This is a genomic window from Azospirillum baldaniorum (assembly GCF_003119195.2).
In the GTDB taxonomy this organism is placed as follows: Bacteria; Pseudomonadota; Alphaproteobacteria; order Azospirillales; family Azospirillaceae; genus Azospirillum; species Azospirillum baldaniorum.
Map to the genome: position 1 here is coordinate 2641331 of NZ_CP022253.1, position 111861 is coordinate 2753191.

At 68.7% G+C, this 111861-nt stretch carries 107 protein-coding genes, 1 tRNA gene, 1 pseudogene and 1 riboswitch (2 of these 110 only partly in view); of the genes and pseudogenes, 62 read left to right on the forward strand and 47 right to left on the reverse strand.

The genetic code is table 11. The features are described 5' to 3' along the window. From Sp245p_RS12445 to Sp245p_RS12520, 16 genes are all read left to right on the forward strand, one after another. Window positions 1-607: the 3' portion of an alpha/beta fold hydrolase gene (locus Sp245p_RS12445; RefSeq protein WP_014239602.1), read on the forward strand. The gene continues 500 nt to the left of window position 1, outside the view; only the last 607 of its 1107 coding nucleotides appear in the window; its start codon lies off the left edge, out of view; its stop codon occupies window positions 605-607. 78 nt (window positions 608-685) lie between these two features. After that, window positions 686-1093 (forward strand): hypothetical protein, encoded by a 408-nt coding sequence (locus Sp245p_RS12450; protein ID WP_041810921.1) that lies wholly within the window; start codon window positions 686-688, stop codon window positions 1091-1093. 14 nt (window positions 1094-1107) lie between these two features. After that, window positions 1108-1839, forward strand: coding sequence for a beta-ketoacyl synthase chain length factor (locus Sp245p_RS12455; protein ID WP_014239600.1), 732 nt, complete (start codon window positions 1108-1110; stop codon window positions 1837-1839). After that, window positions 1829-2611, forward strand: a complete 783-nt coding sequence (locus Sp245p_RS12460; protein ID WP_014239599.1) for a lysophospholipid acyltransferase family protein — start codon at window positions 1829-1831, stop codon at window positions 2609-2611. The genes Sp245p_RS12455 and Sp245p_RS12460 overlap by 11 nt, the downstream gene beginning before the upstream one ends. Continuing rightward, the gene (locus tag Sp245p_RS12465) at window positions 2598-2858 is read left to right on the forward strand and encodes a phosphopantetheine-binding protein (protein ID WP_014239598.1); all 261 of its coding nucleotides are present in this window, start codon (window positions 2598-2600) and stop codon (window positions 2856-2858) included. Before Sp245p_RS12460 ends, Sp245p_RS12465 begins: the two co-directional genes overlap by 14 nt. A 5-nt stretch (window positions 2859-2863) precedes the next feature. Further along, window positions 2864-3112 (forward strand): acyl carrier protein, encoded by a 249-nt coding sequence (locus tag Sp245p_RS12470; protein ID WP_014239597.1) that lies wholly within the window; start codon window positions 2864-2866, stop codon window positions 3110-3112. Further along, complete coding sequence (locus Sp245p_RS12475; protein ID WP_211101764.1) at window positions 3093-3674, forward strand: COG4648 family protein; 582 nt, start codon at window positions 3093-3095, stop codon at window positions 3672-3674. Before Sp245p_RS12470 ends, Sp245p_RS12475 begins: the two co-directional genes overlap by 20 nt. Beyond that, complete coding sequence (locus Sp245p_RS12480) at window positions 3671-5347, forward strand: ApeI family dehydratase (RefSeq protein ID WP_014239595.1); 1677 nt, start codon at window positions 3671-3673, stop codon at window positions 5345-5347. The genes Sp245p_RS12475 and Sp245p_RS12480 overlap by 4 nt, the downstream gene beginning before the upstream one ends. Beyond that, complete coding sequence (locus tag Sp245p_RS12485) at window positions 5344-5751, forward strand: acyl-CoA thioesterase (protein ID WP_014239594.1); 408 nt, start codon at window positions 5344-5346, stop codon at window positions 5749-5751. The genes Sp245p_RS12480 and Sp245p_RS12485 overlap by 4 nt, the downstream gene beginning before the upstream one ends. Next, window positions 5748-6365 carry a LolA family protein gene (locus Sp245p_RS12490; protein WP_014239593.1) on the forward strand — a complete coding sequence of 206 codons (618 nt, stop codon included), beginning with the start codon at window positions 5748-5750 and terminating at the stop codon, window positions 6363-6365. The genes Sp245p_RS12485 and Sp245p_RS12490 overlap by 4 nt, the downstream gene beginning before the upstream one ends. After that, window positions 6362-8698, forward strand: a complete 2337-nt coding sequence (locus Sp245p_RS12495; RefSeq protein WP_014239592.1) for an MMPL family transporter — start codon at window positions 6362-6364, stop codon at window positions 8696-8698. The genes Sp245p_RS12490 and Sp245p_RS12495 overlap by 4 nt, the downstream gene beginning before the upstream one ends. A 49-nt stretch (window positions 8699-8747) precedes the next feature. Beyond that, window positions 8748-9350: a DUF3261 domain-containing protein gene (locus Sp245p_RS12500; RefSeq protein WP_165359973.1), complete on the forward strand. Its 603-nt coding sequence runs from the start codon at window positions 8748-8750 to the stop codon at window positions 9348-9350. Further along, a complete protein-coding gene (locus Sp245p_RS12505) occupies window positions 9347-10558 on the forward strand; it encodes a beta-ketoacyl-[acyl-carrier-protein] synthase family protein (protein ID WP_109138531.1) in 1212 nt (403 codons plus the stop codon). Before Sp245p_RS12500 ends, Sp245p_RS12505 begins: the two co-directional genes overlap by 4 nt. Beyond that, on the forward strand, window positions 10555-11031 hold the full coding sequence (locus Sp245p_RS12510; RefSeq protein ID WP_014239590.1) for a hotdog family protein: 477 nt from the start codon (window positions 10555-10557) through the stop codon (window positions 11029-11031). Before Sp245p_RS12505 ends, Sp245p_RS12510 begins: the two co-directional genes overlap by 4 nt. After that, a complete protein-coding gene (locus Sp245p_RS12515) occupies window positions 11028-11753 on the forward strand; it encodes a 3-ketoacyl-ACP reductase FabG2 (RefSeq protein WP_014239589.1) in 726 nt (241 codons plus the stop codon). The genes Sp245p_RS12510 and Sp245p_RS12515 overlap by 4 nt, the downstream gene beginning before the upstream one ends. Then, window positions 11753-12976: a beta-ketoacyl-ACP synthase gene (locus tag Sp245p_RS12520; protein WP_041810919.1), complete on the forward strand. Its 1224-nt coding sequence runs from the start codon at window positions 11753-11755 to the stop codon at window positions 12974-12976. Before Sp245p_RS12515 ends, Sp245p_RS12520 begins: the two co-directional genes overlap by 1 nt. Before the next feature lie 22 nt (window positions 12977-12998). Here the strand turns inward: Sp245p_RS12520 and Sp245p_RS12525 are convergent, their stop codons facing one another. The 3 genes from Sp245p_RS12525 to Sp245p_RS12535 form a co-directional block, all read right to left on the reverse strand. Next, on the reverse strand, window positions 12999-14531 hold the full coding sequence (locus Sp245p_RS12525; RefSeq protein ID WP_014239587.1) for a phytoene desaturase family protein: 1533 nt from the start codon (window positions 14529-14531) through the stop codon (window positions 12999-13001). A gap of 139 nt (window positions 14532-14670) precedes the next feature. After that, on the reverse strand, window positions 14671-16344 hold the full coding sequence (locus Sp245p_RS12530) for a glycosyltransferase family 2 protein (RefSeq protein ID WP_014239585.1): 1674 nt from the start codon (window positions 16342-16344) through the stop codon (window positions 14671-14673). Window positions 16345-16436: 92 nt separating this feature from the next. Next, window positions 16437-16826: a hypothetical protein gene (locus Sp245p_RS12535; protein ID WP_014239584.1), complete on the reverse strand. Its 390-nt coding sequence runs from the start codon at window positions 16824-16826 to the stop codon at window positions 16437-16439. A gap of 186 nt (window positions 16827-17012) precedes the next feature. Between Sp245p_RS12535 and Sp245p_RS12540 the strand changes: the two genes are divergently transcribed. Further along, complete coding sequence (locus Sp245p_RS12540) at window positions 17013-17600, forward strand: YajG family lipoprotein (RefSeq protein ID WP_109138532.1); 588 nt, start codon at window positions 17013-17015, stop codon at window positions 17598-17600. 340 nt (window positions 17601-17940) lie between these two features. Here the strand turns inward: Sp245p_RS12540 and mepA are convergent, their stop codons facing one another. The 3 genes from mepA to Sp245p_RS12555 all read right to left on the reverse strand — a co-directional run bounded on the left by mepA (window position 17941) and on the right by Sp245p_RS12555 (window position 20713). Next, window positions 17941-18708, reverse strand: a complete 768-nt coding sequence (mepA, locus tag Sp245p_RS12545; RefSeq protein ID WP_052584225.1) for a penicillin-insensitive murein endopeptidase — start codon at window positions 18706-18708, stop codon at window positions 17941-17943. Window positions 18709-18992: 284 nt separating this feature from the next. Beyond that, complete coding sequence (locus tag Sp245p_RS12550) at window positions 18993-19841, reverse strand: sugar phosphate isomerase/epimerase family protein (RefSeq protein ID WP_014239580.1); 849 nt, start codon at window positions 19839-19841, stop codon at window positions 18993-18995. A 176-nt stretch (window positions 19842-20017) separates the two neighbouring features. Next, on the reverse strand, window positions 20018-20713 hold the full coding sequence (locus Sp245p_RS12555; RefSeq protein ID WP_014239579.1) for a GntR family transcriptional regulator: 696 nt from the start codon (window positions 20711-20713) through the stop codon (window positions 20018-20020). Window positions 20714-21193: 480 nt separating this feature from the next. Between Sp245p_RS12555 and Sp245p_RS12560 the strand changes: the two genes are divergently transcribed. From Sp245p_RS12560 to Sp245p_RS12580, 5 genes are all read left to right on the forward strand, one after another. Then, window positions 21194-22183, forward strand: a complete 990-nt coding sequence (locus tag Sp245p_RS12560) for a C4-dicarboxylate TRAP transporter substrate-binding protein (RefSeq protein WP_041811520.1) — start codon at window positions 21194-21196, stop codon at window positions 22181-22183. Window positions 22184-22324: 141 nt separating this feature from the next. After that, the gene (locus tag Sp245p_RS12565) at window positions 22325-22828 is read left to right on the forward strand and encodes a TRAP transporter small permease (protein WP_014239576.1); all 504 of its coding nucleotides are present in this window, start codon (window positions 22325-22327) and stop codon (window positions 22826-22828) included. Window positions 22829-22830: 2 nt separating this feature from the next. Further along, on the forward strand, window positions 22831-24111 hold the full coding sequence (locus Sp245p_RS12570) for a TRAP transporter large permease (RefSeq protein WP_014239575.1): 1281 nt from the start codon (window positions 22831-22833) through the stop codon (window positions 24109-24111). A gap of 116 nt (window positions 24112-24227) precedes the next feature. After that, the gene (locus Sp245p_RS12575) at window positions 24228-24971 is read left to right on the forward strand and encodes an SDR family oxidoreductase (protein ID WP_041810917.1); all 744 of its coding nucleotides are present in this window, start codon (window positions 24228-24230) and stop codon (window positions 24969-24971) included. After that, window positions 24968-26053 carry an Ldh family oxidoreductase gene (locus Sp245p_RS12580; protein WP_014239573.1) on the forward strand — a complete coding sequence of 362 codons (1086 nt, stop codon included), beginning with the start codon at window positions 24968-24970 and terminating at the stop codon, window positions 26051-26053. Before Sp245p_RS12575 ends, Sp245p_RS12580 begins: the two co-directional genes overlap by 4 nt. 92 nt (window positions 26054-26145) lie before the next feature. On the opposite strand, the gene Sp245p_RS12585 is transcribed toward Sp245p_RS12580, so the two are convergent. From Sp245p_RS12585 to Sp245p_RS12620, 8 genes and pseudogenes are all read right to left on the reverse strand, one after another. After that, window positions 26146-27273: an AI-2E family transporter gene (locus Sp245p_RS12585; RefSeq protein WP_014239572.1), complete on the reverse strand. Its 1128-nt coding sequence runs from the start codon at window positions 27271-27273 to the stop codon at window positions 26146-26148. Between the two features lie 127 nt (window positions 27274-27400). Continuing rightward, complete coding sequence (locus Sp245p_RS12590; protein ID WP_014239571.1) at window positions 27401-30526, reverse strand: efflux RND transporter permease subunit; 3126 nt, start codon at window positions 30524-30526, stop codon at window positions 27401-27403. Continuing rightward, window positions 30523-31677: an efflux RND transporter periplasmic adaptor subunit gene (locus Sp245p_RS12595; RefSeq protein WP_014239570.1), complete on the reverse strand. Its 1155-nt coding sequence runs from the start codon at window positions 31675-31677 to the stop codon at window positions 30523-30525. The genes Sp245p_RS12590 and Sp245p_RS12595 overlap by 4 nt, the downstream gene beginning before the upstream one ends. Further along, window positions 31674-32786: an efflux RND transporter periplasmic adaptor subunit gene (locus Sp245p_RS12600; protein ID WP_014239569.1), complete on the reverse strand. Its 1113-nt coding sequence runs from the start codon at window positions 32784-32786 to the stop codon at window positions 31674-31676. The genes Sp245p_RS12595 and Sp245p_RS12600 overlap by 4 nt, the downstream gene beginning before the upstream one ends. A gap of 27 nt (window positions 32787-32813) precedes the next feature. Continuing rightward, the gene (locus Sp245p_RS12605) at window positions 32814-34025 is read right to left on the reverse strand and encodes an acetate/propionate family kinase (RefSeq protein ID WP_014239568.1); all 1212 of its coding nucleotides are present in this window, start codon (window positions 34023-34025) and stop codon (window positions 32814-32816) included. Window positions 34026-34032: 7 nt separating this feature from the next. Further along, window positions 34033-34962 (reverse strand): annotated as a pseudogene (locus Sp245p_RS12610) (bifunctional enoyl-CoA hydratase/phosphate acetyltransferase); the annotation flags it as partial. A 42-nt stretch (window positions 34963-35004) separates the two neighbouring features. Next, window positions 35005-35481 carry a hypothetical protein gene (locus Sp245p_RS12615; protein WP_014239566.1) on the reverse strand — a complete coding sequence of 159 codons (477 nt, stop codon included), beginning with the start codon at window positions 35479-35481 and terminating at the stop codon, window positions 35005-35007. 47 nt (window positions 35482-35528) lie between these two features. Next, window positions 35529-37751: a DUF3141 domain-containing protein gene (locus tag Sp245p_RS12620; protein ID WP_158310383.1), complete on the reverse strand. Its 2223-nt coding sequence runs from the start codon at window positions 37749-37751 to the stop codon at window positions 35529-35531. A 1001-nt stretch (window positions 37752-38752) separates the two neighbouring features. Here Sp245p_RS12620 and Sp245p_RS12625 point away from each other — a divergent pair. From Sp245p_RS12625 to Sp245p_RS12635, 3 genes are all read left to right on the forward strand, one after another. Further along, complete coding sequence (locus Sp245p_RS12625; protein ID WP_014239564.1) at window positions 38753-39154, forward strand: Rap1a/Tai family immunity protein; 402 nt, start codon at window positions 38753-38755, stop codon at window positions 39152-39154. 72 nt (window positions 39155-39226) lie between these two features. Then, a complete protein-coding gene (locus tag Sp245p_RS12630) occupies window positions 39227-39511 on the forward strand; it encodes a glycine zipper family protein (RefSeq protein WP_014239563.1) in 285 nt (94 codons plus the stop codon). Between the two features lie 111 nt (window positions 39512-39622). Beyond that, the gene (locus Sp245p_RS12635) at window positions 39623-40489 is read left to right on the forward strand and encodes an aminoglycoside adenylyltransferase family protein (RefSeq protein ID WP_198421071.1); all 867 of its coding nucleotides are present in this window, start codon (window positions 39623-39625) and stop codon (window positions 40487-40489) included. A 28-nt stretch (window positions 40490-40517) separates the two neighbouring features. Here the strand turns inward: Sp245p_RS12635 and Sp245p_RS12640 are convergent, their stop codons facing one another. Continuing rightward, window positions 40518-40712 (reverse strand): hypothetical protein, encoded by a 195-nt coding sequence (locus Sp245p_RS12640; RefSeq protein WP_041810916.1) that lies wholly within the window; start codon window positions 40710-40712, stop codon window positions 40518-40520. 590 nt (window positions 40713-41302) lie between these two features. Beyond that, complete coding sequence (locus Sp245p_RS12650) at window positions 41303-42151, reverse strand: DUF2092 domain-containing protein (RefSeq protein WP_014239559.1); 849 nt, start codon at window positions 42149-42151, stop codon at window positions 41303-41305. 606 nt (window positions 42152-42757) lie between these two features. Here Sp245p_RS12650 and Sp245p_RS12655 point away from each other — a divergent pair. The 3 genes from Sp245p_RS12655 (at window position 42758) to Sp245p_RS12665 (ending at window position 46905) form a co-directional block, all read left to right on the forward strand. Next, window positions 42758-43375: a hypothetical protein gene (locus Sp245p_RS12655; RefSeq protein WP_014239558.1), complete on the forward strand. Its 618-nt coding sequence runs from the start codon at window positions 42758-42760 to the stop codon at window positions 43373-43375. A 126-nt stretch (window positions 43376-43501) separates the two neighbouring features. Beyond that, on the forward strand, window positions 43502-45415 hold the full coding sequence (locus Sp245p_RS12660) for an esterase/lipase family protein (protein ID WP_129557168.1): 1914 nt from the start codon (window positions 43502-43504) through the stop codon (window positions 45413-45415). An 11-nt stretch (window positions 45416-45426) separates the two neighbouring features. Further along, on the forward strand, window positions 45427-46905 hold the full coding sequence (locus Sp245p_RS12665; RefSeq protein ID WP_129557169.1) for a hypothetical protein: 1479 nt from the start codon (window positions 45427-45429) through the stop codon (window positions 46903-46905). Window positions 46906-46925: 20 nt separating this feature from the next. Here Sp245p_RS12665 and ppk2 read toward each other — a convergent pair whose 3' ends face one another. Both ppk2 and Sp245p_RS12675 read right to left on the reverse strand, forming a co-directional pair. After that, complete coding sequence (ppk2, locus tag Sp245p_RS12670) at window positions 46926-47756, reverse strand: polyphosphate kinase 2 (RefSeq protein WP_014239555.1); 831 nt, start codon at window positions 47754-47756, stop codon at window positions 46926-46928. A 129-nt stretch (window positions 47757-47885) separates the two neighbouring features. After that, the gene (locus Sp245p_RS12675) at window positions 47886-48137 is read right to left on the reverse strand and encodes a hypothetical protein (protein ID WP_014239554.1); all 252 of its coding nucleotides are present in this window, start codon (window positions 48135-48137) and stop codon (window positions 47886-47888) included. A gap of 518 nt (window positions 48138-48655) precedes the next feature. Between Sp245p_RS12675 and Sp245p_RS12680 the strand changes: the two genes are divergently transcribed. Beyond that, window positions 48656-50548 (forward strand): tetratricopeptide repeat protein, encoded by a 1893-nt coding sequence (locus tag Sp245p_RS12680; protein WP_014239553.1) that lies wholly within the window; start codon window positions 48656-48658, stop codon window positions 50546-50548. 130 nt (window positions 50549-50678) lie between these two features. Continuing rightward, window positions 50679-51086 (forward strand): EF-hand domain-containing protein, encoded by a 408-nt coding sequence (locus Sp245p_RS12685; protein ID WP_014239552.1) that lies wholly within the window; start codon window positions 50679-50681, stop codon window positions 51084-51086. 142 nt (window positions 51087-51228) lie between these two features. On the opposite strand, the gene Sp245p_RS12690 is transcribed toward Sp245p_RS12685, so the two are convergent. The 3 genes from Sp245p_RS12690 to Sp245p_RS12700 all read right to left on the reverse strand — a co-directional run bounded on the left by Sp245p_RS12690 (window position 51229) and on the right by Sp245p_RS12700 (window position 54933). Beyond that, window positions 51229-51972 carry a substrate-binding periplasmic protein gene (locus Sp245p_RS12690; protein WP_244439358.1) on the reverse strand — a complete coding sequence of 248 codons (744 nt, stop codon included), beginning with the start codon at window positions 51970-51972 and terminating at the stop codon, window positions 51229-51231. Between the two features lie 217 nt (window positions 51973-52189). Then, the gene (ribB, locus tag Sp245p_RS12695) at window positions 52190-52876 is read right to left on the reverse strand and encodes a 3,4-dihydroxy-2-butanone-4-phosphate synthase (protein WP_014239550.1); all 687 of its coding nucleotides are present in this window, start codon (window positions 52874-52876) and stop codon (window positions 52190-52192) included. 151 nt (window positions 52877-53027) lie between these two features. Next, window positions 53028-53180, reverse strand: a riboswitch (FMN riboswitch). Between the two features lie 64 nt (window positions 53181-53244). Further along, on the reverse strand, window positions 53245-54933 hold the full coding sequence (locus Sp245p_RS12700; protein ID WP_014239548.1) for an alpha-amylase family protein: 1689 nt from the start codon (window positions 54931-54933) through the stop codon (window positions 53245-53247). Between the two features lie 215 nt (window positions 54934-55148). On the opposite strand from Sp245p_RS12700, the gene Sp245p_RS35480 reads away from it, so the two are divergent. Then, complete coding sequence (locus Sp245p_RS35480) at window positions 55149-56339, forward strand: calcium-binding protein (RefSeq protein WP_014239547.1); 1191 nt, start codon at window positions 55149-55151, stop codon at window positions 56337-56339. Here the strand turns inward: Sp245p_RS35480 and rsmD are convergent. Genes rsmD through Sp245p_RS12720 form a run of 3 tightly spaced genes read right to left on the reverse strand, consistent with a single transcriptional unit; the run spans window position 56330 to window position 58373 of the window. After that, complete coding sequence (rsmD, locus tag Sp245p_RS12710) at window positions 56330-56908, reverse strand: 16S rRNA (guanine(966)-N(2))-methyltransferase RsmD (protein ID WP_041810911.1); 579 nt, start codon at window positions 56906-56908, stop codon at window positions 56330-56332. The two genes, Sp245p_RS35480 and rsmD, sit on opposite strands and share 10 nt — an antisense overlap. Next, complete coding sequence (locus Sp245p_RS36535) at window positions 56889-58103, reverse strand: pseudouridine synthase (RefSeq protein WP_014239545.1); 1215 nt, start codon at window positions 58101-58103, stop codon at window positions 56889-56891. Before Sp245p_RS36535 ends, rsmD begins: the two co-directional genes overlap by 20 nt. 60 nt (window positions 58104-58163) lie before the next feature. Then, window positions 58164-58373 (reverse strand): dodecin, encoded by a 210-nt coding sequence (locus Sp245p_RS12720; RefSeq protein WP_014239544.1) that lies wholly within the window; start codon window positions 58371-58373, stop codon window positions 58164-58166. A gap of 113 nt (window positions 58374-58486) precedes the next feature. Here Sp245p_RS12720 and Sp245p_RS12725 point away from each other — a divergent pair, with 113 nt between their 5' ends. From Sp245p_RS12725 to Sp245p_RS12735, 3 genes are read left to right on the forward strand one after another with little or no spacing between them, the layout of a single operon-like run. After that, on the forward strand, window positions 58487-58921 hold the full coding sequence (locus Sp245p_RS12725; protein ID WP_014239543.1) for a nucleoside deaminase: 435 nt from the start codon (window positions 58487-58489) through the stop codon (window positions 58919-58921). A gap of 43 nt (window positions 58922-58964) precedes the next feature. Further along, window positions 58965-59279 carry a nucleotidyltransferase domain-containing protein gene (locus tag Sp245p_RS12730; RefSeq protein WP_014239542.1) on the forward strand — a complete coding sequence of 105 codons (315 nt, stop codon included), beginning with the start codon at window positions 58965-58967 and terminating at the stop codon, window positions 59277-59279. Then, the gene (locus Sp245p_RS12735; protein ID WP_014239541.1) at window positions 59276-59680 is read left to right on the forward strand and encodes a HEPN domain-containing protein; all 405 of its coding nucleotides are present in this window, start codon (window positions 59276-59278) and stop codon (window positions 59678-59680) included. The genes Sp245p_RS12730 and Sp245p_RS12735 overlap by 4 nt, the downstream gene beginning before the upstream one ends. A 6-nt stretch (window positions 59681-59686) precedes the next feature. Here the strand turns inward: Sp245p_RS12735 and purD are convergent, their stop codons facing one another. Continuing rightward, entirely contained in the window at window positions 59687-60976 is a 1290-nt protein-coding gene (purD, locus tag Sp245p_RS12740) for a phosphoribosylamine--glycine ligase (RefSeq protein WP_109138538.1), read from the reverse strand. A 75-nt stretch (window positions 60977-61051) separates the two neighbouring features. Here purD and xseA point away from each other — a divergent pair, with 75 nt between their 5' ends. Continuing rightward, entirely contained in the window at window positions 61052-62665 is a 1614-nt protein-coding gene (gene xseA, locus Sp245p_RS12745) for an exodeoxyribonuclease VII large subunit (protein ID WP_014239539.1), read from the forward strand. A 125-nt stretch (window positions 62666-62790) separates the two neighbouring features. On the opposite strand, the gene pyrC is transcribed toward xseA, so the two are convergent. Then, a complete protein-coding gene (pyrC, locus tag Sp245p_RS12750) occupies window positions 62791-63846 on the reverse strand; it encodes a dihydroorotase (RefSeq protein WP_014239538.1) in 1056 nt (351 codons plus the stop codon). Window positions 63847-64014: 168 nt separating this feature from the next. Here pyrC and hisS point away from each other — a divergent pair, with 168 nt between their 5' ends. From hisS to Sp245p_RS12765, 3 genes are all read left to right on the forward strand, one after another. Next, window positions 64015-65364, forward strand: a complete 1350-nt coding sequence (hisS, locus tag Sp245p_RS12755; RefSeq protein WP_041810908.1) for a histidine--tRNA ligase — start codon at window positions 64015-64017, stop codon at window positions 65362-65364. 24 nt (window positions 65365-65388) lie between these two features. Next, window positions 65389-67317 carry a tetratricopeptide repeat protein gene (locus tag Sp245p_RS12760; RefSeq protein ID WP_014239536.1) on the forward strand — a complete coding sequence of 643 codons (1929 nt, stop codon included), beginning with the start codon at window positions 65389-65391 and terminating at the stop codon, window positions 67315-67317. 218 nt (window positions 67318-67535) lie between these two features. Then, window positions 67536-70562 carry a transglycosylase domain-containing protein gene (locus Sp245p_RS12765; RefSeq protein WP_014239535.1) on the forward strand — a complete coding sequence of 1009 codons (3027 nt, stop codon included), beginning with the start codon at window positions 67536-67538 and terminating at the stop codon, window positions 70560-70562. Between the two features lie 101 nt (window positions 70563-70663). On the opposite strand, the gene Sp245p_RS12770 is transcribed toward Sp245p_RS12765, so the two are convergent. From Sp245p_RS12770 to Sp245p_RS12785, 4 genes are all read right to left on the reverse strand, one after another. Then, the gene (locus tag Sp245p_RS12770; protein ID WP_014239534.1) at window positions 70664-70921 is read right to left on the reverse strand and encodes a hypothetical protein; all 258 of its coding nucleotides are present in this window, start codon (window positions 70919-70921) and stop codon (window positions 70664-70666) included. Window positions 70922-71087: 166 nt separating this feature from the next. After that, window positions 71088-71564, reverse strand: coding sequence for a bacterioferritin (gene bfr / locus Sp245p_RS12775; RefSeq protein WP_014239532.1), 477 nt, complete (start codon window positions 71562-71564; stop codon window positions 71088-71090). Window positions 71565-71837: 273 nt separating this feature from the next. Then, window positions 71838-72455 (reverse strand): hypothetical protein, encoded by a 618-nt coding sequence (locus Sp245p_RS12780; RefSeq protein ID WP_041810907.1) that lies wholly within the window; start codon window positions 72453-72455, stop codon window positions 71838-71840. Between the two features lie 175 nt (window positions 72456-72630). Continuing rightward, window positions 72631-72713, reverse strand: a tRNA-Leu gene (locus Sp245p_RS12785). A 187-nt stretch (window positions 72714-72900) separates the two neighbouring features. On the opposite strand from Sp245p_RS12785, the gene Sp245p_RS34905 reads away from it, so the two are divergent. Continuing rightward, the gene (locus Sp245p_RS34905; protein WP_014239529.1) at window positions 72901-73068 is read left to right on the forward strand and encodes a hypothetical protein; all 168 of its coding nucleotides are present in this window, start codon (window positions 72901-72903) and stop codon (window positions 73066-73068) included. A gap of 37 nt (window positions 73069-73105) precedes the next feature. On the opposite strand, the gene Sp245p_RS12790 is transcribed toward Sp245p_RS34905, so the two are convergent. Continuing rightward, a complete protein-coding gene (locus Sp245p_RS12790) occupies window positions 73106-73366 on the reverse strand; it encodes a hypothetical protein (protein ID WP_244439386.1) in 261 nt (86 codons plus the stop codon). Between the two features lie 85 nt (window positions 73367-73451). After that, window positions 73452-74234, reverse strand: a complete 783-nt coding sequence (locus tag Sp245p_RS12795) for a competence/damage-inducible protein A (protein ID WP_014239527.1) — start codon at window positions 74232-74234, stop codon at window positions 73452-73454. A 91-nt stretch (window positions 74235-74325) separates the two neighbouring features. On the opposite strand from Sp245p_RS12795, the gene sfsA reads away from it, so the two are divergent. From sfsA to Sp245p_RS12815, 4 genes are all read left to right on the forward strand, one after another. Then, window positions 74326-75054: a DNA/RNA nuclease SfsA gene (sfsA, locus tag Sp245p_RS12800; RefSeq protein ID WP_014239526.1), complete on the forward strand. Its 729-nt coding sequence runs from the start codon at window positions 74326-74328 to the stop codon at window positions 75052-75054. A gap of 134 nt (window positions 75055-75188) precedes the next feature. Further along, complete coding sequence (gene map / locus Sp245p_RS12805; protein WP_420867236.1) at window positions 75189-75959, forward strand: type I methionyl aminopeptidase; 771 nt, start codon at window positions 75189-75191, stop codon at window positions 75957-75959. A 72-nt stretch (window positions 75960-76031) separates the two neighbouring features. Then, window positions 76032-76811 carry a RadC family protein gene (gene radC / locus Sp245p_RS12810; protein WP_014239524.1) on the forward strand — a complete coding sequence of 260 codons (780 nt, stop codon included), beginning with the start codon at window positions 76032-76034 and terminating at the stop codon, window positions 76809-76811. Between the two features lie 84 nt (window positions 76812-76895). Beyond that, a complete protein-coding gene (locus tag Sp245p_RS12815) occupies window positions 76896-77321 on the forward strand; it encodes a tellurite resistance TerB family protein (RefSeq protein ID WP_014239523.1) in 426 nt (141 codons plus the stop codon). Between the two features lie 25 nt (window positions 77322-77346). Here Sp245p_RS12815 and Sp245p_RS12820 read toward each other — a convergent pair whose 3' ends face one another. Beyond that, a complete protein-coding gene (locus Sp245p_RS12820; protein WP_014239522.1) occupies window positions 77347-80589 on the reverse strand; it encodes a bifunctional diguanylate cyclase/phosphodiesterase in 3243 nt (1080 codons plus the stop codon). Between the two features lie 337 nt (window positions 80590-80926). On the opposite strand from Sp245p_RS12820, the gene purB reads away from it, so the two are divergent. Further along, entirely contained in the window at window positions 80927-82222 is a 1296-nt protein-coding gene (gene purB, locus Sp245p_RS12825; RefSeq protein WP_014239521.1) for an adenylosuccinate lyase, read from the forward strand. A 139-nt stretch (window positions 82223-82361) separates the two neighbouring features. On the opposite strand, the gene Sp245p_RS12830 is transcribed toward purB, so the two are convergent. Beyond that, the gene (locus Sp245p_RS12830) at window positions 82362-82682 is read right to left on the reverse strand and encodes a DUF1476 domain-containing protein (protein WP_014239520.1); all 321 of its coding nucleotides are present in this window, start codon (window positions 82680-82682) and stop codon (window positions 82362-82364) included. 152 nt (window positions 82683-82834) lie between these two features. On the opposite strand from Sp245p_RS12830, the gene Sp245p_RS12835 reads away from it, so the two are divergent. From Sp245p_RS12835 to Sp245p_RS12855, 5 genes are all read left to right on the forward strand, one after another. Continuing rightward, on the forward strand, window positions 82835-83629 hold the full coding sequence (locus Sp245p_RS12835) for an NRDE family protein (protein WP_109138539.1): 795 nt from the start codon (window positions 82835-82837) through the stop codon (window positions 83627-83629). Between the two features lie 116 nt (window positions 83630-83745). Further along, window positions 83746-84510 carry a phosphoribosylaminoimidazolesuccinocarboxamide synthase gene (gene purC / locus Sp245p_RS12840; protein ID WP_014239519.1) on the forward strand — a complete coding sequence of 255 codons (765 nt, stop codon included), beginning with the start codon at window positions 83746-83748 and terminating at the stop codon, window positions 84508-84510. 61 nt (window positions 84511-84571) lie between these two features. After that, window positions 84572-84814 (forward strand): phosphoribosylformylglycinamidine synthase subunit PurS, encoded by a 243-nt coding sequence (purS, locus tag Sp245p_RS12845; protein WP_014239518.1) that lies wholly within the window; start codon window positions 84572-84574, stop codon window positions 84812-84814. 92 nt (window positions 84815-84906) lie between these two features. Further along, window positions 84907-85560: a DNA-3-methyladenine glycosylase family protein gene (locus Sp245p_RS12850; RefSeq protein ID WP_109138628.1), complete on the forward strand. Its 654-nt coding sequence runs from the start codon at window positions 84907-84909 to the stop codon at window positions 85558-85560. Continuing rightward, on the forward strand, window positions 85557-86246 hold the full coding sequence (locus Sp245p_RS12855; protein WP_014239515.1) for an MOSC domain-containing protein: 690 nt from the start codon (window positions 85557-85559) through the stop codon (window positions 86244-86246). The genes Sp245p_RS12850 and Sp245p_RS12855 overlap by 4 nt, the downstream gene beginning before the upstream one ends. A 4-nt stretch (window positions 86247-86250) precedes the next feature. Here Sp245p_RS12855 and Sp245p_RS12860 read toward each other — a convergent pair whose 3' ends face one another. Continuing rightward, a complete protein-coding gene (locus tag Sp245p_RS12860) occupies window positions 86251-87426 on the reverse strand; it encodes an MFS transporter (RefSeq protein ID WP_014239514.1) in 1176 nt (391 codons plus the stop codon). A gap of 101 nt (window positions 87427-87527) precedes the next feature. On the opposite strand from Sp245p_RS12860, the gene Sp245p_RS12865 reads away from it, so the two are divergent. The 7 genes from Sp245p_RS12865 to rarD all read left to right on the forward strand — a co-directional run bounded on the left by Sp245p_RS12865 (window position 87528) and on the right by rarD (window position 94041). Continuing rightward, window positions 87528-88424, forward strand: a complete 897-nt coding sequence (locus tag Sp245p_RS12865) for a LysR substrate-binding domain-containing protein (protein ID WP_014239513.1) — start codon at window positions 87528-87530, stop codon at window positions 88422-88424. Window positions 88425-88522: 98 nt separating this feature from the next. Beyond that, window positions 88523-89227, forward strand: coding sequence for a phosphoribosylformylglycinamidine synthase subunit PurQ (purQ, locus tag Sp245p_RS12870; protein WP_014239512.1), 705 nt, complete (start codon window positions 88523-88525; stop codon window positions 89225-89227). 32 nt (window positions 89228-89259) lie between these two features. Then, window positions 89260-91440 carry a phosphoribosylformylglycinamidine synthase subunit PurL gene (gene purL, locus Sp245p_RS12875; RefSeq protein ID WP_052584325.1) on the forward strand — a complete coding sequence of 727 codons (2181 nt, stop codon included), beginning with the start codon at window positions 89260-89262 and terminating at the stop codon, window positions 91438-91440. A gap of 306 nt (window positions 91441-91746) precedes the next feature. Beyond that, on the forward strand, window positions 91747-91986 hold the full coding sequence (locus Sp245p_RS12880; protein WP_014239509.1) for a BolA family protein: 240 nt from the start codon (window positions 91747-91749) through the stop codon (window positions 91984-91986). 47 nt (window positions 91987-92033) lie between these two features. Then, window positions 92034-92375, forward strand: a complete 342-nt coding sequence (grxD, locus tag Sp245p_RS12885) for a Grx4 family monothiol glutaredoxin (protein ID WP_014239508.1) — start codon at window positions 92034-92036, stop codon at window positions 92373-92375. Between the two features lie 153 nt (window positions 92376-92528). Further along, a complete protein-coding gene (locus tag Sp245p_RS12890) occupies window positions 92529-92963 on the forward strand; it encodes a hypothetical protein (RefSeq protein WP_014239507.1) in 435 nt (144 codons plus the stop codon). A 100-nt stretch (window positions 92964-93063) separates the two neighbouring features. Continuing rightward, window positions 93064-94041 (forward strand): EamA family transporter RarD, encoded by a 978-nt coding sequence (rarD, locus tag Sp245p_RS12895; protein WP_014239506.1) that lies wholly within the window; start codon window positions 93064-93066, stop codon window positions 94039-94041. A gap of 6 nt (window positions 94042-94047) precedes the next feature. On the opposite strand, the gene Sp245p_RS12900 is transcribed toward rarD, so the two are convergent. Next, window positions 94048-94719 carry a TetR/AcrR family transcriptional regulator gene (locus Sp245p_RS12900; protein WP_014239505.1) on the reverse strand — a complete coding sequence of 224 codons (672 nt, stop codon included), beginning with the start codon at window positions 94717-94719 and terminating at the stop codon, window positions 94048-94050. A 205-nt stretch (window positions 94720-94924) separates the two neighbouring features. Between Sp245p_RS12900 and Sp245p_RS12905 the strand changes: the two genes are divergently transcribed. Then, window positions 94925-96028 carry an alkene reductase gene (locus Sp245p_RS12905; RefSeq protein WP_014239504.1) on the forward strand — a complete coding sequence of 368 codons (1104 nt, stop codon included), beginning with the start codon at window positions 94925-94927 and terminating at the stop codon, window positions 96026-96028. 114 nt (window positions 96029-96142) lie between these two features. On the opposite strand, the gene Sp245p_RS12910 is transcribed toward Sp245p_RS12905, so the two are convergent. The 8 genes from Sp245p_RS12910 to cimA all read right to left on the reverse strand — a co-directional run bounded on the left by Sp245p_RS12910 (window position 96143) and on the right by cimA (window position 101565). After that, on the reverse strand, window positions 96143-96454 hold the full coding sequence (locus tag Sp245p_RS12910) for a type II toxin-antitoxin system PemK/MazF family toxin (protein ID WP_041810905.1): 312 nt from the start codon (window positions 96452-96454) through the stop codon (window positions 96143-96145). Beyond that, complete coding sequence (locus Sp245p_RS12915) at window positions 96444-96716, reverse strand: AbrB/MazE/SpoVT family DNA-binding domain-containing protein (protein ID WP_129557170.1); 273 nt, start codon at window positions 96714-96716, stop codon at window positions 96444-96446. Before Sp245p_RS12915 ends, Sp245p_RS12910 begins: the two co-directional genes overlap by 11 nt. 71 nt (window positions 96717-96787) lie before the next feature. Next, on the reverse strand, window positions 96788-97402 hold the full coding sequence (rpsD, locus tag Sp245p_RS12920) for a 30S ribosomal protein S4 (protein WP_014239501.1): 615 nt from the start codon (window positions 97400-97402) through the stop codon (window positions 96788-96790). Between the two features lie 184 nt (window positions 97403-97586). Further along, on the reverse strand, window positions 97587-97883 hold the full coding sequence (cowN, locus tag Sp245p_RS12925; protein ID WP_014239500.1) for a N(2)-fixation sustaining protein CowN: 297 nt from the start codon (window positions 97881-97883) through the stop codon (window positions 97587-97589). Between the two features lie 154 nt (window positions 97884-98037). After that, window positions 98038-98250, reverse strand: coding sequence for a hypothetical protein (locus Sp245p_RS12930; RefSeq protein ID WP_014239499.1), 213 nt, complete (start codon window positions 98248-98250; stop codon window positions 98038-98040). Between the two features lie 156 nt (window positions 98251-98406). After that, window positions 98407-99099 carry a PAS domain-containing transcriptional regulator gene (locus tag Sp245p_RS12935; protein ID WP_244947718.1) on the reverse strand — a complete coding sequence of 231 codons (693 nt, stop codon included), beginning with the start codon at window positions 99097-99099 and terminating at the stop codon, window positions 98407-98409. Between the two features lie 74 nt (window positions 99100-99173). Next, window positions 99174-99944 (reverse strand): RNA methyltransferase, encoded by a 771-nt coding sequence (locus Sp245p_RS12940; protein ID WP_014239496.1) that lies wholly within the window; start codon window positions 99942-99944, stop codon window positions 99174-99176. Window positions 99945-99960: 16 nt separating this feature from the next. Then, window positions 99961-101565 (reverse strand): citramalate synthase, encoded by a 1605-nt coding sequence (gene cimA, locus Sp245p_RS12945; protein ID WP_014239495.1) that lies wholly within the window; start codon window positions 101563-101565, stop codon window positions 99961-99963. Window positions 101566-101917: 352 nt separating this feature from the next. Between cimA and Sp245p_RS12950 the strand changes: the two genes are divergently transcribed. Then, window positions 101918-102292, forward strand: coding sequence for a response regulator (locus tag Sp245p_RS12950; RefSeq protein WP_129557171.1), 375 nt, complete (start codon window positions 101918-101920; stop codon window positions 102290-102292). A 131-nt stretch (window positions 102293-102423) separates the two neighbouring features. Further along, entirely contained in the window at window positions 102424-104148 is a 1725-nt protein-coding gene (locus Sp245p_RS12955; RefSeq protein ID WP_211114920.1) for a CHASE domain-containing protein, read from the forward strand. 128 nt (window positions 104149-104276) lie between these two features. Here the strand turns inward: Sp245p_RS12955 and Sp245p_RS12960 are convergent, their stop codons facing one another. Then, complete coding sequence (locus Sp245p_RS12960) at window positions 104277-104741, reverse strand: preQ0 transporter (RefSeq protein WP_014239492.1); 465 nt, start codon at window positions 104739-104741, stop codon at window positions 104277-104279. A 330-nt stretch (window positions 104742-105071) separates the two neighbouring features. Here Sp245p_RS12960 and Sp245p_RS12965 point away from each other — a divergent pair, with 330 nt between their 5' ends. Then, a complete protein-coding gene (locus tag Sp245p_RS12965; RefSeq protein ID WP_014239491.1) occupies window positions 105072-106268 on the forward strand; it encodes an acyltransferase family protein in 1197 nt (398 codons plus the stop codon). A 4-nt stretch (window positions 106269-106272) separates the two neighbouring features. Here Sp245p_RS12965 and cysS read toward each other — a convergent pair whose 3' ends face one another. Both cysS and gltX read right to left on the reverse strand, forming a co-directional pair. Continuing rightward, window positions 106273-107646 carry a cysteine--tRNA ligase gene (gene cysS, locus Sp245p_RS12970; protein WP_014239490.1) on the reverse strand — a complete coding sequence of 458 codons (1374 nt, stop codon included), beginning with the start codon at window positions 107644-107646 and terminating at the stop codon, window positions 106273-106275. 75 nt (window positions 107647-107721) lie between these two features. Continuing rightward, the gene (gene gltX / locus Sp245p_RS12975; RefSeq protein ID WP_014239489.1) at window positions 107722-109080 is read right to left on the reverse strand and encodes a glutamate--tRNA ligase; all 1359 of its coding nucleotides are present in this window, start codon (window positions 109078-109080) and stop codon (window positions 107722-107724) included. 402 nt (window positions 109081-109482) lie between these two features. On the opposite strand from gltX, the gene ipdC reads away from it, so the two are divergent. After that, the gene (gene ipdC, locus Sp245p_RS12980; RefSeq protein WP_014239487.1) at window positions 109483-111120 is read left to right on the forward strand and encodes an indolepyruvate/phenylpyruvate decarboxylase; all 1638 of its coding nucleotides are present in this window, start codon (window positions 109483-109485) and stop codon (window positions 111118-111120) included. A gap of 99 nt (window positions 111121-111219) precedes the next feature. Further along, window positions 111220-111861: the 5' portion of an isoprenoid biosynthesis glyoxalase ElbB gene (gene elbB / locus Sp245p_RS12985; RefSeq protein ID WP_014239486.1), read on the forward strand. Its footprint extends 27 nt past the window's final position; 642 of the gene's 669 nt are visible here — the first part of the coding sequence; the start codon lies at window positions 111220-111222; the stop codon falls past the right edge of the window.

Below are 111861 nucleotides of genomic sequence, written 5' to 3' on the forward strand. Positions count from 1 at the left end.
GGCGGTCTGGGGCACCGGCTTCCGGGCGACGGTGACGCTGGATGCGGCCATGATCCTCGGTTCGCTGGTGCCCGACGTGACGGTGCCGCCGCTTCGGGTGGCCACCCCCTCCACCGACGATCCCGTGGTTCTGCGGCGCATGCGCGAGGACCCTCTGATCATCCATCGGACGCGCTTCCAGACGCTGGCCGGCATCGTGGACCTGATGCATGACGCCCGTTTCGAGGCACGCAAGGTGGACGTTCCGGTGCTGCTGATGCTGGGCGACCTGGATGTCCATGTGCCGCGCGACGGGGTGGCGGCATTGGCCAGATCCCTGCCGCCGGACACGCGCATCGCGCTCTATCCGAAAGGGCGGCACCTGCTGATGCGCACGCTGGACGGCGACCGGGTGACGCAGGACGTGGCCTCATGGGTGTCCGACACACGGCGCGCCCTGCCAAGCGGTGCCGACGCGCGCGCGCAGGCATGCCCGGCCCTGATGACCAGACCGCACCGCGGCTGCCCCCCGCCCCGGGCGGTGGCCGCCCCACGCCCTCCCAAGCCGGCCATCGACGGCAAGACCGGCAACCGCCTGCCTACGCCGGCCACCGCACCGCAAAATTGATGCACCCCTCTATCCACAACGTGACCCTGTCATGATAGGGTCCCGATTCGCCCCCATGGCGTCCGGAAACGGCAGGACATGACTTTGAAGACCGGTATCCGCGCGCTTTTCCTAATTCTCGCGACGGTCGCCGTGCTCGGCGGCTGCAGCCGTCGGCAACCCATCTACAGGGTAACCGACCACCCCATCCCCGCGGCATCGCGCGACCTGCCCGCCGCGGCGCTCCAGCGGACGATCATGGAGGCGGCGACCGACCGCGGCTGGTCCGCGGAGTGGAAGGCGCCCGGTGAGATTCTGGCGACGAAGGCATGGAAGGACCACGAGGCGGTCGTCGAAATCCGGTATTCGCATGAAAGTTACACCATCGATCATGTGTCCACGACCAACCTGCGGGAGCGTGGTGAAACCGTTCATCACGCTTACAACAAGTTGGTGCGCGCGTTGGAAGACGAGATCGAACGGCGCCTGCGCCAAGCCAAACACTGAGTCCGGCCCGCACCATGACTGAAACCCTGCGTGTCGCCATCCGCGGCTGGTGTGCCTGGGCACCGGACCGCAGCACCCGGGCCGCGTGGCGGGCCTGGGCGGGCGCGCCCGCCATGCCCGACGATGCCCCGCCGCCGGCGCTCCCCATGATGCTGCGCCGTCGCACCTCGCCCATCGGGCAGAAGCTGATCGCCGCCGCGCTGGCCTGCGGCAACGCGGCGCACACGGCGCGCTATGTCCTCGCCTCCGGCCATGGGGAACTGGCGCGGACCGTCGGCATCATCGACTCGCTGCGGCAGGGCGAATTGCCGTCGCCGGCCGAGTTCAGCCTGTCCGTGCATCACGGCTTGGCCGGTTTGTTGTCCATCCACACCGGCAACCGCCGCGGCCACACGGCGCTGGCTGCCGGTCCCGACAGCTTCGGCTTCGGGCTCCTGGAAGCCGCCGCCAGCGTGGCCGAAACCCCTTCGGAGCCGGTGCTGCTGCTCTACGCCGACGCGCCGATGCCTGACGAATACGCGCCATTCCGCACCGAAGCCGACGAAGTCCTGCCGCTGGTGGTCGCCCTGGCGCTCGGCCCCGCGGATGGTGAGGGCGAAGGGCTTGCGCTGCGGTGCGCGCCGGCGACCGGGGGGCCGCCAGCGGCGTCCACAGCCCTCGACTTCATGCGATTCCTGCTGTCCGGAGCGCCCCGGGCGACCTCGCACGGGGGACGGCTCGACTGGGTGTGGCACCGTGCTGACTAGCTGTCTGGACAAGCTGTGGCGGCGCGCGGCCACCGGCTTCGCCTTCGCCTTCCTGTTCGGCGGCGGCGCGATCCTGGCGCCCACCGTCTTTCCGCTGGTGGCGTTGACCAGCCCGGCGGGCGCGGTGCGGCGCCAGCGCTGCCAACACCTCGTGCATCTCATCTTCCGCTTCTACATCCGGATGCTGCGTGTGCTGCGCGTCATCAACGTGGAGGTCGAGGGCGCCGAGCGCCTGCGCGATGGACGTGGCAAGCTGGTGGTGGCGAACCACCCCTCGCTGCTCGACGTGGTGCTTCTGATGGCGCTGATGCCGCGTGCCCAGTGCATCGTGAAGAAGGAGTTGTGGGAGAGCCGCTGGCTGGGTGGCATGGTGCGCGGCGCCGGCTACATCCGCAACGACCTCGACCCCGAGGCCCTGCTCGACGCCTGCCGCGCCGCGCTGGAGGCCGGTGACGGAATCATCATCTTCCCCGAAGGCACGCGCACCGTCCCCGGTGAGCCGGTCCGCTTCCGCCGCGGCTTCGCCAATCTGGCGACCCTGCTGGAAGCCGAGGTGCAACCGGTTACGATAACCTGCGATCCGCCCACGCTCATAAAGGGCGAAAAATGGTGGATGATCCCGCCGCGCCGACCGATTTTTCGCGTCATGGTAGGGGATCGTCTGGACGTTACGGGGTTGCTCGGCTATCAGTACCGCTCGCTGGCGGCCAGAAAGTTGGTGCGCAGCCTCGAGGATTATTTTGCGGAACGGTTGGCCGATGGAAAAGCTTGAACGTGAGTTGAAGACCTTGATTGTTGACGCGCTCAAGCTGGAAGACATTGCCCCAGAAGAAATTGACAGCGAGGAACCGCTCTTCAACGACGGGCTGGGCCTCGATTCCATCGACGCACTGGAATTGGGCGTCGCGCTGCGCAAGGCTTACGGCATCAAGATCGAATCCGTGACCGACGACGTGAAGCAGCACTTCGCCAATGTGCGCTCCCTCGCCCGCTTCATTCAATCCCAGCGTGCGGAGTAAGGGCCATGCTGACGCAGGATGAGATCTACGCACGTCTGCAGAGCTATCTCGAAGACATGTTCGAGGTGCCGCCCGAGAAGATTTCCCGCGAGGCTCGGCTGTTCGAGGATCTCGATCTCGACAGCATCGACGCGGTCGATCTCGTGGTGAAGCTGCAGGAACTGACCGGCCGCAAGTTCAAGCCCGAGGAGTTCAAGAGCGTCCGCACGGTCGGCGATGTTCTCGACCGCGTGCATGCCCTCCTCCAGGAATAGGCTGCCCCCGTTCGGCGTCGCGGCCCTGGTCGTCGCCGGGGCTCTCTATCCCGTGCTGGTCTATGGCGGGCGGGCTTTTGTTCCGCCGCTGGCCTTCGTGGCGGTGGCGCTGGCGCTGCTCGGCGTGCGCTTCGCCATCTGCTCCTCGCCTGCGGCGCGGGTCTGGCGCCTGCCGCTGGCGGCGGCGGCGGCCCTGGTCGGCGTGCTCGCCGCGCTCGATGGCGCGCTGGCGGCCAAGGCCTATCCGGTCGCGCTCAGCCTCGGCACCGCGGCGGTGTTCGGCACCTCACTGCTGCGTCCGCCCAGCCTCGTCGAACGGTTCGCCCGCCTCCAGGAGCCCGATCTGCCGCCGGCGGGTCAAGCCTATTGCCGCACCGTCACCGTGGTATGGACCGTCTGGCTGGTGTCGAACGCCGCCGTTGCCGGGGCGCTGGCCCTGTGGGGCAGCGACGAGGCGTGGGCGCTGTGGACCGGGCTCATCGCCTACATCGTCATGGGCCTGTTGTTCGGCAGCGAAGTCCTGGTCCGCCGCTCCATGCGCCGGAGGCACGCCGGGGCATGACCGCCATCCCGCTCTCCCGTCTGCTCGCCGTGGGGCGGCCGGACGACGCGCCGGTTGCCGACGGCGTCACCTTCGCCCGCTTCCGCGCCGACGTGGCCGGCAACGCGGCACGGCTGAAGGGGTGCCGGCGCGGGCTTCTGGTCGCGCCGGACGGTTACTGGGGCGCGGTGGGGTTGTTGGCGCTGCTGCACGCCGGCGCCGAGGTGACGATACCGCCCAACGCCCAGCCGGGAACGCTGGCCGCCCTGACCGCGGACGGGGCCGTGCCGGTCGGCGGCGATCTCGGCGGCAACCTGGGGCCGGGTGGCGCGGGGATGGCGTTGGCCCCGCTCGACCCCGAGACGCCCTTGACCTTCTTCACCTCCGGCTCGACCGGCGAGCCGAAGCGGGTGGTTCGCACCCTCGGCATGCTGGAGGCCGAAGCGCTGGCGACCGAGGCCGTGCTCGGGCGGCTCGCCGGAGCAACCGCTCGCGTGCACGCCACGGTCCCCCACCAGCACGTCTACGGCCTGAACTTCCGCCTGCTGTGGCCGCTGGTCACCGGCCGCCCCTTCGCCAGCGCCATGCACGAGCTGTGGGAGACGGCGCTGGCCGCGCTCGACGCGGGGTCCGTGCTGGTCACCAGCCCGGCGCATCTGACCCGGCTGGCTGGGATCGCGCCGCTGCCACCGTCGCGGCGTCCGGCGCTGGTGCTGTCGGCCGGAGCCCCTCTCCCGGAGCCCGCTGCGCGGGAGGCGGCGGCCGTCTTCGGCACGCCGGTCACCGAGATCTTCGGCAGCACCGAAACCGGAGCCATCGCCCACCGCCGCCGCGAGGCCGGTGATCCGTCCTGGCGCCCGCTGCCCGGCGTCGTCGCCGGACGCACCCCGGACGGTCGCCTGCGGGTCGGCGCGACGCATGTCGAGGGCCGGGAGCATATCGGCTCGGACCTCGTGGAGATGGCCGAGGACGGCGGCTTCCGTGTCCTTGGCCGCGCCGACCGGATCGCGAAGGTGGAGGGCAAGCGCGTCAGCCTGCCCGAGGTGGAGGCGCAGCTGCGCCGGTCCCCCCTGGTGGCCGACGCCGCCGTGCTGACGCTGGAGCAGCTCTGCGCCGTCGTGGTGCCGAGCGCCGAGGGCGTGGCGCGCCTGGCGGACCTCGGCGCCTTCCGCTTCGGCCGCCTGCTGCGCCGGGAATTGTCCACCGTTCAGGAGCCCGCCGGCCTGCCGCGCCGCTGGCGTTTCGTGAGCCGTTTGCCGGATGGTGCGCTGGGCAAGCGTCGCCATGCCGACATCGCCGCCCTGTTCGAGGAGAGCGCCCTGCCTGAGATCGCTACACATCGGCCGACCACCCCCGACGTCCGCGCCGTCCGGCCGCTCGCCGACGGGGTGGAACTGGACCTCTTCATTCCCGGCGACCTTGCGCAGCTCGATGGTCATTTCCCCGGCATGCCGATCGTGCCGGGCGTGGCGCAGATCGATTGGGCGGTGATGTTCGCCAACACGCATCTCGGCCTCGGGATCGAGGCGGCGCAGTCGCTCCAGGTGAAGTTCCGGCGCGTCACCGTTCCGGACACGCTGGTGACGCTGGCGTTGCGCCACGCCCCGGCACGGCGGCGCCTGACTTTCGAGTACCGCTGCGGGGACGAAACGCTGTCCTCCGGCTCCATCGGCGTGGAGGGGATCGCCCCATGATTTCGGCAGAGGTCAGCACCCGCGCGCAGTTCTACGACCTGGACCCCATGCAGGTGGTCTGGCACGGCAACTACGCCCGGTATCTGGAGCAGGCGCGCTGCGCGCTGCTCGACCGCATCGGCTACAACTATCCGGAGATGGCGTCGTCGGGATACGTGTTCCCCATCGTCGACCTCCATGTGAAGTACGTGCGGCCGATCCGCTTCGGCCAGTCGATCCGGATCACGGCCACGCTGGTCGAGTACGAGAACCGCATCCGCATCGATTACCGCATCCACGACGAGCCGGGCGGCGAATTGCTGACCAAGGCGCGCACCGTGCAACTCGCGGTGAAGGAGGACGGGGCGGAGCTGTGCTTCGAATGCCCCGCGGTGTTCACGGACAAGGTGAGGGCTCTGCTGTGACGCGCATCGTCGTCTTCCTCCTGGCGCTGCTGGCCGCCTTTCCGGTTCTTGTTGCCGAGACGCGGGCCGCCGAAACACTGAGCGAGGGGCAGGTGCTGCGCGGCGCCTTCGTGCAGGAGCGTTTCCTCAAGGGCTTCCAGGCGCCGCTGAAGAGCGAGGGCCGCTTCGCCCTGGCGCCCGGCCGCGGGCTGATCTGGCGCACCGAAACCCCCTTCGCCGTCACCACCGTCATGAGCCCCGCCGGTCTCGTGCAGGAGGTGAAGGGCAACGAGACCATGCGCCTGCCCGCCGCGCGCCTGCCCTTCATGTCGAAGCTCTACACCATGCTGGGCGGCGCGCTGACCGGTGACTGGAAGGCGCTGGAGGACATGTTCGCGGTGGAGCGCGGGGGCGGTGCCGACGCCTGGACCCTCCACCTGACGCCGCGCCGGGCCGACGACCCGACCATGCCGATCCGCGCCATCGACGTGCGCGGCGGGCGCTTCGTGGACGAGGTGGAGATCGTCAAGCCCGACGGCGACCGCGACCGCCTGACCTTCCGCGACCAAGTCCTGAAGGCGGAGCCGCCGACGGCGGACGAGGCGGCGCTGCTGGCCTCGGCGGGCCGTCCGTGAGACGGCTGGGGGCGCTGCTCTGGCTCGCGCTCGTCCTGCTGGCCAGCGGCTATCTCGCGCTGCGCCTCCACGACGGGCTGGGCTTCCGCACCGATCTGCTGGCCCTGCTGCCGCGCGAGGAGCAGGACCCCGTCCTGCAGCGCGCCAACGACGCGGTGACCAAGGCGCTGGGTCGCCGGGTGCTGGCGCTGGTCGGGCACGCCGACCGCGAGACCGCCCGCAAGGCGGCGGCGACGCTTGGCGACGCCCTTCTGGCCACGGGGCAGGTGGAACGGATCGGCGAGGGCATCGACGTCGACCGGCTGAAGCGGCTGGGGGCTCTCTACTTCCCCCATCGTCAAAGCCTGCTCAGCGATGGCGACCGGGCGCTCCTGACGGCCGGCAAGGGGGAGGAGGTCGCCACCCGCGCGCTGTCCCAGGCGTTCGGCTTCGCCGGGCTCGTCGACGCCGGGCTGCTGCGCAACGACCCGTTCCTGCTGCTGCCCTCCTTCCTCACCAACCTGCCTTTCCCGCTGTCGCGCCTCACCCCCGATGAGGGCATGCTCAGCGTCACCGAGAACGGCACGACCTGGGTGCTGGTCAGCGCCGTGCTCGCCGGCGAACCGTTCGAGCTGGACTTGCAGGACCGGCTGGTCGGCGCCTTCGACGCCGCCGTCAGGGACATGCCGGGCGTCACGGTGAAGCGGCTGGGCGCCGTGTTCTTCGCGCACGCCGGCTCCAAGACCGCGATCACCGAGGCGTCCACCCTCGGCACGCTGTCGCTGGTCGGCACCATATTGCTGGTGGGGCTGGCGTTCCGCCGGCCGGGGCCGCTGCTGCACAATCTGCTGGCCCTGGGCGTCGGGATGACGGTCGGGCTGAGCGGCAGCCTGCTGCTGTTCGGCGAGTTGCATGTGGCGGCGCTGCTGTTCGGGTCCAGTCTGATCGGCGTGGCGGTGGACTACAGCCTGCATTACAGCGCCAGCCTGTTCGACCCCTTGTCGGGGAGCCCGAGCGACCGGCTGCGCCACGTGCTGCCGGGCATCGCGCTGGGGCTGGTCACCACCTTGATCGGCTACGCGGCGCTGATGCTGGCGCCCTTTCCGGGGCTCCGCCAGATCGCCGCCTTCTCGATCATCGGGCTGGTGGGCGCCTTCCTGACGGTGGTGCTGTGGCTGCCCTCGCTCGACCGGGCGCGGCGGCTGACGCACGGCGCCTTGATGCTGCGCGCCGCGGCGGGCCTGTGGAGCTTCTGGGAGGAGCGGCGCTGGCGTGGCGTGCGCCTCGTTCTCGTGCTGGGCTGCGCGCTGGCCGGAGCGGTCGGGCTGGCGCGGCTGTCGGCGGACGACGACGTCCGGCGGTTGCAGGCGGTCTCGGCGGAGCTGAGGCACGAGCAGGACGAGATCCAACGGCTGATCGGCGCCACCACCGCCGCGCAGTTCCTGCTGGTGCAGGCCGCGGACGACGAGGCGGCGCTGCGGCGGCAGGAGGACCTCGCCGCCACGCTGGCCGGACTGAAGGCGAAGGGAAGCATCGCCGGCTACCAGATGCCGGCCGCCTTCGTGCCGTCCGCCCGGACGCAGCGGGAAAACCGTGCGCTGGTCGCCACGGCGCTCGACGCCCCGCTGCTGGCGGCGCAGCGCGCCAGCCTCGGCCTGCCGCCGGCCGATCCGAATGATAAGGGGCCGAACAGCAAGGCGCCGGAGGGGGTGCTGACTTTGGGAGACGCGCTGGCGTCGGACAGCGTGCCGTTCCTGCGCGAACTCGTGCTTGGGCCGGGACTGCATGTGGTGGCCTTGCAGGGGCTGAGCGATCCGGACGCCGTACGCGCCGCGGTGGCCGGCACGGCCGGCGTCCGGCTGGTCAATCCGACGGCGGACTTCTCGGCGCTGCTCGCCAAGTACCGGCACCGGGCGCTGCTGCTGACCGGGCTGGCGGGGCTGCTGATGCTGCCCGTGCTGATGTGGCGCTACGGCTGGCGCGGGGGGCTGTGGGCGCTGCTGCCACCCGGGGCGGCGCTCGTCCTGGCGCCCGCGGTGGTCGGGCTGATGGGCCAGGACTTCACCTTCTTCCATGCCATGGCGCTGGTGCTGATCCTCTCCATCGGCGTGGATTACGCCGTCTTCTGCGCGGAGAGCGGCGTGGAGCAGCAGCCGGTGACCATGCTGGCGGTGTGGCTGGCGACGCTGACGACCCTGCTGTCCTTCGGGCTTCTGGCCTTCAGCGCCGTTCCGGCGGTGCACAGCTTCGGCGTGACCATGCTGGTCGGAATCTCGATTGCCTTTCTTTTCGCACCACTGGCCGCGCGCGGCACACGCCACAATGAAGCCACAAACAATGCGCGGCTACGCTGATTGGTGTATGCTCTACGTCAGATTCGCTTCTGGGAAATCGCCTCACGTCATGACCATGCATAAGGGGTGGGTCGCGCTCCTGTTCCTGCTCGGAGCGTGCGCCTCCGTGCCCGGCGGCGGCCCGGCGGACCCAAGCACGCCGCTGCTCGCCCCCGGCGAGCCGCTGGCCCTGCCCCGCCCGTCCGATCTCGGGCAGAGCGTCGAGGCAGCACAGCTCATCACCGCCAGCCGCGACGGCCAGACCTTCGTCTTCGAGGGCCGGATCAGCGTCACGCCGGAGCGCTTCCTGCTGGTCGGTGTGGACAGTCTGGGCCGCCGCGCCATGACCGTCACCTGGAGCGATGCCGGGCTGGAGGTGGAGACCGCACCCTGGCTGCCCCCGGCCCTGCGGCCGGGCAGCATGCTGGCCGACATCGTCGTGCTGTACTGGCCCGAAGCGGTCGTGCGGCAGGCGCTCGCCCCCGCGGGCGGCACGCTGAGCGCCGACGCGCACCGGCGCAGCGTGCGCATCGGCGGCAAGGAGGTGCTGCACGCCGAACGCAGCTGGGCCGACGGCGCGCCGTGGACCGGCACGCTGTGCTACGCCAACCTCGCCTGGGGCTACGAGATCGAGGTGCAGTCCATGGCAGCATCCCAGGCGGCGGCGCCATGAGACGTCCGCTCGGACTTGCCGCCCTGGGCCTCGCCACCCCCATCGGCACCGGGGCGGGCGCGGTCGCCGACGCCTTGTTTGCCGGCACCCGCGACGGCCTGCGCCCGCGCTCCGGCTTCGTGCCCGGCCGCGCCGTGCATGTCGGTTCGGTGGACGCGCCGCTGCCGCCGGTGCCGGCGGGGCTGGAGACCTACGACTGCCGCAACAACCGCCTGCTGCTGCTGGCCCTGGAGCAGATCCGCGACGCCGTCGAAACGGCGGCCGCGCGCCACGGCCGGCACCGGATCGCCGTGATCATCGGCACCAGCACCTCGGGCATGGCCGAGGCGGAGGCCGGCTTCGCGGCGATGCGCCGCGACGGCGCGTGGACGGGTCCGTTCCATTACGACCAGCTCGCCACCGGCGGGCCAGGGGAGTTCGCGGCGCGCGCGCTCGACCTGCCGGGGCCGGCCTACACGGTGGCGACGGCCTGCTCGTCCAGCGGCAAGGTGTTCGCGTCCGCCCGGCGGCTGATCCGCTCCGGCTTGTGCGACGCCGCTGTCGTCGGCGGCGCCGACACGCTGTGCGGCACCACGCTCGGCGGCTTCAGCGCGTTGGAGGCGGTGTCGGCGGGCCTCTGCAATCCCTTCAGCGCCAATCGCGACGGCATCAACATCGGCGAGGCGGCGGCGGTCTTCCTGCTGACCGCGGAGGACGCCCCGGTGCGGCTGCTGGGCGTGGGCGAGAGCTCCGACGCGCACCATGTCAGCGCCCCCGACCCGGAGGGCCACGGCGCCCTCGCCGCCATGCGGGCGGCGTTGGATGACGCCGGGCTGACGCCGTCGGACATCGCCTACGTCAACCTGCACGGCACCGCGACGGCGCTGAACGATTCCATGGAGGGCAAGGCGGTGCACGCGCTGTTCGGCGACGCGACGCCATGCAGCTCCACCAAGGCGATGACCGGCCACACGCTGGGCGCCGCCGGGGCGTGCGAGGCGGCGTTCCTCTGGCTGGCGCTGCATCCGGCCCACAACCCGGACGGGCGGCTGCCCCCGCACCTGTGGGACGGTGCGCCCGACCCGGAGATCCCGCCGCTGAACCTGATCGGCCCCGGCGCCACCTTCTCCGGCGGGCTTCCCGCCGGGCCGGCGGCGATGCTCAGCAACTCCTTCGCGTTCGGCGGCAGCAACGTGGCCCTGGTGCTGGGCCGGGGGGAATGGCGATGAGCGCGTGTCCGTGGCCCATCGAGGATCTGCTGCCGCACGCACGGCCGATGATCCTGCTGGACGAGGCGGTCGGACGGGTGGACGGCCGCTTCGTGTCGGCCCTGACCGTGCGGGAGGGGGCGCCCTTCGTGGTGACGGGGCGCGGCGCCCCGGCCCATGTCGCCGTGGAGTGGATGGCGCAGACCTGCGGTGCCCAGGTCGGGGCCGAGGCCAGGGAAGCCGGCGGCGACGTCCGCCTCGGGCTGCTGCTGGGCACGCGCGACTTCCGCGCCTCCGTCCCCTGGTTCGCCATCGGCGAGCGGCTGGAGGTGTCGGTGGCGCCGGTCTTCCGGGACGAGAACATCGGGTCTTTTGATTGTGTGGTGACGCGCGCGGGCACCGGGGAGGAGCTGGCGAAGGCCCAGCTCACCGTCTACCAGCCCGAGGATACGGTCGCGCTGCTCGCCAGCCAGGGAGTTCAGGTCAAGCGATGAAGAAGACGATCCTGGTCACCGGTGCCAGCAAGGGCATCGGCCGCGCGGTCGCGGAACGGCTGGCCGCCGACGGTTTCGCGGTGGTGGTGCATTACGGCCGCGATGCGGCCGGCGGCGAGGCGACGCTGGCCGACGTCCGCAAGGCCGGCGGCGAGGGCCGGCTGCTCGCTTTCGACATCGCCGACCGCGCCGCCGCCCGCGCCGCGCTGGAGGCCGACATGGAGGCGCACGGCCCCTATTGGGGCGCCGTCCTGAACGCCGGCATCGCCCGCGACGCCGCCTTCCCGGCCATGGCGGACGACGATTGGGATTCGGTCCTCAACACCAACCTCGACGGCTTCTACAACGTGCTGAAGCCGCTGGTGATGCCGATGGTCTCGGCCCGCAGGGGCGGACGGATCGTGACGCTGTCGTCGGTGTCGGGGCTGATCGGCAACCGCGGGCAGGTCAATTACAGCGCCGCGAAGGCCGGCATCATCGGCGCCACCAAGGCGCTGGCGATCGAGTTGGCGAAACGGAACATCACGGTGAATTGCGTGGCCCCCGGCATCATCGAAACGCAGATGACCGACGGGCTGCCCATGGAGGAAGCCTTGAAGCTGGTCCCCATGCGCCGGGCCGGACGGCCGGAGGACGTCGCGGCGGTGGTGTCCTTCCTGTGTTCCGACGGGGCGGCGTACGTGACGCGGCAGGTGATCGCGGTGAACGGGGGTATGGTGTGATGCGCAGGGTTGTCGTCACGGGCATGGGCGGGGTGAGCGCGCTGGGCGAGGACTGGCCGACCATCCGCGCCCGCATGGCGAAGGGCGAGACCGCCGTCCGCACCATGGCGGAGTGGGACCGTTTCCACGGGATCAACACGCGCCTCGCCGCCCCGGTGACCGGCTTTTCGGTGGACGACCGCTACCCGCGCAAGAAGACGCGGACCATGGGGCCGGTCTCCCGGATGGCGGTCTACGCCACCGAGAAGGCGCTGAACGACGCGGCCCTGCTGAACGACCCGTTCGTCCGCGGCGGGCGCGTGGGCATCGCCTACGGATCGTCGTTCGGCAGCCCCGCCCCGGTGATCGCCTTCGCCGAGCTGATGACCCAGGGCGCGTCGAAGACCCTCAACGCCACCAGCTACATCCAGATGATGAGCCACACGGCGGCGGTGAACATCGGGTTGTTCTACGGCGTGACCGGCCGCATCATCCCGACCAGCAGCGCCTGCACCTCCGGCAGCCAAGCCATCGGCTACGCCTACGAGGCGATCAAGTGGGGCAAGGCCGACGCCATGATCGCCGGCGGCGCCGAGGAGCTGGACGTGACCGAATCGGCGGTCTTCGACACGCTGTTCGCCACCTCCACCCGCAACGACCGTCCGCACACCAGCCCCCGCCCCTACGACCGCGACCGCGACGGGCTGGTGATCGGCGAAGGCGCCACCACCCTGGTCCTGGAGGAACGCGAGCGCGCGCTTGCCCGCGGGGCCAACATCCACGCGGAGATCGTCGGCTTCGCCTGCAACTCCGACGGCAACCACGTCACCCAGCCGCAGGCCGGGACCATGGAGATCGCCCTGCGCATGGCGTTGGAGGACGCCGGGCTGTCGGCGGACGCCATCGGCTTCGTCAACGGCCACGGCACGGCCACCGAATGGGGCGACATCGCCGAGACCGCCGCGACCCACGCCGTCTTCGGCCCGCGCGCGCCCATCCATTCGCTGAAGAGCTATTTCGGCCATTCGCTGGGCGCCTGCGGCGCTCTGGAAGCGTGGCTGGGCATCGAGATGATGCGCGAGGGCTGGTTCGCTCCCACCGCCAACCTGGACCATGTGGACGAACGCTGCGCCGAGCTGGACTACATCATGGGCGAGGGCCGGCGGATCGACACCGAATTCCTGATGTCCAACAACTTCGCCTTCGGCGGCATCAACACGTCGCTGGTGTTCCGGCGCGCGTAGACGGGCGCGGGTAGACGGGCGCCTACTCCGCCGCTTCGGCCTCCGCCACCTTGGACTCCGCCGGGACCCCCGTCGCCAGGTTCGCCGCGCCCATGCCGGAGATCACCACCGCCTCGACGCCGGGACCGCTTTGGCAGCCGGCGCCGACCAGCATCAGCCCCGGCAGCGGCGTCTTGTTCGGCGGGCACCATTGACCGCGGGCGGCGCCGTAGATGGCGCCATTGTCGGCGAGCGCGTAGCGGGTGAAGGTCGTCGGGCTGGCCGTCTGGCGGTAGAGGATGCGCCCCCGCAGCCCGGGAAGCACGCTCTCCGCCGCGGTGACCAGACGATCGGCGAAGGCTTCCTTGCGCTGGCGGTTGGCGGCCTTTCCGGCGGCGAACCATTCGGCGGCCTCCGGTTCGGGCCGCAGGCAGAGCATGGTGACGGCGGCATGGCCCTCGGGGGCCAGGGACGGATCGACCGCGCTCGGGTTGCCGATGCCGAAATGCAGGCCGCCCGCCCCGACGAACACGCGGGCCGGCAGGTCCGGAACGCCCTCCACGGCGAGGCTGACCAGCACCGCCGTGGGGCCGCGCTTCAGTCCCTTCACACGCTGGGCGTAGCGCCTGGGCAGCAACGCCGGGTCCACCAGCCGCGTCAACGTGGCGACCACGTCGGAATTGGCCAGCACCAGCGGCGCCCGGTGCACCGTTCCGTCGGCGGTGGCGATGCCGGCGGCCCGGCCGTCCTCGGTCAGGATGCGTTCGGCGCGGGTGCGCAGAAGGACAGCGCCGCCCCGCTCCCGCACCACCGCGCACAGCAGTTCCGCCAGCCGCTGAGAGCCGCCGGCCGGGTACCAGCCGCCTTCCAGATAATAGCCGAACAGCGGGGCCATCTCACGCACCGGCAGCAGCTCGGGGCGGTCGGTGACGTACTCGCTGATGGTGGTCAGCAGGGCCTTCAGCCGCGGGTCGCGCAGATGGGTGTCGAGCATCTCGGCGTAGGGGCGGTGCATCCAACGCCAAGCGTCGGGCCGGCGGGCGGTCCAGGACCGCATGGCCTCCAGCGTCGCGGGCGGCATCGGCACGCCGCCGGTCTCGTCCACATCGGCGTAGAGATCGGCGTAGACGCGCCCCATCTCCGCGAAGAAGGCGGCGATCCCCGGCGCCTCTAGCGGGAACAGCGCCTGGAGGCGCGTCACCAGGTCGGCCGGCTGGTCCGGCACATCCAGGCACAGGCCGTCCTGCACATAGCGGTGGCGGACCCGGCGCCAGTCCATGCGCTGCGCCACGCCCAGGCCGTCCAGCAGCCGCCGCAGCGGGCCGCGCGGTCCCAGCCCGCTGAAATCCTGCACCCCGGCGTCGAAGATGTAGCGCCCAACCGAACCGTCCCGGCCGCGGACCTTGCGCAGCCAGGACGAGCAGTAGCCTCCCGGCCGGTCGTGCGCTTCCACCACCAGCACCTTCAGCCCGCGCACCGCCAGAGTCGCCGCGGCCGACAACCCGCCGATCCCGGCGCCGACCACCACCGCGTGATGCTCGTGTTCCCTGGCCGGCCAACCGCCGAACGTCGGCATCGGCCACGCCGAGGACTGACCGGACGAGGGACGATGCGTCATGGAAGGAAGGCCGGGCCATGCAGGACGAGGGTCGCACACTCTGTACGATTCGCCCCGCGCGACGCCATCTTAGGCTGTATCATTGCGTGGAGAGGTATCACCGCGGTCCCGTCTTCGGGTCGGCCCAGAAATCGAAGAAGTTGTACCATTGCAATGGATCGCGCAAGCAATGGTGTTCCAGCCGTTGCGCGTAGCGTGCGGCGAGCGCGGCAAGCGCGTCGTCCTTCCCGCGCCGCGGCAATTCGATGCGCTCGGCGAAGGGCTCGAAGGTGACGCGGTGGCCCTGCCCCTCGCGCAGGCAGAACAGGAGATAGACCGGGCAGCCCATCAACGCCGCCAGCACGTAGGGCCCCTGCGAGAAGGCGGCCTCCCGGCCGAGGAACGGAACCCGGCTGACCCGGCCGTTGAACTCCACCGGCGTGCGGTCCCCGGCGATGGCGATCCACTCGCCACGCTCCACCCTCTCCTTGAGATCGATGGCGGTCTGCGGGCCGATGTCGGTGACCTGTATGGTGTGGTCCGCGGCGTCGGGACGGACGGAGCGGATCATCCGGTTGTAGCGGACGGCGTGCCGCGTGTGCAGCAGCACGTTGATGTCCTTCTCGAACCGGGTCCCCAGGCGGGCCCGCGACAACTCCGCGTTGCCCAGGTGCGAGACGATCAGCAGCGCCCCCCGCCCCTCCGCGGCGAGGCGGCTCAGCGCCTCCGCCCCGTCGACGTCGATGGGGCCGGTGCGCTCCGGGGCGGCCCAGGCGATGAAGGTGTCGAGCGCCTTGACGGCGAAGCTCATGTGGTGACGCAGCCCGTCCCACCAGGAGGGGGCGGGCCGGCCCTTCGCCGCGTTGGCCTGCGCCAGGAAGTCCAGTGAATGCCGCCGCCCCGCGGCGTTGGTCGCATAGAAGTAGCTGACCACCGGCCACAGGAGCGCGATGCAGCCCGGCCGGCCGAGCAGCCGGTAGACCAGCGTCACCAGCCTCATGCCCCACCAGGCGCCCCGTTCCCCCACGGTCGACCAGTGCGCATCGGCTCCGCTTGCTGGCGGGCGGTTGCGCAGCACCGAGGGCAGGCGCAGGAGCATGGTCAGCACGAGGCGCGTGTGCATGCGCGTCAGCAGCACGTTGTCCCGCAGGAGATTGAAGTTGGAGGTGTTTCCCTCGGGATAGACGACCCGCACGGGGATGTGGATCAGCGGAACGCCACGCCAGAACAGGCGGACGACGATTTCCGGGTCGAAGTCCATGCGGGTGCCGATCCGCTCGCTGTCCAGCACCGCCATGGTGGGGGCCAGCGGGTAGACGCGGAAGCCGCACATGCTGTCCTTCACCCGCAGCGACAGCGTCTCCACCCAAATCCACACATGGGTGGCCCAGCGCGCGATCAGCCGCGAGCGGGGAACGGAGTGGTCATAGACCGGCCGGCCGCTGACCAGCGCATCGGGATGCGCCGCCGCGGTGGACAGGAGGTCGGCAACGGCCGCAAGGTCATGCTGCCCGTCGGCGTCCACCTGCACCGCGTGGGTGAAACCGCGCTCATGAGCGCGCCGGAGGCCGGCCATGACGGCGCCGCCCTTGCCCCGGTTCACCTCCAGCCGCAGCGCCTCGACCCCGTCCGCAGGGGCGTGCAGCGCCGCGATGGCGGTGCGGGCAGGCTCACCGCTGCCGTCATCGATCAGGATGACCTCCAGCCCATGCCCCCGCAACGCCGCGACGATTCCGCCGAGCGCCGTGTGGTGGTTGTGGCTAGGGATGATGGCGCAGGCCCGGATGCTCATGCCTTCTCCATGAGGCTTGCCGGTCGGAGAAGCGACCTCCTACCCCCGTTGCAGGAGCAACGTCAAGCGACCGAACTGTCTAGCGACCGAACTCAGCGGCGAGTGGCGATCTGGTCCAGCCTGGCCGCAATGTCGCGTTCGAGATTGCCGACCCAGCGGTTGTAAGCCCGCTCCACCCCGTCGTTGCTGCGCTCCATGTTCTTTGCGCTGACGTATTGGATGCGGTAGCTCCGGTTCGAGAACAGCACATCGGCCTCGGCCACCCACGGCCACTTGGTGTAGGTGGCGCGGACCTGTCCATCCGCAAGGTGCTGGAAACGCCAGCCGCGCCTGGCACCGGCCTCGACGATGGCGAGCTCGATGGCGTTCAACGGCAGCGCCTGCGCCCCAGGAGGCACAGGGTGTTCCTGAGTCGTCGTGATCGGTCGGGTCTGGCAAGCGGCCAGAAAGAGAATGGCGGCGGCAGCCAGAATGTTGCGCACAGGCGGGTCCTTCTTCGGTGTAGCAGAGGTGCGGCATACTTCCTTTTCGGGTGCTTCCCGTCAATGCCCATACTTAAGATTTCAGTTTTCCTCCCCCCGCGCTTCACGTATATGCTCGCCTAAGTGGCGACAGTTTGCTGAAACACGCTTGCAACGCCCGAGTCACGAACCGAAGGAACGACAAGGATGCGGAAGGCCGCGCTGGGGGCTCTGATTGCAGCAAGTCTGTTGGGCGCATGCTCGACGCATCAGGTCCCGATGAGCTACAGTCCGGCCGCCGTGCAGAGACCACCATTGGCGAAGCCGGATGTCGAGGTGCTCGCCGTCACCGACTCGCGCAAGTACACCGGCAAGCACCTGGGCGCGATCCGCGGTGGCTATGGCAACGCCTTGAAGACCATCGAAGCGTCAGGCCCGGTCAAGGACGTGGTGCACAAGGCTTTCGAGGACGCTCTCAAAGCACGCGGCCTTCTCGCCGCGAACAATGGCGGAAGCTACGGCCTGGACATCACGGTCGAGAAACTCGATTGCAGTCAGTTGGTCCGCAAGGAGGCGCACGCGCGGTTCCGTGTCGCGGTCCTGGATAAGAACACGGGCCGGCCGGTCTACAGCAAGGTCGTGGAAGACAGCCGCGAGGGCGCGGGAAACCCGTTCATAACCGGTGTCTTTGGTTCGGTTGAGGAGCTAGCCAAACTGACCAACGACAGCATGCAGGCGGCCATTGACGAAGCCCTTGATAACCCCGCCTTTCTCACCGTTGTCAGGGCACGCTGAACGAAGCTGGATATGGCAGCCGCCATGAATGGCGCAGGTCGTCGCGACCGGGGGTCGCTGCTGCTCGGTCGTGACACGCTGGCTCGCGCTGAAGCGAACTTCCGTTCGCTTTAGACTCATATCGCCTCATTCGTCGGCGGGCTCCGGTCGCATGTGCGACCGGGACCGCCGGCGCGGTCCAAAGCGGAGTGCAATCCGCTTTAATGAGCCGGCGGCACGCCGCTGACCGGACTTGGCAACGGGCGCGCTGCACCGGGTCCCGCCTTCCCGGCCAAGACACGGCGGCGGATACGCCAGACGCTGATGAATGAGCGGAAACGTCCCGGTTGCCAGCAGAGGCTCAATGCCCCGCCAGAACCTCCAGACAGGCTGCCGGTGGCTCGGGGATGGCTTTGGGTGGCCGGGGCACCGGCGCTTCCTTCGGCGGCTCGAACCAGCTCAGAAGCTCCTGGCCGCAGCCGTCGCCCGGCGGAATGGGGGCTTGCGGGACGCAGGCCGTCGATCCGGCCGGGCAGTTCATCCGCACATGGAAGTGCGAGTCGTGCCCGCCCCAGGGGCGCACAGCGTTCAGCCAGGAGCGGTCGCCCTGCTCGCTCTGGCACAGCGCCAGCTTGATCGCCGGGTTCACGAACACCCGCGCGACCTTCGGGCTCGTCGCCGCCAGTTGCAGAAGGCGGGCCTGACGGGGACCGAACCGCTCCGGCAGAACGCGCTGCGTCTGCCGGTTCACCATGGTCGGAAAGTCCGTACGCTCCCGCGCCTCCCGCACGAGAGGCGGCTGGTCGAGATCGAACCACACGTCGACGTCGAGGCCGATCTGGTGGCTGGCATGCCCGCTTTCCATACGGCCGCCATAAAGCTTGGAGATGTCGCCGATGGCCAGCCGCCCCAACCGCTCGGCCTGCGCCCGGCGGGCAAGCTCCTGGACGAAGGCGATGGTGTCGGGATGCCCGTGGTTCCGGTTCCGTGACAGGTTGACCGCCTGGTAGCCGAGTCCTTCGGGAGGCAGCGTCTGCGCGCCGCGGATGCAGCCGTTGGCGTAGCCGCCGATCGGCTGTGCCGACAGGGACGGCAACGGCGGCTGCAAGGCCACCGTGCTGAGGTCCATCCGCACGGCGCCGGAAACCGGGGGCGCCGATCGGGAGACCGCATCGGCCGCCACCGCGTCACCGGTGAACCAGACCCCGCAAAGGATCGTCAGCGCAGCGAAAGACCATCGTCGAGCCATGACCGGCCTGAAACCTCTCATCTTTGAGCCGACCCGACATTAGCACGGGGCTTGTGGTCTGGGCGTGCATTGGGTGGGAGGCGGGCTGCTCATGAATCGATGCCGGCCGGCGCGCCCCCCCGGACAACCGCCGGGTGGGCATGCGCCGGCGGCGGCGGGCGTCGTCAGAGGCCGTGTTGATCGAGCAGCAATTGCCCGTCGCGCGCCACGTCGTCGCCATGGTCGAACAGGTTGCGCCAGGACGCCACGCCCGCGGTGATGTCCGGGTGCGACACGGCGGAGGAGAAGGCTTCGACGCCGATCAGCCCCCGATAGTCGGCCGCCTTCAACCGGCGCAGCATCGGGGCGAAATCGATGGACCCCTCCGTCAGGCGGCCGCGATGGTTCTGGTCGATCTCGAAATAGCCGAGATGGGGCATCGCCAGCTCAAGCGCGCCCAGCAGGTCGTTCTCTTCGATGTTCATGTGGAAGGTGTCGAGATGGATGCGGACGTTGTCGGCGCCGATCAGCTTGACCATCCGGACGGCCTGTTCCGCCGTGTTGATCAGGTTGCTCTCGTACCGGTTGACCACTTCGAGCGCCAGCAGCATCCCGTAGGACGCGGCCCGTTCGGCGACGATCCGCAAGCCGTCCGCCGCCGCCTGGAAGTTGGCGTCGCTCGGCACCTTCGACGCCTTGCCGAAGGCGCTGTAGAGGATGCCGCCCATGCGGTCCGCGCCCATGTCGCGCGCCAGGGCGAGCGCCGCGCAATGCCGCTCGACCCCGCGGCGGTGCACCTCCGGGTCCGTGCTCGAAATGTCGTTGTCGACCTGAAGGGGCGAGGTCGCGACGGGGCGGACCCCCGCCCGCTCGCAGAGCGCGGCGATGGCCGCCGGTTCGATGCTGTCATGGTCGCGGATCGGCACGACGAGCTGGCCATAGCCGAAGGCCGCGGCCCGCTCGGCCGCGTAGGCGCCGTCCTTGGTGGACCATTTCGGGATCCAGGTGTAGCTGTGGATCGACCGTCTGTTCATCGCGTTTCCTCCTGATTGTGCCCGCGTGCGGGGTCGTTGGTCTTGCCGACGGTTCGCAAAGGGCAAGCGGCCCCCTTCCCCGCCGGCGGTCCAACCGGCCTGGGGTCTGCGTCCGTCAACGATGCCCGGATCAACCGTCCGGCGGTGGGGCCCCTCGGCGGGGTCCCGGACGGGGTCTATTCGAAGAGAATGTCGTGACGCTTGAGGATGTCGTCGCGCATCGCCTCGATCATCTTCAAATGCGCCAGCAGGAGCGACTGGGTTCCCGCGACGTCGTTCGCCATGATCGAGCGCATCAGCTTGACGTGGTCGGCGATCGCATCGTCCTCATGGTGGGCCTCCTGAAGCTCGAGGAAGCGCACCCGTGTCAGATGCGTCCTCACGTCGCTCAGCATCTCCAGCAGCATGGCGTTTCCCAGAACCCCGATGACGGTGTCGTGGAACGCCACGTCCAGTTCGGTGAAACCGACATAGTCCTTCTCCTGCACGACCTGTCTCTGCTGCTCGATCAGCGACAGCGCCTTGCTTTGCGCCGCGCTGTGATCGGCGGTCTTGTTCCAGATGCGCGCCACCTCGCCGAACGCCGACACCTCCAGCGCCTCCCGGATGAACTGGGCCTCCTTCACCTTGGCCACGGACAGGTGGGACACCTGCGCCCCGCGCTGCGGCAGGATGCTCAGCAGCCCTTCGTTCGCCAGCCGGGAAAAGGCCTGACGCACCGGTGTCCGGCTGACGCCGTATTCGTCGGCGACGGCGTTTTCGTAGATCATCGAGCCGGGCTGGAACGACAGCGAAATGATCCTCTTCCGCAGCTCCTTGTAGATCACGCTGTCCAGCGTGTTGCGTTCCAACACCAGCCGTTCGTTCTTCACCGTGTTCCCCCAGCCGCCGTGCAAGCGGACATCGCCCTTTCCGAGCCCAGAATCGCGATTATCGCCGGATCGGATTGGCCCACGCAAGGTCGCAGCGCCGCTGAACACAGTCCGGAACGCGGGTGGAACCGGACCGATGACTGATACAGCCGGACGAACACTTTGACATTATTGGTTGCACCTCCCCTCCGTCACGCCGCCCTTGGTCGGCGAAATTCATCCGAGGGCGGATTTGATTGTATTCCAATCAAACCGCCTTCTGGATGATCCGTACCATCTTGCATCCTTGGATACAAGTGTGCAAGATAACCGAACGTTGCGCTGGATGAGCGGTTCGCCATCCGCACACCGCCTGTCCGCTCCGCGCGGGCGGACAGTAAGCGAATGGCATAAGGGCAATCTCAGGCACCGCGCTCAAAGCAACGGGTGCCCTTGATCACCAAACTCATAATAATTCCTAGGGAGTAGGCAGTGACCAACATGTCCAAGCGCCTTGGCGCTTTTCTCGGAGCCACCGCGCTGACGCTGATCGCGGGCATGGGGATGGCCCAGGCCCAGACGCAGAAGCACATCCTGCGCATGAACCACGTCCACAGCCCGGTCGAAGCCTATCATTCGGCGTTCCAGGAATGGGCCAAGCGCGTCGAGGAGCGGACCAACGGCGGCCTGAAGATCGAGGTCTTCCACAGCGCCCAGCTCGGCAACGAAGAGGACATCATCGAGCAGATCCGCCAGGGCGCCAACATCGGCCAGAACACCGACGCGGCGCGCCTCGGCAACTATGTCCGCGAGATTGCCGTCCTGAACGGCCCGTACTTCGTCGAGACGCTCGACGAGGCCTTCGCGCTGTCGAAGCTCGACATCGTCAAGAAATGGAAAACGGAATTGGCGGACAAGCACGGCCTCCAGGTCGTCTGCTTCGATTTCGTGCAGGGCAAGCGCCATGTCTTCGCCAACAAGCCGGTCCGCAACCCGGGTGAGCTGTCCGGGCTGCGCATCCGCACCCCGCCCGCCCCGATCTGGCAGGAATCGGTGCGCGCCATCGGCGCGGCCCCGACGGCGATGAGCTTCGGCGACATCTACCCCGGCCTTCAGCAGCGGGCCGTCGACGGCGCGGAGCTGACCTACGCCAACATCCGTCCGGGCAACCTCCAGGAGGTCGTTCGGAACGTCAGCGAGACCGGCCACATCCTGCTGATCAACTTCGAGGTCGTCAGCGCCTCCTGGTTCAAGAAGCTGCCCGCCGACTACCAGACCGCGCTGGTCGAGGAATGCAGCGCCGCCGGCCAGAAGGTGTCGAAGGTGCTCGCCGACGCCGCGGAGAGCGAGAAGGCCGCGCTGGTCAAGGGCGGCATGAAGGTGACCGAGAACGTCGATCTGGAGGCCTTCCGCAAGGCCGGCGACGCCGCGTACCAGAAGCTCGGCCTCACCGAGGTGCGCGCGGCTGTCTACAAGGAAATGGGACGCTAAAGCGGATTGCAATCCGCTTTGGACCGCGCCGGCGGGCTCCGGTCGCACATGCGACCGGAGCCCGCCGGCGAATGAGGCGATATGTGTCTAAAGCGAACGGAAATTCGCTTTAAGTCATCCGAAGCCGGCGAGGCCTGCCTTATGAAAACTCTCTACGACTATGTGCTGAAGCTGGAGGCGATCCTCGCCGGCTTGTTCCTGATGCTGATGGTGGGGTTGCTTCTGCTGGGCGGCGTGGCGCGGATGATGCAGCACCCGCTCAACTGGACCATCGATCTGGCGACCTGCTTCTTCGCCTGGGCGGTGTTCCTGTGCGCGGACATCGCCTGGCGCAAGGACATGCTGATGTCCCTCGATCTGGTGACCGCGAAGCTGTCCGAGCGGTACCAGCGGACCCTGCTGTTCGTGAACTACGCGCTGATCGCGCTGTTCCTCTGCTACGCCATCTACGGCGGCACCCTGCTCGCCTGGACCAGCCGGTCCCGCACCTTCAACGGCATTCCCGGCGTCAGCTATTCCTGGGTCACCGCCAGCATCGCCGTCGGCGCGGCCCTGATGCTCGTCACCACCATTCTCAAGATACGGGCCCTGATGCGGTCCGACGGCGTTCCGTGCGCCGCTGCCGCCAGCGGGGAGGTCGCCTGACCATGCTGCTCGTCGTTCTCGCCTTCGCGGTCTTCCTGCTCATCGGCATGCCCGTCGCCTTCGCGATCGGCATCTCCGGCGTGCTGTTCTTCCTCCAGCATCCGGAACTGCCCTTCACCATCCCGCTCCAGGTGACGGTCTCCCAGACCCAGAATTTCGCCCTGCTCGCCGTTCCCCTGTTCATCATGGCGGGCAACTACATGAACCGGTCCGGCATCACCGAAAGCCTGCTGAATCTGGCGTCGGTGGCCACCGGGCACCTCAAGGGCGGGCTCGCCCAGATTTCCATCGTCCTGTCGGCGCTGATGGGCGGCGTGTCGGGCTCGGCCATCGCGGACGCGGCGATGCAGTCGCGCATCCTTGGCGAGGAGATGACGAAACGGGGCATGTCGCGCGGTTTCACCGCCGGCGTGATCTCCTTCACCTCGCTCCTCACCCCGCTGATCCCGCCGGGCATCGGCATGATCCTCTTCGGGACCATCGGCCAAGTGTCGATCGGGCGGCTGTTCGCGGCGGGCTTCGCCCCGGCGCTCCTGCTCGGCATCGCCATGAGCGCCGCCGTCTGGTACACCTCCAACAAGCGCGGATACCCCGCCGAGCGCGAGAAGCGGGCGTCGCTGGCCGAAGTCGGCAGCGCCCTGAAGGGCGGCGTCTGGGCGCTGCTGTTCCCGGTCATCCTGCTCGTCGGCTTGCGCATGGGCATCTTCACGCCCTCGGAGATCGGCGCCTTCGCGGTGCTCTACGCGCTGTTCATCGGCTTCGTGGTCTACCGCCGGCTCAAGGCGAAGAGCTTCGTGGAGGCCCTGGAGGTCAGCCTCGCCGACGTCGGCTCCGCGATGTTCCTCATCAGCCTGTCGGCGATCTTCAGCTACGGCATCGTCTTCGAGCGCATTCCGGAGGTCATCGCCTCGTCCCTGACCAGCCTCACCGACAACGTCCAGTTGGTGATGGTGTTGATCGTCCTCCTGGTGCTGGCGGCCGGCCTGTTCATCGACGCGACGGTGATCATCATCATGATGACGCCGATCTTCCTGCCCGCCGTGCGGGCGATGGGCGGCGATCCGGTGCATTTCGGCGTCGTCTTCATCGTCGCGGCGACCATCGGCAACTTCACGCCACCGGTCGGGGCGGCGATGTTCACCGTCTGCTCGATCCTGAAAGTGTCGGTGGGAGCCTATGTCCGGGAGTCCCTGCCCTTGATGATCGCCATCGGGCTGACGACCATCCTTCTGATCTTCGTGCCCGAGTTCATCCTCCTGATCCCGAACCTGCTCTTCGGATGATGGCGGCGCGCCGGGTGCGGCGGTGGAAACGCCGCCCTCCCGGCCCTTGGACTCATCGAATCCCTGCGTCCAACCCGGCGCCCGGTACGGCGCCGACTGGTGGAGTTCCAAACACGATGACCGGCAGACTAGACGGAAAACGCGCGCTGGTGACCGGCGCGGGACAGGGCATGGGACGGGCCATCGCGCTCGCCTTCGCCCGGGAGGGGGCCAGCGTCGTCGCGGCCAGCCGCACGCTGTCCAAGATGGAGGATCTGCCCCGCATCGATTCCAAAATCACCCCGGTCGCTCTCGACGTGACCGATCCGGCGGCGGTCCGGCGCGTCGTCGCCGAGGCCGGGCCGCTCGACATCCTCGTCAACAACGCCGGGTGGGTCCACAACGGCACCATCCTGGACTGCAGCGACGAGGATTGGGCGCGCAGCCTGGACCAGAACGTCACCTCGATGTTCCACACCATCCGGGCGGCGCTTCCCGGCATGATCGAGCGGCGCCAAGGCTCCATCGTGAACGTCGCCTCGGTGGCGTCGAGCCTGACCGGCGTCGCCAACCGCACCGCCTACGGGACCAGCAAGGCGGCGGTGATCGGCCTGACCAAGGCCGTGGCCCGCGACTTCATCGGCGCCGGCGTCCGCTGCAACGCGCTGTGCCCCGGCACCACCCACTCGCCGTCGCTGGAGGAGCGCATACAGTCGAGCGCCGATCCCGAGGGCATGCGGGCGCAGTTCATCGCGCGCCAGCCGATGGGCCGCCTGGGCACCGTCGAGGAGATGGCCGCCGCCGCGGTGTATCTGGCCAGCGACGAGTCCGGCTTCATGACGGGCAGCCTGCTCGTCGCCGACGGGGGGCAGACGCTGTGACCGGACCGGCTCAGCCGACCGCCCGCTATGGCGCGGATGCCCTGGACTCCTTCTGCCGCGCGGTGTTCCTGGCCGCGGGAGCGGACGAGGCGACGGCGGACGCGGCCACCCGCGCGATGATGCACGGCTCCCGGCTGGGGGTCGACAGCCACGGCGTGCGGCTGCTCGGGCACTATGTGGCCACCATGACCCAGGGACGGGTGAACCCGCGCCCCGCCCCGCGCATCCTGTCGGAATTCGGCGCCGTCGCCACGCTGGACGCCGACAACGCCCACGGCGCGCTCGGCGCTTATCGCGCCCAGGAGAAGGCGGTCGAGCTGGCCGGCCGGTTCGGCATCGGCGCGGTCGCCATCCGCAACAACTCCCATTTCGGCCCGGCCGGCGCCTTCGCGCTCGCCGCGGCGGAGGCGGGCTGCATCGGCATGGCTTTCTGCAACTCCGACAGCTTCATGAGGCTGCACGACGGTGCCGAACGCTTCCACGGCACCAACCCGATCGCCATCGCCGTTCCGGTGAAGGACGGCGATCCGTGGCTGTTCGACATGGCCACCAGCGCCATCCCCTACAACCGCGTCCAGCTCTACCGCAGCCTCGGCATACCGCTTCCCGAAGCCACCGCGTCGGACCCCGAGGGGCGCGACACCACCGATCCCGAGCGGGCCGAGATGCTGGCGCCGCTGGGTGGCGAGTTCGGCTTCAAGGGGGCCGGGCTGGCGGGTTTCGTGGAAATCCTCAGCGCCGTCCTGACCGGCATGAAGCTGAGCTTCGAAATCCTTCCGATGCCGGGGCCGGACCTGAGCACGCCGCGCGGCATGGGCGCCTTCGTGATGGCGATCCGTCCGGAGGCCTTCCTGCCGCAGGAAAACTTCCAGGACAACATGGCGCGCTATCTGGCCGCCCTGCGCGGGTCCCGGGCGGTGCCGGGCCGAACGGTCATGGCGCCCGGCGACCGCGAATGGGCCGAGGCGGAGCGTCGCAGGTCGCTTGGCATTCCCATCGACCAGACGACCGTCGACAGCTTCAACCAACTCGCCCAGGCCTATGGCGTTCCCGCTCCGGCCCCGGCGGCCTCGCCATCATAAGGCCGGGTGGAGCGGAGAAGGCGGCGCCGGAGGTGATCCGGGGCTGACGGTGTCGTGATTGGTCGCCGGGCACGGCGCCCACCAGCCCCCGATCAAGGCACGGAGGAAGCGTCGCCCGGCTCGTTTCCTCCGCTCCATTCCCGGATGAGGCCGTACGCCACGGCGAGCAGCGTCGGGCCGAGAAAGATGCCGATCAGGCCGAAAGCGACGAGACCGCCGACGATGCCCAGGAAAATGATGATGAAGGGAAGATCGCTGCTTCGGCCGATCAGGATCGGGCGCAGGATGTTGTCGAGGCTGCCGACCAGCAGGCCGACCCAGGCCACCAGGAAGATCGCCATGCCGGTGCGGCCCTGGCTGGCCAGCCAGATCGCGGCGGGCAACCAGATCAGCGCCGGCCCCATCGGCACCAGCGTCAGGAAAAAGGTGACGAAGCCGAGGAGCAGGACGCCGGGAAGCCCCGCGATCCAATAGCCCACGGTGGCGGCGATGGCTTGAACCAGCGCGGTGCCGAGCACGCCATGCACGACCCCGTTGATCGTTTCGGCGGCGACGTCGAGGGATTGCCGCGCGCGGTCGCCGGCGATCCGCCCCACGATGCTGCGCAGCCGGTGCACGGCGGTGCGACCGTCCCGATAGAGGAAGAAGGCGATCAGAACGCTCAGCGCGATCAGCGACGTCCCTGAGAGAAGATGCCCGCCGCTCGCCAGCACCCCGTCGCGGATCTGGCCGAGATAGGGCTGGAGCGTCGTGCGCAGATTGGACTCGCCGCTCGCCAGCACGCTCCACATCTCCTGAAGCCGGTCCCCCAGGATCGGAATGCCGACCAGCCAGTCCGGCAAGGGTGGAAACCCCTGCTCCATGGCCGCGTGAATCGTCTCGAAGACCCGGAAAACACTCTCGGACAGCTTCGTTCCAAGCGCGACGAGAGGCACCACGAGAACCGCCATGATCATCAGCGTCATGATCGCCGCAGACAGCGTCGTGCGGCCGCCGAGCGCGTGCTCGATGCGCCGATGCAGCGGCCAGGTGCTGAAGGACAGGATGACGGCCCACAGGATCGCCGCGATGAAGGGGCGCAACACGACGAAGCAGCCGATCAGCAGGACCAGCATCATGGACAGGACGAGCGCCTTGCGGACGTAGCTCATCTCGTGCCGCTCCGGGACCTCCGAGGCGTCGGCGTGCGGCATGAACCGGTCGTGAATGAAGTCCGCCATGGCTTCTGTCCCCTTCGGCGCGCGCTGGTCCGAGCACCGCCGGTCTTGCGGAAAATCATCGGGTGGGAATTCGACCGCCGCACACGCATGACATCGAGTCGGGCATGTCGGCAGGATCGGCGGGTGGTCACACGCCGCTCGTCACCCCCTTGGTCGGCGCCGCACCCGGCGGGTGCATGGCCCCGTCGTACCGGGGCTTGGCGCGCTCCTCCGCCGCCGGTTCCCGGATCCGGAACCAGGCGACGTAGAGCGCCGGCAGGAAGAGCAGCGTCAGCAGGGTTGCCACGATCAGGCCGCCGATGATCGCGTAGGCCATGGGACCCCAGAAGACCTCGGGCGCAATGGGGATCATGCCCAGGCTGGCCGCCGCCGCCGTCAGCAGGATCGGCCGCACGCGGTGCATGGTGGCGTTGATGACGGCGTCCCAGGGATGTTCCCCCGCCTCCAGATGCTCGTCGATCTGGGCGATCATGATGACCGAGTTGCGGACGATCATGCCGATCAGCGCGACCACGCCCAGAATGGCGACGAAGCCCAGCGGCGTGCCGGTCGGCAGCAGCGCCGCGACGACGCCGATCAGGCCGAGCGGCGCCACGCTGATGACCAGGAACAGCTTCTGGAAGCTCTGAAGCTGAATCATCAGGATGGTCAGCATGACGAAGATCATGATCGGGAAGACGGCGGTGATCGAGGCCATGCCCTTGGCGCTGTTTTCCACCGTGCCGCCCGCCTCGACGGTGTAGCCGGGCGGCAGGCTGCGCCGCAGCTCGTCCACCGCCGGGGCCAGCTGCTGCACCACCGTCGCGGCCTGCAACGGGGGAACCAGATCGGCCTGGACGGTGATGGTCGGCAGGCGCGTCCGCCGCCAGACCACCGGCTGTTCCAGGTCGTAGCGCATGGTCGCGACCTCGCCCAGCGGCACGGTGCGGCCATCCGGAATGGCGATCTGGAGGTTGCGCAGCGTCTCGATGGAGCTGCGCTCCGCGTTGGTCGCCTGGGCGACCACGTCGATCAGGTAGATGTCGTCGCGCACCTGCGTGAAGGCGGCACCCGACACCGTGGCGTTCAGCGCCTGATTGAGCGACTTGGAGCTGATCCCCAGCAGGCGGGCCTTGTCCTGGTCCACGTCGACCCGCACCACCTTCGACGGCTCGTTCCAGTCGTAGTTGACCAGCAGCGTGTAGGGGTTGGTGCCGATGGTGTCGGCCATCCGGGCGGCGATGGCCCGCACCTCGCCCACGTCGGGTCCGGAGACGCGGTACTGGATCGGCCAGCCGACCGGCGGCCCCATCTCCAGCGGGCTGACCCGCGTGTTCAGATCGGAGAAGTTCTCGTTCAGCACCTTCTCCAGCCGGGCACGGACGGCCTCGCGGACCTTGTAGCCCTTGGTCACCACCACGGCTTGGGCGAAGTAGTCGTTGGCCAGTTGCACGTCGAGCGGCAGGTAGAAGCGCACCGCACCCTGGCCGACGTAGAAGCTCCACCGATCGACGTCGGGATCGGCCGCCAGCACCTTCTCGAAGCGATCCACCACCTCCTCGGTCGACCGGATCGAGGCCGTCTGCGGCAGGGTCAGATTGACCAGCAGTTCCGGACGGTCGGAGGCGGGGAAGAACTGCTGCTGGACGAAGCGCAGGCCGAAGACCGACAGGCCGAACAGCAGCAGCGTCGCAACGATCACCACATAGCGCGCCCGCATGGCCATGCGCAGGCTGCCCCGGAACATCCGCATCAGGCGCCCCGGCTCGCTGCCATGCTTCGCCTTCATGGTTTTGGGCAGCACGTTCACCCCGATGAGGGGCGCGAACAAGACCGCCACGATCCAGGAGAACAGCAGCGCCATCGCCACCACGGCGAACAGCGTGAAGCAGTATTCCGCCGCACCGCCCTGGGCGAAGCCGATGGGGATGAAGCCGGCGACGGTGATCAGCGTGCCGGTCAGCATGGGAAAAGCCGTGGAGGTGTAGGCGAAGGTCGCCGCCTTATCGAGGCTGAAGCCCTCCTCCAGCTTGGTGATCATCATCTCCACGGTGATCATCGCATCGTCGACCAGCAGGCCGAGCGCGATGATCAGCGCGCCCAGCGAGATGCGCTGGAGCGTGATGCCGTAGAACTCCATGCCGATGAAGGTCATGCCCAGCACCAGCGGGATGGAGGTCGCCACCACCAGCCCGGCACGCAGGCCCAGGCTGATGAAGCTGACCACCAGGACGATGACGACCGCCTCCTTCAGCGCCTTGGTGAAGCCGGCGACCGACTCCTCGACCACCACCGACTGGTTGGCGACGAGGTGGACGCCGATGCCCACCGGCAGGTTCGCTTCGACCTGCCGCATCCGCTCGCGGATGCCCTCGCCGAAGGTCAGCACGTTGCCGCCGGCCGCCATGGAGATGATCATCCCGATGGCCGGCTGCCCGTTGTAGCGGAACAGCGGCGACGGCGGGTCGGCGTAGCCGCGCCGGATGTCCGCCAGATCGGCCAGCCGGTAGAACTTGTCGTTGGCGCGCAGGCTGATGGCGCGCAGGCTGTCCTCCGACGTGAAGGCGCCGCTGACCCGGACCGAGATCTTCTCGTCGCCCGCTTGGACCACGCCGGCCGGGGCCACGGCGTTCTGGGCCTGAAGCTCGGCGATGACCTGCTCGCGGTCGATCCCCATCGCGGCCAGCTTGCGCGTCGAGAAGTCGAGGTAGATCCGCTCGTTCTGGACGCCGACGAACTGGATCTTGCCGACGTCCGGCACGCGCATCAGATCGGCCCGCGCGGTCTCCGCGTAGTCCTTCAGTTCGCGGTAGCTGAAGCCGTCGGCGGTGAAGGCGAAGACCGTGCCGAAGGTGTCGCCAAACTCGTCGTTGAAGGCCGGCCCCTGCACGCCCTGCGGCAGGGTGGACTTCATGTCGGCGATCTTCTTGCGGACCTGATACCACAGGTCGGGCACCGCCTCGGCCGGCGTGTAGTCCTTCAGGTTGACGTAGACGACCGAGATGCCGGGCTTGGTGTAGCTCTTGACGTAGTCGAGATAAGGGATCTCCTCCAGCTTCTTCTCGATCGGGTCGGTCACCAGCTTCATGGTGTCCTCGATGGTGGCGCCGGGCCAGTTGGCCTGGACCACCATGGTCTTGATCGTGAAGGCCGGGTCCTCCTCGCGGCCGAGGCGCATGTAGGCCATGCCGCCCGCCAGCGTCAGAGAGATGATCAGGTACCAGACGAAGGAACGGTGGCGCAGAGCCCACTCGGAGAGATTGAAGCCGGTCATGGTGCCGCCGCCGTTTCGATTTTCTGGTTGAACCGGACCCGCTGGCCTTCGCTCAGGCTGTGCACGCCGGCGGTGACCACGACGTCGCCGCGGGTCAGGCCCTCGGTGACGATGACCGGGCCATCACCATCCCTGGGCCGGATCGCGACCGGCTGGCGCCGGACGGTCTGGGCCTTCGGGTCGACGAGCCAGACGAAGCTCCGCCCCGCCTCCTCGAACAGCGCCGTTCCCGGCAGCTCAACCACCGGGGCGGGCGGCTGCTTCAAACGGCCGATGACGGTCGCGCCGAGGCGCAGGGCGTCGGGCGGGTTGTCCAGAGCGATCCGGACGGTGTGGGTCCGGGTGACGGGATCGGCCTGGGGCGAGATTTCGCGGACGCGACCCACCGCCACGATGTCCGGCGCGCCGGCCAGCGAGACGTCGATCACCGGGTCCTTCGGCGCTGCCCGGATGCCGGTTTCGGCGACGTTGAAGACGGCTTCGCGCTCCTCCGGCTGGGCGACGCGCACCACCATCTGCCCGGCTTCGACCACCTGTCCGGGCTCGGCCCCGATGGTGGTCACCACGCCGTCCCGGTCCGCCCGCAGCTCCGTGTAGCCGACCCGGTCGCGGGCCGATTGCAGCGCCGCCTGCGTCGCGACGACCTTGGCGTCGGCGGTGCGCATCGCCAGCAGCGCCGCGTCGTACTGCGCCTGCGGGGCGTTGCCGTTGGCCAGCAGTTCCCGCTTGCGGGACTCCTCGTTGCGCGCCTGCACCTGATCGGCCTTGGCGGAGGCGAGGTTCGCCTCGGCGGTCCGCAGCGCGTTGCGCTGGTCCTGGTCGTCCAGCCGCGCCAGCACGTCGCCGGCCTTGGCCAGACTGCCCACGTCGACCTTGCGCTCGATCAGCTTTCCGGCGATGCGGAAGCCGAGGTCGGCGTCGGCCCGCGCTTCGATGGTTCCGGTGGCGGAACCGCCCATCCGGAAGGTCACCGGCTCCACGGTGACGGTCCGCACCGGGCGGATCACCGGCGCCGCGTCGGCGTGATGGCCGCCCTGCGGCTGACAGGCGGCCAGCGCGGTGGCCAGCGCCAGCAGCGCGACGAGAAGCGGCTTCGCGGGTGGCCGCCACATGGTTGGGAGCCGCGTGGTTGGTCGCGCGATGCGGGTCATGCGCCGCTCCCCTGCTTGATGGTGACCTTCTGGTCCGGCCGCAGCTTCTGGACGCCGCCGACCACCACCAGATCGCCATCGCTGAGGCCGCTGGAGACGGTGACCGTGCCGGTGTCGTATTGCAGGACGGAGACGGGGCGCAGGCTCACCGTGTCGGCCGGCCGCGCCACGACCCAGACCGCCGGCTCCCCGTTCCCCGTCTGGAACAGGGCCGAGGACGGCAGATTGACCACCGGGCGCGTCGGCAGCTTGGCCCGCCCGACGACGGAGGAGCCGAGCAGGAAGGCGTCGGGGGCGTTGGGCAGGGAGACCTTCACGGTGTAGGTCCGGGTCACCGGATCGACCCCCGGAGACACCTCGCGGATCGTGCCCTCGGTGACGGTCTTGGCATCGTTGACGAGCCGCACCTCGACCGGCGGCAGGCCCTCCCGCCCTTCCAGCCGGATGCTGGCGCCCGGCACCTGGAAGACCGCTTCCCGCTCGTTCGGGTCGGCCAGCCGCAGCACCGGCTGGCCGACGGCGACCACCTGACCGGGCTCCGCCGCCTTCGCCGTGATGACCCCGTCGCGGTCGGCCCGCAGTTCGGTGTAGGACAGCGTGTCGCGGGCCGAGCCCAGCTGCGCCTCGGCGGAGTTCAGCTCGGCCTGCGCCTGCTGGAAGCGCTTCTGGGCGTTGTCGTACTGGACCCGGGTGGTGAAGCCGTTGGCGAGCAGGGAGCGCTGGCGCTCCTCCTGCGTCCGGCTCTGCTCGACGGCGGCCTGCGCCGCCGCCACGTCGGACTCGGCGGACCTCACGGCGTTGGTCTGGTCCTGGTTGTCGAGCCGCGCCAGCAGCTGGCCGGACGTGACCGTCTGCCCGACGTCCACCAGCCGCTCGATCACCTTGCCGCTGACGCGGAAGCCGAGGTTGCTTTCGTGGCGGGCCTGGATTTCACCGGTCAGCGCGGCGGTGCGGTCGAACTGGCTCACCTGCACCGGCAGGGCGCGGATCAGCGTCGCCTCGGCCGGCGGCGGCGTCGGCTGCTCGCAGCCGAGAAGCAGGAGGCCGGCGAAAACAGCCGATCTGGATGACCCAAAACCGGATGACCCAAAACCGGATGACCAGGACATGGTGCCTCTCTCCTTCTCGGGGCCGTGTCACGCGGAGCGGTGGCGGCGGAGGATGGCGCGGGTGTGGAGCGCGATCATCCGTTCCTCGTCGGTCGGGATGACCCAGCCCTTGACCCGGCTGTCCGGCGTCGTGATGCACAGCGCGTTCGCGGCGTTGCCCGCCTCGTCGAGGTCGACGCCGAGCCAGCGCGCCCGCTCCGCGATGGCCTTGCGGATGGCCGGCGCACGCTCGCCGATGCCGGCCGTGAACACCAGCCCGTCGATGCCCCCCATGGCGGCGGCCAGCGCCCCGATGGCGAGGCTTGCCCGGTAGACGAAGCAGTCCAGCGCAAGCTTGGCGCGCGGATCGGTGCTGGCCAGCAGGTCGCGGACGTCGTTGCTGATGCCGGACAGCCCCTTCAGGCCGCAGTCGTGGTAGAGCAGCCGTTCGATGGCGCGGGCGTCCATGCCCTTGTCCATCAGGTACAGGACCACGCCGGGGTCCAACTGCCCCGGCCGCGTGCCCATCGGCAGCCCGTCCAGCGCGGTGAAGCCCATGGTGCTGTCGACGCTGCGCCCGTCCTGGATGGCGCACATGCTGGCCCCGCTGCCGAGATGCGCGACGACGACCCGCCCGCCGGCGATGCCGGGGGCGAGGTCTGGCAGGCGCCCGGCGATGTATTCGTAGCTCAGGCCATGAAAGCCGTAGCGCCGCACACCCTCCCGATGGAGGGCGTCCGGGATGGCGTAGCGGTCGGCCGGTTCGGAATGGTGCCGGTGAAAGGCCGTGTCGAAGCAGGCGACCTGAAGCACGTCCGGCAAAAGCTTCCGGATCGCCCGGATCGGCGCCAGATTGTTCGGCTGGTGGAGCGGGGCGAGCGGAACGTAGGTCTCCAGCGTCCCGATCACCGCGTCGTCCACCGCCACATGGCTGTCGTAGGCCGGCCCGCCGTGAACCACCCGATGCCCGACCGCAACCGGCATGGCGCCGCCCAGCCGCCCCCGCAGCCACGCGCCGAGAAAGGCCAGCGCACCGGGAACCCCGTCGCCGGACTCCGCCGGCAAGGTCACGCCGCCGTCCCGGCTGCCGTCCTGGCCGCTCTCCTGAACGATCAGCCGGGGCGCCGTGCCAATCCCCTCGATCCGGCCGCGCAGGCGCACCGGCAGCGTCCCGTCCGCCGCGTCGAACAGCTGGAACTTGATGCTGGAGGAACCGGCGTTGATGACCAGGATCGTCTCGGTCATGCTCATCTCGGTCATGGCGGCCTCACCCCTTCACCGGCTGCTCGATCCGCTGCCGGTGCGCGTACAGCGCCGCCACGGCGCAGGAGGCCATGCGCGTCATGACGCTGTCGGCCCGGCTGGTCAGCACGATGGGCACCCGCGCCCCCAGCACGATGCCGGCGGCATCGGCGTTCGCCAGGAAGGTCAGGTTCTTGGCGAGCATGTTGCCCGCCTCCAGATCCGGCACGACGAGGATGTCGGCCTGCCCGGCGACCGGGGAGGCGATGCCCTTGATCCTGACCGCTTCCGGGCTGATGGCGTTGTCGAGCGCCAGCGGCCCGTCGAGCAGGCCGCCGGTGATCTGCCCCCGGTCGGCCATCTTGCACAAGGCGCCGGCCTCGACGGTGGAGGGGATCTTCGGGTTGATGGTCTCGACCGCCGACAGGATCGCCACCTTCGGCTGGGGATTCCCCAGCGCCCGCGCCAGATCGATGGCGTTCTGGATGATGTCGCGCTTGTCCTCCAGGGTCGGCGCGATGTTCACCGCGGCGTCGGTGATGAACAGCGGCTTGGCGTAGGTCGGCACGTCCATGATGAAGACGTGGCTGATGCGCCGTTCCGTCCTCAAGCCACTGTCCTTCCTCGCCACCTCGCGCAGCAGTTCGTCCGTGTGCAGGCTTCCCTTCATGAGGAGCTGGGCGCGCCCCTGGCGCACCATCTCCACCGCCGTGGCGGCGGCGGCGTGGCTGTGCGGCACGTCCACGATCTCGTACGGGACGATGTCGAGTCCGGACTCGTCCGCCACGGCCCGGATGCGCGCGGCCGGACCGATCAGGATCGGGATGATGAAGCCCTGACGGGCCGCGTCGACGGCGCCGCCCAGGGACGAGGCGTCGCAAGGGTGCGCCACCGCCGTGGAGACGGGGGAAATCGCGCGGCAGGCGGCGACCAGCCGTTCGTACTTTTCGTGCCGATGCGCGGGCGGTGGCTGGCTGCCGGCCATGACGCGCCCTCCTCACCAGCGCAGATACAGCCCGACGTCCCCCGGCATTCCGCCGGGATAGTCCAGGATCTGCGCCCGCAGCTTGTAGCCCTTCGCCCTCAGGCTCTTGTCGAAGACCTCGTAGGCTTCGCGGGCGTAGCCGGTCAGGGAATCCGGCCAGTCCGGCTCGAAATTGTTGATCGCCCGGCCGCCGTCGGTGCAGTAGCTGCTCGGGAAGCGCGCCACCTGGATTTCCTTCACGCCGCGCGACGCGGCGTCGCGCACCGCGCGGGTGAACCGCTCCTTGGCGTCGGGGCGGACGTGCTGGTTCATGAAGGCTTCGCGGACAGTGTCCTGTTCCTTCATGTGCTTCTTTTCCCGCTCCAGGGCTTCCTGGAGCAACGCCATCTCGTGCTCCTCGCCGAGTTTCCGGAGTTCGTCGGGCGAGATCAGGTCGTCACCGATGTCGGGGGCGGCCGCGGCCGCCCTGGTCTGGTCCATGTTGCTCATGACGCGTTCCCCTTGTTGCTTGTCAGCCTCTTGTCTCGGCGCCGGGTTCACTTGGCCTTCGCGGTGCCCATCGCCCTGGGCGGCGCGTCCGCCCGGCTGATGTCGGAGGCGGCCTTGGCCAGCGACGCTCCGCCGGCCCCTGGCAGCACGCGCAGGGGCGGCTCGCGTTCGGCCTCGATGCGCTCCTCCTTGTCGTGCAGAAGGGCGTCCACCTGCCGCAGGCGGGCACGTTGGTCTGGGGTCAGCGGCCCGGAGGCCTCCAGGACTCGCTCCGCCAGCGCCATCACCTCCTTGCGCTCCTTCACTCCGGGCAGCAGCTTGGGCAGCGCGCTCATCGCCGCGGCTTCGTCCATCAGCATCAGGAAGACCTGTTCGCGGAAGACCGCGCGGACGGCGTCCACGGACAGGTGCTGCGTGCCGGGATGCTCGTCGCGGATTTTCCGCAGCATCTGGAAGGCGCGCTCGTCGAGGGCGCCTTCGCCGCGCCGCGCGTGGATCAGGACGCGGAACAGCGCCTCCCGCACACCGCCTTCCTCGACGCGGGCCATGATCTCGGCCATCCGCTTCTCGACCAGGGCTTCGAACGCCTCGTCGCGGACGTGCGGCGGCCGCGCGTCCTCGCCCGGCGCAGCCAGACCGACCAGAGCCTGAAGGAGCGGTGCGTTGTAGAGGCTCATGAACAGACGTTCGACGGCGCCGTCCCGCGCGTCCCGCCAGCGGTCGAGGCCCTGCACGATCTCGTCCGAGACGCGGTTCTGCGCGCTCAGGTACGGGTTGTCCGGGCTCACCGGCCGGCGGTGCTCGCGCACCCAGTCGGCCATGGGGCCGACCGGCGCCATGAAGGGGTTGAGGTGCGAGAACAGGTAATACTGGCTGCGCGCCGGGTTCATCATCCGCAGCCATTCGGCAAAGGGCTCGTTGATGGTCGCCTGGATCGAGGGCCGGGCGAAGGTGGCGTACAGGCCCTTGTTGATGTCCGAGATGCGGGCCACCGCGGCGAAGCGCCGGTCGTCCTCCGGCGTGTTGCCGCCAAGCCCGCGGATGTCGTCGAGCGTGCGCGGCTCGAACCGCGTGACGTAATCCCCCGCGACCAGATCGGCGCCGGGGACGTTCGGGTCCTTCGGCTGGAGGATCATCTCGTAGAGACCGGGTGGCAGCAGGTCGATGAAGTCAATGTTCTCGACGAACTCCGACGTCTCCTTGCGGGCGACGCGGCCGGACACGAAGATGCCCAGGTGCCCGATGTCGTGATGCAGGTTGTAGACGATGGTCTGCTCGTGGGCCCGGATGTCCTCGACGTCGCTGTAGAGGTCGAGGATCCAGCCCAGCGCCTGTTGCGGCGGCGTGATGTTGTCGCCGAAGGACGCAAAGACCAAGATGGGCGAGCGGATGTTCCGCAAATCCAGCCGGCGCCCGTTCCGGACGATGCCGCCGCTGGTCATCTTGTTGCCGACGAACAGCTCGTCGGTGATGGCCTCGATCTCCTCCCCGTTCATCAGGAAGAAGCCGCTCCACCACTTTTCGAATTCAAGGTACCGGTCCGCTTCCGTGTCGATATGGGCGTACAGGTTGTACGCCTTCTTCCAATAGGTGTTGGCCGGGTCCAGCTTCTCGAAGTTGCCGACCAGATGCGCCCCGTCGAAGCGGCCGTTGCCAAGGTCGCTGGCCAGGGCGGCGAGCCAGGCGCCGCCATAGAGCCCGCCGAGGTAGCGCATCGGGTTCCGCCCCTTCACGCCGGCCCAGTAGGACAGCGGGGAGCCCGCGATGATGATCGGCCCCATCAGGTCGGGCCGGACCGCACTCAGCGCCATCACCGCCCAGCCGGCCTGGCAATTGCCGATGACGCACGGCTTGCCGCCCGCGCCGTCGTGCAGTTTTCCGACATGCTCGATGAAGAAGGCCTCCGCTTCACCCACGTCGGCGAGGGTCTGGCCCGGCTCCGGTTCGGGATGGAAGCCGATGAAGTAGCAGGGGTGGCCGGCCCGCAGAGCGGTGCCGATCTGGCTGTCCGGCTTGAAGCCGCCGATCCCGGGTCCGTGGCCGGCGCGCGGATCGACGATCACGAACGGGCGCTTGGCCGGGTCCGTGCCGACAGCGGGGTCCGGCAGGATGTGAAGCAGCATGTAATTGCACGGCCGCTTCAGCTTCCGCCCTTCCATAACAACCTCGTACGGGAAGGACAGGACAGGCGGCTTTCCTTTATCGGCGTGGTCCATGAACTGGTCACCGCGGCGCCGCAGGACATCCAGGAACAGGACCCAACGCTGCATGGCATCGACGCCATAGTCGAAAGCGTCCTGAAATGGGTTGGGAAGATTGAACGGGTTGGGGAAGGCGGGCGTCTGCCAACCATCCGCGCCTTTCACGGCTGCCGTGTCTTCGACCGGCTTTGTCCCAGCCGGTTTCGCCCCCGTTGATTTTGCCCCGGTTGGTTTTTCTGCAGCCCCGTTTTCTGCGGATTCGACGAAAGGTCCAAGAAAGGGAAATGCCGCGGTCCAGGCGGAAAACCAGCTCGCCAGAGGCTGCTGTTCCGTCAGGGGACGCACCCGCCGATTTTTCATCACATGTCCTCTTTGGCTGTACGCTCCTGCGCCGGCTGTGCGTTCGAGCTGTGCGTTCGCTGTGCCGACCGGCTTCTTTTGCATCCGCGAAGGCGTTGCGACACCGGCGCTGCGGATACCGACCCATGATGAGAATGTGAGAGGCCAAGGCACTGACTTTAGACACGGGAAATACTGCACCGCATCATCCGCCGCGTTGAAGCATGCAACTGTTGGCGCTGTTACCGTATCAGGCCGCGTTCTCTTGGCGGCCCATCCCCGAAACAGTGCAGCGGCACCGCTTTCGGCAGGGATTCGCGCTTTGGATTTTTCATGAATGAGACTTGGATTTTAAAAAACTCAAATCAGCGGGTATTTCCGCAATTGTTACTAAAAATTTTATTTGATTCTTCTTTCATTAAGAAAGAATACGCCCTGCAAGGGGGTAAATTCTGTTCGTTCATCGGCATTTTGAACAGAGGATGCCCCTCTTCACATGACCGATACGGTGGGCGTTACCGTAGCATGACTGCGCTTTGGCTTGGAGGAATGCTACCTTCCAAAGCACAGTGTCTTGCGAGTTAAATTCTCGCCCCCGACCTGTGCACGCCGCCCATCCGATCGGCTGTCCATCGATTCGCAGCGGGCCGGCCGGTTCGTCGGGGAAGCGTCTCCTGTCCCTGAAAATCCGCGTACGAAAAGCCGCCCACAAAAAGCGCTGGGAGCAAACCATGAAACACCGAACCAAGGTCGCTCTGGCCGTTGCCCTCACGGCGACGGTGATCACCGCCGCGAACGCGCAGATGGCGCCGGCCCCCACGGAAACCAATTTTCAGGTCCGGACCACGGGCGACCTTGTGCGGCTGTGCGAAGCCACGCCAAACGACCCGACCGGCATCGCGGCGCTCCATTTCTGCCACGGCTTCGCCATCGGCGCCTATCAATACCATCAGGTCGTGACGGCCGCCGAAGGCAAGCGCCAGCTGGTGTGCGCGCCGACGCCACCGCCCTCGCGCAACGACACCGTTTCCGCTTTCGTCACCTGGGCAAAGCAGAATCCCAAGCTGATGGACACGCCGCCGGTGGATGGGCTGTTCCGCTTCCTGTCCCAGCGCTACCCCTGCCGCACCTGATCCCGCCGGCCTCCGCTTCCACCGCCGCGGTCCACGGCCGTCGATCAAAGGCCAACCAGGATGGGAAAGACCATGAAACCCACACAAATCCTCCGCGTCGCCGTCGTCGCGCTTCCCCTTGCGGCCTGCGCCGACATGTCACCGACCCAGCAACGCGCGCTCACCGGCACGACCGGAGGCGCTGCCGGCGGAGCGCTGATCGGCGCCATCGCCGGCAACGCCGGCATGGGTGCGGCCATTGGCGCCGGTGCCGGTCTGGCCGGCGGTCTGCTCTACGACTATCACAAGCGGACCGAGGCCTCGGCTTACCAGCGCGGCGTCCAGCAGGGGTCCACCCAGCGAAGCGGCACCCAGTGACCTTTCATGCGCCGACGGGGACGCCCTCGCCATACCGCCGATCCCACTGGATGGCAGGCGCGTCCTCGTCACGGGCATCGACAACGACCGTGTAAGGGACGATCGCGGAGCTTGGCCAGCCGCTGGCATGCCGCGATGTTGTCATGCCGCGACGTGGCTGGCATTCTGATGGCGATGATACCGTTCCTGACGCATGAACCACGATCCTGCGAGCAGACCGTCGCCGCTGCGGCGGTTGTCCGCGACGCTCTCGGCGCCGCCGCCTCAGCCGCGTATCTCTACGGATCGGCGGTCGCGGGCGGCCTGCGCCCGAACAGCGATCTCGACATCCTCGTCGTCACCGAGCGATCGCTGTCGCAGGATGAGCGCGTCGCGATCGTCCGTAAGCTCTTGCCGATCTCGGGAAGCGCCGCGGTCGGCGGACCGGGCCGCCCCGTCGAACTCACCATCCTCGCCCGCCCGGCCCTGATCCCATGGCGCCACCCCGCCTGCCTTGAGCTTCAGTATGGCGAATGGATGCGCGCCGAGTTCGAGCGGGGCGACATTCCCGTATGGCCATGCCAAGACCCCGACGTCGCGGTGCTGATCGAGACGGCCCGCCGCGGAGCCCTGCCGCTCTTCGGCCCGCCCGTCGCCGCTGTCCTCGATCCGGTGCCGCGCGCGGATTTCGTCCGGGCCATGCTGGACATGGTGCCGATCCTGATCCCGGGCATCGAAGAGGGGGACGACAGACGAAACGGGCTGCTGACCCTGGCACGCATCTGGACGACGCTCACGACCGGCGAAATCCTCCCGAAGGATCAGGCCGCCGATTGGGCGCTCGCGCGCCTGCCCGAGGAGCACCGGCGCGTTCTGGCGCACGCCCGAGCGGCCTATCTCGGCGAGGAGGGGGAGGATTGGAGCGATCTCGCGCCGGGGGTGCGGCCGCATGTCGACCACGTCATCGCACGCATTCAAACCCTGACGGCCGAAACATGATCGAGCTGACGGATCACGCTCCAAACAGTCAGTAACCGGGAGGCGGGGTGACGGTGACGTAGGTGACGCTTCCGTTCACATAGCTGCGGTTGTACCAGGTTCCGCTGCAGCCGTAGTAGCTGACGCCGCCGTACGGCACGACGGTGGGGGTGCAGGGAAGCACCGTCACGTAGTTGGGCCCCGCCGTGGCCGCACCGGCGATGTAGCCGGCGGTCGCTCCCACCGCAGCACCCGCAAGGGCCCAGCCCCAATCGTCGTCGTCATCGTCGTAATAGTGATGACCGTCCCAGTCGTTGGCGATGTTCTGCGCCGCGTAGGCCCGCGATTCTGTGCGTTCGGTCTGGCCTTGCTGACGGGCTTCCGTGCGTTCGGTCTGGCCCTGCTGGCGCTGGCCCTGCCGTTCTGTCCGCTCCTGCTGGCCCGAAGTCCGCGTGTCGGCCCGGGCTTCCGTGCGCGTCTGCTGCGTCTCGGCGCGCTGCGCGGACCGCTCCGTAGCGCCGGACTGCCGGGACGCCGTCTGTGCTGAGGCCGTCCGCTGGCTCGACCGCTGGGTGGCGCCGGACTGACGGGCACCAACTGCCGCGGTGGATCGCCCCGCCGTGGATCGTTGAGCGGAAAAGCCGCCCCCCGCCGCCGGGCCGGACCGGGAGAAGCCCCCACCGCCCCCTCGGCCGCCGCCTCCACCGCCTCCACCGCGACCACCGCCTCGGGCATAGGCATCCGCGACCGATCCGGCCACCAGCAGCAGGGATACGGCAACGGAAAAGACAATCTTTGAAGATGGCCGCGAGGAGAGCTGTGACGACGACCTGTTCATTTTGGCGCTCCTTCCGAACTGCCGGCCGCGGTCCGGCGGACACGGATCATGACCGGGATGCGTTCCGCGCCGTCCGGAGGATGAAAGGCGAGCTGCGCCGGCTGGACGTCCGGGTTGAGATTCCAGTCGGAGAATTCAGCCCGGTATTGCGGCTCGCCCTCGTCACCCTTGTAGGTGATGGTCACGCGCTCGGGCAGCGGCGGGCCTTCGGTGGCGATCCAGATTTGGAAATCAACATCCTCGGTGCGCCCCGCCAAGTGATCGGTCGGCACCGCCGTGAGCGTGTCCCGCTCCACATAGTCGAGCGTTTGAAGGCGTTGCTCCAGTTCATCCGGCAGCGTGCTGACCAAGAGCAGCGCCAGCGGCAGCCGCACCTGAAGGTCCTGGACCAGATAGCGCACGGCGTCGTCGATGGTGCCGGTCCGTTCGATCTGGGCATAGACGTTCTCGTCCGCGTTGAACACGGAGATCGCCTTGCCGTCGAACGTCACCAGCGACCGCTTTCCATCGCTCTCCTGCGCTTCGACCCGCAGCCCGTCGGGACGGTTCAGAGTGAGGGCGCGGCGCTCGCCGAACGTGATCTTCTCCCCCGTGTCCTGAACCACGTCGTAGCTGGCCCGGATGGTCACGGTGAAGCGCTGGGACTGTGCGAGCGTGTCGGCCATGCGCGTCAGGACGGTCATCGCCTCGTCGTCGATCGCCGGGTCTTGCGGCTCGTCCTGCTCGACCACTTGCGGCGGGCTGTCGGACGGCGGCGCCTCGGCCCCGAAGGCCGGCCCGACCAGAACGAAAACGCAGAGCACCGGGCACAGCGCCGACCATATCAGCCATCTGGGTCCGTTCATCGACATCCCTCCTGTCGCGCCTCGTGCCCCGGACGCCGCGCCGGCGGCATCGATGAAAGGCCTGGGATCATTGAGCAACATGGAGCGGAGCCATTGAAAGTAGCAGCCACGGTCGATGCAGGCCGCTACGGTAACGCTGTCCCGAATTGCCGGTGCGCCCGCGAGGCCACTCGCCGCGTGGAAGGACGCCCGGAGCGGGTCGAGGTCCTGTTGGACAGAACGCCGCTCGACCCCATCCCCCCCATCGCCGGGGGGGTCCTGATGGCAGCTGTCCACGGTGCCAGGGTGATGTACGACGGCGAAGGGCGGCGGAACACCGCCGTTGTGCCAAGTACGCTACCGTAACATCCATTACGGTAACCGAGACTGCGGAAGCCGTCCGATGCTCACGCCCGTCACCGGGCCGGGTGTGTCCTGAACAGTCGGCCCAACGGCAGGAATCAGCGAAAGCCAAGCTACCGTAGAATACTCGTCAGAGACGGCGTCTCGGGTTACAGGACTTGGCTGTGGACAACAACGCACCACACCGGACGGCCCCAGGCCCGCACTCCAACTTTGCGCTTCGAAGACAGCGCTGCGGTATGCCGGGCAAAACAGGAGGACAGCATGAAGCGTCGTGCAGCCTTGCCAACGGCCACCGCCATCGCAGTGGGCATCCTCTGCGGCGCGCTCCTGGTGCCGGGCACCCTTCCGCATCCGGCGTCGGCGCAGGACAGGCCCGTGCTGACGAACGTCATCCCGGAAAGTGCCGCGGTGACGATCCACGCGAATATCACAGCCATCGATCCGGCCAAGCGGAAGGTCACGCTGGCCGGACCGTCGGGCACGCCGGTCACCGTCATGGCCGGGCCGGCAGTGCGCCTGGAGATGCTGAAGGTGGGAGACACCGTCGACGCGCAGTTCTACCGCTCCGTGGCCTTCACGGTGTCCCAACCCGGTGCGCCCGTGCCCGAGGACGAGATCCAGCAGACGGTCGCGCGCTCGGTCGAGGCGCCGGGCGGCATCGGGGTGCAGGTGACGCGGCTCAGCGGGCTGGTCGTCGGCATCGACCTCGGCGCGAACAGCATCGACCTCGTCAATCCCAACGGCGGCGAGGTCTACACCGTCAAGGTGACGGACCCCGCCCGACAGGCGAAGCTTCCCTCGCTGAAGGTCGGCGAGACGATCACCGCCGTCGTCAGCGAAGCCCTCGCGGTGTCGATCGAGCCGGCGCGCAAGAGCTGATTCTCAACGGCGGTCCTCGCGAACGCAGTCGAAGGGTCGGGGCCAAGAGCACGGGCGGAGGGCATGGGAGTGCACGCAAGCCAGAATGCCCGGCCGATGGCGACGGGCGGCGCAGGAGCCCGCGGGATGAGGCACCCGCCCCTTCCGAGGGGCTTCGTCGCCGTGCTCCTGCTGGCCTGGACGCTTCTTGCCGGGGGATGCGCGACGGCGGTCAGCGTCGAACGCGTGGACCACGGCACCGTCCACCAGCAGCTCACGCACAACGTCCTGTCGGCGCACGCGCTCAGCGATCCGACCCACAACGTGCTGCGCCGGTGGTCCCTGACGGACCGCTTTCTGACGCAGCCCGAGAACGCCATGGCCGACCTCCGCGCTCTGGTCACGCAGGGGCATGGCGGCGCCGACGAGATCTTCGCCTTGGCCGAGATGTCGTTCCTGCACGCCGAGGAGCGGGGAGGGCCGCCCTATTATCTGGCGTCCGCCCTCTACGCCTACGCGTTTCTCTTTCCGGGAGGACTGGACCAGCCGCCCAGCCCCTACGATCCCAGGTTCCGGCTGGCCACCGACCTGTACAACCGTGGCCTGACCTCCGGGCTGGCGACGGAGGACCGAACCGGCATTGCCATTCGGGAGGCCCGCCACCCGCTGCCGTTCGGTGAGTTGGACGTGGCCTTTGATTCCCGGGAACTGGTGTGGGGCGGGCGCCAGTTGACCGGCTTCTTTCCGGTCGCCGAGTTGCAGGTTCACGGCCTCGACGCCCGTTATCGCCAACCCGGCATCGGCGCTCCCTTGGCGGCGGGGACCACGCAGGGCACCCTGGCGAAGGGCTTCCAGGTCGCCCCGCGCGTCAAGACGCCCGTAACCGCGCTGCTGCGCATCCCCGATCCCCGGCGCCAGATCATGGGCGGGCAGGTGCGCGCGCAACTCGAACTCTACCCCGCGTCCGAAACCGAAGCGGTGCTGATCGACCGCCAACCGGTGCCGCTGGAGGTCGAGCACACCGCCACGCTGGCCTACATGCTGGACGGCATGCCGGTCTGGGAATTCGAGTTCGGCGGCTTCCTGCGCGGCGGCCTGCTGGACAAGATGCCGTCCCGCCTCGTCGCGCTGGAGCCGTACCGGTCCGGCCGCATTCCCGTCGTCTTCGTCCACGGGACGGCATCGAGCCCGGTGCGCTGGGCCGAGATGCTGAACGATCTGAGAAGCGACCCGCGCATCCGCGACCGCTTCCAGTTCTGGTTCTTCAGCTACGAGACGGGCAACCCCGTTCCCTACTCCGCCCTTCTGCTGCGCGACGCGCTGCAGGAGGCGGTGTCCACCCTGGACCCGTCCGGGCAGGAACCGGCGCTGCGCGAGATGGTCGTCATCGGGCACAGCCAGGGTGGCCTCCTGACCAAGTTGACGGCGGTGGACACGGGCGCCCGACTGTGGAACACGGCGTTCCGCAAGCCGCCGGACCAGCTTCAGCTCGACCCGGAAACGCGCGACCTGCTGACGCGCGCCCTGTTCATAAAGCCGGTTCCGTCGGTCAAACGCCTCGTCTTCATCGCCACGCCGCACGGCGGCAGCTACGTCGCCGGCAACCGGATCAGCCAGTTTGTCGCAAGTCTGGTGCGGCTGCCGGGACGACTCCTGAGAGTGAGTTCGGAAATCGGCAAGCTGGACGACGCCAGCACCACGCTTGCCGGACAGACAGGGTTTGGCAGCGTCCACGCCATGACACCCGGCAGCCTGCTGGTCCAGACCCTGGCGCGCACGCCCATCGCCGCGGGGGTCAAGGCGCACTCGATCATCGCGGTGCGCGGCGACGGGCCGGTCGAAACCGGCGACGACGGCGTCGTGGAGTACAAGAGCGCCCACATCGACGGGGTCGAGTCCGAGTACATCGTGCGGTCCGGACACTCGACGCAGTCCGACCCGCGCACGATCGAGGAGGTGCGCCGCATCCTTCTCCTCCACTGGGATGAGTCCTGCACGAAACGCACCGCGTGCGGACCGCCGGGCCCCGGCGCTCCCCGCGTCGCGAGCCGGACCCGTTGACGGTGGCCCCCATGATGGGCCTTGGCATGATGGGCCTGGGACGCACCGTTTCCGCTCTCATCCTGTCCGGCGCCCTGCTGTGCTCCGCGCCTTCACGGGCGGACGAGGCGCCATGGCTGCCCGTCTCGCAGGTCATGTCCGAACTGGCCCGGAACCCGGAGTTCGTGGAAGCCCTGTACCGGCGCCTGGGACGCAATCCGAAGGCGGGCGGCATTCTGGGGCCGGACGAGATCAAACGGCTGCGCGAGATGATCCTCGGCAAGGATTTCGAAGGGCTGGACCGGTTTCCCGGGCTGACGGTCCAGGGAATGGGCCGATCCGTGCGGCTCGCCGGGGCCACGCTGGGCCGATCCAGCGACGATGACCTCCCACCGGAACCCGCGACGGTCGAACAGGCGGCAAAGGAGAAGATCGAGACGGCGGTCGAGGAAGGGCTGGGCATTCCCGCCGCCGGTACCCCTCCGGCGCCGGATGCCTATCTGCGCCCTCTGGGCTTTGGGCTGGAAGCCGGCGACCGCGTCGATCCCGCGCTGGCCGAGCGCTACGCCGATGGTCTGCGTCTGGCCGAACTGCTCAACCGCCTTTCCCTGAACGCGCCGGACGGCGGAGAGCGGTACCGGGTCGTCCTTGACGGCCAAACTGACGGCCGAACTGACGGCCAAACGTCGGACACGCCCCGCGCCCTGGTGGAAGCATTGGCGCGGAGCGGCCACGACGTGGAGGTTCGCGATTCACGGTATTTCGCCAATTTCGGCGACCTGATCTACCATGGCCGCGACGTCCTGACGCCGTTCTGGATCGACACCCGCCTGCCGGTCCCCGGGACGGACCGCAACCTTCTGGTTCCGGTCAGCCATTCCCAGCACGAACTCATCGTCCGCGGCCCGGTGGTCAACGCGGATCTGTCCTTCTATTTCGGAATCGACGGCCAGGCCGTGTTCCGCCCGAGCGTGACGCGCGATCAGGCCTGGGTCATGGGCAGGGTGGCGCACCGCTACCGCGGAGAGGAGGCGATGGAGGTGATCCGCCTCGCCGGCGTCATTGTGCGCGCCTACGATGCGATCAAGCGGCGCCATCCGGAGCTACCGTTCGGCGGCTACTACGCGCTGGGCGTCTGCAACGACGTGAACGCGATGATCGAGCTGCGCATGCGGGGCGAGACGACCCTGTTCCCGCTGACGCTCGATCCGCAATTCTTCACGGACACAGGCGAGGTCGGCCGGCTTGCCGAGAGCCTGCCGTTGGACAGTGGATGGCGGGCGGCGGCGGACCCGCGGCGCATTCTGGGGTCCCTCCCCGTGGACGACCTCGCCGCGCTCCCCCTCCCCTCGCTGAAGGAGGATTTGGAGAAGGTCCGCGCGGCGTGGGAGGGCGGTCGTCTCCAACGGCCGGGTGTCGGCGACATCGCCCTTGTGGGTGCCGTGATGGCCGGACTTCTCGCCGCCGGCCTGTGGTCCGTTCGCCTGTGGCTTGTTCGGCGGCGGCGTTGACCGAGGATGACCGGCCGGCCTCACTCCGTGGGCCATTGCAGCTCCGGAATGACCTTCAACGGGTAGTTGGGCTTCTCGTAGCCGTCCGGGTCCTGGCGCTTGGGCAGCTTCACGGTTTGCCTGGGCAGCTCTTCGTAAGGGATATGGTCGAGCATGTGGCGGATGATGTTCAGGCGCGCCCGCCTCTTGTCGTCCGACCGCGCGACGAACCACGGCGCCCAGGAGGTGTCGGTCTCCACGAACATGTCGTCGCGGGCGCGCGAATAGTCGTACCAGTGGCCGTAGGACTTCAAATCCATCGGCGACAGCTTCCAGACCTTCCGCCCGTCGTTGATCCGTGCCTCAAGGCGGCGCGTCTGCTCTTTCGGGCTGACTTCGAGCCAGTATTTCAGCAGAACCACCCCGGACTCGATGATGGCCTTCTCCACGCTCGGGACGGCGTCGAGAAACCGCTTCGCCTGCTCTTCGGTGCAGAAGCCCATCACCCGCTCGACCCCGGCGCGGTTGTACCAGCTCCGGTCGAAGATGACGACCTCCCCGGCGGCGGGCAGGTGCGGGATGTAGCGCTGAATGTACATTTGCGACTTTTCGCGCTCGGTCGGGGTGGGTAAGGCGACAACACGGAACACGCGCGGACTCACGCGCTCGGTGATGGCCTTGATGGTTCCGCCCTTGCCGGCGGTGTCGCGCCCCTCGAAGACGACGCAGACCTTCATGCCTTTGTGAACAACCCACTGTTGCAGCTTCACCAGTTCGACATGAAGATCCGCAAGCGCACTTTCGTAGTCCCGCCGCTTGAGCTTTGGTTGCGCGGACTCCACGCGATGGGCGGTCTTCAGCTTCTTTGCCATGCTCATCATCCTCGCGGACGGGTGTTGGGTGTGATCCGTGACGGGACTGGCGATTTATTGGCAGAAACGGCGAGCAGAAAACGGCGAACAGAAAACGGCGAACAGACTTGGCGGCAGCTTGGCGGATGGTCATACACCATCGATCCGGCTCTGGAGTTCGAGCAAAATTTCCTGCTCAAGATCCGCGATAAGCGCGCGGCACGCGGCGGTGCGTTTCGAGCGTCGCCCGCTGTTCGACGCCTCCCAACCCCGCAAAATCTCGACGGCCTCTCCGTAGTCTTCGCAGAGACTGCGAAAGAACCGGTTGTCCGCGCTGTGTTGTTTGATCATCTCCTCCAAATCCGGGAACCGCTCCACGACGTGCCGCAGCTTGTCCGACATGGGCGAGTCTCCCCGGTTCTGGAAGAGCGCCGGGGTGCCTGCCTTGTTCCGGACTTTGCTCTCGACCAACCTGCACCGGATCGTCCGCCGCCTTGAAGGGTGAAACGGTTGGCTTTGATACCGTAACAGGCAAAAAGAACGGCTTTGTGCGCGTCACGAAAAAGGTAAGGGCTATCATTCCGGACGAAGTAATGAAGCCAGGGCGTGGGCGTGAAACGGCTATACCGTCAGTGAGTGTTCCAGTCTCCATTTCTTAGGAATAAACTGCGCCCTGCCCTTGTCCGGCATGGGTTTCTGCAATGATCGCACCCACCGCTCATGACCGGAAACTTGTTGTGTATTCGAACGAATTTTCTCGATCTTGCGTCGTGCGCCTCGTGATCATGACGTCTACAGCTTCCAGTGCCTGGCCCCAGCGCCTGGCCAATGTAGACCGTCCCGGCATGGACCGCATGGTGTAGCAACCCCTTGCCCTGTGGGCACGGTTGCCGGATGGACTTAACGGAAGGAGGGCGCTCGTGCTTCACGCCTCCGAGGAACCGCAGGCCACTGATTTACCAGCCTCCGCCATCACGGCACCGCTCATCGATGCGGCGTTGGCGCGCGTGCTGGTCAGCCGCAGCCTGCGTGGTTCCGCCCGTGGCCGCCGCTTTCTGCAATTCATCGTGCAGGAGGCTCTGGCCGGGCGCGCCAACCGCATCAAGGCCTACACCATCGCCATGGACGTGTTCGACCGCGACGCCAGCTTCGACCCGCTGCTCGACCCGGTGGTCCGCATCCAGGCCGGCCGCCTTCGCCGCGCCCTGGAGCATTATTATCTGACCGAAGGCGCCGCCGACCCCCTGCGCATCGCCATTCCCAAGGGCGGCTATGTCCCCCAGTTCTCCCTGGTGCCGGTCACGGCCGGGGCCGACCTTCCGGACGAAGCCTCCGGTCCGGCACCCGTGCCAACCCGTGCGAGGCTGACCCTGCCCCGCGCGCCACTGATCCTCGGACGCCGCATCGACCGTCCGTTCCACTGGCTGGCCGTCGCGGCCACAGCCATGAGCTTGGCCCTCTTGCTTCTGACCCTGGCCGGTCTGGAACTCTTCGCCGGGTGGCGCGGCGTCGCTCCCGACCCGTCGAGGAACGCCCCGGAGCGCGCAACGGCGCCGGCCACGCCACAACGAGCGGCGCGCGGCCCGGCCCTGCTGGTCTTGCCGTTCACCAACGGCTCCGGCGACCCGACGCTCGACCTCGTCGCTGACGGCATCACCGAGGACCTCGTCGCGGCGCTTATCCGCTTCGACGATTTTCTGGTCTTCGGCGCCGACACCAGCTTCCGCTACCCTTCGGCGCCGGCGCTGCGCGAGGCCGCGCCGACCACCCGTGTCGACTATCTGCTGAAGGGCAGCGTCGCTCAAACCGGTGACTACATCCAAGTGACGGCCACGCTGATCGCGGCCAAGGACCATCGCTACCTGTGGTCGGACAGCTTCCGTCGCGCCGTCACGCCGACCAGGCTGCTGGACCTGCGCCATGACATCGCCGTTCAGGTCACCCGCACCCTGGCGCAATCGGACGGCGTGATCGAGCGCGAGGAGGCGCGGTTGAACGAACAGCACGCGCCGCAGGACCTGTCGTCCTACGCCTGCCTTCTGCGCACCCGTCAGTATTGGCGCCAGCTCAGCGTCGCTCTCCACGCCGAGGTGCGGGATTGCCTCGAACGGACGACCAGGAGCGACCCCGGCTACCCGGAGGCCTGGGCGGCGCTCGCCATGGTCACCATCGACGAGGCCCGGCTCGGTTTCAACCCCAGTCCGGCCCGGCCCAACCCGATCGATGACGGGTTGCGGTTGGCCGAGCGCGCGGTGGCGCTGGCTCCGGACAGCGCGTTGTCGCATCAGGCGCTCGGGCTTGCCTGGTGGCTGCGCCGCGAGCCGCAGCGCAGCATCGCCGCGTACGAGCGGGCGCTCGCGCTCAACCCGAACGACAGCGCGGTTCTCGCCGACCTTGGGCGCTGCTACAGCTTGACCGGCGAGTGGGAGCGCGGGATTCCGCTGATCCGCGAGGCCTTCACGCGCAACCCGGCGCAGCCGAGCTGGTACCGCATCGTGATCGCCACCTATCATTACGTGAACGGTCGCTACGACGACGCGCTCGAGGAGATGCGGCGGGCCAATCTGGGTCGCGAGGTCATTCTCGGCCATGTCGCGCTGGCGATGATACACGGCCAGACCGGAAACCGGGCCGAGGCGGCGAAGGCGGTTTCCGAGATCCTGCGGCTCGACCCGAATTTCCCGATCAAGGCGTTTTCCGAATTCGAGCGCCGCAACATCCACCCCGACATCATCGCCCGGATCGTCGACGGCTTGCGCAAGGCCGGACTTGCCATTCCACCGCCGCAGGTCGCCGACGGCGAGAGGCTTTGAGAGCCGTGATGCGGCACGGTGTTACCGTAGCATTCCTGAAAGCGACCGTACGCTGCCTCTGAAACGACGCCCGCTTGCGGTCCCATACCAGGACGAAGCAGAGCATCCCGGTCTGAAAGGGGAAACGGCCATGGCCGTGAAGGTGCGAATGGCATTCACATTGATGGTGGCTCTGGCGGTCCCCCCGCACATTGCCGCGACCGCGGCGACGGCTTCCATGGAGCATGCACGCGACGCCCGGATCTTCGAACTTCTCGACGATGATGAGGACGGCCGCGTCTCCATGATGGAATTCAAGAACAACCAAATGTTGGTGTTCTATATTCTCGACCGCAACAAGGATCTTGCTCTGACCGCCGACGAAACATTTCTACCCGCCGATGTCTTCGCGAGCATCGCCGGAGCTGACGGCAAGATAGACACCCTTGAGTTTCTCGACATCGTTGATGTGGCCTTCAAACAGGCCGACACCAATCACGATGGAATGCTGGACCGGCAGGAATTCGCCGCGCTGCTGAGTCGTGTCCGGAGCCAATGAGTGACGAGACTGTCCGTGAATGGAAAGAACCGGCGGGAATTCCGGGCGTTGAGCGCCATGGGCGCCGGTTGCGCCGTCGTGAGCAGCGCCGTCGTCAGTTGCCGACCTGTGATTGCCGGGATCGAGCGGCGCCGGTCACGTCCTACCGCTCCCAGGCGCGGACGATGGCGTCGATGGTGCCGTCCCGCTTGAGCTTCTCGTAGGCCGCCTGCAACCGCTCGGCCTTCTCCGCCCGCAGTTTGGGGACGGATATGTAGCGCGGCACCATGGCCAAAGGTTTGGGCAGGATCTTGACCGCATTCGCCCGGCCCTCGCTCTCGGCAAGGTATTTGAGCACCTGCAAATCGCCCGCAATGGCATCGACGCGGCCGAGAAGCAGGCGCCGGAAGGACACGACGTTGCTGCTGCTGCGGACCTTTTCGAACAGGGACGATTTGTCGAACTCGGGGGTGTACTCGAAGCCCTCGACGACGCCGATCCGCAGACCCTGCAGATCGTCGATGCGCGTGTAGGTGATCTCCGAGTTGCTGCGGACCATGAGCACGGTCGCCCCGACACGATAGGGTCCGACCAGATGGCCACGCTCCAATCGGCGCGGCGACGTGAAGAATTGGAAGGCGACGTCCACCTCGTTCTCGTCGTGCGCACGCACCACCTCCGGCCAGGCCATGGGGCGGTGAACCGGGTAGACGCCGATGTCCTTCAGCATGGCATCGACGATCTCCGTGTCCATTCCCGTGCGCTTGCCGCGCTCGGTGAAATTGTACGGCGGGAAATAGTCTTCGGAGGCAACCGTCCAGTTCTCCGCGCGCGCCGGAACCACGGCCACAAGCAGGGCCAGAACCAAGGGGGCGACCAGCAAGCGCGCCGCAGTCGCCAAACACACGCTCACCGCCGTCCTCATCAACCGTCTCCGCTCACATCCTGACATCGCCTGTCGCCGGGCACCGCGTACAGGGCAATCCGGTCGTCCTCAATGGGAAAAGAGCGGGCGGGTGTGATATCGCATCGGAGACGGCGCGCGCCGTCTCCCACCGGACACAAAAAGGACCGGCCCCGCCCGCGAAGGGAAGGAGCCGGCCCCACGCACCGATCCCCGCCGGTCAGGCGGCAGCGCGCAAGCGCATCGCCCCGACCAGATCCTCGATGCTCACCATCGGCATGCCGTGACGCTCGGCGAAGGCGACCAGTTCGGGCAGGCGGGCCATCGTGCCGTCGGGGTTCATCACCTCGCACAGCACCCCCGCCGAACGGCGCCCGGCCTGGGTGGTCAGCTCGATGGTCGCCTCGGTGTGGCCGCGCCGCGCCGCCAGTCCCCCGGCGTGGGCGCGGATCGGGAAGACGTGGCCCGGCCGGGCGAGATCCTCCGGCCGGCAGCCGTCGGCGATGGCGGTGCGGATGGTGGTCACCCGGTCCGCCGCCGACACGCCCGTCGTCACGCCCTCCCGCGCCTCGATGGAGACGGTGAAGGCGGTGCCGAAGCGCGCCGTGTTGCTGCCGACCATGGGCGGCAGGTCGAGGCGGCGCGCGTCGGCGTCGGTCAGGATCAGGCAGACGATCCCCGACCCTTCGCGGATCAGCAGGGCCATCTGTTCGGCGGTGATGGTTTCGGCGGCGTAGATCACGTCGCCTTCGTTCTCGCGGTCCTCGTCATCGACGACGACCACCCCGCCACCCTGGCGGATGGCGTCCACGGCGCGCCTCACCCGCTCCTCGGCGGTGCCGAAGCGGTCGAGAAGGCCGGTGGAGGACGTGGTGGAACGAGGGTTGCCGACAAAGGTCTGATTCATGGTTCTCACTCCGGTTGGGGCGAGCCTGAATCAGGGCGCAAAGAGACATCCGGCGGCGCACGGGATGCCCCGCGCCAACCGCCGTCGCAGGCCAGCGCACGCGGACCGCGCCCCACACCATGCGCAGCGGGCGGACCACGGTCGATGACCGGCTCGTCCTCTTCCATCCGGACTGTCACCGTCGGCTCCGGCCTTGAACCGGATCTGCTGACCTCCCCGCCTGACGGCCGGGAGCGCTCGCGGGCTCCCCCTCTTGCGAGGGGCTACCGCCGGTCGGGATTTTCACCCTGCCCTGAGAACAAGCGTCTGTTGCGCCGCCCCCAGAATGGAGACGGCACCGGCAGCGTCCCCCAGCGGACCGGGCAAAGTCAAGACCGCTTCGCCCCGCCCACCGGCCCCTCCGTCCGGCGCAGCAGATAGTCCAGCCCGCCCAGCCGGTACCAGCGGTAGCCGTACGGCTCCAGCACCAGGCGATGCCGCCCGTCCTCCTCGGGGTCGTTGTGGTCCTCGGCCAGCAGATTGACCAGCCGCGGCGATTCTCCCGTGCCATCGACCGCCAACGCGATCTCGTGGGGACGGTCATCAAGGTTGTGCACGACGAGCACGGAGTTGTTGCGCCAGTCGTAGCGGATCGCCAGCACCGCGTTCGATCCGGTGGGCAGCACCTGGAAGTCGCCCCAGCCGATTTCCGGGCATTCCTTGCGCATGCGGATGATGCGCTCGGTCCAGTTCAGCAGGGCCGAAGGGTCGCGGCGCTGGTGGGCGGCGTTGATCCGCTCATAGCCGTAGGCGCCGCCGCTGATGACCGGGTGCACGGGGTCGTCCGCCTTGGTGAAGCCACCCTGCGGCTCGTCCGACCACTGCATGGGGGTGCGGGCGCACTCGCGCTCCGGCAGGGACAGGTCGTCGCCCATGCCGATCTCGTCGCCGTAGCGCAGGACCGGCGTGCCGGGCAGAGTGAACAGCAGGCTGTAGGCCAGTTCCAGCCAGCGCCGGTCGCCGCGCAGCATCGGGGCGAGCCGCCGCCGGATGCCGCGGTCGTAGAGCTGCATGTCCTTGTCCGGCCCAAAGGCGTCGAAGACGCGCTTGCGCTGCGCCTCGGTCAGGCGCCCGAGGTCCAGCTCGTCGTGGTTGCGCAGGAACAGGCCCCACTGGTTGGTGCTGGGACGCGGCACCCGGGTGACGTCCAGCGCCTTGGCCAGCGGCCGCGTGTCCGCCGTCGCCAGCGCGTAGAACAGATTCTGGTTGACCTGGAAATTGAAGACCATCTGCATGCGGTCGCCGTCGTCGCCGAAATACTCCTGGTCGACGGTCGGCAGCACGTTGGCCTCGGCCAGCAGCACCGCGTCGCCGCACCGCCACTGCACGAACTCCCGGAAAGTGCGGAGCATGTCGAACTGCTGCTTGGGTTTCTTCACGTCCGGCCCCTTGGTCGCGATGACGAAGGGCACGGCGTCCATGCGGAAGCCCGACACGCCCAGCTCGATCCAGAAGCCCATCACCTTCAGCAGCTCGGCCTGCACCTCCGGGTTGGCGGTGTTCAGGTCCGGCTGGAACTCGTAGAAGCGGTGGAAGTAATAGGCGCGGGCCTCCTTGTCCCAGCTCCAGGTCGTCTTCTGCACGCCGGGAAAGACGACGCCCTGGTCGGCGTCGTCCGGCTTTTTGTCCGACCACACGTACCAGTCCCGGTAGGGGGAGTCCGGGTCCTTGCGCGCCGCCTGGAACCAGGGGTGCTGGTCCGAGGTGTGATTGACCACGAGGTCGATGATGACGCGGATGCCGCGCTGCTTGCAGGCGTGGCTGAACTCCACGAAGTCGCCCAGCGTGCCGTAGCGCGGATCGACATTGTAGTAGTCGGCCACGTCGTAACCGTGGTCACGCATCGGCGACGGTTGGAACGGCCCCAGCCAGAGGCAGGTCACGCCCAGCCCCTGCAAATAGTCCAGCCGGCGCTGCAAGCCCTGGAAATCGCCGATCCCGTCGCCGTTGGCGTCCATGAAGGTGCCGACCGACAGGTTGTAGATGACCGCGTTCTTGTACCAGAGATCCTTGATCATGGCCCGCCCCCGCACCGGACGCGGCGCCCGCCGCCGCTCGTCCTAGGCCATAACAGGACCGACCGGCCGAGGTCCCGCCATCCCGCCGAGCCAACCGTAAGGGGGTGTCCTACGCCCTTAGGAAAAAGGTTAATGTATAGTTAAGGTCACAAGAAAGCCTTCAATCCTGCCCGCATGATGTCCCCCAAGACGCACAGAACCAGGGGAATCGTGCCATGAAGCGTGCCATGCGCCAGACCGCCGCCCAGAACGGCACCGCCCAGAACAGTGCCACCCAGACCACCACGACGCAGGCCGTCAGCTACAGCTACGGGAACAACGCCGGCACCCTGGCGGCGGCTCCCGCGGCGCCGGTTCCCACCAGCTTCGCCCCGGTGACCATCAACTACGCGGAGACGCGGGCGGACGGCGGGTTCGGCTGGGACGTGAAGTACGACCTCGCCTTCGACGGCACGGCCTTCACCGTGCAGACCCGCATCCACCTGACCGGCGACGACGCCGGCGCGCTGAAGCAGGTCTGGGAGCAGGGGATCGAGGGGATCTGGAGCGACAAGTACAGCCTGTCGGACGGCACCAGCAGCTACGCCATCCGCTTCGACGTGCAGTTCGTGGCGGCCGGGAACCAGCATTACAACGTGAACGTCAGCAACAGCTACGGGCGCTGCGACATGCTGAACTGGTGCACCCAGACCGACTGGGGCCCCGATTACCAGGACGAGCTGGCGGCCCACGAATTCGGCCACATGATCGGCGCCTTCGACGAGTATGCGGGCGGGGCCACCTACGGCAACTTCGCCGCCACCGGCACCATCATGTCGGACCTGACCCCGACGCTGCGCCCCAACTACATGAACTCCATCGATTATTACGCCGAGCAGTTCACCGGCAAGACCTTCCAGATCGTGGAGATCCCGAAGAACCTGACGCTGACCGGCAACACGTGGGCCGACAGCCTCTATGGCGGGGCGGGCAACGACACGCTGAGCGGGCTCAGCGGCAACGACCAGCTCTTCGGTGGCGCCGGCAACGACCTGCTGTGGGGCGACGCCGGCAACGACACGCTGCGCGGACAGGCCGGCAACGACGCGCTCCATGGCGGCTCGGGCGCCGATCTGCTGATGGGGGACGAGGGGAACGACACGCTGTGGGGCGATGCCGGCAACGACACGCTGTGGGGCGGCTCGGGGGCGGACCTGTTCGTCTTCACGCGCGGCGGCGGTCAGGACCGCATCGCCGATTTCAGCCGCACGCAGAACGACCGCATTCAGATCGCCTCCAACATGACCTACCGGCTGGGATCGGACGGCAGCGGCAGCGCACTGCTCGACTTCGGCGGCGGCGACCGGCTGACCCTGGCCGGCATCGCTCCGAATCAGGTCACCTCGGCCTTCTTCACCTACGGCTGAGGCACCCCGTACCGCAGGAACTGGACGCGGGTGTCGCCGTAGCGGCGCTCGTCCAGCTCCGCGAAGCCGGGCGGCAGGGGCAGCGGGTCGCGCCCGGCGACCTCGACCACCAGGACGGCACCGGGGGCCAGCCAGCCGGCCTTCGCCAGCCCGGCCAGCGCCCGCGGCGCCAGATCCTGGCCATAGGGCGGGTCGAGGAAGGCCAGCGTGCAGGGGCAGCCCGGCGGAGGCGGCGGACGGGTGGCGTCGGCGCGCAGGACCGCGGCGTTCGCCCCCTCCCCCAACGCCGCGGCGTTGGCCCGCACGGCGTCCAGAGCGGCGCGGCCCATGTCGAGGAAGCTGACGTGGGCGGCCCCGCGGGACAGCGCCTCCAGCCCCAGGGCGCCGGTTCCGCAGAAGGCGTCCACGACCACGGCGCCCTCCAGCAGGTCGGCGCCGTCGGGCCCCCAGTCGGCGTGGGACAGGATGTTGAACAGGGATTCGCGGGTTCGGTCGGTGGTCGGCCGCGTGTCGCTCCCCCCCGGGGCGGCCAGCCGCCGCCCGCGGTGCTTACCGCCGACGATCCGCACGGGTCCGCTCCGGCCCCCGGCCACCCGACGCGCCACCGCCCGAGGCGCCGCCAGCGCCACCGGCGCCGCGCGGCTTCGGCCCCGGCTTCCCACCGCCGCCGGGCTTTCCGCCCTTCAGCGTCAGCGTGCCGGGCTTGCCCGCCGGCTTGCCGTCCGGTTTGTTGGGAGCGGGCTTGCCGGAAGCGTAGCCGCCCGAGGCCGTCTTGGCCGGGCCGCGCCGGTCGGACGCGGCCTTCGGCTCCGCCTTGGCCCAGCCGGCCTTGGCGTCGCGCGGCTTGGATGCCTTCGCCGGAGCGGCGGAACGGCCCTTGGCGCCTTCGGCGCCGGCACTCTCAGTCTTGGCGGCCTTGGCGGCAGAGGACTTGCCGGCGCCCTTGGCCTTGCCATCCTCCGCCGGATCGGCGCCGGTGAAGAATCGGGACACCTGCTCGCGCACGACGCGCTTCGGCACCTCCTCGACGGCGCTCTCCTCCAGCTTGCCGAGCTGGAAGGGGCCGTAGGCGACGCGGATCAGCCGGTTCACCTGGAGGTCCAGCGCCTCCATCACCTTGCGGATCTCGCGGTTCTTGCCTTCCTTCAGGCTGACGGTCAGCCAGGCGTTGCGGCCCTGGATGCGGTCCAGGACGGCTTCGATGGGACCGTACTTCACCCCCTCGATGGTCGGTCCCTTCGCCAGCTCGGCCAGCTTCACCTCGTTCACCTCGCCGAAGACGCGCACGCGGTAACGGCGGGTCCAGCCGGTGGCCGGCAGTTCCAGGAAGCGGGCCAGCTCGCCGTCGTTGGTCAGCAGCAGCAGCCCTTCGGTCGTCAGGTCGAGCCGACCGACCGAGATAACGCGCGGCATGTCCGGCGGCAGCCGTTCGAAGACGGTGGTGCGCCCCTTCTCGTCGCGGGCGGTGGTGACCAGCCCGGACGGCTTGTAATAGCGCCACAGCCGCGCCGGCTCCGGCTCGGGGATGACCTTGCCATCCACCTGCACGACGTCGCCGGACCGCACGACGCAGGCCGGGCTGTCCAGGGTCGTGCCGTTGACGGCGACGCGGCCGTCGGTGATCCAGCGCTCGGCGTCGCGGCGCGAGCACAGGCCCGCGCGCGCCAGCCGCTTGGCGATGCGCTCGCCGGCATCGGGCTCGCCCGCGTCCGCATCGGCGGCGCCGGGCATGGCTTTAGAATGTTCGTAATCGGGGGTGTCCATGGGCACGGACCATAGGGCTTGCAAGCCCCGCCCGCAACCCACGGCACGGGGTCCCCGCCGTTATTCTTCGAGGCGGAAGCCGACCTTCATCACCACCTGGAAGTGGGCGACCTTTCCACCGCTGACGTGGCCGCGGATCTCGCCCACCTCGAACCAGTCCACGTTCTTCAGCGTCTTGGACGCCCGCTCGATGCCGTTGCGGATGGCGTCGTCGATGGTGGTCTCGGCGGTGCCGACGATTTCCACCTTCTTGTAGACATGGTTGCTCATGACCGTCCTCCCTGTTCCGTCCGATGCTTAACAACGCCGGAGGGCGTTCCGCGGCTTGACGAAAACAGGGAGCGCCGGGCAGGGTGCCCCGCATGAGCCGCCCCCCCTCCCCCATGGACATCGCCTTCGACGAGGCCGAAGCCGCCGCCGCCCGCGGGGAGGTGCCGGTGGGTGCCGTTGTGGTCGATCCGGCGACCGGCGCCGTGCTGGCCCGCGCCGGCAACCGGACCGAGGAGCTGAACGACCCCACCGCCCACGCCGAGGTGCTGGCGATCCGCGCCGCCTGCGCGGCCTTGGGCGAGCCGCGCCTGCCGGGGCTGGACCTGTACGTGACGCTGGAGCCCTGCGCGCTGTGCGCCGCGGCGATCAGCTTCTCCCGGCTGCGGCGGGTCTATTTCGGCGCCTACGACCCCAAGAGCGGCGGGGTGGAGCACGGCCCCCGCTTCTACCACCAACCCACCTGCCACCACGCCCCGGACGTCTACGGCGGCATCGACGAGACGCGGGCGGGGGCGATGCTGAAGGCGTTTTTCAGGGGGCGGCGTTGAAGACGCGCGTCGTCATTGCACCATCTCATGGTACATTATCGGGATGGCCAGTTCCGATCCCATCCTGACCCGATTCCGCGCCGCTCTCGACCGGGCCTACGGCGACCGAGTGGAGCGCGTCGTGCTGTTCGGATCGCGCGCCCGCGGCGATGCCCGGCCGGACTCCGATTACGACATCGCCGTGTTTCTGAAGGACATGCCGGATCGCTGGGACGAGGCTGACCGCATTGCGGACATCGCGTCCGCCGTCATGGAGGACGCCGGCGTCTTCATCCACGCGATGCCGTATCGAGCCGGTTCCTATGCCGACCGCACACCTCTGATGCACGAGATGCGCTGCGAAGGGCGTGACCTGTGAGTCCGGAAGCCGCTGGTTATCTGGACAAAGCCCGTCAGTGCCTTGGCTATGCCCGCATCAATCTGACGGTCGATTTGGGCAACGACGCAGGCCGCAATGCCTACCTCGCGGCCTTCCACGCGGCACAGTCCCTGATCTTCGAACGAACCGGGAAAGTCGCGAAAACTCACCAGGGGGTTCACGCCGAGTTCACCCGGCTGACCAAGGACGACCCCCGCCTTCCCACGGAGGTTCGTCGCTTCCTGGCTCAAGCCTACAACCTGAAGGCTGTGGCCGATTACGAGCTTGGTCCGGATTCCATTCTCCCGCTGGAGCGGGCGGCGAAGGCCTTGGCCGACGCCGAAGCCTTCGTCGACGGCATCACAAGCCTTCTTGTTCCTTCCGCGGAACATCGGGAATAGGCGCCGTCAGCGCCCCACCGCCCGCCAGCCGATATCGCGGCGGCAGAAGCCGTCCGGCCAATCCAGCGCGTCGACACCTTGATAAGCGCGCTTCTGCGCCTCGGCCACGGTCGGGGCCTTGGCGGTCACGCCCAGGACGCGCCCGCCGGTGGACAGCACCCGCCCACCGTCCGCCAGCTTCGTGCCAGCGTGGAAGACGGTCACGCCCTCCACCGCGTTGGCGGCGTCGAAGCCCTTGATCTCGGTGTTCTTCACGTAGTCGCCGGGATAGCCGTTCGCCGCCATGACGACGCACAGCGCCGTCTCGTCGTGCCAGCGCAGGTCGATGTTCTTCAACTGGCCGTCCGCCGCCGCGATCAGGGCGGCCAGCGCGTCGGACTTCAGGCGCATCATCAGCGTCTGGCATTCCGGGTCGCCGAAGCGGACGTTGAACTCCAGCGTCTTCGGCACCGGGTTGCCGTCAGCGTCCTTGCCGATCATCAGGCCGGCGAACAGCACGCCCTTGAAGGGGCGACCCTCCGCCGCCATGCCCTTGACCGTCGGCTCGACGATCTCACGCATCACGCGGGCCTGGAGGTCCGGGGTCAGCGCCGGGGCCGGGGAGTAGGCGCCCATGCCGCCGGTGTTCGGACCGGTGTCGCCGTCGCCCACCGCCTTGTGGTCCTGGGCCGAGGCCAGCGGCAGCGCCGATTCGCCGTCGCACAGCGCGAAGAAGCTGACCTCCTCGCCGTCCAGGAACTCCTCGACCACCACCTCGGCCCCGGCGGCGCCGAAGCGGCCCTCGACCAGAGCCTCGTCGATGGCGGCGAAGGCTTCTTCCTCGGTGCGGGCGACGGTCACGCCCTTGCCGGCGGCCAGACCGTCGGCCTTGACCACGATGGGGGCGCCGTTCTTGCGCACGAAGTCCTTGGCGGCCTCGACGTCCTTGAAGCGGCCGTAGGCGGCGGTCGGCACGCCGTACTTGGCCAGGATGTCCTTCATGAAACCCTTGGAGCCCTCAAGCTCCGCCGCCGCGGCGCTGGGGCCGAAGGCCTTGATGCCGATGGCGGTCAGCTTGTCGACGAGGCCGAGCACCAGCGGCCCTTCCGGCCCGACCACCACGAAGTCGATGGCCTTGTCCTGGGCGAAGCGGACCAGGGCGTCCACGTCCTCCGCGCCGACGGCGACGCATTCGGCCACATCCGCGATGCCCGCGTTGCCCGGCGCGCAGTAGAGCGTGTCGCACAGCGGCGAGTTCTGAATGGCCCAGCACAGCGCATGCTCGCGCCCACCCGACCCGACCACCAGGACTTTCATGGCACCTCGTCCTTCCACGCTTGTTGCCGACACCGCGCCTTGTATCATGGTGCCGCCATGACTCAAGACCTTGATATGACCTCTCCGCTGATCGCCCCCGAGCCGCGTCCCGGCTCGAACCTTCCGGAATTCTCGGTGGGCGACCTCGCCCGGCGCCTGAAGCGCAGCATCGAGGAGGAGTTCGGCTTCGTCCGCGTGCGCGGCGAGATCTCCCAGCCCAAGCGCCACAGCTCCGGCCACTGCTACCTGCGTCTGAAGGACGACACGGCGGTGATCGAGGCGGTGTGCTGGCGCGGCACCGCGTCGAAGCTGGCCGTCCAGCCGGCGGAGGGGCTGGAGGTCATCGTCACCGGGCGCATGACGACCTACCCCGGACGCTCGCAATACCAGCTCATCATCGAGTCGATGGAGCTGGCCGGCGAGGGCGCCCTGCTGAAGATGCTGGAGGAGCGCAAGAAGCGCCTCGCGGCGGAGGGGCTGTTCGACGCCGGGCGCAAGAAGCCCATCCCCTTCCTGCCCGACGTGATCGGCGTCGTCACCTCGCCCACCGGGGCGGTCATCCGCGACATCCTGCACCGGCTGCACGACCGTTTCCCGCGCCGGGTTCTGCTCTGGCCGGTCGCCGTCCAGGGCGAGCGGGCGGCGGCGGAGGTCACCGCGGCGATCGACGGCTTCAACCGCATCCCGCCCGGCGGGCCGGTGCCGCGCCCGGATCTGCTGATCGTGGCGCGCGGCGGCGGCTCGCTGGAGGACCTGATGGCCTTCAATGAGGAGAACGTCGTCCGCGCGGCGGCGGCCAGCCGCATTCCATTGATCTCGGCGGTCGGGCACGAGACGGACACCACCCTGATCGACTTCGCGTCCGACCGCCGCGCCCCCACCCCCACCGCGGCGGCGGAGATGGCCGTGCCGGTGCGGGCGGAACTGCTGGCCCAGGTGCTGGACGACGAGCGGCGCATGGTCGGGGCCGCCACCCGCCTGCTGGCCGAGCGGCGGACGCGGGTGGAGGGGCTGGCCCGCGGCCTCGGCGACCCACGCGCCCTGCTGGAAAGCCACGCCCAGCGGCTGGACGACCGGGCGGAGCGGCTGGCGCTGGCCGCCGCCTCGCTCCTCGACCGCCGCCGCACCCGCCTGAACGAACTGGGCGCGGCGCTGCGCCACCCGCGCGAGAAGCTGGCCGAGGCCGGGCAGCGGCTGGCGTCGGAGTCCCGCGCGCTCGACGGCGCGCTGCGCCACGCCGTCGTCGCGGCGCGCGGCCAGTATGAGCGGGTGAGCGGGCGGCTGACGCTCGGCCCGATCCGGGTGAAGTTCGGCGACGGCAGCCGGCGGTTGTCCGACCTGACGCCGCGTCTGGGCCGCAGCTACGGCAAGGCGGTGGAGGAGCGCGCGGCGAGACTGACGGCGGTGGGGAAGCTTCTGGAAAGCTATTCCTACAAGGGCGTCCTGGAGCGCGGCTTCGCCCTGGTGCAGTCCGGCGACGGCAAGCCGCTGACCAGAGCCGCCCAGGCCACGCCGGGTCTGGCGGTGTCGCTGGTCTTCGCCGATGGCCAAGCCGCCGCGACGGTGGACGGCGGGCCGCGGGTGGACGCGCCGCCCGCCACAGCGCCCGAGCCGAAGCCCAAGGCCACCAAGGCCAAGCCAGAGCCGAAGAAGCCGCAGCGCCCGCCGGTTCAGGGGAGTTTGTTCTGAGGGATAACCTTGCCCCCACCCTAACCCTCCCCCGCTGACGCAGGGGAGGGGACTGCCGCCGCTTCGCAGAAATCTCCCTCCCCTGCGCAGCGGGGGAGGGCCGGGGTGGGGGCAACGTCGGCCCCTCAAGCCCCGCCGGCGAAGGTCCAGCGGGTCGTCTCGCCGCTACGGAAGGGCAGCACGGCCTCGCCGTCCGCGGTCAGCACGATGTCCGGCGTCGTGGACGGCGTGCGCTCCAGCACCACCTTGTCCTCGTTGACCGGCAGGCCGTAAAAGCGCGGGCCGTTCAGGCTGGCGAAGGCCTCCAGCTTGTCCAGCGCCCCCGCCTCGTCGAAGGCTTCGGCGTAGAGTTCCATCGCGTTGGCGGCGGTGAAGCAGCCGGCGCAGCCGCAGGCGCTCTCCTTCGCGGTCACCGTGTGCGGGGCGGTGTCGGTGCCCAGGAAAAACGGCCCCTCGCCCGACGTCGCCGCCTCGACCAGCGCCACGCGGTGCGTCTCCCGCTTGGCGATGGGCAGGCAGTAGAGGTGCGGGCGGATGCCACCGGCGAACAGGTGGCTGCGGTTGATCAGCAGGTGGTGCGCCGTGATCGTCGCCCCGACCCGGCCGGAGGCGGCGTGCTCGCGCACGAAGGCCACGGCTTCCGCGGTGGTCGCGTGCTCCAGCACCACGCGCAGCGCCGCGTAGCGCTCCAGCAGCGGGCCGAGGGTGCGCTCCAGGAACACCGCCTCGCGGTCGAAGATGTCGACATGGGCGTCGGTCACCTCGCCGTGGATCAGCAGCGGCATGCCGATCTCCGCCATGCGCTCCAGCACCGGGGCGATCTTGCCGAGGTCGGTCACGCCGTGGGCGCTGTTGGTGGTGGCGTTGGCCGGGTAGAGCTTGGCGGCGGCGAAGACGCCGTCCTCGAAGCCCTGGGCCAGATCGTCGGCGTCGGTGCCGTCGGTCAGATAGGCGGTCATCAGCGGCGTGAAGGCATGGCCCTCCGGCAGGGCGCCCAGGATGCGCTCCCGGTAGGCCACGGCGTCCGCCGTGCGGGTCACCGGAGGCTTCAGGTTCGGCATGATGATGGCGCGGCCGAACTGGTGGGCGGTGAAGGGCAGCACCGCCTTCAGCATGGCGCCGTCGCGCAGGTGCACATGCCAGTCGTCGGGACGGCGGAGGACGAGACGGTCGGTGGGCATGGCGGCTCCGGCACGGATGTATGGGGTTTGCCGGAGTTCTAGACCCTTACGGTCCCCCGCTCAACGGTATCAGGGCGGTATCCGGCCACTGCAATGGTGACGGGACCGGCGAAAGCCGCTAGAACCCTAGCCGAATCCCTAGGGACATTCGAAGCCGGACCCGCGCCGATGAGCCTCATTACCCCCCGCACCCCGCCCGGAACGATGGAACTGCTGCCGCGCCAGCAGGTGGCCTTCCAGCGTCTGCTCGACACCATCCGCCGCGGCTACGAGCGGTTCGGCTTCGTGCCGGTGGAAACCCCGGTGTTCGAGACGGTGGACACCCTGCTGACCAAGTCCGGCGGCGAGACCGAGAAGCAGGTCTATTTCGTGCAGTCCACCGGCGCCCTCCAGCAGGGCAACAAGCCGGACATCGCGCTGCGCTTCGACCTGACGGTGCCGCTCGCCCGCTACGTGGCGGAGCATGAGCGCGACCTCGCCTTCCCCTTCCGCCGCTACCAGATCCAGCGCGTCTACCGCGGGGAGCGGGCGCAGCGCGGGCGCTTCCGCGAATTCTACCAGTGCGACATCGACGTGATCGGCAAGGACAGCCTGTCCGCGCATTACGACGCGGAGATCCCGGCGGTCATCTACCACGTCTTCAGCGAGCTGGACTTCGGCGGCTTCACCATCAACGTGAACAACCGCAAGGTCCTGCTCGGCCTGCTCGACGGGCTGGGCGTGGACGACGCGGAGAAGCGCGTCCTGGTCTTGCGCGAGATCGACAAGCTGGACAAAATCGGCCGTGACAAGGTGCGCGACAGCCTGACCGGCCTCGGCATGGCCGCCGACGCCGCGGAAAAGATCCTGTCCCTGATCGACGCCAAGGGCACGAACGAGGAGACGCTCGCCGCGCTGGGCGCGCTGGGCATCGAGAACGAAACCTTCCGCCAGGGCGTCGCGGAGCTGACTACTGTCATCCAGGGGCTGAAGGCCCTCCAGGTGCCGGACGGCGTGGTGCGCATCAACCTCGCCATCGCGCGCGGCCTCGACTACTACACCGGCACGGTTTACGAGACCTTCCTGAACGACCATCCCGGCATCGGCAGCGTGTGCTCCGGCGGGCGCTACGACAACCTCGCCAGCCACTACACCAAGTCGAAGCTGCCGGGCGTCGGCATCTCCATCGGCGCGACGCGGCTGTTCTACCAGCTGATGGAAGCCGGCATCATCAAGGACGGCGGTGCCACCGCCCAGGTCCTGGTGACGCAGATGGACCCAGCCCTGTCCGCCGACTATTACGGCCTCGCGACGGCGCTGCGGGCGGCGGGCATCAACACGGAAATCCAGCTCGACGGCGGCAAGCTCGCCAAGCAGATGAAATACGCCGACAAGGCGGGGATTCCGCTGGTCGTCCTGATGGGCTCCGACGAGAAGGCCCGCGGCACGGCGACGCTGAAGCATCTGGTGAAGGGCGAGCAGGTCGAAGTCCCGCTGGCCGACCTCGCCGCCAAGGCGAAGGAACTGCTGGGGGCATAGTCCCCACCACAGAAGGCCCCGCCCATGGCCAGCGTCGCCGAAGCCCTGAACCTCGCGCTCGACCATCATCTGTCCGGGCGGCTGGAGGAGGCACGGCTGCTCTACGGCCGCATCCTGGAGGTGGACCCGGACAACCCCCACGCCCTGCATTTCGCCGGGTTGCTGGCGGCTCAGACCGGCGCGGTGGCGGACGGGGTGGCGATGATCGGCAAGGCGGCGGCCCTCCTGCCGCTCGCCGCCGACATCCACGGCAATCTCGGCAAGGCGCTGATGGCGCTGGGCACGCCGGACGGAGCGGCGCAGGCGTCCGCCACCTTCCGCCGCGTCCTTGCCCTGCAACCCGACGGCGCCGGCGACTGGTTCGCCCTGGGCGGCGCCCTGATCGAGGCCGGCGACGGTCCCGCCGCCCACCGCGCCCTGACCCGCGCCCTGACGGCCAGCGCCGCCACCGACAGCGAGCCGCTGGCCGAGGCGTTCGAGCGGGCCGGCCTGCGGCTCTACGCCGCCGCCGACTGGGCGGGCGCCACCGACGCCTTCCGCAAGGCGCGCACCCTCGCCCCGCAGCGGGCCGAGGCGCACCGCATGCTCGGCGCCGCGCTGGCCCAGACGAGCGACCCGGAGGGCGCCGTGGAAGCGCTGACCGAGGCGCTGCGCCTCGATCCCACGTTGGCCGAGGCGCAGACCAACCTCGTCCATCTCCTGGTCACGCTGGGCCGTTTCGACGACGCCGAGCGGGCCGGGCGCCGGGCGGTGGTTCTGGACCCCGGCAACGCCGATGCCTACGGCAACATGGTGCCGCTGCTGGAGCAGACCCTCCGTGTCGCGGAGGCGTTGCGCCAATGCGGACGGGCGACGCGCATCGCTCCGCAGCGGGCCGCCTTCCACCGCAACCGCCTGTCCCTCCTGTTGCATGAGGGTCGCCGCGACGATGCCGTCGCCGCCGGGCGGGAGGCCACCCGCCTCGCCCCCGCCGACGCGGAGGCCCATCTGGCGCTCGCCGTCGCCCTGCTCGCCTCCGGTCAACTGCGCGAGGGGTGGGAGGAGTTCGAATGGCGCTGGGAGACCCGGCAGCTCGACCCCGTGCACCGCAGCTTTCCTCAGCCGCAATGGACGGGGGCGGAGGACGTGGCGGGCCGGACCATCCTGCTCTACGCCGAACAGGGACTCGGCGACACGCTGCAATTCGTCCGCTACGCGCCGCTGCTGGCCGCGCGGGGGGCACGGGTGGTCGTCGGCTGTTCCCCCGCGCTGGTCCGGTTGATGGAACGGGTGGACGGCGTATCCGCCGCCATCGCCTGGGGCGGAGAGCTTCCCGCCTTCGACCTGCACATCCCGATGATGAGCCTGCCCCGCGCTTTCGGGACGGATCTGGACGGCATCCCAGCCACGGTGCCCTATCTGCGCGCCGACCCCGCCGACGTCGCGGCGTGGCGCGAGCGCCTTCCGGTGGAGGACGGGCGTCCGCGCGTCGGGCTGGTCTGGGCGGGGTCGCCGCGCACGGTGCGCGGGGTGGCGAGCCCGATCGACCGGCGGCGCAGCCTGCCGCTGGCCGCCCTGGCCCCCCTGGCCGATGTGCCGGGCGTGCGATTCGTCAGCCTCCAGATGGGGCCGGGCGCAGCGCAGCTGGCCGAGGCCCCGGCGGGCATGGACATCGCCGACCCCATGGGCGGCGTCCGCGACTTCGCCGACACGGCGGCGCTGGCCGAGACGCTGGACCTTGTCATCACGGTGGACACCTCCGTCTGCCACCTCGCGGGCGGGTTGGGGCGGCCGACCTGGACGTTGTCGCGCGCCGACGCCTGCTGGCGCTGGCTGGGCAACCGGGAGGCCAACCCCTGGTACCCGACCATGCGGGTGTTCGGCCAGGACCGCTCCGGCGACTGGTCCGGCGTGGTCGCCCGCCTGCGCGCGGCGTTAACGGATTTCGTGGCGGCGCACGGTCACGCCTCTTAACCACACAACCACTGGGCGCATTCGTGGCGCCGGCGCAACGGTCCGCTACGATTTTGAGTTACACCGATTTCGGGGCGGACTCGCACACTCGAAGGGCGAGGGATTACACCGGTTGTTAACCAAGGCACCTCTACATTCCGGCCATATCGCTCGGCCATTTTACCGAGCATTTTAACCAATTCGCGGGTCTTGCCCCGCGGTCATGGCTGGAGCCGGACATGACACGGTTGTGGGTGCGACGCGCGATCTGGGGTGTGACGCTGGCGGCGACGCTGGGCGGCGGCGCCCTTCTGGCGCAGGAAGAGATGCGCACGTCGCGGTTGCAGGCCCGCCTGCTCGCCGGCTACGCCAAGGACATGACCTACACGCTGGGCGAGGGGCCGAACCCCGCCGCGCGTCACCCCACCCAGGGCCCCTACAACGAGCGGATGGGCTATGTCGGGCTGCCCGGCTATCTGCGCTCGCTGACCTCGGACATGTACGCGGTGGAGATGCAGGCGCATCTGTCGCCGACGCTCGACCAGTTCATGGCCGCCGGCGGCTTCCCGATCTACCACGAGAAGACGCGCGCCGGCCTGACCCTGCTGGACCGCAACGGCACCGCGCTGTTCTCCGCCCGCTACCCGGAGCGGGTCTTCGCCAAGTTCGAGGACGTGCCGCCGCTGGTCGCCGCCACGCTGCTGTTCATCGAGAACCGCGAGCTGCTGAACACCGACGAGCCGCGCCGCAACCCCGCCGTGGAGTGGGACCGCTTCGCCGGCGCCGTGGCGATGCTGCCGGTGCAGTGGGTCAAGCCCGGCCAGCGCTCCCCCGGCGGTTCGACCCTGGCGACCCAGATCGAGAAGTACCGCCACTCCCCCGACGGCCAGACCAGCGGCGCCACGGAGAAGCTGCGCCAGATGATCTCGGCCAGCACCCGCGCCTATCTGGACGGCGAGGACACCGGCGCCCACCGCCGCCGCATCCTGATCGACTATCTGAACTCCACCCCGCTGACCGGACGCCCCGGCTTCGGCGAGGTGAACGGGCTGGGCGACGGGCTGTGGGCCTGGTTCGGCACCGACCTCGCCATGGCCGAGAAGGTGCTGTCGGAGGAGCCCGCCGACGCCCGCGCCCTGCAGCTGAAGGCGCTGGCCTACAAGCAGGTGCTGAGCCTTCTGCTCGCCCAGCGCCGCCCCTCCCATTACCTGATCCAGGACCGGCAGGCGCTGGAGCGGCTGGCCGACAGCCATCTGCGCGTGCTGCACGGCGCGGGCGTGATCGACACCGCGCTGCGCGACGCGGCGCTCGGCCTGACGCTGAAGTTCCGCGAGGACCCGCCGCAGGCCCAGACCGCCAATTTCGTGGAGCAGAAGGCCCCCAACGCCATCCGCGCCCGGCTTCTCTCCATGCTCGGCGTGTCCAGCCTCTACCAGCTCGACCGCATCGACCTGACCGCCGAATCGACGCTTGACGCCCCGGCGCAGCAGCGCGTGGTGGAGGTTCTGGGGAAGCTGGGCGACCCGGCCTTCGCCGCGCAGATGGGGCTGACCGGCGAACGTCTGCTCGACACCAAGGGCAGCGACCTGTCCAAGATCATCTACTCGATCACGCTGTACGAGCGCGGGCCGGACGCCAACTACCTGCGCGTCCAGGCCGACAACCTCGACCAGCCGCTGGACATCAACGAGGGCGCCAAGCTCGACCTCGGCTCCACGGCGAAGCTGCGCACGCTGGCCACCTACCTGGAGATCGTGGCGGAGCTGCACACCCGCTACGCCCACCTGCCCAAGGACTTCCTCGCCGACGTGGAGGAGGAGGCATCCGACAACCTGACGCGCTGGGCGGCGAATTGGCTGGCGACTTCCGCCAACCGCGGATTGAGCGCCATGCTTGACGCCGCCATGGAGCGCCGCTATTCGGCCAACCCCGGCGAGGCCTTCTTCACCGGCGGCGGGCTGCACAGCTTCGTGAACTTCAACGCCAAGGACAACGGCAGCATCCTGACCGTGACCGAGTCGCTGCGCAATTCGGTCAACCTGCCCTTCATCCGCATGATGCGCGACGTCGTGCAGTTCTATCTGTCCGAAGGCGGCGACGACAGCACCGACATCCTGCACAATCCCGACCACCCCGCCCGCCAGGCTTATCTCGCCCGCTTCGCCGACAAGGAAGGCAGCGACTTCCTGAACCGCTTCTACAACAGCTACCGGAAGCACACGCCGGACGCGATGCTGAACATGCTGGCCAGCCGGTCGCGGCCGATGCCGCACCGCCTGTCGGTGATCTTCCGCACCGTGCGCCCGCAGGCCGGGGTGAAGGAGTTCGGCGCCTTCCTGCGCGCCCGCCTGCCCGACGCCAAGCTGGACGACGGGGACATCGCGTCGCTCTACGGCAAGTACGGGCCGGACAAGTTCCCGCTGAACGACCTCGGCTACCTGGCGCGCGTCCATCCGCTGGAGCTGTGGCTGGTCTCCTATCTGCAGAAGCGCCCCGACGCCAAGCGGCAGGAGGTGCTGGAGGCCAGCGTGCAGGAGCGTCAGGAAAGCTATCGCTGGCTGTTCAAGAAGGGGCAGTCGGCCCAGAACACCCGCATCCGCATCGGGCTGGAGGAGGAAGCCTTCCAGCGCATCACCGAGCAGTGGCGCAAGCTGGGCTACCCCTTCGAAACGCTCGTCCCGTCCTTCGCCACCGCCATCGGCAGCTCCGCCGACCGCCCGGCGGCCCTGGCCGAGCTGGTCGGCATCATCCAGAACGACGGGGTGCGCCAGCCGACCGTGCGCGTGCGCAAGCTGCATTTCGCCGCCGGAACGCCCTACGAGGCCGTCGTCGGCCTGGGCGAGCTGCGCGGCCAGCGCGTGATGAAGGCGGAGGTCGCGGCCACCCTGCGCAAGGCGCTGATGGACGTGGCGCAGAACGGCACGGCCAAGCGCGTCTGGGGCTCCTTCAAGGACTCCTCGGGCGCGGTCATCCCGATCGGCGGCAAGACCGGCACGGGCGACCACCGGCTGGACCGCTACGGCCCCGGCGGGCACCTGATCGAGTCGCGGGCGGTGAACCGGACGGCGACCTTCGCCTTCTACATCGGTGACCGCTTCTTCGGGACCATGACCGCCTTCGTCCATGGGCCGGAGGCCGACAACTACCGATTCACCAGCGCCCTGCCCGCCCAGCTGCTGAAGAGCATCGCCCCGGCGCTGCAGCCCCTCATCGACCCCGGCGTGACCAAGACGGCCGACACCGGCAAGCCGCAGACTGGGCTGTGACCTCGGGGGTGTGTCCCACACACCCGGAACTGAAAAGGCCCGCCCCGGGAAGCCGGAGCGGGCCTTTTTGATGAACCGGGGAGCAGACGGCCGGGCGCGCCTTACGCCAGGGCGGGCTCCTGCGCGGTGGAAACAGCGGCCGGCAGGGAGGCCAGCAGCAATTCCAGCTCCGCCGCCGCAACGTTCAGCGGCAGGCCGGGACGGCAACCGCGCAGCGTCTCCAGCGCCCGGTCGAAGGCGCTCTCGTGATCGCCCTGATCCAGGTCGCTTTCGTCCAGCGCCGCCAGATAGGCGTGCGCGACGGCAGCGGTCTCCTCCGGTGTCAGGTCGTCAACCTGCAAGGACGTGTTTGGGAGCATGATGGCGGTTCCCGTACAAACAGAAGCGGAAACCCGCAAGCTACGAGAACATGGTTAACAAGGCGTTGCCGACACCGCCCCGCCACTCTGCGAAAAAGGGGAAAACGCAAAGGGGCGCAGCCCGCAGCCACGCCCCTCCAATCGGCCCCGAACAGCTCCGAGCGGCTCAGCTCTCGCCGTAGATCTGCTCCTGCTGGTAGGCGACGACGCCCACGCGCTGAATCAGGTCGAGCTGCGTCTCGATCCAGTCGATGTGTTCTTCGGTGTCGTCGAGCAGTTCGGTGAGCTGCGCGCGGGTCTCGTAGTCGCGGACCTGCTCGCACAGGGTGATGGCATCGATCAGGTCGGTGCGGGCCTTATGCTCCACCTTCAGATCGTTGCCGAGCATTTCCGGCACGTCCTCACCGATCATCAGCTTGCCCAGATCCTGAAGGTTGGGAAGACCTTCCAGAAACAGGATGCGCTCGATCATCTTGTCGGCGTGCTTCATCTCGTCGATGGATTCTTCGTAGATCTTGTGCGCAATGCGCTTCAGACCCCAGTTCTTCAGCATGCGGGCATGCAGGAAGTACTGGTTGATCGCCGTCAGCTCGTTGGTCAGGATCTTGTTCAAATGGGTGATGACCTGCGGATCGCCCTTCATGTCCTGCCTCCATGCGGTTTGTTTGTCGAATCGCGACGTTTCTGGAATGACCATGCCCCATTTGCGGAGCCTTGGCAACCGGCTGGAAAGCAACAGTCAGAACAATCGCATCAGCTTTTGCTAAATCCACCGATGACACTGAGAGTGAATCTCAGAACCGACTGTCATGAACGCCCGTGACGTGCCATATGACAGAGGCTAATGCGACCAATTCTTAATGATCTTCTTTGCAGACAAGCGTGGTGTCCCCGTGCCCACAAGTCGAAGCGCCGCTCATCCGGCTTTCTTCACCGGCAGAAGGATGACGGGAGCGCTCTCCGCACGAGAAATATCGTAGCTGAAGGAGGTCAGCAGCCGCTCCAGCACCTCCCGCTCCAAGCGATTCGCACAGACATACCCGAACACTCTGTCCCGGTAGCCGGGATACATCGGCATCGGGGCGCCGTTGAGCAGATAAACCGCGCAGGACTGCCGGCGCAGCGTAAAACGCTGTACTTGATAATCCTGCCCGGCAAAGGACTCCGTCCTTGGCTCTTCCCAACCCAAGGAACCTCTTGTCCTGTTTTTGTAGAGACGAGCGATGTCTCGCACGCTCTGCTGGAAAATATACGTGTTCTTATCGGCGCTCTGATAAGCCGCATAACCATAGCCACCCGGAATTTCAAAATACCGGCTGTGTGAGGTTATCATCAGCTCCACTTTGCTTGCGGTGGTGCGGTGGCATTTGCCCCAAGGCGGCGTGAAGACGTCGCCCCAACCGGATTGGATCGGCGAACGTTCACAATCGATCTCCACCCGCTCACCGCTGTTGTAGCCCGTCGTCTGGCACGACGCCGCAAGCGTCATCAAACCGGACATCGTCACGCCACGAAGCAAGCCCCAACGCACCATCACCCCCTTCCATGTCAGGGCGCACCCGCCCCGCTCCACACCGCCGATGCGAGTACAGGAACCAGACACGACTGGGCGAACGGAGAATTCAATCTGAGACGGTTTGCCTCACGGCTCTTGCATCGACGCCACCTTCGGCACATGTGCCGCCATGGCGTTTTCGTCACCGGGGGTATGGTGCGGGCGGCGGGACTCGAACCCGCATGCCTAAGCGAAGGATTTTAAGTCCTTTGCGTCTACCGATTCCGCCACGCCCGCGCACCGTCGCGGATCGGCTCGGAGAACGGGTTGCCCCCGCCCGCCGGAGTTGCATATCATTGTATGCAGCCCACCGTTCCGCTGGATTGACTTAGACAATCCGCGGGCGTCTGGTCAAGGATTGAGCGCGTTTCAAGCGCCGGACACGCAAAAATCCCCGCAACCTTGGCGTTCAAGGGAGGTGAGTTTGGAATCGATCAACTGGCTGGGTGTGGTGAGCGTGCTGATGGTCGCCGTGCTGGTCGTCCCGGCGGCCTTGCGGCGCAACCGCAACACTTGGCTGCCCTACGCAGCGGTCTGGGTCGCCGCCATCGTGGCGTTGGTCTGGGCATACGACAGCTTCGGGCCGTTCTGACCGGCCCCGAGCCCGGACCGCCGTCGCCCGGCGCCGGTCAGGGCCGCGTGTCCTCGTTCAGGGTCATGATGCCGATGCCCATCGCCACGCTGCCGAAGGTGAGGATGAGGCTGGCATACAGCATGATCGCGGCAATAATGCCATGATCACTGTTTCCCATCAGAGTCGCCAGATTGGCGACGTCGAGAATCAGAAGGCCCGTCGCCAAGACAACGGCCCCGGCCACGCCGGACGCCAGATGCTTCAGCAAGAACAGGATCGCCGCTTTTTCAAAGGGTTTCATGGCACGACTTTTCATGACCGTCACGTCCCAATCCTCAACATAGAATTACCCATGGCGGCGACAATATGACCAAGGATGGCTTGGCGTCCTAGAGACCTCTCTAGCCTTTGGTCCCCACCGTGACGTTCGGCGTACCGCCCAAGCGCAGGACGATGCCCGCCAATTCCTCCGTCGCCGCCACCACGCGGGTCTCGTCCGTGCCCCGCAGCACGAGGCTGACGCCGAAGAAGCCGTTGCGGAAATAGGGATAGCTGCCGATTTCCAGGTCCGCGTAGCGGTCCTGCAGGGCGCCGAGGTCCGCGGCGATCTGCCCCTCGGCCAGTTCGCAGGCCACCGTGCGGGCGTGCAGGTCCGGCCCGCCCTCCAGCTGCGGCAGGACGCTGTCGAGCATCGCCTGCATGATGTTGGGCACGCCCGCCATGACGAAGACGTTGCCGATGCGGAAGCCCGGCGCGGCGCTGATCGGGTTGTCGATCAGCGACGCCCCCGCCGGGATGTTGGCCATGCGCAGCCGCGCCTCGTTCAGCTTCGACGGGTCGCCGTAATGGCGCTCCAGCCGGGCCACGGCCTCGGCGTTGCGCTCCAGCGGCACGCCGAAGGCCTTGGCGACGCAGGCCGAGGTGATGTCGTCGTGGGTCGGCCCGATGCCGCCCGTGGTGAAGACGTAGCCGTAGCGGCCGCGCAGGGCGTCCAGCGCCGCGATGATCTCCTCCTCCACGTCCGGGACGACGCGCGCCTCGCGCAGGCGGACGCCGATGCCGGCCAGCTTCTCCGCGATGTGCGGCAGGTTGGCATCCTTGGTGCGGCCCGACAGGATCTCGTTGCCGATGACGAGGACGGCGGCGGTCGGGTTCGGCGTGGCGGAGGAGGCGGGCGAGGACATGCGGAGTCGGCTCCGTTCTCGGTCGGTGCGGGGAGGGCGGGACCGGCGGGCTTGCCGGACGGCGGGGGCGCGCTTTAACCTAGAGCCCAAGATGCGCTTCCCCACCCCCCTCCTGCAAGGCCGCCTCGTCCGCCGCTACAAGCGGTTCCTCGCCGACGTGGAACTCGACGGCGCCCTGGTCACCGCCCATGTTCCGAACTCGGGCAGCATGATCGGGGTGGATGCCCCCGGCTCCGCCGTCTGGCTGTCACGGTCGGACAACCCCAAGCGCAAGCTCGCCCATACGCTGGAGCTGGTTGAGGCGCTGGACGATCCGGACGCCCCCTGCCTCGTCGGCGTCAACACGTCGCATCCCAACGGGCTGGTCGCCGCCGCCATCGCCGCCGGCACCATCCCGGAACTGGCCGGCTACGCCCGGCTGCGCCGCGAGGTGAAGTACGGGCGCAATTCCCGCATCGACATCCTGCTGGAGGACGAGGCCCGGCCGCCGGCCTATGTCGAGGTCAAGAACGTCCATCTGCGCCGCCCCGCGCAGGGCGACGGGCAGGCCGCGGAGTTCCCGGACTGCGTGACCGCCCGTGGCGCCAAGCATCTGGTGGAGATGGCCGAGATGGTCCGCCAGGGCGCGCGGGCGGTCATGGTCTACCTTGTGCAGCGCGCCGACTGCGCCTACTTCCGAGTCGCCGCCGACATCGACCCTGCCTACGCCGCCGGATTGCGCCTCGCGCTCGAATCGGGGGTGGAAGCCGTGTGCTGGTCCTGTAGGATCACCCCGCAGGCGATCGAACTGGAACGGCCGCTGCCGATCCGCACGGATTGACCGCGATACGTGTTCACCGCCGGGGCTGCCGGCGCGTTTTCCTGGGACCTGATCTGTAGGGGACGATTCTCTTGGACCACGACGACCTCGATTCCCATCGCATCCGGATTCATGGGCCGGAGGATTTCGAGGGCATGCGCAAGGCCGGACGGCTGGCCGCGGCCACGCTCGATTTCATCACGCCCTACGTCCAGCCGGGCGTCACCACCGGCGAACTGGACCGGCTGCTGGAACAGCACATCCGCGACCATGGCGGCGTCCCGGCGCCGCTCGGCTACCGCGGCTTCCCGAAGGCCAACTGCATCTCCGTCAACCATGTGGTCTGCCACGGCATCCCAGGCGACAAGCGGCTGCAGAACGGCGACATCCTGAACATCGACGTCACGCCCATCCTCGACGGCTGGTACGGCGACAGCAGCCGCATGTATCTGTGCGGCGACGTCGGCGTGAAGGCGAAGAAGCTGGTGGACGTCACCTACGACGCGCTGATGATCGGCATCAATCAGGTGAAGCCGGGCGCCACGCTGGGCGACGTCGGCCACGCCATCCAGACCTTCGCGGAAGGCCACCGCTACTCGGTCGTCCGCGACTTCTGCGGCCACGGGCTGGGCCGCGTCTTCCACGAGCCGCCGTCGGTCCTGCATTTCGGCAACCCCGGCACCGGCGCCGTCCTGCGCGAGGGCATGATCTTCACCATTGAACCGATGATCAACGCCGGCCGCTACGACGTGAAGATCCTCGGCGACGGCTGGACCGCGGTGACCAAGGACAAGTCGCTGTCCGCCCAGTTCGAGCATTCCATCGGCGTGACCAAGGACGGCTGCGAGATCTTCACCCTGTCCCCCGCCGGCTTCCACAAGCCCCCCTACGCCGTCCCGGCCGAGGAAGCGACCGCCGCCGTATGATATTCCCGCGGATGCGATTTTCGCGCGGAAGAGGTATAATCCCAACGCACACACTCGTATGGTGGCGTCGGGATGGCGGGACGGAACAGCGCGAAGCGATCGGGGGATGCGGAGGAGGCTCAGCGGCTTCCCGGGCTGGAGCCGCCCTCTGACGTCTCCGTGGAGGAGACCCATCACAAGGGCCACCGCCAGCGCCTCTACACCCGCTTCCTCGACGGCGGGCCGGACGCGCTCCAGGATTACGAGCTGCTGGAGATGATCCTCTTCGCGGTGAACCCGCGCCGCGACGTGAAGCCGCTGGCCAAGGCGCTGATCCGCGATTTCGGCGACATCTGGAGCGTCGTCAACGCTCCGCCGCCCCGCCTGCGCGGCTATTGCGTGGGGGAAGTCTCGCTGGCCTCCGACAAGGCCGTCGCGATGCTGAGGGCGGTCGGGGCGGCGGCGCTGCGCGGAATGCGTCAGCGGGTGATGGACCGGCCCGTGTTGGCCAACTGGCAGTCGCTGCTGGACTACTGCACCGCCGCCATGGCCCACCAGCCGATGGAGCAGTTCCGCCTGCTCTTCCTCGACCGCAAGAACAAGCTGATCGCCGACGAGGTGCAGCAGACCGGCACGGTGGACCACACCCCGGTCTACCCGCGCGAGGTGGTGCGGCGCGCGCTGGAGCTGTCGGCCAGCGCCATCATCCTGGTGCACAACCACCCGTCCGGCGACCCCACCCCCAGCCGCGCCGACGTGGAGATGACCAAGGAGATCCTGCGCGCCGCCCACAGCCTGGGCATCGCGGTCCACGACCACGTCATCGTCGGCAAGGGCAAGCATGTCAGCTTCAAAGCCCAAGGGTTGATGTAGCCGCAACCCTGTTCTGCAGTCCCATCTTGTTGCCCGGACCGGCGCCCCCATATGTGCGGCGTTCGTCACCACAGAGGTAGCACCATGGGCCTTTTCGACATGTTCAAGGGATCGGCGCCGCTGGATCTCACCCCCCACCGGACGCTGGTCGTCTCGCTGATCTACTGCATGGGCGCGGACGGCGAGCTGGACCCCGAGGAGGTCGGTCACCTGCTGTCCGTGATGGGCCGCAGCGCCACGCGGGAGGAGTTGGACCGCTGCTTCAAGTACGCGCGCAGCACCCCGCCCGACGCCTTCCTGGCCGCCGCCACGCCGAACCTGAACGAGCAGCAGCGGCTGTGCATCCTGCTGAACATGCTCGACAGCGCCATGGCCGACGGCGAGGCCGAACAGGGCGAGCGTGATCTGATCGCGCGCTTCCAGCAGGCCTTCGGCCTCGACGACGCCAAGCTCGGCCCCTATTTCCAGGCGCTGGTCGCCAAGAACGACCGCAGCGTGCTGGGCGCGTAAGACCGCTTTCGCAGCGCATCGCCCGTCAGCCGACCGCCTCTGGAGTGGCGGCGTGACGGGCGATGAAGGCCACGAAATCGTCGTAGGGCATGGGGCGGCCCAGCAGATAGCCCTGGATCTGGTCGCAGCCGAGCCGGGCGAGGCCGCCGAACTGCTCCTCCGTCTCCACCCCCTCGGCCAGGGTCTGCATGCGCAGCGAGCGCGCCATGCCGATGATCGCCTCGGCGATGGCACCGCCATCGGAGCCGTCGGTCAGGCTGGTCACGAAGGAGCGGTCGATCTTCAGCTTGTCGACGCGGAAGCGCTTCAGATAGCTGAGGCTGGAATAGCCGGTGCCGAAATCGTCGATGGCCAGCGCCACCCCCATCTCGCGCAGCCGGGCGAAGGTGCCGGTCACCATGTCGGACTCGTCCATCAGGACGCTTTCCGTCACCTCCAGCTCCAGGCAGCGGGCCGGCACCTTGTAGGCGTCCAGCCAGAAGGCCACGCGGTCGGCCAGACCGGGGCGGCGAAGCTGCACCGCCGACAGGTTGATGGCGATGAGAATCGGGTGGCCGCGGGCGAGCAGGTCGGCGGCGCGGCGGCAGGCCTCGCCCAGCACCCAGTCGCCGATCGGCTGGATCAGGCCGGTGTCCTCGGCCACCGGGATGAACTGACCGGGCGGGATCATCGTGCCGTCGCGGCGGCGCCAGCGCAGCAGGCCCTCCGCCCCGACGAGGCGGCGGCCGTCCACCGCGAACTGCGGCTGGAAATGCAGCTCCAGCTCGTTGTCGGCCAGGGCGTGGCGCAGGTTGCTTTCCAGCCACATGCGCTCCGAGGCCCGCTTGTTCAGCTCCGGCGTGAAGAACTGGTGGTTGGCACGCCCCGCCTCCTTGGCGGCGTACATCGCCATGTCCGCGCATTTCAAAAGCGCGTCGATGGTGGTCGCGTCGTCGGGATAGAGCGCGATGCCGATGGACGGGGAGATCTGCAGCTCGTGCCCGTCCACCGGGAAGGATTCGGTCATCGCCCGCAGCACCTTGCGGGCCACCGAACAGGCCGCGTCGGGACCGTCCAGGTCGTTGACGAGGATGACGAACTCGTCGCCGCCCTGGCGGCTGACGGTGTCGCTGGCCCGCACCGTCCCCAGCAGCCGCGCCCCCACCGCGCGCAGCAGCCGGTCGCCGACGCCGTGCCCCAGGCTGTCGTTGATGGTCTTGAAGCGGTCGAGATCGACGAACAGCAGCCCCACCTTCGTGCCGTGCCGGTCGGCGGCGAGCATCGCGCGCTCCAGCCGGTCGCGCAGCAGGAAGCGGTTGGGCAGGTCGGTCAGGAAATCATACTGCGCCAGATGCCGGATGCGCTCCTCCTGGGCGCGCTTCTCGGTGATGTCGGAGAAGGCGGCGATGTAGTTGACGGCCTCCCCCGCCTCGTTGCGCACCATCTGGATGCTGAGCCATTCCGGATAGACCTCGCCGGACTTGCGCTTGTTCCAGATTTCGCCGGACCAGTGGCCCTCCTCCTTCAGCTTCACCCACATCGCGGCGTAGAAGGCGCCGTCCTGCCGGCCCGAGGAGAGCATGGCCGGATCACCGCCGATCACCTCCTCGCGGCTGTAGCCGGTGATGCGGCAGAAGGCGTCGTTGACCGCGACGATGCGGTTCTTCTCGTTGGTGACGACCATGCCTTCGGCGGCGTTGTCGAACACCTTGGCGGACAGCCGCAGCTCCCACTCCGCGCGCTTGCGCTCCGAGATGTCGCGGGCGATGGCGCAGTAGTAGGCGTCGCCGTCGTAGGTGACGCGGCTGGCCGTCACCTCCAGCTCCAGCGTCCGCCCGTCGCGGGTGCGGTAGAGCGTCTCGTAATGGGCCGACGCCTCGGACGCCTCGTCGCGGAAGCGTTCCAGCAGGTCGGCGTGGCCACCGGCCAGCCCGGCCATCGGAGCGCCCAGCGCGGCGCAGCCGAAGGGGTTGACGTAGGCGATGCGCAGCTCCGCATCCGCCAGCACGACGATCTCGGACACATGGTCCACGAAGAAGTTGGCGAGGTAGAGCTGCCGCGCCCGCTCGCGCAGCATGCTGTCGCTCTCCCGCATGTTGGACTGGTAGCCCTGGACAATGCGGCGGACCCAGCCGGTGACCAGCCAGGACACCCCGGCCGACGCGGCCAGCGCCAGCGCCAGCACCGCCACGGTGGTCAGGATGCGCTTCTTCATGCCGGCGCTGATCTCGGCCCGCCGCTGCGCCAGCACGGAGTCGATGTCATCGGTGTAGAAGCCGGCGACCAGCACCCACCCCCAGACGTCCGGCGCCGTGGCATAGGACAGTTTCGGCGCCGGGCGCCCGGTGACCGGATGCACCCAGTCGAAGCGCAGCTCCCCGCCGCCCTGCCGGCCGGCCTCCAGCAGGCGGGTGACCAGATCCCGCTCGGTCTCCCAGGGCAGGTCGCTGGCGTTCTTGCCCTCCGCCGCCGGGGAGGTCGGGGAGAGCAGCACCTCGCCATCCTCCCGCATCACGGCGATGAAGCCCGAATCCCCGAAGCGCCGGGCGCGCAACCGCTCCAGCGTCTCGCGCTGAAGCTTCTCCTCCACCGCCCCGACATAGTCGCCGGTGCCGATCAGCCAGTTGAACGGCTCGAACCGGCGGACATAAGCGAACTTGTCGGACATGCTGTGCGGGTTGCCCGGCGCGTACCAGCGGTAGCGGGTGAAGCCCTGCATTTCCGGATCGTCCACGGCGCGGATCAGGTTGCGCATGATCGGGCGCCCCTGGTCATCGCGGTTGTCGATCAGCGAGCTGCCCTCCCGCTGCGGGTCGGTGGGCAGCAGCACGCAGGTGCCCTGCATGTCGTCGATGAAGTAGTAGCCGCGCCCGCCGAAGAAGCGCAGGGGTCGCAGGGTTTCCTTGATCGACTGCCGGATCGACTCCTCGGGCAGATAGTCCTTCTCGCGCTCGTAGATGGTCCAGGCGATGCCGTAGGCCTCGTCCACCTTGGCGCGCAGCTCGGCGCGCAGCAGCGGTTCGGTGCGCGACCGCATGTAGGCGAGGTAGGAGCGTGCGTTCTCCAGCTCCTCCTGCAGGGTCTGGCGCTGCACTTCCAGGTAGCGGGCTTCGGTCTGCTTCAGGTCGGCCTCGAAATCCAGCCGGTGCTGCCAGATGAAGTAGGCGCCCAAGCCCCCCACCACCGCCGCAATCAGAAACAGGGACGCCAGGAACTGCAGGCGGTAAAGGCGCCTTTCGTCCGAAGTCCGGGACGGCTCGCGCATCAACTCGGCGATCGGATCGGACAAGGAAAGCCCTCCTGGAACCACGCCCGGCTTAGCCCGTCCGCGGCGAACAGAGTAGATCATTAGTGCGCGTGGCGGGGACTCGGCAAGTTCAAGGTGAGGAAGCCGGCGCGACGAATCGCCAGTCTTTGCGATTTTTCCGGGAAGACGACCCCGTCCTTGGAAACCTTATGACGCGCATCCCGCGTCCACCGGGGCTGTGAAGGGGCTTTGCAGCGCCGCCCGGCGCGGTTATGGTCCCGCGCGCGGGCAGCAGGGGCGGTTTCCGCCATGGCAATGGCCCAAACGCATCCCCCGCCCGCCGCCGAAGCGTTCAGGTCCGCCACCCCCGGAGAGTCCGATGATCCCCCGCTACACCCGCCCCGAAATGTCCCGCATCTGGGAGCCGGAGAACCGGTTCCGCATCTGGTTCGAGATCGAGGCGCACGCCTGCGACGCGCAGGCGGAGCTGGGGGTCATCCCAAAGGAGGCCGCCGCCGCCGTGTGGGAGCGCGGCAAATGGGAGATCGACCGCATCGACGAGATCGAGCGGGAGACCCGCCACGACGTCATCGCCTTCCTGACCAACCTCGCCGAGCATGTCGGGCCGGAGGCGCGCTTCGTCCACCAGGGCATGACCTCGTCGGACGTGCTGGACACCTGCCTCGCCGTGCAGATGACCCAGGCCGCCGACCTGCTGCTCGACGACATGGACAAGCTGCTGGCCGTTCTGAAGCGCCGCGCCTACGAGCACAAGGACACCGTCACCATCGGGCGCAGCCACGGCATCCACGCCGAGCCGACGACCTTCGGCCTGAAGCTGGCCGGCCATTACGCCGCCTTCGCCCGCGGGCGCGAGCGTTTGGTCCAGGCGCGCGCCGACATCGCCACCTGCGCCATCTCGGGCGCCGTCGGCACCTTCGCCAACATCGACCCGCGGGTGGAACAGCACGTCGCCGCCAAGATGGGGCTGACGCCGGAGCCGGTGTCCACCCAGGTCATCCCGCGCGACCGCCACGCCTTCTACTTCTCGGTTCTGGGCGTCATCGCCTCGTCGATCGAGAATCTGGCCGTGGAGATCCGCCACCTGCAGCGCACCGAGGTGCGCGAGGCGGAGGAGTATTTCCATCCGGGCCAGAAGGGCTCGTCGGCGATGCCGCACAAGCGCAACCCGGTGCTGTCGGAGAACCTGACGGGTCTGGCGCGCATCGTCCGCGCCGCCGTCGTCCCGGCGCTGGAGAACGTCGCCCTGTGGCACGAGCGCGACATCTCCCACAGCTCGGTCGAGCGCATGTTCGGCCCCGACGCCACGGTGACGCTGGACTTCGCGCTGGCCCGCCTGACCGGCATGATGGACAAGCTGGTGGTCTATCCGGAGCGCATGCAGAAGAACCTGGACGATCTGGGCGGGCTGGTCTTCTCGCAGCGCGTTCTGCTGGCCCTGACCCAGGCCGGGATGAGCCGCGAGGACAGCTACAAGGCGGTGCAGCGCAACGCCATGCAGGTGTGGGAGAAGGGCGGCAACTTCCTGGATCTGCTGTCGTCGGACGCCGACGTGGCGAAGCACATCTCCCGCGAGACGCTGGCCCCGATGTTCGACATGACCTACCACACGAAGAACGTCGACATGGTGTTCAAGCGCGTGTTCGGGGAGTGAGGGGTCGGGGGCTTCGCTGATCCTCGGAGCCCCCACCCTTCCCGCTTCGCGGGCCCCTTCCCTCCCCCGCTGACGCAGGAGAGGGAGTTCAATCCCCTCCCCTGCGAAGCGGGGGAGGGTCAGGGTGGGGGCGAAACCCTTACTCCGCGTGCACCTGCACGCGCGCGACGTCCAGCAGACGGGCCAGCTCCTTCTCCACGCGGTGGTCGGAGATGTCGACGCCCCTGGCGTGCAGGTCGGCGGCCAGACGGTCACGCACGTCGTGCGGACCGGTGGCCGCGATGTCGGCGTCGATGATCTGGCGGACATAGGCGTCGGCCTCGCCCCCGGTCAGGCCCAGCAGGCTCGCGGCCCAGAGTCCCGCCAGCCGGTCGCGGCGCGCGCGAATCCTGAAGAGCAGATCCTGGTCGTGCTGGAACTTGTTCTCGAAGGCCCTTTCGCGCTCGTCGAAGGTCGTCATGGGACCCGGCTCCTTGGATTGGTTTTGCGCTCCCAGATACAAGACTATATAGCCGGTGGAACGGGCATCGTCATCGCCCCCACCCACCGGCCAATCGGCGAATCCGGCGTGCGGCGACATACCCAAGAGGGAAGCGGAAGGCAAGATTCCCCATGTGCAGCGTGATCCTCCTGCGACGACCGGACGCAACGTGGCCCTTGATCCTGGGCGCCAACCGCGACGAGATGGCCGGACGGCCCTGGAAGGCCCCGGCGCGCCACTGGCCCGACCGCCCCAACGTCGTCGCGGGGCTGGACGAGATGGCCGGCGGCTCCTGGCTGGGCCTGAACGACGAGGGCGTCGTGGCCGCCGTGCTGAACCGCATGGGCACGCTGGGGCCGGAGGCCGGCAAGCGGTCGCGCGGGGAGCTGGTGCTGGACGCGCTGGATTTCGCCGACGCGGCGGAGGCGGCGCTGGCCATGGCGCAGCTCGACACGCGGGCCTACCGGCCCTTCAACCTGCTGATCGCCGACAACCGCGACGCCCGGCTGCTCGTCCACCGCGGCCCGTCCCCGCGCAACCGCCCGGAGATGATCGAAATCCCCGCAGGCGTCCACATGGTCACCGCCAGCGATCTGGACGACGTGGAGGAGGACCCGCGGCAGGCCCAGTATCTCCCCCTCTTCCGGCACGCCGCACCGCCCGACCCGGAGCGGGGCGAAGCCGAGGATCTCTGGGGCGGTTGGCCGGAGCTGCTGGCGAGCCGCATCTGGGACGACGGCGAGCGGGGCGAGCGCGGGGCGATGAACTTCCTGCTGCCCAGCGGATTCGGCACGGTGTCGAGCGCGCTGATCGCCCTGCCCGCCGTGGAGCGCCCGGACCTCGACCCGGTCTGGCACTTCGCCGCCGGCCGGCCGCACGAAGCGCCGTGGCAGCCCGTCTCGTTGGGGCCCGTCTCGTTGGGGTAAGAGCCGCCGCGGACCCCGCGCATTGTGTTCCCTGGGCCAGCTTGCTATATCACTCGTGCATATCCCCTGGACCGGTCACCCGCCGGTCCAGGCTACACGTTTTTGGACGATCTCTCATGACACGACGTCGGCGCATCTACGAAGGCAAGGCGAAGGTCCTGTTCGAAGGTCCGGAGCCGGGCACGCTGGTGCAGTACTTCAAGGACGACGCGACCGCCTTCAACAACCAGAAGAAGGGCATCATCACCGGCAAGGGGGTGCTGAACAACCGCATCTCCGAATACCTGATGAGCCGTCTGTCGGAAATCGGCGTGCCGACGCACTTCGTGCGCCGTCTGAACATGCGCGAGCAGCTGGTTCGCGAGGTCGAGATCATCCCCATCGAGCTGGTCGTGCGCAACACCGCCGCCGGCTCGCTGTCCAAGCGCTTCGGCATCCCCGAGGGGACCCCGCTGCCGCGCTCGATCATCGAGTATTATTACAAGTCCGACGAGCTGAACAATCCCATGGTCACCGAGGAGCACATCACGGCCTTCGGCTGGGCGGCTCCGCAGGACCTCGACGACATGGTGGCGCTGTCGCTCCGCGTGAACGACTATCTGTCGGGCCTCTTCCTCGGCATCGGCCTGCGGCTGGTGGACTTCAAGCTGGAGTTCGGCCGGCTCTGGGAGAACGAGGAGATGCGCATCGTCCTGGCCGACGAGATCAGCCCCGACAACTGCCGCCTGTGGGACATCAAGACCAACGAGAAGCTGGACAAGGACCGCTTCCGCCAGGACCTCGGTCAGGTCGAGGAGGCCTACCAGGAGGTCGCCCGGCGCCTCGGCATCCTGCCCGAAGGCGGCCCGGTGGACGTCAAGGGCCCCAAGACCGTCCAGTAAAAGACCGTCCAATAATCCGTTTTCCCCAACCCATCAGCACCATCAAGCGAGCGGACATCCGATGAAGGCGAAGGTTCACGTCACCCTCAAGCGCGGCGTTCTCGACCCCCAGGGCAAGGCCATCGCGCACGCGCTGCACACGCTGGGCTTCGACGGCGTCGAGGACGTCCGCGCCGGCAAGGTCATCGAGCTTCAGCTGAAGAGCACCGACGAGGCCGCCGCCCGCAAGGAGGTCGAGGCCATGTGCAGCAAGCTGCTTGCCAACACCGTGATCGAAGACTACGCGATCGAGCTGGTGGCCTGAGAGTTGATGGCCTGAGGCCGTCCGCGCTCAATCCTGCCTGTCGGAAAATGGGGGATGCGCAACCGCTGCGCATCCCCCATTTTCGTTCGACCATGTCCATCAACCATCTCTCCGCGCTCGATCCCATCTTTGCCGAGTCCCTGCGCGTCGGTGGCCCGACGGTGCGCGACTTCCGCCGCCCGGACGGCTTCTCCGGCCTGCTCTGCCTGATCATCGAGCAACAGTTGTCCACCACGGTCGCCGCGGCGCTGTGGGCCAAGCTCCAGGCCATGGTCGGGGTGGTGACGCCCGACGCCATCCTGGCCCTGCCCGACGAGGATCTGCGGGCCTGCGGCCTGTCGCGCCAGAAGATCGGCTACGCCCGTGGGCTGGCCCAGACCGTCGCGGACGGCCGGCTGGACTTTGACGCCATTCACAAGATGGACGACGAGGAGGCCATCGCCGCCCTGATCACGCTGAAGGGCATCGGGCGCTGGACCGCCGAGATCTACCTGATGATGGCGCTCGGCCGGCCGGACATCTGGCCGGTCGGCGACCTCGCCATCCAGCTCGGCGTGCAGCGGCTGAAGGGCTGGGCGGAAAAGCCGACCCAGGCGCAGCTCCTCGCCGTCGCCGAGCCCTGGCGCCCGCACCGCAGCCTCGCCGCGCAGCTCGTCTGGCACCATTACGTAGCCCTGCAGGAGCAGGCCAGGGCCCTCAAACCGGTCAAGATCAAGAAGACGCCCAAAGGAAAGACGACACCGTGACCGAGACCACCATCACCGCCGTCCTCGTCGGCAAGGCCGCCCCCTTCGGCCCGCCGGGGCGGACCAGCGCCATCGCCAAGTCCCCGGTGGACGGCCCGCGCGCCGTCGGCCCCGAAGGCTTCCTGGACGACGAGCAGGCCGACCGCCGCGTCCATGGTGGGCCGGACAAGGCCATCCACCATTACCCGCTGGACCACCACCCGGCGTGGCGGGACGAGCTGGGCGGGGACGTGCCGCTGCTCGGCCAGCCCGGCGCCTTCGGCGAGAACCTCGCGACGCTGGGACTGACCGAGGCCGACGTCTGCGTCGGCGACCGCTTCCGCGCCGGCACCGCCCTGCTGGAGGTCGCCCAGGCCCGCCAGCCCTGCTGGAAGCTCAACCACCGCTTCGCCGTGCCGGACATGGCCAAGCGCGTCCAGACCACCGGGCGCACCGGCTGGTACTATCGCGTGCCGGAACCCGGCCAGATCGGCCCCGGCGACCGGCTGACCCTGATTGAGCGGCCCTACCCGCAATGGACGCTCGCCCGGCTGCTGCACCTCCTTTATGTGGACACGCAGAACCGCGACGCCCTGGCGGAAATGGCCTCCCTGCCCGTGCTGGCCCAGACGTGGCGGACGCTGGCCGAACGCCGGCTGACCCAGGGCGTCGAGGATTGGAGCAAACGCCTGAACGGCGGCGACTGATCCCTCAGCGGCGGGCGGTCGCCCACAGCACGCCCGCAGCACCCACCGCCACCAGCGCCAGGACGGCGGAGAGCAGAAGCGCCGCCGTTTCCCCGGCCCGCTCGATGATGACCGCGTAGCCCATCGGTGCCAGGGCGGCGGCGTAGAAGCTCGGCACCAGCAACCGCCCGACCGTCCGACCGTAGCTCTGCGGGTCGAACAGCACAAGCGGCAGCGTGCCGCGCACGATCGTCGCCAGCCCGGCCCCCGCCCCGAACAGCAGGGAGAACGCGACGCCGGCGACCAGCGCCTCGCCGCTCCACAAACCGATGAGGAAGCCGGGCAGCGGCAGGCCGCAGGCGATGAGCGCCAGGGCGGTGGGATGCAGGCGGCCGCCGGACAGAACCTCGCACAGCCGGGCCGAGGACTGGCCGACGCCGCGCACCGTGGAGATCCACACCGCCGCGGCGGGCGCCGCCCCCAGCCCGACCAGGATGCCGATCATGTGCGCCGACATCGCCGAGGTCAGCACACCGACCGCCGTGGTCATCACCATGTAGAACACAGGCGCCACCCAGGCCCGCCGTCGCGGGCCCGCGGGTCCGGCGGGCTCTGTCCCGGCCGGCACCGGCGGGCGCACGTAGCGGTCGGACGGGATGGCGGCGTGCAGCGGGATCGTCAGAAGCGCGATGACGGCGTAGGCGACCAGAGCGCCGCGCCAGCCCCAGGCGTCGGCCATCGCCTGCCCCACCGGCCACAGCACGGTGGAGGCCAGCCCGCCCAGCAGCGTGATCTGCGAGATCGGCACCCGCGCCAGCGGCCCGCCCAGCCGGGCCAGGGCGGCGAAGGCCGCCTCGTAGAGGCTCGCCCGCATCGCCAGACCCAGCACCAGCCAGGACGCGTAATAGCTCACCAGCCCCGTCGAGGAGGCCAGCCCCAGACACCCCGCCGCCGTCAGCAGCGAGCCGATGACCATCACCGGGCGGCCGCCCCAGCGGTCGATGGCCCGCCCGACGCTGCCCGACACCACCCCCATGACCAGCAGCGCCGCCGTAAAGCCGCCGAAGGCCACCGGCAGGCTCAGGCCCAGGTCGGCGGCCATGGGGTTTCCGAAGATGGCGATCAGGTAATAGGAAATCCCCCAGCACAGCAGCTGCGAGACGCCGAGGAACCAGACCAGCCGGCGGGTGATGTGCGACATGACAGACCAGAGGAGGACGGAAAGCGGCAGGCACCCTAGCCAGCCGGTCGGACACCGACAAACGACTTGTCTTCCGCCAACCGGTGAGAAAAACTCAACGGATGTCCTCCCGCTTCCCGCCCCTGAACGCCCTGCGCGCCTTCGTCGCCGCCGCCCGCCATTCCAGCTTCCGCCTCGCCGCGGAGGAGCTGAACGTCACCCCCGGCGCGGTCAGCCGCCAGATCCGCAGCCTGGAACTCTTCCTCGGCGTTCCCCTGTTCGACCGCAGTCAACGGCAGGTCCGGCTGACCGAGGCCGGGGCGCGCTACTTCACCCGCATCGCCGACCTGTTCACCGAGATCCAGCAGGCGACCGACACGCTGCTCGACGGCGACGGGCGGCGGACGCTGCGGGTGGACTGCATCCCGACCTTCGCCATGCACTGGCTGCTGCCGCGCCTGCCCCTGTTCCAGCAGCGCTTTCCGGAGCTGGCGGTGTCGCTGTCCACCGCCCCCGGGCCGATCGACACCGGCCGTCCCTTCGACTACGCCATCCGCCGCGATCCCGCCCATTTCGCCGGGCTGAAGCCGCTGCCCCTGATGCGCGAGCATTGCGTGCCGGTGTGCAGCCCCTCCTTGCCGGGGCTGGAGACGCTGCGCAGCCCCGCCGACCTGACCCGCCGCACGGTCATCACCATCCGCGCCCGCGCCGACCTGCTGCCGGCCTGGAGCGCGGCACACGGGCTGGAGCTGGACGCCTTCCGCAACCGGATGGAGGTCGACCACACCTACTTCGCCATCCAGGCGGCGGAGGAGGGGCTGGGCGTCGCCATCGTGCCGCGGCTGTTCGTGGAGCGCCCGCTGGAGACCGGCCGGCTGACCGCCCCGCTGGGGGCCGAAGGGGTGGTGTCCGGCCATTACTACCTGCTGGAAAGCCGCCAGCGCGGCCACACCGAGGCGCCGGCCTTCCCCGACTGGCTGCGCGAACAGGCCGCCGCCGCGTCAACGCAGGGCCGATAAGGGAGAATGGCGGGGTCCTTGCCCTTGCTTTGCCGGGGCGGGGCCTTTAGTGTCCGGCCTCGAACCGTTCCCCCACGACGCCGGATTTTCCAAGCCCCATGAAGGCCGCCGTCATCGTTTTCCCCGGCTCCAACCGCGAACGCGACGCCGTCGCCGCGCTGGAGGCCGCCAGCGGAACCAAGCCGCATCTGGTCTGGCACCGCGACACCGAACTGCCCAAGGTCGATCTCATCCTCGTGCCGGGCGGCTTCTCCTATGGCGACTATCTGCGCTCCGGCGCCATGGCGGCGCACTCGCCGATCATGCGCGAGGTCAAGGCGCGGGCCGATCAGGGCGTGCGGGTGCTCGGCATCTGCAACGGCTTCCAGATCATCACCGAGGCGGGGCTGCTGCCCGGCGCGCTGATGCGCAACGCCAAGCTGAAGTTCATCTGCCGCACCGTGCATCTGCGGGTGGAGAACACGGACAGCCCCTTCACGGCCAAGTACCGCAAGGGCCAGATCGTCCGCTACCCGGTGGCGCACGGCGACGGCAACTACTGGACCGACGCCGAGACGGTGAAGCGGCTGGACGGCGAGGGCCAGGTGGCCTTCCGCTACGTCAGCGACGAGGGCGACGCCGCCCCGCGCTGGAACCGGAACGACTGGAACCCGAACGGTTCGCTGGACAACATCGCCGGCATCTTCAACGCCAAGCGCACCGTGCTCGGCCTGATGCCGCACCCCGAGGACGCGGTGTCCGCCTTCCATGGCAACACCGACGGCAAGCCCATGTTCGATGGTCTGGTGGAGGCCCTGTCGTGACCACCGCGCAGCAGCCCGCAGTCTCCCTGGAGATGGCCCGCGAGTTCGGCCTGTCCGAAGGGGAATACAACAACGCCCTGGAGATCCTGGGGCGCCAGCCGACCTACACGGAGCTGGGCATCATCTCGGTGATGTGGTCGGAGCATTGCTCCTACAAGTCGTCGAAGAAGTGGCTGATGACGCTGCCGACCACCGGCCCGCAGGTCATCTGCGGCCCCGGCGAGAACGCCGGCGTGGTCGATGCCGGCGACGGCGACGCCATCATCTTCAAGATGGAGAGCCACAACCACCCGTCCTACATCGAGCCCTTCCAGGGCGCGGCGACGGGCGTGGGCGGCATCCTGCGCGACGTGTTCACCATGGGCGCCCGGCCCATCGCGAACATGAACGCGCTGCGCTTCGGCGCGCCCGAGCATCCCAAGACCCGCCATCTGGTGTCGGGCGTGGTCGCCGGCATCGCCCATTACGGCAACTGCGTCGGCGTGCCGACGATCGGCGGCGAGACCAACTTCCACCCGGCCTACAACGGCAACATCCTCGTCAACGCGATGACCGTGGGCGTCGCCAAGGCCGACCGGATCTTCTATTCGGCCGCCGCGGGCATCGGCAACCCGGTGGTCTATGTCGGCTCCAAGACGGGCCGCGACGGCATCCACGGCGCCACCATGGCGTCGGCCGAGTTCAGCGAGGATTCGGAGGAGAAGCGCCCGACCGTGCAGGTCGGCGACCCCTTCACCGAGAAGCTGCTGATCGAGGCCTGCCTGGAGCTGATGGAGACGGACGCCATTGTCGCCATCCAGGACATGGGTGCGGCCGGTCTCACCTCCTCCTCGGTCGAGATGGCCGGCAAGGGCGGGCTCGGCATCGAGCTGGTGCTCGACGACGTGCCGATGCGCGAGGAGGGGATGACCCCCTACGAGATCATGCTCTCCGAAAGCCAGGAGCGCATGCTGATCATCCTGAAGCCCGGCCGCGAGGAGGTCGCCAAAGCGATCTTCGACAAGTGGGAGCTGGACTTCGCCGTGATCGGCACGCTGACCGACAACGGCAAGCTGGTCATCAAGATGCACGGCCAGACCTGGTGCGACATGCCGATCGCGCCGGTCTCCAACGCCTCGCCGCTCTACGACCGCCCGTGGGAGCCGACCCCGGCCGCCGCGGAGCTGGAGGACGCCGTGCGCGCCCTGCCGGCCGACAAGTCGCTGGGCGACATCCTGGAAACGATCATGTCCTGCCCCGATCAGGCCTCCAAGCGCTGGATCTGGGAGCAGTATGACAGCCTCGTGAACGGCGACACCCGCTTCATGTCCGGTCAGGCCGACGCGGGCGTGGTGCGGTTGCCCGGCCAGAGCAAGGGCATCGCCGTCACCACCGACTGCACCCCGCGCTACTGCCTCGCCGATCCGGTGCGCGGCGGCGCCCAGGCGGTGGCAGAGGCCTACCGCAACCTGTCCGCCGTCGGCGCCCTGCCGCTCGCCGTCACCGACAACATGAACTTCGGCAACCCCGAGAAGCCGCGGATCATGGGCCAGTTCGTCGGCGCCATCCAGGGCATGGCCGACGCCTGCCGCGCGCTGGACTTCCCGGTCGTGTCGGGCAACGTGTCGCTCTACAACGAGACCAACGGCGAGGCGATCCTGCCGACCCCGGCCATCGGCGCCGTCGGCCTGCTGCCGGACGCCATGATCGCCGTCGGCATCGCCTTCAAGAACGAGGGCGACAGCATCCTGCTCGTCGGCGAGGGCACCGGCCATCTCGGCCAGTCGCTCTACCTGCGGGAGATCCTGGGCCGCGAGGACGGCCCGCCGCCGCCGGTCGATCTGGCGGTGGAGCGCCGCAACGGCGAGTTCGTCCGCGGCCTGATCGCCGAGGGTCTGGTGGTGTCGAGCCACGACATCCAGGACGGCGGTCTGCTGGTCACCGTGGCCGAGATGGCCATGGCCGGCGGCATCGGCGCCAACCTGTCGGGCCTCGACGGCGCCGACGCCGGCACCCTGTTCGGCGAGGACCAGGGCCGCTACGTCCTGGCCGTCCGCGCCGACAAGGCCGCCGCGGTGCAGGAGAAGGCCAAGGCGGCCGGCGTGCCGGTGAGCGTGCTCGGCAAGACCAACGGCACGGCCCTGACCGGCCGTGGCGGGGAGGCGATCACCATCGCCCGCCTGAAGAAGGCCAACGAGGCCTGGCTGCCCGGCTACATGGCCGCCGCCGAGTGATCGGACGCGGCTGAGGGGTCGAAGAACGGAAGGCCGGGCCATCGCCCGGCCTTTTCGTTTTGGGGCGGAGCCTTGCCCCCACCCTTCCCACGGCTTCGCCGCGGGCCCCTTCCCTCCCCCGCTTCGCAAGGGAGGGAATTCCGTCCCCTCCCCTGCGAAGCGGGGGAGGGTTAGGGTGGGAGCCGGTGGCGCGAACCCTTCGCACCGCGGAATGTCGTCTCTTCTCCGGTGACAAACCCGGCCGCTCCGCCTAATTATACGGGCAGCGCCCGCATGGGCAGGGATTGACGGAACAGGATGACGGCCATGGCGATGGAAGCCGCGGTGATCGAGAAGCTCATCAGGGAAGGCATCCCGGACGCGACCGTGGAAATCGCCGACCTGCGCGGCGACGGCGACCATTACGCCGCGCTGGTCACCTCCGCCGCCTTCAAGGGCAAGTCGCGCGTGCAGCAGCACCAGATGGTCTACGCCGCCCTCCAGGGCAAGATGGGCGGGGAGTTGCACGCCCTGGCCCTGACCACCGCCGTGCCGGAAGGCGTGTAGGACGGCATCCCCCAAGTCACGATGACATCGTAAGAAGGCCGAGAGACATGGTTGACCAGAACGTCAAGGATCGCATCGAGCAAGACATCAAGGGCAACGATGTCGTGCTGTACATGAAGGGCACGCCCGTCTTCCCGCAGTGCGGCTTTTCCGCCGCCGTCGTCCAGGTGCTCAGCACCGTCGGCGTGAAGTTCAAGGGCATCAACATCCTGGAGGACCCGGGCCTGCGCCAGGGCCTGAAGGACTACTCGAACTGGCCGACCTTCCCGCAGCTCTACGTCAAGGGCGAGCTGGTCGGCGGCTGCGACATCGTGCGCGAGATGTACGAGTCGGGCGAGCTGCAGTCGCTGCTGGCCGACAAGGGCGTCGCGACGGGCGCCAACGCCTGATCGGCCATCCCCGTCGAAGGGATGTGACAAAGGGCTCCGCCACCGCGGAGCCCTTTTCCTTTGGCGGAACAGGCCTCGGCCCACCCTTGTTTTTCCATCGACGATTCCGCGGAGGTGTCGGCACGGAGAAGACACGGACAAGGAGGCCCGGTCATGGACAGGCGCGTGTTTCCAGCGGCGGCGCTGCTGGCTCTGATGGCTCTTCCCGTTCAGGCGCAGGGCCAGGACGGAACGGTCCCGAAGCAGGAGCGGCTGACCGCCTGCCGGGACGAGGTGTCCCGCTTCTCCGACCTGTTTCTGGGCGACAAGGTGGTGGCCGGCGGGCGCAACCACACCGCCCTGACCGGCGAGCAGAAGGACCGGCTGCGCGGCCTGCTGGGCGAGGCGCGGTCCGCCGCCGGCAAGGGCGATCCGGACGGCTGCGTGGACCGGCTGCGCGAGGCCCGCGCGCTGGTCCGCAACGAGGGCGTCGGCACCAACGTCCCGATCGGCCGGGGCTCGTCGGGGTCGTCCGGCGCGATGCCCCGGAACGGAGCGCCCACCGGCAGTGGAAGCGGAAGCGGCACCGCAGGCGGCGGAGGCGGTTGAGCGGGAAAACCCCTGCGGGAAATGCGTCATTCCCGGCGCGCAGTGCGGGCATGAGGGGGCGTTCCTATCGCCCATTTCTTGGGCATGGTAAAGGGGAGTCATGGCCCAGACTCCCTCCCCCTCCTCGCCGCAGGCCGACGGGCGCAACCCCGCCACCCTGGGCTTCGCCGCCGCCCTGACCGCCTTCCTGATCTGGGGAGGGGTGGCGCCGATCTTCTTCAAGCAGCTCGGCAACGTCGGGGCGGTGGAGGTCGTCGCCCACCGGGTGCTGTGGACCGTGGTGCTGGTCGGGCTGTGGCTGGTGCCGACGCGCGGCCTGTCCGGCATCGTGCGCGGGGTGGGAAGCTGGCGGCGGCTGGGCATCTTCCTGGTGACGACGGCGCTGATCGGCAGCAACTGGACCATCTTCATCTGGGCCGTGAACAATGGCCATTTGGTGCAGTCCAGCCTCGGCTACTACATCAACCCGATCATCAACGTGCTGCTCGGCATGGCCTTCCTTCAGGAGCGGCTGTCGAAGCGGCAGGGCGTGGCGGTCGTGATCGCGGCGGTGGGCGTGCTGAGCCTCGTCCTGTCCTACGGGGAGATTCCCTGGGTGGCGCTGTCGCTGGCCTTGACCTTCGGCGTCTACGCGCTGGTCCGCAAGAAGGCCGCCATCGACCCGGTGATCGGGCTGCTGGTGGAAACGGTGCTGCTGGTGCCGCCGGCCATCGCCTATCTGCTGTGGCTCGGCGCCCATGGGCTGGGGAACTTCGGTGTCCACGGGCTGGGCACCGACCTGCTGATCATCCTGACCGGCCCGGTGACCGCCATCCCGCTGGTGCTGTTCATGGTCGGCGCCGCCCGGCTGAAGCTGTCGACCATCGGCATCCTGCAATACATCAGCCCGACCGGGCAGCTCCTGCTCGGCGTCGCGGTCTATGGGGAGGCCTTCACCTCCTCCCATCTCCTGGCCTTCGTGTGCATCTGGGTGGCGCTGGCGCTCTATTCGGCGGACGCGCTGTTCACCCACCGGGCGGCCCGCGCCGAACAGAACCGGGCAGAGCAGGCCCGCATCGCCGCCTGCCGCGCCGATTGAGGTGGCTCAAGCCCGCGGCGCAAGGCCGTGGGCCATGGTGTGGGCGAGCGTCTTCACCACCTCGTTGACACGGTCCGGGCAGCGTCCGAAGACCACCTGATCGAGGAAGCCCAGCCCGAAGCTGAGCGTGGCGATGCCCGCCGCGACGTGGGCGAGGTCGGCGTCCGCCGCGATCGCGCCGCGCTCGCGAAAGATCTCCAGCCGGCTGAGCAGGCAGGGAATGCGGCTTTCCGACAGGGTGCGCGCCATTTCGTTCGCGATGTCCGGATCGACCAGCGCGCGCGCCAGCATCACCCGCGTGAAGTCGCGGCACTTCCAGGCGTGGCGGAGCTGGTGCAGCAGGAAGGCCGCCAAATCCTCCTCCAGATCGTCGCCGGGCGGCGGCATGGCGCAGCCGCTCCCCTCCTCGCGCCCGTAGCGCTCCACGACGGCGAGCAACAGGCCGGCCTTGCCCGAGAAATAGCGCTGGATCAACTGCTCGTTCACACCCGCGCGGCCGGCGATGTCGCGCGTGGTCGCGGCGTCGAAGCCGCGCTCGGCGAACACCATCTTGGCCGCGTCCAGCAGCACGCCCTTGGTCGCTTCGCGGTCGCGCTTGCGCGCGGGCGCGTCGGTCCCGGCGGCGCAACAGCCGTCGTCGATCGCCGGGGCGGTGTCCGGGGTGTTGGTCTTGTCCACGATGCAGGCCCTCTCACTGGCCGCCGATCCCTGCGGCGGCTGAAATGATAATAGGTATGCACGTGCATACTTGACAAGCCCGGATGGCGCTGGCAAGTATGTACGCACATACATACCGGGCGCCGCCCAACCCGCGGACCCCCGGACCCCACTTTGGGACACCCCAACGTGGGACCCGATTTTTGAATCGAGAGGGCACCGCATCATGACCACCGCCGATCTGTTCACGCCGCTGCGTCTTGGCTCCATGGAGCTGCCGAACCGCGTCATCATGGCGCCGATGACCCGCAGCCGCGCGGGCGAGGGCAACGTCCCCACTCCGCTGATGGCCGACTATTACGGCCAGCGCGCCTCCGCCGGCCTCATCATCACCGAGGCGACGCAGGTCTCGGCCACCGCCCAGGGCTATCCCAGCACGCCGGGCATCCACACCGACGCGCAGACGCTCGCCTGGCGCCGCATCGCGGAGGAGGTCCACGCCAAGGGTGGCCTGATCGCCGCGCAGCTCTGGCACGTCGGCCGCATCTCCCACACGGAATTCCAGCCGAACGGCGCCCTGCCGGTCGCCCCCTCGGCCATCGCCGCCGCCGGCGAGTCCTACACCAGCAAGGGTCTGGTGCCCTTCCCCACCCCGCGCGCCCTGGAGACCGACGAGATTCCCGGTCTGGTCAAGGCCTTCGCCGACGCCGCCAAGCGCGCGGTGTTCGACGCCGGGCTGGACGGCGTGGAGATCCACGGCGCCAACGGCTATCTGATCGACCAGTTCCTGCGCGACCGCAGCAACAAGCGCACCGACCGCTACGGCGGCGGCGTGGAGAACCGGGCGCGCTTCCTGTTGGAGATCGTGGACGCGGTGACCACCGCCGTCGGCCCCGGCCGCGTCGGCGTCCGTCTGTCGCCGACCGGCACCTTCAACGACATGGCGGACAGCGACCCGCGGGCGCTCTACACCCACGTCACCGAGGTGCTGAACCCCTTCGGCCTCGCCTTCCTGCACGTCATCGAAGGTCAGCCGGGCCACCACATGGCCCCGCCGGAAGGCGCCCCGCACCTCGCGGCGGAGTTGCGCCGGATCTTCAAGGGCCCCTTCATCATCAATGGCGGCTACAGCAAGGAACAGGCCGAGGCGGCCATCGCCGCCGGCGCGGCGGACGCGGTGAGCTTCGGCGAGCCCTTCATCGCCAACCCGGACCTGCCGGAGCGTTTCCGCCGCAACGCGGCGCTGAACACGCCGGACAAGGCCAGCTACTACGGCGGCGACGCCCGCGGCTACACCGACTATCCGGCGCTGGAAACGGCCGACGCCTGATCCCTCTCCCCCGCGGGGATTGCCCCCGATCCCCGCACCTCAAGGCCGGGACCCGCAAGGGTTCCGGCTTTTTTCATGAAAGCCGGCAGCTCTATCGCGGCAGAAGTCCGGAGGTCACCACGGCACGGCCAGCCGGTCGGCCTCGGCCAGCATGCCGAGCCCATAGAGCACCAGATCATCTTGAAGCGTAAAAAGCTTGCAGCGGAACTTGCAGGGTTTCTTCAGACCAGCCTCCGCATAGGCGGTCAGTTCGACATCCGAAGGCCACGCGCTGTGCGCAGCACTCGTGACCATGCCGCACAGGATGTGGCCATGAGCCTGCTGAAAGTCCGCCGACGAGAGAACCAGCGCGGGCCGCCGCTTGGCTGTACCGAGGTCCGTGAAGGGAAAGGGAAGGACCACCACGGACCAGCGGTCAAAGATCATCGAACGCCTCGTCGTCCTCGGGCGAGGCCCATTCCGACAGACTGCCTTCCAGCGCTTTCAGATAAGCGGTATCGACGATGGGCGCCTTGCGGATCACCGCCTGCCCGTCCTTCACGGAAAACAGGATCGGGTCTCCTTCCTTCAAGCCCAAGGCATCGCGGACGTCCTGGGGAATCAGCGCCCTGTTGTCGGCGGCCAGCCGCGAGATGTGCATTGCCGTCTCCATCACCCGGTGCTCCACGACAGTAGCACCGGCGGCCACGACCGCCCATCCCAAACGAAAAAGGCCGCGCCCGGAGGCGCGGCCTTTCGCGTGTCGGCTGGGCCGAACGGTCAGCGCGAGTAGAACTCGACGACCAGGTTCGGTTCCATCTGGACCGGGTACGGAATGTCGGCCAGCAGCGGGACGCGGACGAAGCGGCCCTTCAGGGCGCCCGTGTCGACTTCCAGGTAGTCCGGGGTGTCGCGCTCACCCGAGGCCGTGGCCTCGAGGATGAGGGCCATCTGCTTGGACTTGGCGCGCACCTCGATGGTGTCGCCTTCCTTGATCTGGGCCGACGGGATGTTCAGGCGGCGGCCGTTGACCAGGATGTGGCCATGGTTGATGATCTGGCGCGCGGCGAACGGGGTCGGCGCGAACTTCATGCGGTAGACCACCGCGTCCAGGCGGCGCTCCAGCAGGCCCACCAGGTTCTCGCCGGTGTCGCCCTTGCGGCGCACGGCCTCGGCGTAGATGCGGCGGAACTGCTTCTCGCCGATGTTGCCGTAGTAGCCCTTCAGCTTCTGCTTCGCCATGAGCTGCAGGCCGTAGTCGGACGGCTTCTTGCGGCGCTGGCCGTGCTGGCCGGGGCCATACTCACGCTTGTTGATCGGCGACTTGCCACGGCCCCAGAGGTTGACGCCGAGGCGGCGGTCGATCTTGTACTTGGACTGTTGACGCTTGGCCATTTTGGTCCTCGATGGAACACGAGTTGGTTTTGTCCCGGTAGTTCCGCGGAACAGGCCGCGGACGGGGCGCAAACAAGAGGCACGCCCGCTTTCCCAGGAGTGAAGGCGCGCACTATACGGATTCGGCGCGCCTTGTCAAACCATGAGTCGGGTCAAACCATGAGTCGTGCCGGACCACGAAGCCTCAGCAGCACTCGTCCTCGAGCTGGCGCAGCATGGCCAGACCTTCCTCGTCCTCGTATTCCTCGAAGAGGTCGGAGATGTAATAGACGTTGGCGCAGAGCAGGCACAGCCCGTCCGCCTGACGCTTCAACGGATCGTCGGCCACGGCCAGCTTCGCCCGGAAACGTTCCCAGAAGGCGTTGGTCTTGGCCGGGTCGTCGATGTGCATGTACAGGCGCTCGATGATGCGGCGGGAGTTGCCCTCGCAGTCGATGCCCTTGAAGGAGACGTAGCGGTCGGGAGTGTCGGTTGCGTCCACGGTCGTGCTTCCTGCGGAAGAGGGTTGTGTTGACATCCCTCATCGCGGAAGGCGGGTCCAGGAACAAGACCCGCTGCACGAACGGCGGGCGGATGGCGTGAACGGCGGGAGTGCTGCGCGAACGGTTCGCGCTCTTACCATTCAGGCGGCCCATTCAGGCGGCGTCTGACAGCTCTTCCTCGGTGAACTCCAGCAGCGTGTTCAGCCGCTGCGGGGTCAGCGCCTCGATCCCCTCGTGCCACATCACCTCGCCGAACAGGGCGTGCAGAGCGGCAAGGCGCTCCGGCGCCATTCCGGTCAGGCGGTCGCCGTAATACTCCACCACGAGCTGGTCCACATAGGCGTGGTCGTCGTCCAGGAAAGCCATGGCCGTATCTCCTCGTCATCGTGGCGCCCACCCGATGCGGGCGCCGGCCATGGCTTTGTTCTACGCCTGCGGCGGCACCGGACGATTGAGGCGGATCAACCGGCATGGGATGTCACAGGCCTGCGCGAACAACCCTGATGCGCGTGAGGAGAAAGGCTAAAGGGCCAACAGCTTCTTCAACTGCTCGATCCGCCCGCGGCTGACCGGCACGCGGGGAGAGCCGGGGGCGGCCATGACGAAGACGGCCCGCCCGTCGCTGCGGTCGATGGCCTGGGCGTGGCGCAGGTTGACCAGATAGCGGCGGTGCGCCCGCACGAATTGCCGCCCGTCGAGCCGTGCCTCCAGCTCCGACAGGGAGAGCGAGCAGAAGAAGGCCCCATCCGCCGTGTGGACCCGCGTGTAATGGCCGTCGGCCTGCACATAGACCGCGTCGGCGGGGTCGATCAGCACCACACCCTGGCGCGTCGTGATCGGCAGTTTCACCAGCGGCGTGACCGGTTCGGGCGCCGCGTCCGCGGACGACGGCGGAACCGGCTCGGGAAACGCCTTCCCGTTCACCTCGAACAGCATCAGGGCCAGCGCGGCCCCGCCGCCCGGGGGCAGGGCGGTGGCCTTCACCACAATGGTCCGTCCCGGCAGGGCCACCATCATGGAACTGGCCGCCGCGGGGGAGTCCGGGTCGTGCGCCGCGGCCAGCAGCAGTTCCACCTTGGCGCGGCTGCCCGGCGGGTGCAGGTCGTGCAGGCTGGCCCCCAGCAGCGGACGGTCGCGCCCCAGCATCCGCGCCACGGACGCGTTGACCGACACCACGCGCCGGTCGCCGTCGAGCAGGACGAGGCCAACGTCCATATGCTGCAAGGTGTATTCCATGGGGCAGTATAGGCAGCGATTGGCCCCGGAAGGGAAGAGGTTAGGGAAGAGGGTTACGGTTCGCCCTTGCGCCGTCCGGTCAGCGCCGCGACGACGCCGTGGAAGGTGCGGACCTCCTGCTCGGTCATCTGCATCCGCTCCAGGGCGTTGCGTAGCGTGCGGACCATGGAGGGGCGCTTCTCCGGCGAGGTGAAGAAGCCGGTGCGGTCGAGGTCGCCTTCCAGATGCTCGAAGAAGTTCACCAGCTCCGCCTTGGTCGCCGGGCGGGTCTGGCCGGTGTGCAGAACGCGGTCGGGTGGGGTCTCGCCGGTCTGGAACCACTCATAGCCGATCAGCAGGACCGCCTGCGCCAGATTGAGCGAGGAGAAGGCCGGGTTCAGCGGAACGGTGATCAGCGTTGAAGCCAGCGTCAGGTCGTCGTTGACCAGACCGGTGCGCTCCGGCCCGAACAGCACGCCAGTCTTGTGCCCGGAGTCGACATGGGCGCGCAGCTCCGTCGCGGCGACGCGCGGGGTGACGAACTCCTGGATCATCCCGCGGGTGCGGACGGTGGTGGCGAAGACCACGTTCAGGTCGGCCACGGCCTCCGCCGTCGTGTCGTAGAGCTTGGCCCCATCCAGCACCGGATCGGCGCCCGACGCCGCGGCCACCGCCTTCTCGTTCGGCCAGCCGTCGCGCGGCTTCACCAGACGCAGCTCGGTCAGGCCGCAATTCAGCATGGCCCGCGCGCAGGCGCCGATGTTCTCGCCGAGCTGGGGCTGCACGAGGATGATGGTCGGGCCGCCCAGGACGGAGGGCCGGTTGGGGTCTTTGCCGGAGGTCATGATCTGAACTTTGGTCTCAGCTTCGCGGTGTTGCGCCGCCTTTAAACAGCTTGAATGTGTAACTGTCCACCAGCGCCTCCATCGACGCCTCGATGATGTTGGTGGAGACGCCCAGCGTCGACCATTCCTGCCCGTCGCCGTTGCGCGAGCGTATCAGCACGCGCGGCATGGCGCCGGTGCCGTCCTTGGCGGCCAGGATGCGCACGCGGTAGTCGGACAGCTTCACCCCGTCGAGCAGCGGGTAGAGCGGCTCCAGCGCCTTGCGCATCGCGGTGTCCAGCGCGTTCACCGGGCCGTTGCCCGACGCCACCTCGTGATACTCCTTGCCGCCGATCTTGACGCGGACGACGGCCTCGGACTCGACCACCAGCTCGCCCTTGGCGTTGTAGCGGCGCTCGTCGGTGACGTGGAAGCGCTTCAGGGTGAAATAGTCCGGCACCTCGCCCAGCTCGCGGCGGACCAGCAGCTCGAAGCTGGCCTCGGCGGTGTCGTAGGCGTAGCCCTCGGTGTCGCGCTGCTTCACGATGTCGAGCAGGCGGTTCAGCCGCTCGTCCTTCGGGTCCACGGCCATGCCCATCTCGCGCAGCCGCGCGATGACGTTGGAACGGCCCGCCTGGTCCGACATGACGATCTGGCGGCGGTTGCCGACCGCCTCCGGCTCGACATGCTCATAGGAGGACGGGTCCTTCTCCACGGCGGAGACGTGCAGCCCGCCCTTGTGGGCGAAGGCGCTGGCGCCGACGTAGGGGGCGTGGCGGTTCGGCGCGCGGTTCAGCCGCTCGTCGAACTTGCGGCTGATCTCGGTCAGCAGCGGCAGGTCGGCGGGCTTGATGCCGACGTCGCAGCCCATCTTCAGCATCAGCGACGGGATCAGCGACACGAGGTTGGCGTTGCCGCAGCGCTCGCCCAGCCCGTTGATCGTCCCCTGCACCATCCGCACCCCGGCGCGCACCGCGGCCAGCGAGTTGGCGACGGCGTTCTCGGTGTCGTTGTGGCAATGGATGCCCAGCCGGTCGCCGGGAATGCCGTGCTCATCGATCACTTGCCGGACGATCTCGTCGATCTCGTGCGGCAGCGTGCCACCGTTGGTGTCGCACAGCACGACCCAGCGCGCCCCGGCCTCGTAGGCGGCCTTGATGCAGGAGGCGGCGTAGGCCGGGTTGCGCTTGTAGCCGTCGAAGAAATGCTCGGCGTCGAACAGCGCCTCGCCCTTGGCGGCCTTCAGCGCGGCGATGCTGTCGGCGATCAGCTCGATGTTTTCCTCGCGCGGGATGGCCAGCGCGACGTCGACATGGAAGTCCCAGGTCTTGCCGACGATGCAGACGGCGCGCGCCTTCGACTGGATCAGGGCGGCGAGCTGCGGGTCGTTCGCGGTGCTGCGGCCCGGACGGCGCGTCATGCCGAAGGCGGTGAAGGTCGAGCGGGCGAGATCCGGCGCCTCGGCGAAGAACTGGTCGTCCGTCGGGTTGGCGCCGGGCCAGCCGCCTTCCACATAGTCGATTCCCAGCCGGTCGAGGTCGCGGGCGATGGCGATCTTGTCGGCGACGGAGAAATCCACGTCCTGGGTCTGCGCCCCGTCGCGCAGCGTCGTGTCGTACAGATAGATGCGTTCGCCCGTCATTGCCGCCGCCCGAAGATATTGGTCGCCCGAAGGAAGGTCATAGGACTGTCCGGAGGGCCGGAAGAATGGACGATGCGCTTCGCCATCTCAATGCTTTTGATCGAACCCGCCAGGAATGCGGGGCTTTGCCGCTCCGGCCATAGGCGCGCAATGGAGGTAATAGGACAAATGTACTGACCGAATAAACCATCGTCTGTGCTACACAGCCGCCCCTCTGCATGGCGCCCATCTCACGGGTGCGGTACTCTTTTCTGGCCGGATGCCTGTTGATCTGTATGATCACCGGCCTTTGTGAACGGATGGATTGGACACAGTGACTCCCGCGGGTGACGACGACCAGGACAAGCTCGTCATGGTGATCGATGACGAGCGGACGGTTCTGCAGGCCCTCAATCTCCTGCTGGAGATGTGGGGGTACCGGGTCGTCACCGCCGAAAGCGAGGGCGAGGCCGTCGACCGCCTGTCCGTCGCAGGGGAAACGCCGCACGCCATCCTGGCCGACTACCGCCTGCGCGAAGGGCGCACCGGCGTCCAGGCCATCGACCGCATCCGGGCGGAGGCCGGGGCCGAGGTGCCGGGCGTCATCATCACCGGCGACACCTCCACCGAAGGGCTGCGCGACGCCCGCGCCCGCGGGTTGACCGTTCTGCAGAAGCCGGTGCTGCCGCCCCATCTCCAGGCGGTGCTGACCAAGGTGCTGCGGGAGCAGCCCGCCGGCACGGCATGACGGGCCGGACCGGCATGGACCTTCCGTTACCACCGGCACCCCCCGCGCCACCCAGGCCAAGGCACAACGAGCCGAAGCGCAAGCGCACCGCCGTTCCCGACGGACGGCTCTTCCGCTCATGGGAAAGCTGGGTGGTCTTCGGGCTGGGGCTGCTGCTGACCGGCCTCGCCTGGTGGTTGCTGACCGAGCAGAACCACCGGCTGGCCGAGGCGCGCTTCCGCGCGCTGGCCCGCGATCTGGCCGGTGACGTCACGGCGCGGCTCGACACCTATGAACAGATGCTGCAGGGCGCCGTGGCGATGGTGGACGCCGGCGGCGGGCAGGTCAGCCGCACGGAATGGCGGGCCTACGTCACCGGCCTGCATGTGGAGGACCGCTATCCCGGCATCCAAGGCATCGGCTACGCCAAGCGCGTGAAGGCGCCCGACCGGGAACAGCACGAGGCGGCGCTGCACGCCGCCGGCTTCTACAGCTACCGCGTGACGCCGGAAGGGGAGCGGCCCGAATATTTCCCCATCATCTACATCGAGCCCTTCGCCAGCCGCAACCTGCGGGCCTTCGGCTTCGACATGCACGCCGAGCCGACCCGCCAGGCCGCCATGGAGCGCGCCAGGAGCACCGGCACCGCCGCGGCGACCGCCCGGCTGCGGCTGGTCCAGGAAACCGAGGAAGACGTGCAGCCCGGCTTCCTCATCTATGTGCCCGTCTACGACCAAGCCCTGCCGCTGACCACCGCCAACGACCGGCGCGAGGCGCTGCTGGGCTTCGTCTACAGCCCCTTCCGCGCGCACGACCTGATGCGCAGCATCATGGGCCAGGGTGCGTCCCAACTGCTGGACATCCGTGTCCATGACGGGACGGAGGCCACGTCGGACTCCCTGATGTTCGATTCGGCGATCGCCCAGGACGCCGCTTTTCAGGAGGTTCTCTACGTCGAGGTGTTCGGCCGTCCCTGGACGCTCGTCCTGTCCGGCACCCACGCCTTCGAGGAAAGCGTCGCCAGCGCCACGCCGCGGGCGGTGCTGTTCGCCGGCCTGATCATCACCTTGCTGCTGGTCGCCACCGTCAACTCCGTGCTCCAGGACCGCGACCGCATGGCGGAGTTGCGCCGCAGCTACGACGCGCTGGCCCTGGCGCGGGCCGAGGCGGAGCAAGCCAACGCCGCCAAGTCGCGCTTCCTCGCCGCCGCCAGCCACGACCTGCGCCAGCCGCTCCAGACGCTGGGCATCTATCTGCACATGATCGGCGAACAGGCGGACAGCCCCCGGCTGCGCAAGCTGGTGGACGCCGCCCGCGACGGGTTCGAGGCGACCCAGCGCCTGCTGAACTCGCTGATGGACATCGCCACGCTGGAAACCGGCGTGATCAGCCCGCAGCTGTCCGAACTGGACCTGCCCGTCTTCCTGGAGCGCATCTGCGAGGAAGGCCGGCTGGAGGCCGCCGGCAAGGGTTTGGGCTTCCGCGTCACCTGCGGCGGCGCCCGCGTGACGACCGACCCGGCGATGCTGGAGCGGATCGTCCGCAACCTGCTGAGCAACGCGCTGAAATACACCCACAGCGGCACCATCCGGGTAACCTGCCGGCAGGCGCGCGGCTTCACCGCCATCAAGGTGCAGGACACCGGCCCCGGCATCCCGCAGGACCGGCTGCATCTGATCTTCGAGGACTTCTACCAGATCGGCAATCCGGAGCGCGACCGGCGCAAGGGCCTTGGCCTCGGCCTCGCCACCGTGGCGCGGCTCAGCCGGCTGCTCGGCTACCGGGTGCGGGTGCTGTCGCGCCCGGGGCGCGGCGCCATCTTCCTGGTCGAGATTCCCGACGAGGCGCCGGCCCCCGTCAGACCACCGAGACCGTGACCTCCGTGGCCTGACACCCTGCGGTCCTTTTGGCAATCGCCGACGCCGCGTTGCCCCGGCACGGCCGGGACCAGCCGCGGCGGACCCGGCGGGTCACCGAGTCGGCGATTGCCAAATCCCGGACCGGATCAGGCCGTCGCCGACCGCGCCGACCGGGCGCGCATCAGCATCCACACCGCCGACACGCCGGCCAGCTTGGACGCGAGGCTGGCCGCCCAGACCGCCGGGTCCCAGATGCCGAGCATGCCGAAGAACAGCGCCGTGTCCACCGGCACCGACAGGGCGGCGCTGATCCACAGCCGGTCGCGCAGCGGGCGGCGGGTGACGGTGAAGACGCCCCAGTCGATCAGTTCCGACACCGCGAAGGCGGTGACGCTGGCCGTCGCGACGAAGGGGTCGGCCAGCAGGAAGGACAGCAGCGTGGCGGCCAGCATGGCGGCCAGCGACCAGTGGCCGTAGCGGACCTGGACCATGTCGCGCAGAATGAAGATCAACCCGGCCCAGCAGGACCACACGAGGTCGAGATGCGGCGCCAGGCTGAAGGCGTAGTTGATGGCGAGTACGCTGCCAATGTAGGCGGCGAGCCAGAGCATGACGGAATCCTCCAAAAGCCACCCGCGGAAATACGGGCGCGAACGACGGCGCCACCCGCGTGAATGCGAGCGCTCCGCAGCGGTCTTGTAACAGGTTCAGGTCATCGCCGTGAACCCTTGCGTCGTGAACCCCAACGTCGTGAGCCCTCGGCGCGCGCCGGTGCGGACGGAGCGCAACCGGCAAGAACGGCTTACCACCATCTCGGTCCCCCGAATGCGCCACCGTCCCTAGCGCGTCCGGACGATGCCCTGGCGCGTTCGTTCGGAGAGGCGAAACGAAAGAGACCCCGAAAGGTGAGGGCGATGGCGGCGGCGGGCTTATCAATTGGAATGGGCAACACACGGGATCATTCCCTGGACGCGGCGCGCAGCCTGCTGATGATCCTCGGCGTGCCCTACCACGCGGCGCTGATCTACACGCCGGGCTACGACTGGGTGATGAACTCCCCCGACGGCATCGCCTGGATCGGGCTGTTCGCGGACTTCATCCACAGCTTCCGCATGCCCGCCTTCTTCCTGATCTCCGGCCTGCTGATCACCCACAGCCTGCGCCGGCACGGGCCGCGGGAGGTGCTGACCTCGCGCGCCTCGCGGTTGCTGGTGCCGCTCGTCGCCATGACGGTGACGCTGAACGTCGCGCAGCTGTGGATGGAAAGCCGCGCGATCGACCCTGGCCTGACCGCCGCGGAGTTCATCACCCAGACCATTCCCACAGCCTTCTGGAGCGGTGGGCTCGTCTATCACCTGTGGTTCCTGGTCGAGCTGTTCATCAGCGTGCTGGCGCTCTGCCTCGCCTACCCGCTGCTGGTCGCGCTGCACCGGCGGCTGGCCGAGCGCGCGCCGGGGCTGGCCCGCTGGCTGGCCGATCCGCCGGACTGGCTGCCGCCGCTCCTGCTCAGCCTCGTCATGATGGGAGTGCTGGGCTTCGACAACATCTCCGACCTGCTGGTGACGCCGCTGGTGCCGACCAACTCGACGGCGGTGAGCATCGTCACCTCGGCGGGCTTCTTCACGGTCGGGGTGCTGATCGCCCATTGGCCGGGCGGGGCCGCTCGCTACGCCAAGGCGAGCTGGGGCGTGGCCTTGACCTATCTGGTGTGCTTCGCCATCCACATCGGCATGGTCGGGGTGGAGAAGCCCATGCCGGTGCGCTTCCTCGACGAGGCGCTGCGCGCCATCGCCGCCTGGTCGGCCTTCCGCTTCGTCCTCGGCCTGACGCAGTCCTTCTTCTCGGCGGAGAGCCGCCGGGTGCGGGCGCTGTCACAGGCCTCCTACACGATCTACCTGCTGCACCATCTGGTGGTCATGGCCGCCGGCTTCGCCCTGCTGGCCGTCACCGCACCGCCGCTTCTGGAATTCGCCGTGATCACCGCGGTCGGCCTGTTCGTGCCGCTGGTGGTCCATCACGGGCTGGTGCGCCGCTCGCCGGCGCTGCGCTTCCTGATGAACGGCGTTCCGCCGGGGGAAGCGAAAAAGCAAAGCGGTCCGGCGCGCAGCCGCGAGGCGATGGCGCGCCGGACCGGCTAGAGCGTTACGCCCGCTTCCAGGTCGTGCCCTGCGGGCCGTCCTCCAGAACGATGCCGAGGTCGGCCAGCTCCTTGCGGATGCGGTCGGCCTCCGCGTAGTTCTTGGCCTTGCGGGCGGCCAGACGGTCGTCGATGCGCTGCTGGATGTCGGCGTCCGACAGGGCGGCGGCCCCCTTCGGCGCCCAGCGGAACCACGCCTCCGGATCCTGCTGGAGCAGGCCCAGCGCCTCGCCGGCGGCGCGCAGCGCGCCTTTGGCGGCGGCCTTCCCGGCCTCGCCCGTCGCCTTGTTCACGGCGGAGGCCAGTTCGTGCAGGTGGGAGATGGCGAGCGGGCTGTTGAGGTCGTCCTCCAGAGCGGCCAAGACATCGAAGGGCAGTTCGGCGTCCGCCGGGGCGGGCTCGCCGCGCAGCGCCTGATACCAGCGGTCGAGCGTCGCCTTGGACTGCTTCAGCCCCTCGCGGGTGAAGTCCAGCGGCTGGCGGTAATGGGCGCTCAGCAGCGTCAGGCGGATGGCCTCGCCGGGGAACTCGTCCAGCAGGTCGTGCACGGTGAAGAAGTTGCCCAGCGACTTGGACATCTTCTCGCCCTCGACGGTCACGAAGCCGTTGTGGACCCAATAGCGGGCCAGCGGCTCGCCGCCGTGGGCGCAGCGGCTCTGGGCGATTTCGTTCTCATGGTGCGGGAAGATCAGGTCCAGCCCGCCGCCGTGGATGTCGAAGGTGACGCCCAGATGCTCCTTCGCCATGGCCGAGCATTCGATGTGCCAGCCCGGCCGGCCGCGGCCCCACGGGCTGTCCCAGCCGGGCTGGTCGTCGGCGCTCGGCTTCCACAGCACGAAGTCGGAGGAGTCGCGCTTGTAGGGGGCGACCTCGACGCGGGCGCCGGCGATCAGTTCATCCAGCGAGCGGCGGGAAAGCTGCCCGTACTCCGCCATCGACGGCACGGAGAACAGCACGTGCCCTTCCGCGGCATAGGCGTGGCCGCGCTCGATCAGCAGCCCGATCAGCGCGACCATGTGCGAGATGTGGTGCGTGGCGCGCGGCTCGATGGTCGGGCGCAGCGCGTTCAGCGCGTCCATGTCGGCGTGGTAGAGGTCCGCTGTGCGCTTGGTCAGCGCCTCGATAGGCTCCCCGCTGTCGCGCGAGCGGTCGATGATCTTGTCGTCCACGTCGGTGATGTTGCGGACGTAGGTCACCGCCGGGTACAGCCGCTGCAGCAGCCGGAACAGCAGGTCGAACACCACCACCGGGCGGGCGTTGCCGATGTGCGCGGTGTCGTAGACCGTGGGTCCACACACATACATGCCCACCCGGTCCGGACTCATCGGCTCGAAGCGTTCCTTGCGGCGGGTCAGCGTGTTGTAGAGGTCCAGCGGCACGGCGCCCTATCTCCTGTGAAAGGTTCATCCCCCTCCCCCGCCCAGCGGGGGAGGGCCGGGGTGGGGGAAAGGACTCTAGGCCGTCTCTCCCGCGAGGCGTTTTTCCGCGCGGGTTCGGCCGATCAGGGGTAGCAGGTTCTTCAATTCCGGTCCATGGTCCCGCCCGGTGAGGGCCCGGCGCAGGGGGAGGAACAAATCCTTGCCCTTCCGACCCGTCTTCGCCTTCACCGCACCCGTCCAGGTGCCCCAGGTGGAGAGGTCCCAAGGCTCCTCCGGCAGCAGGGCCGCCGCCTCGGCCAGGAACGCGGGATCGTCCGCCGCCGGGGCGACCGGGGCGTGGGTCACCGCCCACCAGTCGCGGGCTTCGGCGACGCGCGACAGGTTGGGGCGCACCGCCTCCCAGAAGGCGGCGTCGGCATCATCCAGACCGAGCGCGGCCAACTCCCCGGCGACCCGCTCGAAGGGCAGCAGGTGGAGGATGCGGGCGTTCAGCCGCAGCAGTTCCTCCGGGTCGAATTTCGGGGTGGCACGGGACACCTTGGCGATGTCGAACTCGGCCACCAGCTCGTCCAGCGTCAGCCGCGGCTCGATGGCGTCGGAGGTGCCGAGCTTGGCGAGCAGGCTGGCCAGCGCCATCGGCTCGATCCCCTCCTCCTCGCGCAAGGACGCCACGGACAGGCTGCCCAGCCGCTTGGACAGGCCCTGTCCCGTCGCGTCGGTCAGCAGCGGCAGATGGGCGAAGACCGGGACCACTCCGCCACCCTCACTATTCGTGAGCGCCTCGAAGATCTGGATCTGCACCGCCGTGTTGGCGACGTGGTCCTCGCCGCGAATGACGTGGGTGATGGCGAGGTCGGCGTCGTCCACCACGCTGGTCAGGGTGTAGAGCGGCCGCCCGTCCTCGCGGATCAGCACCGGGTCGCTGAGAGCCGCGCCCTCGAAATGCACCGGCCCGCGCACGAGGTCGGTCCATTCGACCGGCGTGTGCTCCAGCTTGAAGCGCCAGTGCGGCTTGCGCCCCTCCGATTCGAGGCGGGCGCGGTCAGCGTCGCCCAGGCGGAGCGCCGCGCGGTCGTAGATCGGCGGACGGCCCTGCGAGACGAGGCTGGCGCGCTTGAGGTTCAGCTCCTCCGGCGTCTCGTAGCAGGGGTAGAGCCGGCCGCTGGCCTTCAGCGCCGCCGCCACCTCGTCGTAGCGGCCGTAGCGGTCGCTCTCCCGCGCGAAGCGGTCCCAGGTCAGGCCGAGCCAAGTCAGGTCCCGCTCGATCCCCTCCGCGTATTCCGGCTTGGAGCGCTCCTCGTCGGTGTCGTCGAGGCGCAGCAGGAAATTGCCGCCCGCCTTGCGCGCGAACAGCCAGTTGACCAGCGCGAGGCGCACATTGCCGACATGGAGGAGACCGGTCGGGCTGGGGGCGAAGCGGACGGCGACGGACATGCGGGCATCATTCGAAAGTCGGGAACAGGGCGGCAGTCGTAGCACGCCGCGCGCCGGTCCGAAAGACGCCCATCAGGCGTCACGGGGGCCTATCGCGTTCGGAGAAAAACCCCTCTCCCGCCCCGGGAGAGGGTGGCGCCGAAGGCGCCGGGTGAGGGTCGTCCGAGGATCAAGACACCAGCCCTTGGCGACACCCTCACCCTTCCCACGCTGCGCGTGGGCCCCTTCCCTCTCCCGGGACGGGAGAGGGGATATCAAGCGCGGCCTCCACCCCTCCACAATTTCCGGCGCGAATGGATTGTTTCGAATGAAACAATTCTTGCGCGGAGCGGTGGCGGAGGCGATGCTGTCCCCCTGTGCGGGTTTTCGACCCGCGAAACCAATTGGAACGGGAGAGCGGCCATGAAGCTGGCCGAAGCCCTGCTGCGCGCGCTGAAGGATCGCGGCGCACAGGCCATGTTCGGGATTCCGGGTGATTTCGCCCTGCCCTTCTTCAAGGTGGCGGAGGAAACGCAGATCCTGCCGCTCCACACGCTGAGCCACGAGCCGGCGGTGGGCTTCGCGGCGGACGCGGCGGCGCGTTACAGTTCGACGCTGGGGGTGGCGGCGGTCACCTACGGAGCGGGCGCCTTCAACATGGTGAACGCGGTGGCCGGCGCCTACGCCGAGAAGTCGCCGGTGGTCGTCATCTCCGGCGCGCCGGGCACGACGGAGGGCAACGCCGGCCTGCTGCTGCACCACCAGGGCCGCACGCTGGACACGCAGTTCCAGGTGTTCAAGGAGATCACCGTCGCCCAGGCGCGGCTGGACGACCCGGCCAAGGCCCCGGCGGAGATCGCCCGCGTGCTGGGGGCCGCCCGCGCCCTGTCGCGCCCGGTCTATCTGGAAATTCCCCGCAACATGGTCAACGCCGAGGTCGAGCCGGTGGGCGACGACCCGGCTTGGCCGGTGGACCGCGACGCGCTGGCCGCCTGCGCGGACGAGGTGCTGGCGGCCATGCGCTCGGCCACGTCGCCGGTGCTGATGGTCTGCGTCGAGGTCCGCCGCTACGGGCTGGAGGCCAAGGTGGCGGAGCTGGCGCAGCGGCTGGGCGTGCCGGTGGTGACCACCTTCATGGGGCGCGGCCTGCTGGCCGACGCGCCGACCCCGCCGCTCGGCACCTACATCGGCGTCGCCGGCGACGCGGAGATCACCCGGCTGGTCGAGGAGTCGGACGGGCTGTTCCTGCTCGGCGCGATCCTCAGCGACACCAACTTCGCGGTGTCCCAGCGCAAGATCGACCTGCGCAAGACCATCCACGCCTTCGACCGGGCGGTGACGCTGGGCTATCACACCTACGCCGACATCCCGCTGGCCGGGCTGGTGGACGCCCTCTTGGAGCGGCTGCCGCCGTCCGACCGGACGACCCGCGGCAAGGAGCCCCACGCCTACCCGACCGGCCTTCAGGCGGACGGCGAGCCGATCGCCCCGATGGACATCGCCCGCGCCGTCAACGACCGCGTCCGCGCCGGGCAGGAACCGCTGCTGATCGCGGCGGACATGGGCGACTGCCTGTTCACCGCCATGGACATGATCGACGCCGGGCTGATGGCGCCGGGCTATTACGCGGGCATGGGCTTCGGGGTGCCGGCGGGCATCGGGGCGCAGTGCGTGTCGGGCGGCAAGCGCATCCTGACCGTGGTCGGCGACGGCGCCTTCCAGATGACCGGGTGGGAGCTTGGCAACTGCCGACGGCTGGGCATCGACCCCATCGTGATCCTGTTCAACAACGCCAGTTGGGAGATGCTGCGCACCTTCCAGCCCGAATCGGCCTTCAACGACCTGGACGACTGGCGCTTCGCCGACATGGCGGCGGGCATGGGCGGCGACGGCGTCCGCGTGCGCACACGGGCGGAGCTGAAGGCGGCGCTGGACAAGGCCTTCGCCACGCGCGGGCGCTTCCAGCTGATCGAGGCGATGATCCCGCGCGGCGTGCTGTCCGACACGCTGGCCCGCTTCGTCCAGGGGCAGAAGCGCCTGCACGCCGCGCCCCGGGAGTAAGGTCGGGAGAGTAGGCGTAAGCGTGGCCGTGGGGTAGGGTTTCCGGCAACCCTCCCCACCGGGGCGGGATACCGGAAACGGACAAGGAGGACTCAACCCATGGCGGACAAGCCGTTGCGGATCGCGGTCGTGCTCTCGGGCTGCGGCGTCTATGACGGGGCGGAGATTCACGAGGCGGTGTGCACCCTGCTGGCAATCAGCCGCGCCGGGGCGGAGGCCGTGTGCTTCGCCCCCGACGTCCCGCAGGCCCACGTCGTCAACCACCTGACCGGCGAGGAGGCGGCGGAGACCCGCAACGTGCTGGCCGAGTCCGCCCGCATCGCCCGCGGCAAGGTCGCCGACCTCGCGACCTTCGACGCGGCGGCGGTGGATGCGCTGATCTTCCCCGGCGGCTTCGGCGCGGCCAAGAACCTGTGCGACTTCGCCTTCAAGGGCGCGGACTGCACGGTCAACCCGGACGTCGAGGCGGCCGTGCGCGCCATGCGCGACGCCGGCAAGCCGATCGGCGCCCTGTGCATCGCCCCGGCCATCCTGGCCACGCTGTTCGGCGCGGAGGGAATCGAACTCACCATCGGCTCCGACGCCGGTACCGCCGCCGTGCTGGAGAGCCTGGGGGCGAAGCACAGCGTCACCGGCCATGGCGAGATCGTGACCGACCGGCGTCTGAAGGTCGTCACCTCCCCCTGCTACATGCTCGACGCCAGCCTCGCGCAGATCGCCGAGGGTGCTGAGAACACCGTC

Excerpts from the sequence above, each read along its gene's own strand:
- purB (WP_014239521.1), top strand. The coding sequence starts at position 80,927 with ATGATCCCCCGCTACACCCGCCCCGAAATGTCCCGCATCTGGGAGCCG.
- mepA (WP_052584225.1), bottom strand. The coding sequence starts at position 18,708 with ATGGACCTCAGCACGGTGGCCTTGCAGCCGCCGTTGCCGTCCCTGTCG.
- Sp245p_RS12530 (WP_014239585.1), bottom strand. The coding sequence starts at position 16,344 with ATGAGCATCCGGGCCTGCGCCATCATCCCTAGCCACAACCACCACACG.
- Sp245p_RS12585 (WP_014239572.1), bottom strand. The coding sequence starts at position 27,273 with ATGGCGGACTTCATTCACGACCGGTTCATGCCGCACGCCGACGCCTCG.
- Sp245p_RS12960 (WP_014239492.1), bottom strand. The coding sequence starts at position 104,741 with ATGCTCTGGCTCGCCGCCTACATTGGCAGCGTACTCGCCATCAACTAC.
- Sp245p_RS12765 (WP_014239535.1), top strand. The coding sequence starts at position 67,536 with ATGACACGGTTGTGGGTGCGACGCGCGATCTGGGGTGTGACGCTGGCG.
- Sp245p_RS36535 (WP_014239545.1), bottom strand. The coding sequence starts at position 58,103 with ATGGACACCCCCGATTACGAACATTCTAAAGCCATGCCCGGCGCCGCC.
- Sp245p_RS12930 (WP_014239499.1), bottom strand. The coding sequence starts at position 98,250 with ATGGCTTTCCTGGACGACGACCACGCCTATGTGGACCAGCTCGTGGTG.
- Sp245p_RS12965 (WP_014239491.1), top strand. The coding sequence starts at position 105,072 with ATGGGCAACACACGGGATCATTCCCTGGACGCGGCGCGCAGCCTGCTG.
- Sp245p_RS12730 (WP_014239542.1), top strand. The coding sequence starts at position 58,965 with ATGGCCAGTTCCGATCCCATCCTGACCCGATTCCGCGCCGCTCTCGAC.
- Sp245p_RS12475 (WP_211101764.1), top strand. The coding sequence starts at position 3,093 with ATGCCCTCCTCCAGGAATAGGCTGCCCCCGTTCGGCGTCGCGGCCCTG.
- Sp245p_RS12860 (WP_014239514.1), bottom strand. The coding sequence starts at position 87,426 with ATGTCGCACATCACCCGCCGGCTGGTCTGGTTCCTCGGCGTCTCGCAG.
- Sp245p_RS12500 (WP_165359973.1), top strand. The coding sequence starts at position 8,748 with ATGACCATGCATAAGGGGTGGGTCGCGCTCCTGTTCCTGCTCGGAGCG.
- purC (WP_014239519.1), top strand. The coding sequence starts at position 83,746 with ATGACACGACGTCGGCGCATCTACGAAGGCAAGGCGAAGGTCCTGTTC.
- purL (WP_052584325.1), top strand. The coding sequence starts at position 89,260 with ATGGCCCGCGAGTTCGGCCTGTCCGAAGGGGAATACAACAACGCCCTG.
- Sp245p_RS12770 (WP_014239534.1), bottom strand. The coding sequence starts at position 70,921 with ATGCTCCCAAACACGTCCTTGCAGGTTGACGACCTGACACCGGAGGAG.
- Sp245p_RS12950 (WP_129557171.1), top strand. The coding sequence starts at position 101,918 with ATGGTGATCGATGACGAGCGGACGGTTCTGCAGGCCCTCAATCTCCTG.
- ipdC (WP_014239487.1), top strand. The coding sequence starts at position 109,483 with ATGAAGCTGGCCGAAGCCCTGCTGCGCGCGCTGAAGGATCGCGGCGCA.
- Sp245p_RS12655 (WP_014239558.1), top strand. The coding sequence starts at position 42,758 with ATGAAGCGTCGTGCAGCCTTGCCAACGGCCACCGCCATCGCAGTGGGC.
- xseA (WP_014239539.1), top strand. The coding sequence starts at position 61,052 with ATGACCTCTCCGCTGATCGCCCCCGAGCCGCGTCCCGGCTCGAACCTT.
- cimA (WP_014239495.1), bottom strand. The coding sequence starts at position 101,565 with ATGACGGGCGAACGCATCTATCTGTACGACACGACGCTGCGCGACGGG.
- Sp245p_RS12470 (WP_014239597.1), top strand. The coding sequence starts at position 2,864 with ATGCTGACGCAGGATGAGATCTACGCACGTCTGCAGAGCTATCTCGAA.
- Sp245p_RS12675 (WP_014239554.1), bottom strand. The coding sequence starts at position 48,137 with ATGTCGGACAAGCTGCGGCACGTCGTGGAGCGGTTCCCGGATTTGGAG.
- Sp245p_RS12450 (WP_041810921.1), top strand. The coding sequence starts at position 686 with ATGACTTTGAAGACCGGTATCCGCGCGCTTTTCCTAATTCTCGCGACG.
- ribB (WP_014239550.1), bottom strand. The coding sequence starts at position 52,876 with ATGAATCAGACCTTTGTCGGCAACCCTCGTTCCACCACGTCCTCCACC.
- purQ (WP_014239512.1), top strand. The coding sequence starts at position 88,523 with ATGAAGGCCGCCGTCATCGTTTTCCCCGGCTCCAACCGCGAACGCGAC.
- Sp245p_RS12550 (WP_014239580.1), bottom strand. The coding sequence starts at position 19,841 with ATGAACAGACGGTCGATCCACAGCTACACCTGGATCCCGAAATGGTCC.
- purS (WP_014239518.1), top strand. The coding sequence starts at position 84,572 with ATGAAGGCGAAGGTTCACGTCACCCTCAAGCGCGGCGTTCTCGACCCC.
- Sp245p_RS12865 (WP_014239513.1), top strand. The coding sequence starts at position 87,528 with ATGTCCTCCCGCTTCCCGCCCCTGAACGCCCTGCGCGCCTTCGTCGCC.
- Sp245p_RS12620 (WP_158310383.1), bottom strand. The coding sequence starts at position 37,751 with ATGCAGCGTTGGGTCCTGTTCCTGGATGTCCTGCGGCGCCGCGGTGAC.
- map (WP_420867236.1), top strand. The coding sequence starts at position 75,189 with ATGCGCAAGGCCGGACGGCTGGCCGCGGCCACGCTCGATTTCATCACG.
- Sp245p_RS12565 (WP_014239576.1), top strand. The coding sequence starts at position 22,325 with ATGAAAACTCTCTACGACTATGTGCTGAAGCTGGAGGCGATCCTCGCC.
- Sp245p_RS35480 (WP_014239547.1), top strand. The coding sequence starts at position 55,149 with ATGAAGCGTGCCATGCGCCAGACCGCCGCCCAGAACGGCACCGCCCAG.
- Sp245p_RS12850 (WP_109138628.1), top strand. The coding sequence starts at position 84,907 with ATGTCCATCAACCATCTCTCCGCGCTCGATCCCATCTTTGCCGAGTCC.
- Sp245p_RS12685 (WP_014239552.1), top strand. The coding sequence starts at position 50,679 with ATGGCCGTGAAGGTGCGAATGGCATTCACATTGATGGTGGCTCTGGCG.
- rarD (WP_014239506.1), top strand. The coding sequence starts at position 93,064 with ATGGCCCAGACTCCCTCCCCCTCCTCGCCGCAGGCCGACGGGCGCAAC.
- Sp245p_RS12540 (WP_109138532.1), top strand. The coding sequence starts at position 17,013 with ATGCGGAAGGCCGCGCTGGGGGCTCTGATTGCAGCAAGTCTGTTGGGC.
- Sp245p_RS12515 (WP_014239589.1), top strand. The coding sequence starts at position 11,028 with ATGAAGAAGACGATCCTGGTCACCGGTGCCAGCAAGGGCATCGGCCGC.
- Sp245p_RS12570 (WP_014239575.1), top strand. The coding sequence starts at position 22,831 with ATGCTGCTCGTCGTTCTCGCCTTCGCGGTCTTCCTGCTCATCGGCATG.
- Sp245p_RS12890 (WP_014239507.1), top strand. The coding sequence starts at position 92,529 with ATGGACAGGCGCGTGTTTCCAGCGGCGGCGCTGCTGGCTCTGATGGCT.
- Sp245p_RS12835 (WP_109138539.1), top strand. The coding sequence starts at position 82,835 with ATGTGCAGCGTGATCCTCCTGCGACGACCGGACGCAACGTGGCCCTTG.
- Sp245p_RS12780 (WP_041810907.1), bottom strand. The coding sequence starts at position 72,455 with ATGGTGCGTTGGGGCTTGCTTCGTGGCGTGACGATGTCCGGTTTGATG.
- Sp245p_RS12910 (WP_041810905.1), bottom strand. The coding sequence starts at position 96,454 with ATGATCTTTGACCGCTGGTCCGTGGTGGTCCTTCCCTTTCCCTTCACG.
- Sp245p_RS12595 (WP_014239570.1), bottom strand. The coding sequence starts at position 31,677 with ATGACCCGCATCGCGCGACCAACCACGCGGCTCCCAACCATGTGGCGG.
- Sp245p_RS12625 (WP_014239564.1), top strand. The coding sequence starts at position 38,753 with ATGAAACACCGAACCAAGGTCGCTCTGGCCGTTGCCCTCACGGCGACG.
- Sp245p_RS12600 (WP_014239569.1), bottom strand. The coding sequence starts at position 32,786 with ATGTCCTGGTCATCCGGTTTTGGGTCATCCGGTTTTGGGTCATCCAGA.
- Sp245p_RS12815 (WP_014239523.1), top strand. The coding sequence starts at position 76,896 with ATGGGCCTTTTCGACATGTTCAAGGGATCGGCGCCGCTGGATCTCACC.
- Sp245p_RS12455 (WP_014239600.1), top strand. The coding sequence starts at position 1,108 with ATGACTGAAACCCTGCGTGTCGCCATCCGCGGCTGGTGTGCCTGGGCA.
- Sp245p_RS12650 (WP_014239559.1), bottom strand. The coding sequence starts at position 42,151 with ATGAACGGACCCAGATGGCTGATATGGTCGGCGCTGTGCCCGGTGCTC.
- Sp245p_RS12575 (WP_041810917.1), top strand. The coding sequence starts at position 24,228 with ATGACCGGCAGACTAGACGGAAAACGCGCGCTGGTGACCGGCGCGGGA.
- pyrC (WP_014239538.1), bottom strand. The coding sequence starts at position 63,846 with ATGCCCACCGACCGTCTCGTCCTCCGCCGTCCCGACGACTGGCATGTG.
- Sp245p_RS12700 (WP_014239548.1), bottom strand. The coding sequence starts at position 54,933 with ATGATCAAGGATCTCTGGTACAAGAACGCGGTCATCTACAACCTGTCG.
- Sp245p_RS12940 (WP_014239496.1), bottom strand. The coding sequence starts at position 99,944 with ATGACCTCCGGCAAAGACCCCAACCGGCCCTCCGTCCTGGGCGGCCCG.
- radC (WP_014239524.1), top strand. The coding sequence starts at position 76,032 with ATGGCGGGACGGAACAGCGCGAAGCGATCGGGGGATGCGGAGGAGGCT.
- hisS (WP_041810908.1), top strand. The coding sequence starts at position 64,015 with ATGAGCCTCATTACCCCCCGCACCCCGCCCGGAACGATGGAACTGCTG.
- Sp245p_RS12665 (WP_129557169.1), top strand. The coding sequence starts at position 45,427 with ATGATGGGCCTTGGCATGATGGGCCTGGGACGCACCGTTTCCGCTCTC.
- bfr (WP_014239532.1), bottom strand. The coding sequence starts at position 71,564 with ATGAAGGGCGATCCGCAGGTCATCACCCATTTGAACAAGATCCTGACC.
- rpsD (WP_014239501.1), bottom strand. The coding sequence starts at position 97,402 with ATGGCCAAGCGTCAACAGTCCAAGTACAAGATCGACCGCCGCCTCGGC.
- Sp245p_RS12525 (WP_014239587.1), bottom strand. The coding sequence starts at position 14,531 with ATGCCGACGTTCGGCGGTTGGCCGGCCAGGGAACACGAGCATCACGCG.
- Sp245p_RS12760 (WP_014239536.1), top strand. The coding sequence starts at position 65,389 with ATGGCCAGCGTCGCCGAAGCCCTGAACCTCGCGCTCGACCATCATCTG.
- Sp245p_RS12830 (WP_014239520.1), bottom strand. The coding sequence starts at position 82,682 with ATGACGACCTTCGACGAGCGCGAAAGGGCCTTCGAGAACAAGTTCCAG.
- Sp245p_RS12505 (WP_109138531.1), top strand. The coding sequence starts at position 9,347 with ATGAGACGTCCGCTCGGACTTGCCGCCCTGGGCCTCGCCACCCCCATC.
- ppk2 (WP_014239555.1), bottom strand. The coding sequence starts at position 47,756 with ATGGCAAAGAAGCTGAAGACCGCCCATCGCGTGGAGTCCGCGCAACCA.
- Sp245p_RS12510 (WP_014239590.1), top strand. The coding sequence starts at position 10,555 with ATGAGCGCGTGTCCGTGGCCCATCGAGGATCTGCTGCCGCACGCACGG.
- Sp245p_RS12520 (WP_041810919.1), top strand. The coding sequence starts at position 11,753 with ATGCGCAGGGTTGTCGTCACGGGCATGGGCGGGGTGAGCGCGCTGGGC.
- gltX (WP_014239489.1), bottom strand. The coding sequence starts at position 109,080 with ATGTCCGTCGCCGTCCGCTTCGCCCCCAGCCCGACCGGTCTCCTCCAT.
- Sp245p_RS12905 (WP_014239504.1), top strand. The coding sequence starts at position 94,925 with ATGACCACCGCCGATCTGTTCACGCCGCTGCGTCTTGGCTCCATGGAG.
- Sp245p_RS12935 (WP_244947718.1), bottom strand. The coding sequence starts at position 99,099 with ATGGACGTTGGCCTCGTCCTGCTCGACGGCGACCGGCGCGTGGTGTCG.
- Sp245p_RS12590 (WP_014239571.1), bottom strand. The coding sequence starts at position 30,526 with ATGACCGGCTTCAATCTCTCCGAGTGGGCTCTGCGCCACCGTTCCTTC.
- Sp245p_RS12465 (WP_014239598.1), top strand. The coding sequence starts at position 2,598 with ATGGAAAAGCTTGAACGTGAGTTGAAGACCTTGATTGTTGACGCGCTC.
- Sp245p_RS12790 (WP_244439386.1), bottom strand. The coding sequence starts at position 73,366 with ATGAAAAGTCGTGCCATGAAACCCTTTGAAAAAGCGGCGATCCTGTTC.
- Sp245p_RS12485 (WP_014239594.1), top strand. The coding sequence starts at position 5,344 with ATGATTTCGGCAGAGGTCAGCACCCGCGCGCAGTTCTACGACCTGGAC.
- Sp245p_RS12880 (WP_014239509.1), top strand. The coding sequence starts at position 91,747 with ATGGCGATGGAAGCCGCGGTGATCGAGAAGCTCATCAGGGAAGGCATC.
- Sp245p_RS12480 (WP_014239595.1), top strand. The coding sequence starts at position 3,671 with ATGACCGCCATCCCGCTCTCCCGTCTGCTCGCCGTGGGGCGGCCGGAC.
- Sp245p_RS12615 (WP_014239566.1), bottom strand. The coding sequence starts at position 35,481 with ATGAGCAACATGGACCAGACCAGGGCGGCCGCGGCCGCCCCCGACATC.
- Sp245p_RS12795 (WP_014239527.1), bottom strand. The coding sequence starts at position 74,234 with ATGTCCTCGCCCGCCTCCTCCGCCACGCCGAACCCGACCGCCGCCGTC.
- Sp245p_RS12720 (WP_014239544.1), bottom strand. The coding sequence starts at position 58,373 with ATGAGCAACCATGTCTACAAGAAGGTGGAAATCGTCGGCACCGCCGAG.
- purD (WP_109138538.1), bottom strand. The coding sequence starts at position 60,976 with ATGAAAGTCCTGGTGGTCGGGTCGGGTGGGCGCGAGCATGCGCTGTGC.
- Sp245p_RS12660 (WP_129557168.1), top strand. The coding sequence starts at position 43,502 with ATGAGGCACCCGCCCCTTCCGAGGGGCTTCGTCGCCGTGCTCCTGCTG.
- grxD (WP_014239508.1), top strand. The coding sequence starts at position 92,034 with ATGGTTGACCAGAACGTCAAGGATCGCATCGAGCAAGACATCAAGGGC.
- sfsA (WP_014239526.1), top strand. The coding sequence starts at position 74,326 with ATGCGCTTCCCCACCCCCCTCCTGCAAGGCCGCCTCGTCCGCCGCTAC.
- Sp245p_RS12560 (WP_041811520.1), top strand. The coding sequence starts at position 21,194 with ATGTCCAAGCGCCTTGGCGCTTTTCTCGGAGCCACCGCGCTGACGCTG.
- Sp245p_RS12605 (WP_014239568.1), bottom strand. The coding sequence starts at position 34,025 with ATGACCGAGATGAGCATGACCGAGACGATCCTGGTCATCAACGCCGGT.
- Sp245p_RS12725 (WP_014239543.1), top strand. The coding sequence starts at position 58,487 with ATGGACATCGCCTTCGACGAGGCCGAAGCCGCCGCCGCCCGCGGGGAG.
- Sp245p_RS12630 (WP_014239563.1), top strand. The coding sequence starts at position 39,227 with ATGAAACCCACACAAATCCTCCGCGTCGCCGTCGTCGCGCTTCCCCTT.